The sequence below is a fragment of the Paenibacillus sp. MMO-177 genome, assembly GCF_037147795.1.
GTDB lineage: Bacteria > Bacillota > Bacilli > Paenibacillales > Paenibacillaceae > Pristimantibacillus.
Window position 1 is genome coordinate 345,034 of the sequence record NZ_JBBCUR010000005.1, and the last position, 115,343, is coordinate 460,376.

At 51.1% G+C, this 115,343-nt stretch carries 100 protein-coding genes, 1 pseudogene and 1 other annotated feature (1 of these 102 running past the window's edge); of the genes and pseudogenes, 23 read left to right on the forward strand and 78 right to left on the reverse strand.

Translation table 11 applies throughout. The features are described 5' to 3' along the window. Positions 1-330: 330 nt before the first annotated feature. The 14 genes from WFK81_RS19695 to WFK81_RS19760 form a co-directional block, all read right to left on the reverse strand. Positions 331-1,524 (reverse strand): aminotransferase class I/II-fold pyridoxal phosphate-dependent enzyme, encoded by a 1,194-nt coding sequence (locus WFK81_RS19695; RefSeq protein WP_336788087.1) that lies wholly within the window; start codon positions 1,522-1,524, stop codon positions 331-333. 5 nt (positions 1,525-1,529) lie between these two features. After that, the gene (locus WFK81_RS19700; protein ID WP_336788088.1) at positions 1,530-1,892 is read right to left on the reverse strand and encodes an arsenate reductase family protein; all 363 of its coding nucleotides are present in this window, start codon (positions 1,890-1,892) and stop codon (positions 1,530-1,532) included. Positions 1,893-2,030: 138 nt separating this feature from the next. After that, the gene (locus tag WFK81_RS19705) at positions 2,031-2,255 is read right to left on the reverse strand and encodes a hypothetical protein (protein ID WP_336788276.1); all 225 of its coding nucleotides are present in this window, start codon (positions 2,253-2,255) and stop codon (positions 2,031-2,033) included. Then, positions 2,195-3,145, reverse strand: a complete 951-nt coding sequence (locus WFK81_RS19710; protein WP_336788089.1) for an RluA family pseudouridine synthase — start codon at positions 3,143-3,145, stop codon at positions 2,195-2,197. Before WFK81_RS19710 ends, WFK81_RS19705 begins: the two co-directional genes overlap by 61 nt. Continuing rightward, positions 3,142-3,723: a cob(I)yrinic acid a,c-diamide adenosyltransferase gene (locus WFK81_RS19715; RefSeq protein WP_336788090.1), complete on the reverse strand. Its 582-nt coding sequence runs from the start codon at positions 3,721-3,723 to the stop codon at positions 3,142-3,144. Before WFK81_RS19715 ends, WFK81_RS19710 begins: the two co-directional genes overlap by 4 nt. A gap of 113 nt (positions 3,724-3,836) precedes the next feature. Beyond that, positions 3,837-5,045, reverse strand: coding sequence for an aminotransferase class I/II-fold pyridoxal phosphate-dependent enzyme (locus tag WFK81_RS19720; RefSeq protein WP_336788272.1), 1,209 nt, complete (start codon positions 5,043-5,045; stop codon positions 3,837-3,839). A gap of 13 nt (positions 5,046-5,058) precedes the next feature. Next, complete coding sequence (locus WFK81_RS19725) at positions 5,059-5,550, reverse strand: Lrp/AsnC family transcriptional regulator (RefSeq protein ID WP_015843024.1); 492 nt, start codon at positions 5,548-5,550, stop codon at positions 5,059-5,061. Positions 5,551-5,644: 94 nt separating this feature from the next. Continuing rightward, positions 5,645-6,028 carry a spore coat protein gene (locus WFK81_RS19730; RefSeq protein WP_336788091.1) on the reverse strand — a complete coding sequence of 128 codons (384 nt, stop codon included), beginning with the start codon at positions 6,026-6,028 and terminating at the stop codon, positions 5,645-5,647. A 27-nt stretch (positions 6,029-6,055) separates the two neighbouring features. Continuing rightward, positions 6,056-6,277: a hypothetical protein gene (locus WFK81_RS19735; protein WP_317982252.1), complete on the reverse strand. Its 222-nt coding sequence runs from the start codon at positions 6,275-6,277 to the stop codon at positions 6,056-6,058. Between the two features lie 65 nt (positions 6,278-6,342). Further along, complete coding sequence (locus WFK81_RS19740) at positions 6,343-7,515, reverse strand: Ger(x)C family spore germination protein (protein WP_336788092.1); 1,173 nt, start codon at positions 7,513-7,515, stop codon at positions 6,343-6,345. Next, entirely contained in the window at positions 7,512-9,008 is a 1,497-nt protein-coding gene (locus WFK81_RS19745) for a spore germination protein (protein ID WP_336788093.1), read from the reverse strand. The genes WFK81_RS19740 and WFK81_RS19745 overlap by 4 nt, the downstream gene beginning before the upstream one ends. Then, positions 8,950-10,122: a GerAB/ArcD/ProY family transporter gene (locus tag WFK81_RS19750; protein ID WP_336788094.1), complete on the reverse strand. Its 1,173-nt coding sequence runs from the start codon at positions 10,120-10,122 to the stop codon at positions 8,950-8,952. Before WFK81_RS19750 ends, WFK81_RS19745 begins: the two co-directional genes overlap by 59 nt. A 119-nt stretch (positions 10,123-10,241) precedes the next feature. After that, complete coding sequence (locus WFK81_RS19755) at positions 10,242-10,907, reverse strand: DUF2642 domain-containing protein (RefSeq protein WP_336788095.1); 666 nt, start codon at positions 10,905-10,907, stop codon at positions 10,242-10,244. Between the two features lie 68 nt (positions 10,908-10,975). Beyond that, positions 10,976-11,710: a hypothetical protein gene (locus WFK81_RS19760; protein WP_336788096.1), complete on the reverse strand. Its 735-nt coding sequence runs from the start codon at positions 11,708-11,710 to the stop codon at positions 10,976-10,978. A gap of 317 nt (positions 11,711-12,027) precedes the next feature. Here WFK81_RS19760 and WFK81_RS19765 point away from each other — a divergent pair, with 317 nt between their 5' ends. Further along, positions 12,028-13,092, forward strand: a complete 1,065-nt coding sequence (locus WFK81_RS19765; protein ID WP_336788097.1) for a CotH kinase family protein — start codon at positions 12,028-12,030, stop codon at positions 13,090-13,092. A 47-nt stretch (positions 13,093-13,139) separates the two neighbouring features. Here WFK81_RS19765 and WFK81_RS19770 read toward each other — a convergent pair whose 3' ends face one another. The 6 genes from WFK81_RS19770 to WFK81_RS19795 form a co-directional block, all read right to left on the reverse strand. After that, positions 13,140-13,979: an SDR family oxidoreductase gene (locus tag WFK81_RS19770; RefSeq protein WP_336788098.1), complete on the reverse strand. Its 840-nt coding sequence runs from the start codon at positions 13,977-13,979 to the stop codon at positions 13,140-13,142. A 15-nt stretch (positions 13,980-13,994) separates the two neighbouring features. Beyond that, positions 13,995-14,912 (reverse strand): cysteine synthase A, encoded by a 918-nt coding sequence (gene cysK, locus WFK81_RS19775; RefSeq protein WP_336788099.1) that lies wholly within the window; start codon positions 14,910-14,912, stop codon positions 13,995-13,997. A gap of 207 nt (positions 14,913-15,119) precedes the next feature. Next, the gene (locus WFK81_RS19780) at positions 15,120-16,409 is read right to left on the reverse strand and encodes an MFS transporter (protein WP_336788100.1); all 1,290 of its coding nucleotides are present in this window, start codon (positions 16,407-16,409) and stop codon (positions 15,120-15,122) included. 72 nt (positions 16,410-16,481) lie between these two features. Continuing rightward, positions 16,482-16,988: a hypothetical protein gene (locus WFK81_RS19785; protein WP_336788101.1), complete on the reverse strand. Its 507-nt coding sequence runs from the start codon at positions 16,986-16,988 to the stop codon at positions 16,482-16,484. A 179-nt stretch (positions 16,989-17,167) separates the two neighbouring features. After that, a complete protein-coding gene (locus tag WFK81_RS19790; RefSeq protein ID WP_336788102.1) occupies positions 17,168-17,590 on the reverse strand; it encodes a DUF350 domain-containing protein in 423 nt (140 codons plus the stop codon). Positions 17,591-17,640: 50 nt separating this feature from the next. Continuing rightward, entirely contained in the window at positions 17,641-20,013 is a 2,373-nt protein-coding gene (locus WFK81_RS19795) for an endonuclease MutS2 (protein ID WP_336788103.1), read from the reverse strand. 153 nt (positions 20,014-20,166) lie between these two features. On the opposite strand from WFK81_RS19795, the gene WFK81_RS19800 reads away from it, so the two are divergent. The 3 genes from WFK81_RS19800 (at position 20,167) to WFK81_RS19810 (ending at position 21,938) form a co-directional block, all read left to right on the forward strand. Continuing rightward, positions 20,167-20,535 (forward strand): phage holin family protein, encoded by a 369-nt coding sequence (locus WFK81_RS19800; RefSeq protein ID WP_132303206.1) that lies wholly within the window; start codon positions 20,167-20,169, stop codon positions 20,533-20,535. Between the two features lie 155 nt (positions 20,536-20,690). Continuing rightward, entirely contained in the window at positions 20,691-21,059 is a 369-nt protein-coding gene (locus WFK81_RS19805; protein WP_336788104.1) for a cytochrome C oxidase subunit II, read from the forward strand. A gap of 198 nt (positions 21,060-21,257) precedes the next feature. Beyond that, a complete protein-coding gene (locus WFK81_RS19810) occupies positions 21,258-21,938 on the forward strand; it encodes an SDR family NAD(P)-dependent oxidoreductase (protein ID WP_336788105.1) in 681 nt (226 codons plus the stop codon). 656 nt (positions 21,939-22,594) lie between these two features. Here WFK81_RS19810 and WFK81_RS19815 read toward each other — a convergent pair. The 5 genes from WFK81_RS19815 to WFK81_RS19840 all read right to left on the reverse strand — a co-directional run bounded on the left by WFK81_RS19815 (position 22,595) and on the right by WFK81_RS19840 (position 32,075). Further along, positions 22,595-26,422 carry a hypothetical protein gene (locus WFK81_RS19815; RefSeq protein WP_336788106.1) on the reverse strand — a complete coding sequence of 1,276 codons (3,828 nt, stop codon included), beginning with the start codon at positions 26,420-26,422 and terminating at the stop codon, positions 22,595-22,597. Positions 26,423-26,635: 213 nt separating this feature from the next. Further along, the gene (gene pheT / locus WFK81_RS19820; RefSeq protein ID WP_336788107.1) at positions 26,636-29,083 is read right to left on the reverse strand and encodes a phenylalanine--tRNA ligase subunit beta; all 2,448 of its coding nucleotides are present in this window, start codon (positions 29,081-29,083) and stop codon (positions 26,636-26,638) included. An 18-nt stretch (positions 29,084-29,101) separates the two neighbouring features. Next, positions 29,102-30,133 carry a phenylalanine--tRNA ligase subunit alpha gene (pheS, locus tag WFK81_RS19825; protein WP_336788108.1) on the reverse strand — a complete coding sequence of 344 codons (1,032 nt, stop codon included), beginning with the start codon at positions 30,131-30,133 and terminating at the stop codon, positions 29,102-29,104. 65 nt (positions 30,134-30,198) lie between these two features. Next, positions 30,199-30,445, reverse strand: a binding site (T-box leader). A gap of 80 nt (positions 30,446-30,525) precedes the next feature. Continuing rightward, a complete protein-coding gene (locus tag WFK81_RS19835; protein WP_336788109.1) occupies positions 30,526-31,236 on the reverse strand; it encodes a response regulator transcription factor in 711 nt (236 codons plus the stop codon). Then, positions 31,233-32,075 (reverse strand): sensor histidine kinase, encoded by an 843-nt coding sequence (locus tag WFK81_RS19840; protein ID WP_336788110.1) that lies wholly within the window; start codon positions 32,073-32,075, stop codon positions 31,233-31,235. The genes WFK81_RS19835 and WFK81_RS19840 overlap by 4 nt, the downstream gene beginning before the upstream one ends. A 382-nt stretch (positions 32,076-32,457) precedes the next feature. Between WFK81_RS19840 and WFK81_RS19845 the strand changes: the two genes are divergently transcribed. From WFK81_RS19845 to WFK81_RS19855, 3 genes are all read left to right on the forward strand, one after another. Continuing rightward, positions 32,458-32,604, forward strand: coding sequence for a hypothetical protein (locus WFK81_RS19845; protein WP_162862759.1), 147 nt, complete (start codon positions 32,458-32,460; stop codon positions 32,602-32,604). Positions 32,605-32,724: 120 nt separating this feature from the next. Next, complete coding sequence (locus tag WFK81_RS19850) at positions 32,725-33,201, forward strand: MarR family winged helix-turn-helix transcriptional regulator (RefSeq protein WP_336788111.1); 477 nt, start codon at positions 32,725-32,727, stop codon at positions 33,199-33,201. Between the two features lie 264 nt (positions 33,202-33,465). After that, positions 33,466-34,737: an MFS transporter gene (locus WFK81_RS19855; RefSeq protein WP_336788112.1), complete on the forward strand. Its 1,272-nt coding sequence runs from the start codon at positions 33,466-33,468 to the stop codon at positions 34,735-34,737. A gap of 458 nt (positions 34,738-35,195) precedes the next feature. Here WFK81_RS19855 and WFK81_RS19860 read toward each other — a convergent pair whose 3' ends face one another. The 6 genes from WFK81_RS19860 to WFK81_RS19885 form a co-directional block, all read right to left on the reverse strand. Continuing rightward, the gene (locus WFK81_RS19860) at positions 35,196-35,384 is read right to left on the reverse strand and encodes a hypothetical protein (protein ID WP_336788113.1); all 189 of its coding nucleotides are present in this window, start codon (positions 35,382-35,384) and stop codon (positions 35,196-35,198) included. Positions 35,385-35,476: 92 nt separating this feature from the next. Then, positions 35,477-35,902, reverse strand: a complete 426-nt coding sequence (locus tag WFK81_RS19865; protein WP_336788114.1) for a gamma-glutamylcyclotransferase family protein — start codon at positions 35,900-35,902, stop codon at positions 35,477-35,479. A 3-nt stretch (positions 35,903-35,905) separates the two neighbouring features. Continuing rightward, a complete protein-coding gene (locus WFK81_RS19870) occupies positions 35,906-36,691 on the reverse strand; it encodes a 5-oxoprolinase subunit PxpA (protein WP_336788115.1) in 786 nt (261 codons plus the stop codon). Between the two features lie 17 nt (positions 36,692-36,708). Then, the gene (locus WFK81_RS19875; protein ID WP_336788116.1) at positions 36,709-37,797 is read right to left on the reverse strand and encodes a biotin-dependent carboxyltransferase family protein; all 1,089 of its coding nucleotides are present in this window, start codon (positions 37,795-37,797) and stop codon (positions 36,709-36,711) included. A gap of 29 nt (positions 37,798-37,826) precedes the next feature. After that, positions 37,827-38,540 (reverse strand): 5-oxoprolinase subunit PxpB, encoded by a 714-nt coding sequence (pxpB, locus tag WFK81_RS19880; RefSeq protein WP_336788117.1) that lies wholly within the window; start codon positions 38,538-38,540, stop codon positions 37,827-37,829. Between the two features lie 139 nt (positions 38,541-38,679). Then, positions 38,680-39,969: a VWA domain-containing protein gene (locus WFK81_RS19885; RefSeq protein ID WP_336788118.1), complete on the reverse strand. Its 1,290-nt coding sequence runs from the start codon at positions 39,967-39,969 to the stop codon at positions 38,680-38,682. A 143-nt stretch (positions 39,970-40,112) separates the two neighbouring features. Between WFK81_RS19885 and WFK81_RS19890 the strand changes: the two genes are divergently transcribed. Together WFK81_RS19890 and WFK81_RS19895 are read left to right on the forward strand one after the other, a co-directional pair. Next, positions 40,113-40,415 (forward strand): hypothetical protein, encoded by a 303-nt coding sequence (locus WFK81_RS19890; protein ID WP_336788119.1) that lies wholly within the window; start codon positions 40,113-40,115, stop codon positions 40,413-40,415. 35 nt (positions 40,416-40,450) lie between these two features. Beyond that, complete coding sequence (locus WFK81_RS19895) at positions 40,451-40,879, forward strand: GNAT family N-acetyltransferase (protein ID WP_336788120.1); 429 nt, start codon at positions 40,451-40,453, stop codon at positions 40,877-40,879. A gap of 1,062 nt (positions 40,880-41,941) precedes the next feature. Here WFK81_RS19895 and WFK81_RS19900 read toward each other — a convergent pair. The 3 genes from WFK81_RS19900 to WFK81_RS19910 form a co-directional block, all read right to left on the reverse strand. After that, entirely contained in the window at positions 41,942-42,904 is a 963-nt protein-coding gene (locus tag WFK81_RS19900) for an aldolase catalytic domain-containing protein (RefSeq protein ID WP_132303190.1), read from the reverse strand. 93 nt (positions 42,905-42,997) lie between these two features. Then, on the reverse strand, positions 42,998-43,999 hold the full coding sequence (locus tag WFK81_RS19905) for a hypothetical protein (protein WP_336788121.1): 1,002 nt from the start codon (positions 43,997-43,999) through the stop codon (positions 42,998-43,000). Positions 44,000-44,121: 122 nt separating this feature from the next. Further along, the gene (locus WFK81_RS19910; protein ID WP_336788122.1) at positions 44,122-44,862 is read right to left on the reverse strand and encodes a GTP cyclohydrolase II; all 741 of its coding nucleotides are present in this window, start codon (positions 44,860-44,862) and stop codon (positions 44,122-44,124) included. Between the two features lie 292 nt (positions 44,863-45,154). Here WFK81_RS19910 and WFK81_RS19915 point away from each other — a divergent pair, with 292 nt between their 5' ends. Next, positions 45,155-45,493, forward strand: a complete 339-nt coding sequence (locus WFK81_RS19915) for a winged helix-turn-helix transcriptional regulator (RefSeq protein ID WP_336788123.1) — start codon at positions 45,155-45,157, stop codon at positions 45,491-45,493. A gap of 149 nt (positions 45,494-45,642) precedes the next feature. Here the strand turns inward: WFK81_RS19915 and WFK81_RS19920 are convergent, their stop codons facing one another. From WFK81_RS19920 to WFK81_RS19930, 3 genes are read right to left on the reverse strand one after another with little or no spacing between them, the layout of a single operon-like run. Further along, positions 45,643-46,407: an ABC transporter permease gene (locus WFK81_RS19920; protein ID WP_336788124.1), complete on the reverse strand. Its 765-nt coding sequence runs from the start codon at positions 46,405-46,407 to the stop codon at positions 45,643-45,645. Continuing rightward, positions 46,404-47,162: an ABC transporter ATP-binding protein gene (locus WFK81_RS19925; protein WP_336788125.1), complete on the reverse strand. Its 759-nt coding sequence runs from the start codon at positions 47,160-47,162 to the stop codon at positions 46,404-46,406. Before WFK81_RS19925 ends, WFK81_RS19920 begins: the two co-directional genes overlap by 4 nt. 26 nt (positions 47,163-47,188) lie before the next feature. Next, positions 47,189-48,424, reverse strand: coding sequence for a DUF445 domain-containing protein (locus WFK81_RS19930; protein ID WP_336788126.1), 1,236 nt, complete (start codon positions 48,422-48,424; stop codon positions 47,189-47,191). Positions 48,425-48,534: 110 nt separating this feature from the next. Between WFK81_RS19930 and WFK81_RS19935 the strand changes: the two genes are divergently transcribed. Next, entirely contained in the window at positions 48,535-49,878 is a 1,344-nt protein-coding gene (locus tag WFK81_RS19935) for a TrkH family potassium uptake protein (RefSeq protein ID WP_336788127.1), read from the forward strand. Positions 49,879-50,040: 162 nt separating this feature from the next. Then, positions 50,041-51,267, forward strand: coding sequence for an aspartate aminotransferase family protein (locus tag WFK81_RS19940; RefSeq protein WP_336788128.1), 1,227 nt, complete (start codon positions 50,041-50,043; stop codon positions 51,265-51,267). Here WFK81_RS19940 and WFK81_RS19945 read toward each other — a convergent pair. The 6 genes from WFK81_RS19945 to WFK81_RS19970 all read right to left on the reverse strand — a co-directional run bounded on the left by WFK81_RS19945 (position 51,258) and on the right by WFK81_RS19970 (position 57,025). Continuing rightward, on the reverse strand, positions 51,258-51,659 hold the full coding sequence (locus WFK81_RS19945; RefSeq protein ID WP_336788129.1) for an acyl-CoA thioesterase: 402 nt from the start codon (positions 51,657-51,659) through the stop codon (positions 51,258-51,260). The genes WFK81_RS19940 and WFK81_RS19945 overlap by 10 nt on opposite strands. 271 nt (positions 51,660-51,930) lie before the next feature. Further along, entirely contained in the window at positions 51,931-53,106 is a 1,176-nt protein-coding gene (locus tag WFK81_RS19950; protein WP_336788130.1) for a trans-sulfuration enzyme family protein, read from the reverse strand. Positions 53,107-53,140: 34 nt separating this feature from the next. Next, positions 53,141-53,968: a carbohydrate ABC transporter permease gene (locus WFK81_RS19955; protein WP_336788131.1), complete on the reverse strand. Its 828-nt coding sequence runs from the start codon at positions 53,966-53,968 to the stop codon at positions 53,141-53,143. Next, a complete protein-coding gene (locus WFK81_RS19960; protein WP_336788132.1) occupies positions 53,969-54,850 on the reverse strand; it encodes a carbohydrate ABC transporter permease in 882 nt (293 codons plus the stop codon). It lies immediately after the preceding gene. A 68-nt stretch (positions 54,851-54,918) separates the two neighbouring features. After that, positions 54,919-56,244 (reverse strand): ABC transporter substrate-binding protein, encoded by a 1,326-nt coding sequence (locus tag WFK81_RS19965; protein WP_336788133.1) that lies wholly within the window; start codon positions 56,242-56,244, stop codon positions 54,919-54,921. A gap of 100 nt (positions 56,245-56,344) precedes the next feature. Then, positions 56,345-57,025 carry a FadR/GntR family transcriptional regulator gene (locus WFK81_RS19970; protein ID WP_336788134.1) on the reverse strand — a complete coding sequence of 227 codons (681 nt, stop codon included), beginning with the start codon at positions 57,023-57,025 and terminating at the stop codon, positions 56,345-56,347. Between the two features lie 419 nt (positions 57,026-57,444). Between WFK81_RS19970 and WFK81_RS19975 the strand changes: the two genes are divergently transcribed. After that, positions 57,445-57,741, forward strand: coding sequence for a CD3324 family protein (locus WFK81_RS19975; protein WP_015842974.1), 297 nt, complete (start codon positions 57,445-57,447; stop codon positions 57,739-57,741). Between the two features lie 72 nt (positions 57,742-57,813). Here WFK81_RS19975 and WFK81_RS19980 read toward each other — a convergent pair whose 3' ends face one another. After that, positions 57,814-59,016, reverse strand: coding sequence for a TolB family protein (locus WFK81_RS19980; RefSeq protein ID WP_336788135.1), 1,203 nt, complete (start codon positions 59,014-59,016; stop codon positions 57,814-57,816). Positions 59,017-59,176: 160 nt separating this feature from the next. On the opposite strand from WFK81_RS19980, the gene WFK81_RS19985 reads away from it, so the two are divergent. Together WFK81_RS19985 and WFK81_RS19990 are read left to right on the forward strand one after the other, a co-directional pair. Next, the gene (locus WFK81_RS19985; protein ID WP_336788136.1) at positions 59,177-59,389 is read left to right on the forward strand and encodes a hypothetical protein; all 213 of its coding nucleotides are present in this window, start codon (positions 59,177-59,179) and stop codon (positions 59,387-59,389) included. Positions 59,390-59,608: 219 nt separating this feature from the next. Beyond that, positions 59,609-61,234: a glycosyl hydrolase gene (locus tag WFK81_RS19990; RefSeq protein ID WP_336788137.1), complete on the forward strand. Its 1,626-nt coding sequence runs from the start codon at positions 59,609-59,611 to the stop codon at positions 61,232-61,234. Positions 61,235-61,910: 676 nt separating this feature from the next. Here WFK81_RS19990 and WFK81_RS19995 read toward each other — a convergent pair. The 4 genes from WFK81_RS19995 to WFK81_RS20010 all read right to left on the reverse strand — a co-directional run bounded on the left by WFK81_RS19995 (position 61,911) and on the right by WFK81_RS20010 (position 66,423). Further along, a complete protein-coding gene (locus WFK81_RS19995) occupies positions 61,911-62,339 on the reverse strand; it encodes an RbsD/FucU family protein (RefSeq protein ID WP_336788138.1) in 429 nt (142 codons plus the stop codon). Between the two features lie 29 nt (positions 62,340-62,368). After that, positions 62,369-63,856, reverse strand: coding sequence for a rhamnulokinase (locus WFK81_RS20000; protein WP_336788139.1), 1,488 nt, complete (start codon positions 63,854-63,856; stop codon positions 62,369-62,371). 42 nt (positions 63,857-63,898) lie between these two features. Then, a complete protein-coding gene (locus WFK81_RS20005; protein WP_336788140.1) occupies positions 63,899-64,558 on the reverse strand; it encodes a class II aldolase/adducin family protein in 660 nt (219 codons plus the stop codon). 74 nt (positions 64,559-64,632) lie between these two features. Next, positions 64,633-66,423 (reverse strand): L-fucose isomerase, encoded by a 1,791-nt coding sequence (locus WFK81_RS20010; protein ID WP_336788141.1) that lies wholly within the window; start codon positions 66,421-66,423, stop codon positions 64,633-64,635. 212 nt (positions 66,424-66,635) lie between these two features. Here WFK81_RS20010 and WFK81_RS20015 point away from each other — a divergent pair, with 212 nt between their 5' ends. Beyond that, positions 66,636-67,646: a LacI family DNA-binding transcriptional regulator gene (locus WFK81_RS20015; RefSeq protein WP_336788142.1), complete on the forward strand. Its 1,011-nt coding sequence runs from the start codon at positions 66,636-66,638 to the stop codon at positions 67,644-67,646. A 19-nt stretch (positions 67,647-67,665) separates the two neighbouring features. Here WFK81_RS20015 and WFK81_RS20020 read toward each other — a convergent pair whose 3' ends face one another. After that, positions 67,666-69,507 carry a PAS domain S-box protein gene (locus WFK81_RS20020; protein ID WP_336788143.1) on the reverse strand — a complete coding sequence of 614 codons (1,842 nt, stop codon included), beginning with the start codon at positions 69,505-69,507 and terminating at the stop codon, positions 67,666-67,668. A 174-nt stretch (positions 69,508-69,681) separates the two neighbouring features. Here WFK81_RS20020 and WFK81_RS20025 point away from each other — a divergent pair, with 174 nt between their 5' ends. From WFK81_RS20025 to WFK81_RS20040, 4 genes are all read left to right on the forward strand, one after another. After that, complete coding sequence (locus WFK81_RS20025; protein ID WP_336788144.1) at positions 69,682-70,665, forward strand: substrate-binding domain-containing protein; 984 nt, start codon at positions 69,682-69,684, stop codon at positions 70,663-70,665. Beyond that, a complete protein-coding gene (locus tag WFK81_RS20030) occupies positions 70,662-72,131 on the forward strand; it encodes a sensor histidine kinase (protein WP_336788145.1) in 1,470 nt (489 codons plus the stop codon). The genes WFK81_RS20025 and WFK81_RS20030 overlap by 4 nt, the downstream gene beginning before the upstream one ends. Further along, positions 72,106-73,467, forward strand: coding sequence for a response regulator (locus tag WFK81_RS20035; protein ID WP_336788146.1), 1,362 nt, complete (start codon positions 72,106-72,108; stop codon positions 73,465-73,467). Before WFK81_RS20030 ends, WFK81_RS20035 begins: the two co-directional genes overlap by 26 nt. A gap of 245 nt (positions 73,468-73,712) precedes the next feature. Beyond that, positions 73,713-75,086, forward strand: a complete 1,374-nt coding sequence (locus WFK81_RS20040) for a sugar porter family MFS transporter (protein WP_336788147.1) — start codon at positions 73,713-73,715, stop codon at positions 75,084-75,086. 272 nt (positions 75,087-75,358) lie between these two features. On the opposite strand, the gene WFK81_RS20045 is transcribed toward WFK81_RS20040, so the two are convergent. The 6 genes from WFK81_RS20045 to WFK81_RS20070 all read right to left on the reverse strand — a co-directional run bounded on the left by WFK81_RS20045 (position 75,359) and on the right by WFK81_RS20070 (position 83,828). Further along, positions 75,359-76,756: a glycoside hydrolase family 32 protein gene (locus tag WFK81_RS20045; protein ID WP_336788148.1), complete on the reverse strand. Its 1,398-nt coding sequence runs from the start codon at positions 76,754-76,756 to the stop codon at positions 75,359-75,361. A 479-nt stretch (positions 76,757-77,235) separates the two neighbouring features. Beyond that, on the reverse strand, positions 77,236-78,687 hold the full coding sequence (locus tag WFK81_RS20050) for an ABC transporter substrate-binding protein (RefSeq protein WP_336788149.1): 1,452 nt from the start codon (positions 78,685-78,687) through the stop codon (positions 77,236-77,238). A 115-nt stretch (positions 78,688-78,802) separates the two neighbouring features. Continuing rightward, a complete protein-coding gene (locus WFK81_RS20055) occupies positions 78,803-79,675 on the reverse strand; it encodes a carbohydrate ABC transporter permease (RefSeq protein WP_336788150.1) in 873 nt (290 codons plus the stop codon). Continuing rightward, on the reverse strand, positions 79,672-80,598 hold the full coding sequence (locus tag WFK81_RS20060) for a carbohydrate ABC transporter permease (RefSeq protein WP_336788151.1): 927 nt from the start codon (positions 80,596-80,598) through the stop codon (positions 79,672-79,674). The genes WFK81_RS20055 and WFK81_RS20060 overlap by 4 nt, the downstream gene beginning before the upstream one ends. A 97-nt stretch (positions 80,599-80,695) precedes the next feature. Continuing rightward, entirely contained in the window at positions 80,696-82,030 is a 1,335-nt protein-coding gene (locus WFK81_RS20065; RefSeq protein WP_336788152.1) for a response regulator, read from the reverse strand. Beyond that, positions 82,023-83,828 (reverse strand): cache domain-containing sensor histidine kinase, encoded by a 1,806-nt coding sequence (locus WFK81_RS20070; RefSeq protein WP_336788153.1) that lies wholly within the window; start codon positions 83,826-83,828, stop codon positions 82,023-82,025. The genes WFK81_RS20065 and WFK81_RS20070 overlap by 8 nt, the downstream gene beginning before the upstream one ends. Positions 83,829-84,246: 418 nt before the next feature. On the opposite strand from WFK81_RS20070, the gene WFK81_RS20075 reads away from it, so the two are divergent. Next, positions 84,247-84,846 carry a DJ-1/PfpI family protein gene (locus WFK81_RS20075; RefSeq protein WP_336788154.1) on the forward strand — a complete coding sequence of 200 codons (600 nt, stop codon included), beginning with the start codon at positions 84,247-84,249 and terminating at the stop codon, positions 84,844-84,846. 228 nt (positions 84,847-85,074) lie between these two features. Here WFK81_RS20075 and WFK81_RS20080 read toward each other — a convergent pair whose 3' ends face one another. Beyond that, entirely contained in the window at positions 85,075-85,911 is an 837-nt protein-coding gene (locus tag WFK81_RS20080; RefSeq protein WP_336788155.1) for an AraC family transcriptional regulator, read from the reverse strand. A gap of 146 nt (positions 85,912-86,057) precedes the next feature. On the opposite strand from WFK81_RS20080, the gene WFK81_RS20085 reads away from it, so the two are divergent. Continuing rightward, positions 86,058-86,573, forward strand: coding sequence for a hypothetical protein (locus WFK81_RS20085; RefSeq protein WP_336788156.1), 516 nt, complete (start codon positions 86,058-86,060; stop codon positions 86,571-86,573). Between the two features lie 27 nt (positions 86,574-86,600). After that, positions 86,601-87,788, forward strand: a complete 1,188-nt coding sequence (locus tag WFK81_RS20090; protein WP_336788157.1) for an MFS transporter — start codon at positions 86,601-86,603, stop codon at positions 87,786-87,788. A gap of 133 nt (positions 87,789-87,921) precedes the next feature. Here the strand turns inward: WFK81_RS20090 and WFK81_RS20095 are convergent, their stop codons facing one another. The 22 genes and pseudogenes from WFK81_RS20095 to WFK81_RS20200 all read right to left on the reverse strand — a co-directional run. Then, complete coding sequence (locus WFK81_RS20095; RefSeq protein ID WP_336788158.1) at positions 87,922-88,629, reverse strand: DNA alkylation repair protein; 708 nt, start codon at positions 88,627-88,629, stop codon at positions 87,922-87,924. 168 nt (positions 88,630-88,797) lie between these two features. After that, entirely contained in the window at positions 88,798-89,922 is a 1,125-nt protein-coding gene (locus WFK81_RS20100) for an NADH-dependent flavin oxidoreductase (protein WP_336788159.1), read from the reverse strand. 182 nt (positions 89,923-90,104) lie between these two features. Continuing rightward, the gene (locus WFK81_RS20105; RefSeq protein WP_336788160.1) at positions 90,105-91,664 is read right to left on the reverse strand and encodes a glycoside hydrolase family 43 protein; all 1,560 of its coding nucleotides are present in this window, start codon (positions 91,662-91,664) and stop codon (positions 90,105-90,107) included. 19 nt (positions 91,665-91,683) lie between these two features. Further along, positions 91,684-92,685 carry an endo-1,4-beta-xylanase gene (locus tag WFK81_RS20110; protein ID WP_336788161.1) on the reverse strand — a complete coding sequence of 334 codons (1,002 nt, stop codon included), beginning with the start codon at positions 92,683-92,685 and terminating at the stop codon, positions 91,684-91,686. Positions 92,686-92,713: 28 nt separating this feature from the next. Then, positions 92,714-94,777 (reverse strand): alpha-glucuronidase family glycosyl hydrolase, encoded by a 2,064-nt coding sequence (locus WFK81_RS20115; protein ID WP_336788162.1) that lies wholly within the window; start codon positions 94,775-94,777, stop codon positions 92,714-92,716. A 96-nt stretch (positions 94,778-94,873) separates the two neighbouring features. Then, a complete protein-coding gene (locus tag WFK81_RS20120; protein WP_336788163.1) occupies positions 94,874-95,794 on the reverse strand; it encodes a carbohydrate ABC transporter permease in 921 nt (306 codons plus the stop codon). A gap of 39 nt (positions 95,795-95,833) precedes the next feature. Further along, a complete protein-coding gene (locus WFK81_RS20125) occupies positions 95,834-96,736 on the reverse strand; it encodes an ABC transporter permease (protein ID WP_336788273.1) in 903 nt (300 codons plus the stop codon). Between the two features lie 158 nt (positions 96,737-96,894). Continuing rightward, positions 96,895-98,574, reverse strand: a pseudogene (locus WFK81_RS20130) (ABC transporter substrate-binding protein). 133 nt (positions 98,575-98,707) lie between these two features. Then, positions 98,708-100,441: a sensor histidine kinase gene (locus WFK81_RS20135; RefSeq protein WP_336788164.1), complete on the reverse strand. Its 1,734-nt coding sequence runs from the start codon at positions 100,439-100,441 to the stop codon at positions 98,708-98,710. A 15-nt stretch (positions 100,442-100,456) separates the two neighbouring features. After that, positions 100,457-102,034 (reverse strand): response regulator transcription factor, encoded by a 1,578-nt coding sequence (locus WFK81_RS20140; protein WP_336788165.1) that lies wholly within the window; start codon positions 102,032-102,034, stop codon positions 100,457-100,459. A 364-nt stretch (positions 102,035-102,398) separates the two neighbouring features. Beyond that, positions 102,399-103,916 (reverse strand): leucyl aminopeptidase, encoded by a 1,518-nt coding sequence (locus tag WFK81_RS20145; RefSeq protein ID WP_336788166.1) that lies wholly within the window; start codon positions 103,914-103,916, stop codon positions 102,399-102,401. A 75-nt stretch (positions 103,917-103,991) separates the two neighbouring features. Then, entirely contained in the window at positions 103,992-105,371 is a 1,380-nt protein-coding gene (locus WFK81_RS20150; protein ID WP_336788167.1) for an ATP-binding protein, read from the reverse strand. A 173-nt stretch (positions 105,372-105,544) separates the two neighbouring features. Beyond that, positions 105,545-106,855 carry an anti-sigma factor domain-containing protein gene (locus tag WFK81_RS20155; RefSeq protein ID WP_336788168.1) on the reverse strand — a complete coding sequence of 437 codons (1,311 nt, stop codon included), beginning with the start codon at positions 106,853-106,855 and terminating at the stop codon, positions 105,545-105,547. Further along, positions 106,852-107,646 (reverse strand): RNA polymerase sigma factor SigI, encoded by a 795-nt coding sequence (sigI, locus tag WFK81_RS20160; RefSeq protein WP_336788169.1) that lies wholly within the window; start codon positions 107,644-107,646, stop codon positions 106,852-106,854. Before sigI ends, WFK81_RS20155 begins: the two co-directional genes overlap by 4 nt. Before the next feature lie 175 nt (positions 107,647-107,821). After that, on the reverse strand, positions 107,822-108,238 hold the full coding sequence (locus tag WFK81_RS20165) for a hypothetical protein (protein WP_336788170.1): 417 nt from the start codon (positions 108,236-108,238) through the stop codon (positions 107,822-107,824). 342 nt (positions 108,239-108,580) lie between these two features. Next, entirely contained in the window at positions 108,581-109,660 is a 1,080-nt protein-coding gene (locus WFK81_RS20170) for a Ger(x)C family spore germination protein (protein ID WP_336788171.1), read from the reverse strand. Further along, on the reverse strand, positions 109,657-110,727 hold the full coding sequence (locus WFK81_RS20175; RefSeq protein ID WP_336788172.1) for a GerAB/ArcD/ProY family transporter: 1,071 nt from the start codon (positions 110,725-110,727) through the stop codon (positions 109,657-109,659). The genes WFK81_RS20170 and WFK81_RS20175 overlap by 4 nt, the downstream gene beginning before the upstream one ends. Beyond that, a complete protein-coding gene (locus tag WFK81_RS20180; protein ID WP_336788173.1) occupies positions 110,720-112,057 on the reverse strand; it encodes a spore germination protein in 1,338 nt (445 codons plus the stop codon). Before WFK81_RS20180 ends, WFK81_RS20175 begins: the two co-directional genes overlap by 8 nt. A gap of 172 nt (positions 112,058-112,229) precedes the next feature. Continuing rightward, positions 112,230-112,778, reverse strand: a complete 549-nt coding sequence (locus WFK81_RS20185; RefSeq protein WP_336788174.1) for a peroxiredoxin — start codon at positions 112,776-112,778, stop codon at positions 112,230-112,232. 150 nt (positions 112,779-112,928) lie between these two features. Further along, positions 112,929-114,008, reverse strand: coding sequence for a 3-isopropylmalate dehydrogenase (leuB, locus tag WFK81_RS20190; protein ID WP_132303141.1), 1,080 nt, complete (start codon positions 114,006-114,008; stop codon positions 112,929-112,931). 137 nt (positions 114,009-114,145) lie between these two features. Beyond that, entirely contained in the window at positions 114,146-114,544 is a 399-nt protein-coding gene (locus tag WFK81_RS20195; RefSeq protein ID WP_336788175.1) for a secondary thiamine-phosphate synthase enzyme YjbQ, read from the reverse strand. Between the two features lie 154 nt (positions 114,545-114,698). Further along, positions 114,699-115,343 carry the 3' end of a 2-isopropylmalate synthase gene (locus WFK81_RS20200; protein ID WP_336788176.1) on the reverse strand. It continues 900 nt past the right edge of the window, so only the last 645 of its 1,545 coding nucleotides appear in the window; its start codon lies off the right edge, out of view; it ends in the stop codon at positions 114,699-114,701.

The following is a 115,343-nucleotide window of genomic DNA, read 5'->3' on the forward strand; positions in this document are numbered from 1 at the left end:
CTCTCTTAATGCCGCTGATTTTGCATTAAGATGAAGCCAAAACCGTGTACGGTTTTGGCCGTAGCCATCACTCAATTCCCGAGTGATGGCAAACTAATTCATATCCATTACTCGTATTCCGAGTGATGACATATAAAGAACTGCATCACTCAGGTTACGAGTGATGGAAACGGCCCCTATAAAATTGCTTGGACGAAGCGAAGCAAGCCAATACTCTGGAGAAGTGCAACGTTCGCTTTTGTCCCCGAATTTCATCCGCTAGCGGATTACAAACAAGAAATTCGGGGACAATGGCGATCGGAAGAGTATTGGCTTGCGTAGTGAACGCTTCTAGCAACGAATATATTCCCCGATCCGCCGAGCAGCTTCGCGCAGCCTTGCTTCGTCTTCGACCAATGCAATCCGCACAAACCCTTCTCCCTCGCTGCCAAACGCTTCGCCAGGAATAACCACAACGCCCGTCTGATCAAGCAGGCCGCGGGCGAATTCGCGGGAGGTCCATGTGGTGCCGTCGCTGCGCTTCGGCAGCTTCGCCCACACAAACATCGTTGCCTTCGGCTTCTCTACAGTCCAGCCTTCAGCGGCCAAAGCCGCAATAAACGAATCCCGCCGCTGTTCATATAATACGCCGGCTTTAGGCGGCGCAGAAGCAGACATCGCTTCTTTCAACGCCGCTACGCCCGCTTCCTGAACAGCGCCAAATACGCCGTAATCGATGTTTTCCTTCAGCTCGCGCAGCGCTCCAACCGCTTCGCGGTTCCCTGCAAGGAAGCCGATCCGGCAGCCGGCCATATTAAAGCTTTTAGACAAGGAATGGAATTCTACCGCTCCCTCCAATGCTCCCGGAACGGCCAATATGCTCGGGGGCTCATGCCCGTCGAAGGCCATCTCGGAGTATGCCGCATCGTGGACGACTAATACGCCGTATTGCTTGGCTTTAGTTAGAAGTCGCTCGAAGAAGGCAAGATCTACAATGGCCGATACCGGATTGCCCGGGTAGTTGAGCAAAACAAATTTTGCGCGTTCCCACACTTCATCCGGCACGGAATCGAGATCCGGGAGGAAGTGGTTCTCTTCCTTCAGCGGCAGCAAATAAGGCTCCACGCCTGCTAATGCCAATGCCGCCGTATAAATCGGATAGCCTGGGTTAGGCACAATCACAATATCTCCCGGATTACACAGCGACATGGCCAAATGGGACAAGCCGTCCTGCGAGCCCATCAGAGATACCAGCTCATAGTCGGGATCCAGCTTTACTCCGAACCGATGCTCCATCCAGGCAGCTGCCTGCCGGCGAAAGCCTGTACTGCCATGCGTACCCGGATAAGCATAAATATCCGTGCGCAGCGCCGCTTCGCTTAACGCCTTTCTCACTGCCTCCGTTGGAGGCTTGTCAGGACTGCCGATGCCAAGGTTAATAATATCCCGGCCCTTGCCGGCGGCTTCCGTTCTCCACTCCGCTACCTCGGCGAAGATCGACGAGCCCAACTGCGACAACCGTTCAGAACGCCATGGTTTCCTCATCCCGTTCACCCGTTCCATACTTGCTCGTATTGTTCTTCCTTGTAGCCAACCGTTACTTTTTTGCCATCTGTTACGATTGGGCGTTTGATCAGCATGCCATGGGATGCCAGCAGCTCAAGCTGCTCTTGTTCGCTCATGCTGCCCAGCTTGTCCTTCAGGCCAAGCGCCTTGTACACTTCGCCGGATGTGTTGAAGAACTTCTTCATTTCCAATCCGCTGTTCTTAACGAGTACTTTTAGTTCATCGGGAGTTGGCGTCTCTTCTACAATATGCTTAAGGTCCAGCTCATTGCCCTTTGCTTGCAGCGATTTGACGGCCTGACGGCATGTACCGCATTTCGGATATTGATAAATCGTCAGCTTGCTCATCTGCATAAATCCTCCTGTTTCGTTTAAAGCACTGCCTAAGCCAGTCTCCGACCGGCTGCAACTCGGTTTTTTCCTCTTATTCCGTTCAGCCTACCGCCCACGCCAGTCTCCGACCGGCTGCAACACGGTTTTTTCCTCTTATTCCGTTCCGCCTTCCGTCCACGCCAGTCTCAGACCGGCTGCAACTCGGTTTTTTCCTCTTATTCCGTTCAGCCTGCCGTACACGCCTGGCTCCGATCGGCTGCAACACGGTTTTTTCCTCTTATTCCGTTGCAATTTGCCGTTAGCCAGCTCGAGCGCTTTCAGCTCTCTTGCAACGCCAATTCCAGCCGCACTAGATCCGGCGGCAGAGCTGCGGTCCATTCGATCCATTCCTTCGTCATCGGATGCTTCAATCCAAGCGTCTCCGCATGAAGCGCCTGGCGTCCGGCGGCGTTTTCCCACTCGTCTACCTTCCCTGACTGCAGTCCGTACATGCTGTCGCCGATCAACGGGCAGCCGATATGCTTCATATGGACGCGGATTTGATGGGTCCGCCCCGTCTCCAGCTTTAACCTCACTCTTGATGCTTTTCCCTCGCCATATACAGCTGCCGTCTTATAATGCGTAACGGACGGGTAACCTTCCGGCGTTACGATTCGGACATGAGGATCCTCAGGGTTGCGGTCAATTGGCGCATCTACCGTTCCCTCTGCCGGGGACGGCGTACCGTATACGTAGGCGCAATAGATCTTCATTATCGATCCGGCTTGCAGCTGTTCGGACAGCTGCTGGTGGATATAAGGATTTTTGGCGATCACGACTAGTCCCGACGTCTCCTCGTCCAGCCGATGCACCGGACGGAACCGGACTCGCTCTCCCTTCACCTGCCAATGATGAACAATCCCATTCGCGAGCGTATTCGTGTAATGTCCCTTCGTTGGATGGACGATGATACCCGCGGGTTTGTTCACGACAAGCAGATAATCGTCTTCAAATACAATGGACAAAGGCAGATCCTGCGGCAAAATATCCTCCGAGACCTCTTCCTCCATGCGTATGGCAACCAGATCTCCTTCGGTTACTTTCGCCGTCGTATAAGCCCTTACCCCATTAATCGTAATGCCGTATTGGGTCAGCTTGAGCCGGGACAGAAGCGAGCGCGAGACGCCCAGCTTCCGTTCCAGCACCGTCCTGATATCTTTTCCTGCCATATCAGCGCCGACCTCAACGGCCAGCGCTTTGTAATAACCCTCAATATCTTGGACTGTCATTTCGATTTCTTGCGGAACACTTCCGCGCTCCGTACGTATTCGGTGTCAGGCACGCCAAGCTTTGCGTTGGCCGCTCTAGCCGCTGCAAAGAAAAAGTCCGACAGCCGGTTCAAATATTTCTGCACTTCCGGATTTGCCGGGTTGGCAGGATGCTCGGCGGCAAGCGTAACCACGCGGCGTTCGGCGCGGCGGCATACGGTCCTGCAAACATGGAGCAAAGCCGATACGGTGCTTCCTCCCGGCAAAATAAATCTCGTAATTTCGGGCGCTTCTTCGGTATATTGATCGATCATCGCTTCAAGCCTAACCGCTGCCTCTTCCGTCACTTTGAGCGGAGCCCCGGGGCTTGCATAGGCCAGGTCCGAGCCGCAGTCAAACAGCTCCTGCATAATATCTACGAGGAGCGCGGCCATATCCTCCAGTTCCTCATGCTTCGCGGCCTCCGCTGCCGCCTGCCCGACAAAGGAGTTCAGCTCATCAATCGTGCCATAAGCCTCAACGCGGATATCGTCTTTGCGTACGCGCCCGCCAATAAGCGAGGTCTGGCCCTTGTCTCCCGTACGAGTATAAATTTTCACAATAATCAGCCCTTCCTAAGGGTGTAGTTCCCTTCACTATACCATATATCCATTCGTTCATTTCGCAAAAAAACAGGCAAGGGCGCGCCCTGCCTGTTTATCCTCAACCCCTATTAGCCCTGCTTCAGCTTATGAACAAATTGTCCGATCCGGTCAAGCGCTTCCGTAAGCTGGGCAACCGACGTCGCGTAAGAGCAGCGCAGGTGTCCTTCGCCTCCCAAGCCAAATACATCGCCGGGAACAGCTGCGACATTGCCTTCCTCCAGCAGCCGCTGCGCAAATTGCTCGGAGGTTAGCCCCGTTGACGTAATGGAAGGAAAAGCGTAAAACGCTCCCTCCGGCTCATGGCACTCCAGACCGATTTGCCGGAAGCCCTTAACAACAAGACGTCTCCTCTGGTTGTAGGACTCCATCATCCGGTCCTTTTCTTCCAGGCCGTGAGGAGTCAACGCTTCAAGCGCAGCGTATTGCGCCATAATCGGCGCGCACATAACGGTGTATTGATGAATCTTCAGCATGGCGCCAATCAGATCCTGATGGCCGCATGCGTAACCCATCCGCCAGCCGGTCATGGCAAACGCTTTGGAGAAGCCGCTAACGAGAAGCGTCCGATCCTTCATGCCCGGGATAGAAGCAAAGCTTACATGCTTGGAGCCGTAAGTAAGCTCAGCGTAAATTTCGTCGGAAATAACGATCAGGTCGTTCTCTTCAACAACCTTAGCGATTGGCAGCCAGTCCTCATAGGTCATAATGCCGCCGGTTGGATTGCTTGGATAACATAAAATAAGAACCTTGGACTTGGGCGTAATCGCCGCACGCAGCGATTCCGCCTTCAGCTTGAAATTATCCTTCGCAAAGGTCTCGATGCCAACGGCCTTCCCGCCGCTCAGCGTCGTAATTGGCGAATAGGAAATATAACACGGCTCCGGAATAAGAATCTCGTCGCCAGGGCTGATCAAGGCCCGCAGGGCAAGGTCAATCGCCTCGCTGCCGCCGACCGTTACCAGAACCTCGTTAGCCGGATTATAGGAAACGGCAAAGGAATCGTTCAAATATTGACCAATCGCTTCGCGCAGCTCCGGCATGCCGGCATTGGACGTATATTGCGTCTTGCCTTTCTCGAGCGCGTACACAGCAGCATCGCGCACATGCCATGGCGTTACGAAATCGGGTTCGCCTACGCCAAGCGTAATTACGTCCTTGCGAGTACTTACCAAATCAAAAAAGCGCCGGATGCCTGACGGTTTGATGCTCCGAGCAAGCGGCGACAAATAATCAGCCATAGATTGGCGATGATTGGATGTTACCTCGTCTTTAATCATAGCCATCACCCTTTTATGGCGAAATCATCAATCGATGGTCACCTTCATGCTCCTCGAAGATAATTCCGTCCTGTTTGTATTTTTTCAGAATAAAGTTCGTTTTTGTCGACAGCACTTTGTCGATCGGCGATAATTTATTGGAAACAAAAGAGGCGACCTCTTTCAGGTTCTTACCTTCAATCTCGACAAGCAGGTCGTATGCCCCGGACATCAGATAGACCGATTTCACTTCCGGGTATAAGTATATGCGCTCGGCAATGCCTTCAAAGCCGCGTCCGCGCTCAGGCGTAATTTGAACCTCGATCAATGCCGTAACCTTCTCGTCATCAACCTTGCTCCAGTTTACAACCGTGGCATATTTAACGATGATATGTTCTTCTTCCATGTAGGCAATTGCCTGCTTTACGCTCTCCACCGGCTCATTCAGCATGGCGGCGATCAGATCGGCGTCGCGTCGCGCGTCTTCCTTGAGCAGCTCCAGCACTTTCAGCTGTAGTTCGTTCATCGTCAAACTCCTTCCAAAACTGCGGTTATTAAAATATTTTACAACGAATTATAGGTTCCTGCAAAGAAAAAAAACGAAAGACCCCGAAGGGTCTTTACATGTAGAAAGGCTGATGCGGCTGGTTCTGCTGCTGTTGCTGGAACTGGCCGTATTGCGGGAACGATGGCTGAGAGTTGCCCAGGCGCTGCTGTAAATATTGGGTCGTTTTTTGCTGGGTTTGCTGATATTCCTTTGTCTGCTTGTCAATTTCCTGACGAAGCGCGGAAGAAGCCGTGCTGTACATATTTTGTGACTGCATAGCCTGGAACAGGTTCCCTTGCAGCTTTAGCGTGCTGTTAAGAAGGTGGGTGAACATTTGACGCACTTCCGGACAAGTCGATTCCGTCGCGGCCGTCGCATACTCGCGAACAACACGCTTCAGATCGGCAAGTACGGTATAAGCCAGATCTTCATCCGGCATATGATGCTGTTGGTACATGGTTGGTATCCTCCCGTTTCTTTTAGTTTATTGAGGCTGCGTAGGCGCCAAATGCTGATGCTGCTGAAGAGCCTGCATCAAGGTTTGATAATGCTGTTGATGCGTTTGCAATTCAGCCATGCCGGCTTGTCTTAATGCCGGATTAGTAGCAAGCGATGCAAGTAACGCGTTTTGTTTGATAAGCAGATCTTCATTGGACAACGAGTCCGCGATATATTCCAGTTCCTTCGCGGTCAAAGCTTGAAGCATATGGTTTGGTCTCCTTTGTGCCGAGTTTGGAATAGCATACGTATTATGGGCGAAACTCCCATGAATTATGTATGCGATTCAAGCTCGGATTTCGTGCGGAGCTCCGATTGCTTCGTAATCTTGCATTTGACTTCAACGGTCAAATCTTGCGGGCCGGGCTTCCAATTCTCTTTCGAAAGACGCTTCCACAGTCCGTTATGGTGGCGGTAAAGCTGATGCTCCAAATCGTAGATATCCGCATTTAGCGCTAACCCCCTGTTATAGGTCTCCTCGAGCTGAGTCTTAACGGACTTTTCGACTTGGGCAATAAGCTCTTTATCCGTAAAGTCACTGGAGGCTTCAATTAAATGCCCGCTCAGATTAACTTTTAATACAAATTTGGGGTTGTTATTCTCCATCTTCACCTTGGTCTTTGAATTTGCCGAATCAATCACGACGGAGCCTCTCTTCCCTTCAATCTGAATCGGAACAAGCGACCGCTTGAATGCATCGCTGGTCCAGATAAGTCCTTGGGATTTCTCCTTCGCTATAAAACCGGACGGTTTCTTCTCATTAAATAAAAAAACGCCTTCGATCGTTAAAAAATTCAGCTTTTTTTTATTATTCTCCCAATCGTTCGGCAGAATCGCAAGGGAAGGCAGCCTTACCGACATAGCCGGTTCAAGCGCCTCGCGAACTAACGTCTGCAGCGTCATCGGTTCGACATAGCTGTTCTGGTTATTCTCGATCTTCGGTGCATACAGCGTTGTCGTCATCGGCGTTTTATTAAACAGCATGTCCATCGTAAATAACTCGTTTATATCCGTTCTTGTTCCGAATACAAAGGAATTAAACCGGGTGGAATTTAACCGGTTAAGACTGTCGATAATTTGCTTCATTTCCTTGAAGGCGCGCTCGTGAATAACGACGGACTTCAAATGGTTCATGGAAAGCTTGTATTGGGAAGCATCCATCAGGTTGAATATGGCGGCCAGATTGGTCGTCCCCTCATGCTTCCCCACCCAAATAGGGCTTCCCGGCGGCGGCGCTCCCTCTTGTTTGGCAATTACGCCAAACGAAATCATCTGTGCGTATACAACGAAATGGTTGTCTACATAATCGACGCCAATTGCCGACAGATAACTGACATCCTGCAGATTGACTTCATCCCAGCACCCACCCGTTACCAGCATCATGCATAGGGCAACCCCGGCTTTAACCGATTTCACATAGTTCCGAAGGCTTATTCGAACGGTCATGGCTTCTCATCCTTTATTCTAGGCTTCCATGGCTTCTGCAATAGTCCCGATACGAGCTCCCTCCACTTGATTGGGGCGATAGGCTGCATATAATTCTGGTTAAAGGTTTCAAGGGAGCACATATAAATCAGGATAATAAACACGCTGACGAAGAAACCGAAGATCCCAAACATGGAAGAGAGGATTAACACGAAATACCGTAAAATGCTCACCGTACCGCTTAAGGTCTGATTAACCAGCGTAAATGTGGAGACTGCGGTGATTGCTGCCGCAACAAGCATCGTAGGCGAGGTCAAGCCCGCCCGGATGGCCGCATCGCCAATAATCAATCCGCCTACGACGGATACCGTCTGGCCAACCGGGCGCGGAAGCCGGACGCCGGCCTCCCGGAACAGCTCGAACATCGTCATCATCAGAAACATTTCCATCGTGGCGGAAATGGGCAGACCAATCCGGGAGTTGGTGACGGTAGCGAGCAGCGTAAACGGAATCTGATCGGTATTGTAAGCCGAGAGCGCAACCCAGAAGCCAGGCAAACAGATCGCGAGAATAAACCCGATAATCCGGAGCAACCGCTCGAGGGATACAAAATAATAGGGCAGATGAGCATCCTCCGGCGATTTGATCAGAAGCGACAAATTGCCGGGAAGAATAATGACCGAAGGATTGCCGTCCACAAACAGGCAAACCCTGCCCTGCATCACCGCCTGAACGACATAATCGGGACGGCCGATGTAATCCACCAGCGGGAACAGGCTGTTCGGCCGGTCCGACACCAGCTCTTCCAGCTCGGACGAGCTGTACAACGCTTCGATGTGAATCGCTTCCAGCCTTCTTCTTGCTTCATTGACCAGGGAAGCCTCCGCTTTGCTCTTCAGGTACATCATCGAAACTTCCGTTTGAGATTCAGTCCCGATTTTCAAATATTCCACATGCAGATCCGGAGTCCGGAGTCTTCTGCGGACAAGCGCGATATTCGTCGCAATCCCTTCGACAAATCCGTCCCGGGGGCCCTTGACCGACAATTCCATTGTGGATTCTTCCGGCTGCCGGCCCGGAATGCTTGAAATGTCAAAAGAATAGACGGACCGCGTAGATTCGTCGACCGCCATTACGCTGCCAGAATAAAGGTTGGAATAGAAGAAAGCAACTTCCCGTTCATTATCCAAAGGGAGGCGCGCGCCAAACGAGTAGCCTAGTTTGTGAAGATTTTCTTCCATCACGGCAGGCTCGTGCACGTCTCCTGCTATTTCAGACTGGCCAAAAGCTTTATTTAGCGTCTCAGCCAGCTTGTCCAACTGCGGCAACAAAGCGATAAACACGGTCTGCATGTCCACCATGCCGCTGCACATCAGAATACGGAAGGCCCGCTTAGGCTCTTCTTTGCCGACCTCAAGGGTCTGAATAACGATATCGCCGGAGCCGGACAGCTCGTCATAAATCTGATCGAGGCAATCCCGTTTGCGATGCGATTCTTCCGGACGATGACTCATTGCGGTAACCTCCTTGCGTTTCCGGCCTTTTCGGTTTTGTTGTTTTTCGGAACGAGAGAACCCATAGGAACAAAAGAATGGCGCCAAACAGGATCCAGGCTACCTCAAAGTAAGCTTTCATCAGGATCATGTACCATTTCATATGCATCAGGACAATAAAGCTTGCAACCGCCAAAATCAAAGCGGTAATAAGCATGCTGAGCCATTTTCGCTTTATTTTTCGGAACGGTCCATAGATCTGAATCAGATAGAGTGGCAGGGAAATCCGGATAAGAGCGCCGGATAGCCATTGAAAAACGGCGAAGAAATCGACATGCTCGAAATATTTGCCGATCTTCACCAGCCGCCACTGCGAATAAGCCGGATAACGCATAATGCTTGCTTCTTCGGGTCCAAACAATGTTATAGCTCCTACCGTAGGTCCCAAGGTCAAGATCATGAGCATAAGTGTCAGCAGCAGCAAATGCCATTTTTTAAAGCTTTTCTTCATCTCATGCTGAATCAGCAGCAAGAAAGTCAGCTCCATAAAGGCGCTAAGCGAATAAACAGCCCCTTTGATCACCGGATACAGCCCCGTCTCAAGCATCGGGAGCAAATACCTGTAATCCTTGACCGGCATATTAGCCGACATGACAAAATCGCCCAACACAACAACTATTGGAAGCAAAATGCAGGAGACATAGGCAATCGTGCGGAGCCCATTCATCGCCGCGAACATGCATATAAAGCAGAAAATAAGCAGCACGACAAATTGCGGAGTCAACGGCAGATAGGTATTGGAGGTCCAGGCAACCACGTCTACTAATGATCCAAAAGCGACAAACAACAAACCTATGTTAATAATTGCAAGAATCAGCCATGCCATAAAAGCCGGGGTACGCTGCCGGAGCCAATCGTCAAAGCGTACTCCGTCCATCTTGAACATGACGCGCTGCAAAGGAAAAGCAGCAAGGGGAAGCGCAATAATAAGCGCAACCGGTATGGACAGCCAAGCATCTCTTTTCGCTTCGGCGAGCAGCAGGGGAACAACAATCACGTGATTGACAAGGCCAACGCTGAGCAGTGTCATCATTACAATTGGCCATAAACCGATAGGCTTGGAAGCAAGCTGCACAGACATTCACCACCTTTGCTTCCAGCATTCCCCCAAGGAATAAAAGTGATGCATTTCCATTTTCATGAAAAAAAAAGCCCTTTGAATAGCATACCGAGCTAAAAAGGGCTTTGTTTGGGTTATGGCAGGTGAATCGTTTTGACATGATCATAATGGATAAAAACCGATGATCCGCTTGCATCCGCAATTTCAAGCAAGTTCAGATCGACATTTTTGAGGACGCCTGTTTTTCTAGGGTTCTCTCCCAAATCGAGTACGACGAACTGTCCGATATGCTTGCGCAGCTGTTGATCAAAGGTCCGGGCAAGGGTTAAAGACGTTGGCTTGAGCGGGAATTGTTCGGAAGAAAGCGAATAAGGGGTGACATTGGCATTATAAGGCACCAGATACTTGAGATGCCGCATCGAGATCATGACGGAATGGTAGACCGGAGAGTAAAAAACAAAGAAATCGTTCATTACCGCCGTTACATAGCCATGTATGGACTGATTCCCTGTGATATAGATTTCCGAAAACATGCCTTTGGAATTTAATAAAATTTTGCGAAACGAGATGGAATCGTTATAAGGCTCAAAAGGAAGCTCTGGCGTACTGCTATAGCTTTGATCTTCGTCATTCACGATTCTCATTTGCTGCAAATGGATAAGCGGGACATAAAAAAATTGAGTGCCGCTGTAGAGCACCAGGATGTCGGGACCAAAATCAATCAGCTTGCCCCGAATGCCCGACCTCCCGGATATAACGAGTTCAACCTGCGAGTCCAGGAAAGGATGCTGGTTCTTCAACTGCTCGACCTCCTTTTCAAAAGCTTAATCCGACTAGAATGCCGGGCACAATGCCCGGCATCTATCGATTAGCCTTTATTCGAGCGGTTGCTGCCACCGGATTTTTTCGACTTATTGCCTTTGGTTTGATTTTGAGCTTGGGCAGCGGTACGATTTCCGGTTTTGTTATCTACGGATTGACCTTGAGCACCGGATTTGTTGTTTTTATTGCCGCCTTGGTTGCCGCCGGATTTGTTGTTTTTATTGCCGCCTTGGTTGCCGCCTTTGTTGCCGCCGGATTTGTTGTCGCCGGATTTGCCGCCGATTTTTTTGATCGTTTTGATATGGTCAACCAGGACATAAACAACCTCATTGTTTACGACAACTAGTGCTGTGTTTCCTTGTACTTCGGCAAGGAAGCCTTGCACGCGTTCCGGTCCGCCCCAGTTGATTTGCACGAATTCTTTCGTTAATGCAGTAATGACACCTCTGAAGTTATTGGCGTTGATATAGTCATTGCTAGTGCCGCCGCTTTTGGCTTTTGCAAAGCCGGTTACGCTTTTTACATGGTCGAGATCAACGTACACAACGCCTTCTCTTGTCGAAAGAACCAGGTAGTCGCTTTTTACCGCGAGCAGCTTGCCTTCCAGAGAATCAGGACCGCCACGGTTAATACGGACAAATTCACCTACCAGGTTTGTGATTTGCGTGCCGTTCTTTGTAGTTCCCGTGTTTCCTGTTCCTGTGTTTCCTGCTCCTGTGCTGCCATAACTTCTGTGGCTTTTGTGCCTGTTGCTGTCTTGCTGCCAATTGTACCCGTACATGTAATAAATCCCTCCGATGACTCTCTCTTAATAGATTTACAACCGTGCCATCCAATTGACCTTCTACCATTAATAGGCTGAACTGCTGGTATTTCGCTATCTAGTCATCTACCATTGGTGACGGTTTGTAATATATTTATATGTAACCCGTATTTGAGAGGTACTAGATTAGTAACCATTTATGCGGACAAAAAGGAGAAATAAACAATTTCATCACTTACGGGTGTCATTCGCCCCCTTTCCCGAATACGGTAAATAAGCACAGGAGCCTATCGGCCACGATAGGCTTTGACTTCGGTCTTAAAGGGGTGAAGCCCGTGGCACAGCTGCCTATACGTAAAATTGAAATTGACGAGGATGATCTGTGGGATCTGAAGAACAATCCTTGGAGCAATTCGTTTAAACCCATCCGGATTGAAATAGATGGCAAAGAATATTCAGCGACATGCGGCATTCGGGGCGGCCATACGCGCAATTATACGAAGAAATCGTTTGAAATCAGACTGGACGGGGGCAAGACGCTGCACTGGAACGCGGAATTCGACGATCCTTCCATGATCCGCAACGCCTTATCCTTTCAGTTTTTTAACCTCATTGGAGTACCGTCCCCCGAAACCCAGCATATCTCCGTTGAGATTAACGGTTATCCGCAAGGAGTTTACTTGGAGATTGAAGCGGTCGATAAAGCCTTCTTCAGAAAGAGAGGAATAGGCTATACCTCCCTGATCTATGCGGTTAATGACAGCGCGGATTTCAGCCTTGTCGATCAGAATACAAATAATAAGAAAGACTCCCTGTTCGACGGTTATGAAATGGTAAAGGGCCAAAGAAACACAAAATACAGGCTGGTCCGTTTTATCCGCAATATTAACTCTCTCCCCAACAAACAGCTGAGCGTCTATACGGCCAAAAGGCTGGATATCAACCAATATTTATTGTGGCTGGCCGGAGCGGTTCTGACCGGCAACTATGACGGCTTTGATCAGAACTATGCCTTGTATGAGCATAAGAAAACGAGCAAATACCGTATTATTCCTTGGGATTACGAGGGAACCTGGGGAAGAAACTGCTACGGGAAGCCTTGCGGCAGCGATCTTGTAAGGCTGCAGGGGTATAACAGCCTGACCGGCAAGCTATTTAAATTTTCCTCCTGCCGTCGTAAATACCGCGCAATCATTCAGAAACTATTAAAAACAGCTTTTACCGTTGAGCGGATCGATCCTATGATAAACCGCTTATACAAAAAGATTACACCGGCAATCCGGGATGATTTTACCCGTAAGAGCAGCTATGACACGTTTCTCGATGAACCTTCTTTTATTCTTGATTATGTAAGAGAACGCCGCGGTCTCATAAAAGAAGCCCTTAAAGCTTGGAAATAAGCTTTAAGGGCTTTCTTTTAACGCGAACGCGGATCTCATCGAGGCGTTTATAAGCCTAGATGCAGCTTGCGGACATTCAGCATTCCGTCCAAGCCGGTTGGATCCTTTTCCGTCTTGTAGGCCGTAAATTTATCCGCCGCCTCCGAAGTCCGAATGCGAAGCGGCTTCTCCTCCAGATTAACGAGGCCAAACACAACCTCGGCGACGGATTCAGCCGTTTGAGGGACCGTATTCCGTTTGGTAAACTGCTCAACGTAACGGTCGATCAACGCCTTGTATTCATCGTCCAAGATACCGCCCGTGCTGCCCAGCTGTTTAAAAACCGTATCGTTGAAATTAGTCGCGATAGCTCCCGGTTCGACGAGGGTGATATCGATATTAAAGAGGGGTTTATAATAGGTGGCCAAGCTTTCCAGCAGTCCCTCCAACGCAAACTTGCTTGAACAGTAGATTTCGTTAAACGGCTGCCCAACTAATCCCCCTACGCTGGAGGTCGCCATAATATGGGCTTTATCCGATTCGCGCAGCATGGGCAGGGCTGCCTTAATGGTATGAATAACGCCAAATACATTGGTCTCGAACACATTGCGAATTTCGTCCATGGACGCCTGTCCAAGCGTTCGCAGAAATCCGAAGCCTGCATTGCAGAATAATACGTCAAGCTTGCCGCCCGTCCGGTCATTAATCTGCTCAAACGCTTTTTGCAACGAGACCGGATCGGTTACCTCCATCTCCAGCCATTCCAGGCCTTCGATGTTATGCCGTTCCCGCTCGCGCTTCAAATTCCTCGTTCCCGCAAATACCGACCAGCCTTTTTGGGCGAATAGCAACGCCGTTGCCAGTCCGATACCCGTGGATGCGCCCGTAATGGCAATTGTCTTATTCATCCATTCAACCCTCCCTTAAAATATATCCATGCTTAAATACCGCTCTCCGGTATCCGGCGCAATGCATAAAACACGCTTGCCCGCTCCAAGCTTCTTCGCAACCTGCATAGCAGCCCATACGGAAGCGCCGGAGGACGGTCCCAGCAGCAGACCTTCAAGACGCGCAAGATCCCGCATCGTCTGAAGGGCATTTTCATCGGATACCTGGATAATCTCGTCATAAACTTCCGTATTTAAGATAGCCGGTACAAAACCGGGACTTGTGCCAACCAGCTTATGGGGCCCGGGCTGGCCGCCCGACAGGACAGGCGACCCGGCAGGTTCAACAACAGCAATATGTAAATGAGGCAATGAGGCTTTCAGCGTCTCGCCGGTGCCGGTAATCGTCCCTCCTGTTCCGGCGGTAGCGACAAAAGCATCCAGCTTGCCGTCGGTTTGACGCAAAATCTCTACCGCGGTTGTTGTTCGGTGGATATCCGGGTTAGCATGATTCTCGAACTGGTTCGGAATAAAGCTGCCCGGAATTTCTGCCTGCAGCTCTATAGCCTTGCGGATAGCCCCTGGCATTCTTTCCGCCGCAGGCGTCAACACGACATCCGCTCCGTAAGCCTGCAGCAGCTTGATTCGTTCAGCCGACATATTGTCCGGCATAATCAGAATAAGCTTGTAGCCTTTGGCAGCAGCATTCATCGCCAGGCCAATACCGGTGTTGCCGCTGGTTGGCTCGATAATGGTACTGCCCGGGGAGATTAACCCTTGCTGCTCGGCGGCTTCGATAAGAGCCGATGCGGCGCGGTCCTTCACGCTGCCGCTTGGGTTAAACCGCTCCAGCTTTACGCACACATCCGCGCTTCCGGCTTGGACAAGCCGGTTAAGCTTGATGACTGGCGTATCGCCGATGAGATCGGTGATGGTAGACACTATTCTTGGCATAAATTCTCCTTTTCGTGTTAGTTAAAAAACTGCAGCCGTGGCGTAATGCTACGCAAAACTATTAGATTCCGATCGCTGTTGCCCCCGAATTTCTTCATTTCAAACCGCTTTAGCGGTTGAAATTCGGGGGCAAAGGCGAACGCTACCGCTTCTCCATTCTAATAGTTTTGCTCCGCACAAACGGCTAACAGTTATTTTAAAAAGCACTTAACGAAATTTATTGTTGGCCGAAAGGAACGGCCGGATAAAAAACCATCCGGCGATCGGAACGATACCAACACAAAACATAAGGGTAACGATAGCGGCCGGTGTCTGCGTCTGGGACACAACGACCAGATAAGCGGCAAGTCCGATGACTCGGCCGATAATGAGGCCGGCCTCGCGGAGTACGATGAGTTCCTCGCGGTTAACGGCGCTTTCCTCGGAGCGGCCGATCAGGTCGAACACCCGGGACGTCATTGGAATGATGTACAACGGGATAAACAAGGAAGTACCTATGCCGAATATAAGCAATGTATTGTAACTGACTTTATAGAACAACGGAAGAATGATCAGACCAATCATAATCGTACCCGCCAGCATCGCGATTCTGCGGTTGCCCGGTTTCAGACGCTTGCCGACAAACCAGAAGCTGATTAAGGCAACAAGGGAAGTAATCAGCGAGAAATTCCCCAGCTTTCCTTCGTTTTTTGTAGCGATATAGATGACAAGACCGATCAGGAACATAAAGACACCCTCGCGGACGCCTTGAGCCACGATGGCGCCAAACATCCTCCGCCATGGATTCCCCTTCTCCTTCAGCTCCGCAACGCCAAGGAACCATTTGTACTTCTCACCTACAACGCCGCGGTTCTTCAGCCAGAAGCTGCCGACAACAGCCAGTCCAAAGATAACAAGGGAAATCGTAAATATAAGCTTGTAACCTCGCTCGCCGTGCAATGTCGTAATCAGGAAGCCCGACACCCACGGAGCAATGATCCCCGATAATGAGCCTAATATACCTGCCACTCCGTTAAACCGGTCGCGGTTATCCGGCTCGGTGATTTCGAAATAAACCACGTTGTAAGCCATCCAATAAAAGCCTAGAGCCATACCGCTCAGCATGCCAAGAGGTATGCTGTAGGTTTTGGCCTGCTGGCCAAGCATCAATACCGTAAAATAAAACGCCCCCGACAGCACGATGCCAAGACGGAGGCTGTACATTTTATGATGTTCCTTCACCCATTTGCCTGCCAGCCAAAAGATGAGGCCGCTTGTTATGTATTGTCCAAGCGTGTACCAGCCAATCAGCATAAAGGACTGGCTTGCTTTCCAGAGATAGACCGGGATAAACGTTCCGGACAGCGCGCTTGCTACGCCAAACAGGCCTTGTACCGTCAGCAGCAGGATGGCCTGCGAGTCCAGCGCTCCGCCGTGGCGGGAACCCGGAACAACGCGGCCGACTGATCTGCCGGGCATACGCCCGCCGGTCTTAACGCCATGATAACCTTGCTTCAATCCGATTCCTCCTAACAGTGGTGTTCCGTTAGGATTCCCAATTGAGCAGGCCGCATGCCGTTTTTCCAGTAATTACTCTTTTGGCGCAAGCAGCTCCAGCATCTGGTTACGGGCTTTCTCGCTCAGAACCGTCGAGGTCTGGAAGCAGGACGGACAGATATAGGTTACGGTCTCAAACGGCGATTGGATGACCGGTTTACCGGTTACCGCATGAATCGTTGGCTGAAGGGATACCGTTTGTTTCCCCGCTTCCAGCATGTACTCACGGCAAGAAGGACATTCGGGCGCTTCTTCCTGACTGTCCGTCATTTGACGGATCGTTGCTTCTGCGGCAAGCCAGGAAACATTCATCTGACGGAAGCCTTCGTTGGAATCATCGTTATAGGAATCATCCTGCTGCTGTTCCTGCTCCTCTTCCCAGTTGTCGTCCTGCTCGTCTTCGTCGCGGTCAATCCCGATCTGCATCGTGCGGTAGCCGCTCAATTCATTCTCGCAGTGCGGACAATGCTTCTCCGGGCCGATCTCCTCATCCCATACGATCTCGGTATCGCACCATGGGCAAATTGTTTGCTGTTCCATTCCAAAACCCTCCACAAGCTTAATTGTTCATCATATAGATAACGCCTAGTCCAAAAAATATAATTGCAACCGCGAGCAAAATCCCCCACAAATACTTCATGACTGCCCTCCTACAAAGAATTGCGAAGCAATTCTTACTTCGAAAGCATAAGCTTAAAGAATTGCGAAGCAATTCTTTCTTACAATATTACCGTCGCGCCAATCACATAGGACAAAGAAACGGAAATAATCATTGCGATTAATCCTACCGCCCGGTTGTCCTTTGCGATTTCGTCATCGATCTTGAATACCGGAGTTAGAAACTCAAACAAGAAATAAGCGGCAAGCAATATGATAAAACCAAATATCCCCCAGATTAGACTTTCGTAAACGGAAACCTTGGCTTCAATGGAAAATCTGAAAATATTGCAGATCCCGAATATTTTTCCGCCTGTTGCCATAGCTACCGCCAAATTGCCGTTCTTGATTTCTTTCCAGCAATTATAACGGGTTACAAGCTCAAATACGGACAAAAAGACAATAAGCGAAAGCACAACCAGCGATACATAAACGAGAGATGCCGCATACGAATTGCTGAGCAAACGATCGACTTCACTACCCATTCTTATCACTCCCCAGGCTTGCTACCCGTGCCGCCGGCTTAACGGCGAAGCTATTTCAGCTCCGCCACGGTTACGCCTGCGCCGCCCTCGCCGTATTTTCCGAGACGATACGCCTTTACAAGACTATGCTTGCGCAAATATTGCTGGATTCCCGCACGCAATACGCCGGTACCCATGCCATGGATGATATAGACCTGACCAAGACCGCCCAAATACGATTCGTCGAGGAAACGGTCGACTTCAATGATGGCTTCCTCCAGATTCGCTCCGCGCAGATCAAGCTCCATCCGAAGGCTATCTTCCTTGGAGCGCTTCAGGCTAGCCGTCTGCTTCGGCTGCTGCTGCTTGTTAAGCTGAGCCACGGGTTTAATCAGCTCCAGATCGTCAAGCGCAACCTTCATCTTCATAATGCCAAGCTGGACGGTTGCATCCGATGCCCCTATCTCTACAACAATACCCTTCTGATTAAGGCTATAGACCATAACCTCATCGCCCGCTCCGATCTTGGCCGGCTTCTTCGCTCCGCCGCCTGCCGGACGCTTCTTCTTCGCGGCAAGCTCCGGTGCCGCTTCCTCCAGTCTGCGCTTCGCTTCAATCAGCTTATGCTCCTTGACGGAAGCACCTTCCTCAAGGGCAAGCTTGCGCAGGTCCGCAATAATCTGATCCGCTTCGCGTCTGGCTTTGGCGACTGCTTCGTTCGCTTCTTGCTGCGCTTTTTGCATCATTTTGTCGCGCTGCTCTTCGAAACGTTCCAGCTCCGCTTCATGGCGCTTCCGCTGCGCTTCCATCTCGCGGCGCATAGACTCTGCCGTATTCCGTTCAGATTCCGCGCTTAGACGGTCTTCTTCCAGGGAGGCAATCATGTTCTCTACGCGCTGATCCTCTTCGCTGACCTCGCCGCGGGCATGATCGATAATCGCCTGGCTGAGACCAAGCCGTTCCGCAATGGCAAACGCGTTGCTCCGGCCGGGTACGCCAACGAGCAGGCGGTAAGTCGGGCTAAGAGTAGCAACGTCAAACTCCATGCTGGCATTAATGACGCCTTTACGGTTATACGCATAGGCTTTCAGCTCGCTGTAATGCGTGGTCGCAATAATCCGGCTGTCGAGCTTATGGATATGCTCCAGAATGGCGATCGCAAGCGCCGAGCCTTCCGCCGGGTCTGTCCCCGCACCAAGCTCATCGAGCAGCACAAGGCTCTTGGACGTCATGGACTCCAGAATGCGGATAATATTCGTCATATGGCTGGAGAAGGTACTAAGGCTTTGCTCGATGCTCTGCTCGTCGCCAATATCGGCATAGATCGAGTCGAACACGCATAGCTGGCTGCCTTCTTCGGCAGGAACAAACAACCCGGACATCGCCATCAGGCTAAGCAGTCCCACCGTCTTCAAGGATACCGTTTTACCGCCCGTGTTCGGACCGGTAACAATAATAGCCGTAAATTGATTGCCAAGCTCCACATCAAGCGGCACAACCTTATCCGGAGCGATCAACGGATGGCGTCCGCGTTTGATTTTGAGGAAGCCCCTGTCATTCATGCGCGGCAAAGTCGCTTTCATTTCATGGGCAAGGCGCGCTTTGGCATAAGCAAAGTCCAGCTTGCCCAGCAGATCCTGGTTATAAAGCAGGTCTTCCACATGCTCTGCCGCACGGGCCGTCAGCTTTTGCAGGATTTTCTCAATTTCGCGAAGCTCCGCGGCTTTGGTCTCCCGCAGCTTGTTATTCATCGATACAATGGCTTCGGGCTCAATGAACAGGGTAGCGCCGGAACCGGACTGGTCGTGAACAATCCCGCCAAAATGCGAACGGTACTCCTGCTTTACCGGAATGACATAACGGTCGTTGCGAAGAGTAATAATGGAATCCTGCAGCATTTTCTGAACAGAGGAAGAACGGATCATCTGCTCCAGCTTCTCCCGGATCCGCGACTCTCCGCTCCGCAGCTCGCGGCGGATGGAAGCCAGCTCGGGGCTCGCGCTGTCCAATACTTCAGCCTGGTCATCGATGCAATCAAAGATGGCATCCTCCAGCGGCTTATGCTCGGACAATTGTTCCGTCATCTGGAACAGAAGCGGAATCGGATCATCTTCATGCAGATTGTCGATATGCTTCTTCACCCGGCGCGCGCCTCTGGCCGTTGCTGCAATATCCAGCAGCTCAGCCGGATTCAAAGTTCCGCCGATTCGCGCGCGATGCAGGGAAGCGCTAATATCAACAACGCCACCAAACGGCGCATTGCCCTTAAGCCTGTCGGCCTTGTACGCTTCATCGGTCGTCTGCAGCATAAGCTTGACGTCTTCCAGATCGGAGACCGGAGCAAGCTGTCCCGACACGCTTTTCCCAAGCGATGTAGCGGCATGATGCACTAATTTATTCGTAATTTTATGGAATTCCAAAGTGGATAAAATTTTGCTGTCCAAGTGAACACTCCTCTCGCCCTTATATTATAGCTGATCGAGGTTTAGGATGCACGACATCACCGCTTGATTCATACATGTTTCCCTGGATTATGGTCATAATAAGGGAGGAAACGCACCATACTTAGGCTAACCTAATGTGAGGAGGCTAATGATATGAGTTTTCTTGGTCATGTTGTCCGATTTATCGTTGCAGCCATCGTTCTGATGGTTGTCGGCTGGATCGTTCCGCAATTCAGTGTCGGCGGGTTCTGGAGTGCCCTTCTGCTGGCGCTTGTTATCGCGGCTCTGGGCTGGATTATTGAAGGTATTTTCGGCAAAAAAGTTACCCCGTTTGGACGCGGTATCGTTGGTTTTCTTGCCAGCGCGGCTGTCATCTGGATTGCACAGTTTATTGTAGGCGGCGTATCCGTCACTTGGCTGGGCGCAATCTTAGCCGCTCTTGTTATCGGGATTATCGACTTGTTCATTCCGGTCAGCACCCCGTACGAAGCAGGCAGAAGCGATTACCGAAACCGTGACTAGCAGTAAATAAAGCCTTAAAGCCCTTGACCTATCGGAAACGATGGGCAGGGGCTTTTTCATTTGTCACGGGACTGTCACTGCAAATCGGTTAGGGATAAGCTACAATAGGAAAAGAATTGAATTTTTATGCTTTTGGCTATGAAAGGGGTATGAAGATGAAGAAGTGGCTCATATTTGCATCTGTGCTATGCCTGGTGTTCGTCGTTGCTGCCTGCGGCTCCAACAGCAAGGGCAATAACTCCGGATCGGACGCGGCAAGCTCTGCCGTTCCCGACGTTGTGATTAAAGCAAGCAGCTGGGAATTCGACCAGCCGGAATACCATATTAAAAAAGGTCAGACCATTAAGCTCGAGCTCATCGATGGCGTTCATGGCGTCCAGATTGAGAAGACAAACGTGAAGCTGACTCAGAATAAAGCAAAAACCATCACGCTGGATGCCGGCGAATACGAAATCAAATGCAACATCCCTTGCGGCGGCGGACATTCGAAAATGACAGCCAAGCTTATTGTTGAAGCCGCTTAAGCGATCTTGCTGCAGAGACCTCTTTCTCAAAGAGGTCTTTTTTATTTTCCGCGACATGCGAGCTTGCCAACGTACATATGAATTATAATGATTCCTTTACAAAAGGGTAAGAAAGAATGATGGTACGAACTCTTCCCCTACCGCCTTCCGGTCTGATAAGATGATTCATAAACTATTCATTTAAGGAGGGTATGATCCATGAGCTTATTAAACGGACGGATTGCCATCGTAAGCGGTGCAGGTTCAGGACTCGGAAGGGCAACTTCCCTGTCGTTCGCGAAAGAAGGAGCCGAGGTTGCTTTGTTAGGCCGCCGTGAAAGCAAGCTGCAGGAAACTGCCGAGCTGATCAAACAGAATACGGGCCGCGAAGCGCTGATCATCCCTACCGATATTACGCAGGAGTGCCAAATCCAATCCGCAGTTCAGCAGGTCATCGATCGATGGGGTTCCATCCATGTGTTATTAAATAATGCGGCCGTATTCGAGCCCGGTTCCGTGCTGGAATTAACCTCTGAGAATTGGCATGCACAAGTGGCTACCAATTTGACAGGACCGTTTCTTCTTACAAAAGCCGTTCTGCCATCCATGCGCAAAAGCAAATACGGCCGCATTATTAATATAACCTCCGGCTTGTCCTGGAACGGAGCAGGCGGTTATGCCGCCTACAGCGCAGCGAAAGCCGGCTTGGAATCGCTGACCCGCACGCTCGCCGACGAGGAGCATGAACATGGCATCCTTGTTAACCTATACAATCCCGGTACGCTGCGTACCGAAATGCACGCCACCGGCAAAGATCCGGCGGTCGTCACCCCGGACCTCATCCGCTTGGCCAGCCTTCCGGTAGGAGGCCCTACCGGAACTATAGTCAGCTATGGGTAACCCAATCGAAGAAGCCGCTCCAATGCTGTGACATTGGAGCGGCTTCTTCGCGTAGAGGCGAATCTCTCCAACCCTGCAGCACGGTTTTTCCGTCTTATTTTGATCGTCACCCCAGTATGGCGCACCGTTCTACCCCTGTAGCACGGTTTTTCCGTCTTATTTGGATCGTTACACCCGTATGGCACAACGTTCTACCCCTGTAACACGGTTTTCCCGTCTTATTTGGATCGTCACGCCCGTATGGCGCACCGTTCTACCCCTGTAACACGGTTTTTCCGTCTTATTGGGCTCCATGCGCCAGTATGGCGCTCGGTTCTACCCCTGTAACACGGTTTTTCCGTCTTATTGGGCTCCTCGTGCCAGTATGGCGCACCGTTCTACCCCTGTAACACGGTTTTTCCGTCTTATTTGGCTAATCGCGCCAGTATGGCGCAACGTTCTACCCCTGCAGCACGGTTTTTCCGTCTTATTTGTATCGTAGCGCCAGTATGGCGCAACGTTCTACCCCTGTAACACGGTTTTTCCGTCTTATTGGGCTCCATGCGCCAGTATGGCGCATTTGCCTAGCTTGAGTATGCCTATTGACGCAAAAGAGCCACCTGCACATTAAACGGGGGTCAGTCCCCATTAACAGATGGCTCTTTACTATAACCGGTTTAACTGTGCTCGATCAGCTCAATCCATTCATTGTACTCTGTTTGAAGCTTGCGGTATTCGATCTCCAGCTTCTCATGCTTCACGCCAAGTACACGGAGCTCCTCGCGAAGAACTTCCGTTTCACCGGAAGCATCCTGATGCTCAGCCGCCAGCGATTGCGCCTGCTCATCCAGCAATACCCGCAGATCCGCAGCTGCTGCCGCTTCTTTGCGCGCCGCTTCGAGCTGTTCAAGAAGCGACTTCTCCGATGCTTCGCGGGCACGTTCCGATTCTGTCAAACGCTCCGCTTCCTGCTTCGCTTGCCGCGCGAGCTGCTGCTCGGCTTGAAGCTGCTCGTTAAGCTTCCGAATCTGCTGCGCGGCAGCTTCAATCTGCTGCACCGTGATCCGTTCGCGGGCAGCGATATATTCCAGCTGCTCCAGAAGCTCGTTCTCGCGTTTAGTTGAAGCCGCGAGTTGTTCTTCTTTTTCAAGACCGCGGAGCTCCGCCTTTTCCAACGAAGATTCTAATTCTTCAATGCGGGAGCGCAGGTTATGCTGCTGTTCTTCCTGCTTCGCCAGAAGCTCGGAGTAACGTTCTTCCGCCTCAGTAAGACGTTCCTCGTAACGATGCTCATATTGCTGGCGCTTCTGGTCGAGCTTACGGTTATGCTCCTGCTCCCGCTCGTCCCACTCTGCTTTAAGCTCTTGCTGTTGACGCTCCAGCTGCTCGATTTGCTCCATATACTGAAGCTCAAGCAATTCGTTCTGATCGGCGAACTGCCGTTCGAGGGAACGAAGCTGCTCTTGATGACGCTGCTCCAGCTCGGCAGTTTGCTGGTTGTGCTTCTCTGCCATAGCGGCATTTTCGGCCTGCAGCCGGTCTTCCAGCTCCTGATTCAACACCACAATAGCGTCAAGCTGCTGCTTCAGCTCGGCATACTGCTGCTCATAACGTTCTTTCAATTCGAATTGCTGCTCGGCATGACGCAGCTCAAGCTGCTCTTGCTGCTCTTGATATTTACGTTCCAGCCTGTGCTTATCCTCTTCATATTGAAGCTCCAGCTCAAGCTCCTTTTCTTCAAAAATAGCAGACGCTTCTGTCAACTGACGAGCTTGTTCTTCCAACCGGCGTTCTGCTTCGCTGTAACGATCCGCATGAAGCTGCTCGATAACAGAACGTTCTGCTTCGAATTGGCGCTGTTGCTTGTCCATTTCATCCTGAAGAAGATCAAATTGCCCCTGCAATTGCTGCAGCTTCTCCGTTTGTTCAGCCGCCAGCAATTCAACGGCAGTCTGCAATTCCGACTGCTTGGATGCTTGCTGCTCCAATTGACCGATCTGTTCAAGCGATTGGGCATACTGCTTGGAGACTTCCTCCAATTGCTCTTTAACTTCACCGTACTGCTGTTCAAGCTCATTGGATTGCTGCTCCATCGCCTTGATGGATGCACGCAGCGCTTCTTCTTGCTCCATTGCCTGCATCAGGTGCTCGTCCGCAGCCTGAAGTCGAAGCTCATGCAGCTGCTTATCCTGATTCCAAGCTTGCTCCAGCTCGGACAACTTCGTAAGAAGCCTTGTACGCTCCTCAATCCAGCCATTGCGGCGGCGCTCCAAATCAGCCTTCAGCGATTGCTCAAGCTGTGCAATCTGCTCCTGCCACTCTTGCTCCTTCGACTGTATGAGCTCAAGCGTTTTTACGCGTTCCTGCTCCAGCTCTTCTGCAGCAATGACTTGAGCTAATGCAAGCTCGTCTACCGCTTCCGCTACTTTCGCCCGCTCGCGTTCCAGTTCCTGTGCCGCTGCCGCCTGCTGTTCCGCAAGGGCTTGCGCGGCTATTGAGCGCTCTTGTTCCAGCACCGTGGACAAAGCTTCCGCAGCTTTGATTCGTTCAAGCTCAAGCTCTTCCGAAGCAAGCGTCTGGTTCAGCGCCAGCTCGTGTGCCGCTTCAGCCGCTTTCGCGCGTTCACGCTCCAGCTGTTCCGCAAGCTCCGCGGCTTTAGCACGCACTTGCTCCAGTTCTTCTGCAGCCAAGGCTTGCGCTAATGCAAGCTCCTCCGCTGCCGCCGCTTGCTGCTCTGCTAGCGCTTGCGAAGACCGAGCACGCTCGCGTTCTACTTGCTCGGCAAGTACTTCGGCCGCTTTCAAGCGCTCCTGCTCCAGTCCCTGCGCGGCTTGCGCCTGCAAAGCGGCCAAGGCTTCCGATGCCTTTTCGCGTTCGCGTTCGAGCTCTTCCGCTGCCAGGGCTTGCGCCAGCGCAAGCTCGTCCGCGGCTTCGATAACCTTCGCACGCTCCTGCTCCAGCTCCTGTGCGGCCTGTGCCTTCAAAGTCGCCAACGTTTCCGCTGCTCTTGCGCGCTCGCGTTCCAATTCTTCTGCTGCAAGAGCCTGAGCCAACGCTAATTCCTCAGCCGCTTCTACCGCCCTAAGCCGTTCACGCTCCAGCTCTTCAGCAGCCTTAGCCTGCTGCTCTGCCAGTGCTTGTTCAGCTCTCGCACGCTCACGCTCTACTTGCTCGGCCAACGCTTCCGAAGCTTTTGCCCGCTCTTGCTCTAACTCCTGAGCCGCTTGAGCCTGCAAAGCCGCCAGCAATTCCGCTGCTCCTGCACGCTCACGTTCCAATTCTTCCGCCGATAAAGCTTGCGCCAGCGCAAACTCGTCCGCAGCTTCTACCGCTTTCGCGCGTTCTTGTTCTATTTCCTGTGTTGCCTTCGCCTGCAGCGCTGCCAACACTTCCGCCGCTGCTGCGCGCTCGCGTTCAAGCTCTTCAGCCGCCAATGCTTGCGCCAACGCCCATTCTTCGGCCGCTTCGACGGCCCTTAACCGTTCTCGTTCCAGCTCCTCCGTCGCCTTCGCCTGCTGCTCCGCCAGACTTGCCGCCGCTCTCGCACGTTCCCGCTCAAGCTGCTCCGCCAGCTCTTCCGCCGCCTTCGCGCGTTCGCGCTCGAGCTCCTCCGCGGCTAACGATTCGGCCAGCGCCAGCTCCTCCGCGGCTTCCGCCGCTCTCGCGCGCGCCTGCTCCAGCTCTTGCGCTGCCGCCGCCTGCTGCGCGGCTAACGCTTCCGCTGCCCGCGCCCGCTCGCGCTCCAGCTCCTGCGCCGCTGCCGCTTGCTGCTCCGCCAGCGCTTCCGCCGCCTTCGCGCGCTCGCGCTCGAGCTCCTCCGCGGCCAGCTCTTGCGCCAGCGCCAGCTCCTCCGCGGCTTCCGCCGCTCTCGCGCGCGCCTGCTCCAGCTCAGCTTCCGCCGCCGCCTGCTGCGCGGCTAACGCTTCCGCTGCCCGCGCCCGCTCGCGTTCCAGCTCCTGCGCCGCTCTTGCCTGCGCAAGCTCGAGCTCCTGCTCCAGCTGCTCTGCTGCCAGCATCTGGACGCGCTCGATTTCCTCCGTCGCCTCCGCTTGGGCTAACGCCAGAAGCTCGGCCGCTTCTTCCAGCCTTGCGGCCATTTCCTCCGCAGCTGCCGCTTTCGCGGCGGCCAGCTCGGTCTCATATTCTCCCCGAAGCTCTTCCAGCTCCGTCTTGGACTTCAACTGAACAGCCGCAAGCTCCTCGCGCAGCGAAACCTCGAGCCGGCTTGCCTGCTCCAACAAATCTACCAGCACAAGACGCTTGGCCTCGGCGTCGTGCAGAGTATCGTTTTCACGGCGCAGCCGGAAAACTTCCTCGGTCATCTGAACAGCTGCCAGAACGGCCAGCTTGGGCATATCGAGACGAGGATTGCCAATCGCCAGTTTCTTCATCGCGTCATCGATCGAGCCGGCTACCCGCTTTATATAATCAACATTGTTATGACCTTTAAGTTTATATTGATGGCCGTATATATCAACTGTTACTACGGTTTGGTCAGCATCCATACTGGGTTATCCTCCTATTCAACGTCTCGCGTTTTTAAGTAATGCGCAAATCCAATTATTTGCCTTCATCTATGTAACAAAAAACGATTGCGAAAGTTTCAAAAATGTGAAAAAACTCATCTTTTGAGCCCTTTTTTAGCGCCTTTCAGCACAAAAAAGCCGCATCGAAAGTTCACAAGGAACTATTTCGATGCGACTTAAAAGGTTTCCTGCCTACTTTCTTAATTCAGCGGCAAAAGATTGTTCAAGCTCGTCAACGACTTTGCCGTGCAGCTCGGTCACTTCTTCATCGGTCAGCGTACGGTCCGCATGACGGTATACAAGCGACAAAGCAACGCTTTTCTTGCCGGCTCCCAGCTTCTCGCCGGTGAATACGTCGAACACCCGAACGGACTCCAGCAATTCGCCTGCAACAGCCCAAGCAGTTGCTGTCAGCTTCGCTGCCGGAACGGCCTGATCAAGCACAACGGCGATATCGCGCTGCATAGCAGGGTAACGCGGAAGAGCCTTGTATTCGATGCCGGAATCAGCCAGCTCATACAACGTGCCCAATTCCACCTCTACCACGTACGTATCGGCAAGGTCGCTTTCATGCTGCAAAGTCGGATGCAGCTGGCCGACGTAACCGATCGTTTCCGGTCCATGAGCGGTATCCACGATAACCGCTGCCGTTCTGCCCGGATGGAAGTTTGTTGGCTGAGCCGATTCGTAACGAACCTTCGAGGTTAAACCAAGAACATCAACCACGGTTTCCAGAACGCCTTTGGCATCGTAGAAATCAACCGGCACCGCTTTGCGGTTCCACTGTGCGTCCGCACGGTTGCCTGTAAGCAATACCGCAAGGCGCTGCTTCTCCTGAGGAAGGCGCGTAAGCTGCTCTTCTTCCGTATGGAAGACGCTGCCGATTTCGAAAATAGCGGACGATTCGTTTTTACGGTTGCGGTTATACGTCGCTGTCTCAATGAGTTGTGCGATCAGCGTAGTACGGAGAACGCTGCGGTCCTCGCTCATTGGCATAGCCAGCTTCACCGGCTTGAGATCCTTGCCGGTCAGCTCAGGGAACAGCTCCGTGCGGGAAGGACCCGTAAACGAATACGTGATCACTTCATGCAGGCCGGCATCGGTCAATCTTCTGCGCAGCTCGCGGCGGATCGTCTGCGGCTTGGTCAACCCGCCAGGCGTTACATCCCCGTGAATTGGCGTAGTCGGAATATTGTCGTAGCCGAACAACCGGGCTACTTCTTCAATCAAGTCAACATCGCGCGTAATATCACCGCGGCGCGTCGGCACCGTTACGGCGAACTGGTCATTCGAGTCGGATATACGGTAGCTGAAATGCAGACGGTCGAAAATAGTCAGAACCTCAAGGCGGGACAGCTCCGTTCCAAGGTAACCGTTGATTTTGTCCAGCGTTACTTCCACAATAGCCGGCTCCGTTTTCGTAACGACCGCTTCCACGATTCCTTCGGCCACAAGACCGTCGGCAAGCTCCGCAATAAGAGCAGCCGCGCGGTTCAGTGCCGGAATAACGCGGGCCGGATCCACTTCCTTCTCGAAGCGGATGCTCGATTCCGAACGGAGACCAAGCTGGCGGGAGGTTTTGCGGACAGTGCCGCCATCGAACTTCGCCGACTCGAGCAAAATGTTAACCGTCTTGTCGCTTACTTCGGAGTTCGCTCCGCCCATGACGCCGGCCAGGGCTACAGGCTTCTCGCCATCCGTAATAACAAGCATGTGAGGCTCAAGCGCACGTTCCTGGTCATCCAGCGTTACGATCTTCTCGCCTTGCTTCGCAAGACGAACGTCGATTCGGCCCGTCGTAATGGCATCCGCGTCAAAAGCGTGCAGCGGCTGGCCATATTCCAGCATAACGAAGTTTGTTACGTCAACCACGTTGCTGATCGGACGGATGCCCGCTGCGATCAGGCGGTTTTGCAGCCATTGCGGGGATGGGCCAATCTTCACGCCTTTGATGTAACGCGCGCTGTAATGCGAGCATTGCTCCGGAGCGCTGATCGATACCGCAATGTGGCTGTCCGCGCGTTCTGCCGCATGGTTAACGGCTGGTTCAGGGATACGCACCTCGCGGCCGGTCAAAGCGCCAATCTCGTAAGCAACGCCCAGCATGCTGAGGCAGTCCGAACGGTTAGGCGTCAGATCCAGCTCAAGCACCTCGTCGTTGATGCCAAGCACTTCGCCGATTGGCGTGCCAACCGGAGTCGATTCCGGGAGCACGAGAATCCCTTCCTGCTGCTCTTTCGGCAGCAGCTTGTCGTTAATGCCAAGCTCCTTCGCCGAGCAGATCATGCCTTGCGATTCCACGCCGCGCAGCTTCGCGCGTTTGATTGCGAAATCTCCCGGCAGCTTCGCGCCGATCATCGCAACCGGCACCTTTTGGCCGGCGTCCACGTTTTTCGCCCCGCATACGATTTGAAGCTCTTCTCCCGTACCGACATCGATCTTGCAGACGCTAAGCTTGTCGGCATCCGGATGCTTCTCGCGGGATTTTACGTAACCGACAACAACGCCGGTAACCCCTTTATTCAGGGACTCCACGCTGTCGATCTCGATACCGCCCCGGGTCATTTTTTCGGCTAATTCTTCGCCTGTATAGCCTGTCAAATCGATATATTCATTTAACCATTGGTAAGATACTTTCATCGCTTGTTTCCCCTCCCTTTACATTCTCGCGAATTGGCTTAAGAACCGCTGATCGTTCGTGTAGAAATGACGGATATCGTCGATGCCGTATTTCAGAAGCGCGATACGTTCAACGCCCATGCCGAACGCGAAACCGCTCACTTCCTTCGGATCGTAGCCGCCCATCTCGAGAACGCGCGGATGCACCATGCCGCAGCCGAGAATTTCAAGCCAGCCGGTCTGCTTGCACATCCGGCAGCCATGGCCGCCGCATTGCACGCAGGTTACGTCAACCTCCGCGCTTGGCTCCGTGAACGGGAAGAAGCTTGGGCGAAGACGGATTTGCGCCTGCTCTCCGAACATTTGCTGAACGAACTGCAGCAGCGTGCCCTTCAGGTCGCTCATGCGGATGTTAGGACCAACGACAAGGCCTTCAATCTGATTAAACATGAACGAATGCGTCGCGTCGTCGTCATCTCGGCGGTATACTTTGCCCGGGCAAATAACCTTGATTGGCTTTCCGTTCATTTGCTGCATCGTGCGGACCTGAACCGGCGACGTATGCGTGCGCATCAGAATGTCTTCCGTAATGTAGAACGAGTCCTGCATATCGCGGGCAGGGTGGTTCTTCGGCAGGTTAAGAGCTTCGAAGTTGAAATAGTCGGTCTCGACCTCGGGACCTTCGGCAATGGAGTAACCCAAGCCTACGAATACGTCTTCGATTTCCTCCGCAACTTTGTTCAGCGGATGTACCGCGCCCGTCGGCAAGGCTTTGCCCGGCAGCGTTACGTCAATCGTCTCCGCGCGAAGACGGTTTTCCGTCTCGGCCGCGAGGAACGCGTTTTGCTTCTCGTCGATTACGCCTTCGATTGCGGCGCGAACATCATTGGCCACTTGGCCGATAATCGGACGCTCCTCCGCGCTCAGGCCGCCCATGCCGCGCAAAATCTCGGTCAGCGCCCCTTTTTTACCCAAGTACTTTACACGCAAATCATTCAGCTGCTGCGGACTGTCAACCTGCTGCAGCTCTTGCAGCGCTTCTACGCGCAATGCTTCCAAACGTTCTTTCATCGTAAAATCTCGCCTCCACTGTGGAATTTAAAACAAAATAGCAACAAAAAAAGGCCTTTCTCCCCGCAAGGGACGAAAGACCGTGGTACCACCCTAATTCGGATTGCCATAAAAACAGCAACCCCTCAAATCCCGTTAACGGCGGGAACCGGACCTTCCCTAATTCGCCGCAAGCCATTAGCTGCTTGTAGCGGTTCAGGCGTCTGCTCCGGAGTGAACTTCGGCAGCCTAATCCCGTAAAGACGCTCGCAATCCATGGCGTCTTCTCCCTGTACGGAAGCTCTGCTTACTTATCTCCATCAAAGCTTTCATTCATTTTTAAACTTGGACACAATAATCTATATTATATGCATTTCCTTATTTCCTTGCAACCATTCGCTGCCAAGGCAAGTTTATTTTTCGAGCAGCCCCTGTTCATAGGCATAACGGGTAAGCTGAACGCGGTTATCGAGATGTAGCTTCTGCAAAATGTTTTTCAAATGATTTTTGACCGTATGCTCGGATAGCCCGAAGGCAACCGCAATCTCTTTATTCGATTCTCCCGTCACGACCCGCTCAAGAATATCCTTCTCGCGCGAAGTAAGAGGCGTTGTCATTGCCGAGGCATCACCGGCGTGGCCGGGTTTGGCGCCGGTCTTTGCGGGGTTTGTCCCGTTTGACGAGGCAGCCGAAGTAAACTCCTGCAGCAGCCTGAAGGCAATCTCCTTCGACATCGGCGCTTCGTCATCCACAACGGCCCGGAGATATTCTCTCCAGGCGGAAGGAGAAAGATTTTTGAATAAATAACCCTGTGCCCCCCGCTTGATCGCTTCGAACAAATGGGTAATGTCGTCGGATACGGTTACCATAACAATCTTCAGAGACGGGTACAAAAACTTCAGCTGCTGCGTCGCCTCAAGCCCGCCCATGCCGGGCATGTTGATGTCCATCAGCACCAGATCGGGCAGTACATCATCTATTCGGGCCATCGCTTCCTCGCCGCTGGCCGCTTCTCCAACAACCGCAAATTCCGGATCGGCCCCCATAATTTCCCGCATGCCTTCCCTGCCGTGAGGATGATCATCCACCAGAAATACGCGAATTTGCCCGTTTGCCTCACTCAATTTCCTTCACCTCCGGATAGAATACGCACCGATGTTCCTTTTCCTATCGCGCTTTTAATGTCAAACGTCCAACCCATCTGCTCCGCGCGGTCCCGCATCATGCGGATCCCGTACCGGTCTTTCGCCTCGATTTGACCCGATTCCGCTCCAACTCCGTTATCTCTTATTTCGCATACGAAACCCTCTTCGCCCTGCTGCCGGATTATAACCCAAACCTCAGTTGCCTGCGCATATTTGCGGACGTTCATAAGCGCTTCCCGTATAATCGACTGTAGCTCGACCAGCTGTTTATTGGACAACACGCCTTCCGGCAGCTGCCAGTCCAGCTGGGCGCGAACTCCGCTGTTTTGCAATAGATCATTTACCGCGCTATGAATGGCAGTCAGCCATGAGTCGTCTACGATAACAGCCGGAGACTGCAAATTCGCAATCGACTGCCTTACATCCTCGTAGACATGCTTAACCGTCTGCCGGATTTGAACGGTCGTTTCCCTCGCATTATCGCTCAGCTCCATATGCTCCAGCTTGTCCAGCTTAACGGAGAGCAGGAATAACGATTGGGAGATGCCGTCATGAAGCTCGCGAGCCAACTGCTCCCGCTGCTGGAAGGAGGCTTTGGATACCCGCTCCCGCTGAAGGGCTTCCTGCATCTGTTCCAATTTACCGAAAAGTCCGCGCAACAAAGTTAAAGTAAACAAAAACACAAGGGCCGGCGCCAAAAAGTTGCCCAGCTCCATTGAAATATACGGAAGCAGGAAGACGTGCCGAACGTACTCCCACAAACCAACAACAATTGTAGGGATCCATAAAATCAAAAATTTCAGAGATTTGTAGGACATTTTTGCATCTCCTAAAAAGAATTGTCACCCGAACAGCCTGGTGCAGGCTGTTCGTGATGATTCTTACTTCGTAAGCATTAACCTAAAGAATTATCACACAAGCAGCTTAAAAGCTGCTCGTGATGATTCTTACTCCGTAAGCATTAACCTAAAGAATTATCACACAAGCAGCTTAAAAGCTGCTTGTGATGATTCTTACTCCGTAAGCATTCGCTTAATAATATCGCACATAACTAATGCGCTAAATGATTAACGCAAGTAACATTTCCCGGGTAATGCTTATTTGACCTCCCTCCAAGTGTACTAGACAGCTTGCGAAAGAACAATTCGTATAAGAATGCTCTGCCGCGAGCACAATGAAAATTAGAGAGGAGGAATACCAATGACCAACAATCATTTCAAGCTTGCTGAGCTTGAAGGGCATACCGAAGCACTTGAAGAAATCCGACAATTAGAGCAAAAGCTAACCGGCCAAATGGGTTCAACAATCAGCTTAATCGCTTACGAGTCCGAGGACGAACATAAGTAGATCTATTACGCCTCCATTTTGGGCATGGGGGCGTTTTTCTATTGACAGGGAATTCATTTTGAATTATTTTTGTTGTACATACAAAATAGAAGTCATCAAAACGCAAGGAGGGCATAGGATATGACAAAAGACATGGACCCGGCAGCAGCTGCGGAAATAGAAAAACAAGTGGAAAATCCCGAGGCTTTCCTGCATACCTGCTTATATTTTACGGCGAACCGCCTGAGCAGAGCGATTACCCGCATGGCAGACGATGCTTTTGCTACAACGGGGCTTGCGCCCGGTTATGGCTATGTCATTCGCCTCAGTGTCGCCAAACCCGGCATCACGCAGAAGGAATTATCCGAGAAGCTGTATATTACCCCTTCTACCCTGACACGGTTCATCGATAAACTGGAAGCCAAACAGCTTGTCGAACGCAAGGTGCAAGGGAAAACCGTTCTCGTCTATCCGACGGATAAAGGCCGCGAGCTGGAGCCAACGATTCGCGCCGCCTCCAAAAAACTGCTTGAATCGTACCAAGCGATTCTTGGCAACGAAGCTGCAGCGCAGTTGACGCTATCTCTGGAATCGACTAGCGAACAGCTGGAGAAATAACAGCTCGTTTAGTTTCCAATCTATAATTTACAGGTGGGTGGGATACCGGTTCATAACGGTTACGCGCACCCGGTGATCATTCATCATGTATTCAATCGCATCTGTTACAGCCCAATAACGGCTAGATCGATAACTGCTAGTTCTATAACTTCTATATCCATAACCGCTAACCGCAATAAATCATAACTTCCACCATAGTTCCTTAACCGGAACTATTCCAATACATACATTTGTATGTACAAACAAAATAATTCGAGGTGCGACATGAATCAGGTCAAAAGCAAGTTTTATTACGGGTGGATAATCGTTCTGCTCACCTTCGTTACCTTGCTGGTATCGGCAGGCATCCGTTCCATGCCAAGCGTGCTGATGATCCCCTTTCAGGACGAATTCGGCTGGAGCCGGGGAGAAATCTCCAGCGTAGCATCCATCGGCATTTTACTATACGGTCTTGTTGGCCCGTTCTCCGCTGCGCTGCTGCTGCGCTTCGGTATTCGCAAGGTCGTGCTTCTGGCTCTAGCCGTATTGGCCGCAAGCCTAGCCGCAACGCCTTTCATTAATGCGTTATGGCAGTTCGATTTGCTGTGGGGCCTTGTCTCCGGTCTTGCAACAGGCATGATGGCCAACGTGCTTGGCGTAACCGTCAGCAACTTGTGGTTTGTGAAGCGAAAAGGGCTGGTTGTCGGCATGTTGACAGCAAGCGCCGCTGCCGGTCAGCTGTTGTTCCTGCCTTTGCTTGCCAAAATGACCTCGGATTACGGCTGGCGTTCCGCCATGTATACGGCTGTTGTGGGTATCGTGACGGTATTTGTCCTGGTTGCCATCTGGATGAAAAATCATCCTTCCGATGTGGGTGCCGCTCCTTACGGCTCGGATGAAATCGTTAAACCCGCGCCATTCCGCGGCAACCTGTTCCTGGCTCCTATCCAGAATCTCGGTTACGCGATGAAAAATAAAACGTTCTGGCTGCTCGCCGGCACCTTCTTTTTCTGCGGCTTTTCTACAAACGGCCTGATCGGCACCCATCTGATTGCCGCCTGCGGCGATCACGGGATGGTCGAGGTTGCCGCAGCCGGACTTCTCGCCATGATGGGGATTTTTGACCTCTTCGGCACAACGATCTCCGGCTGGTTGTCCGACCGCTTCGACAGCCGCTGGCTGCTGTTCTGGTATTACGGGCTGAGAGGGCTGTCGCTGCTGTTCCTTCCGTACGCGCTGACCGCTACTCCGGCTATGCTTGTTATTTTCTCCGTATTCTACGGTCTGGACTGGATTGCGACGGTACCGCCTACCGCCAAGCTCGCCGGGGAAACCTTCGGCAAAGAAAAGTCGGGCATGATCTTCGGCTGGATCGTGGTTGCCCACCAGATCGGCGCTTCAACCGCCGCGTACGGCGCAGGCGTTATGCGCGACTGGCTCGGCAGCTACTCGCAGGCTTTTGTTATCGCCGGCTTCACCTGCTTCTTCGCTTCCCTGATGGCGATCCGGGTGAAACGGCATTTGGCGGAGCGCAAGGATATTACGCTTCAGGCTTAATGCCGTAAAAAAACCTCGGGCAGCTCCTTTGATTAGGAGTATCCGAGGTTTTTTTGGTGATTAGCCAGCGGCTTGAGCGTAATTGTGAGAGATGACAGGGGAAATTGCAAAAATACTCGCGAATCGTAGATAGACAATACCTAATTGAACACATGAGACACCCTGCAGCGATTCAATAGCCCACGCTTTGCTTCCGCTAACGAAACTACGTATTCTTATTTCGCGAAAATCAGCTTCTTCCGGATGCTAACGAAACTGGGTAACGTTATTTGACTCAATACAGGTTGGAATCTGCAAAAAATGACCGAATAGCGATATGAGGTTTCGTTAGAAAATCAAAAGCCTCGATTCTGGGCAAATAGCGTGTTGTAGTTTCGTTAGATGTCCTGGGTGCGAGATTTTTGGAGAAAAAAAGAATGCACCACAAGGCGCATTCTCCCGTTTAAGTCTTTATCGTGTTATTTCAGAAACTTTACTAAATCCAGCTTAACCTCTTCGACCCATACATCCGTAATTTCCGCATCTCTCAAGTATTTCCAGGCTTCATAATATACCTTTGTCATATAGACGGATACATCATAACGTCCCATAGGGAATGTGACCTTATAACCTTCAAAAAACTCTCCTGTGATCCCACCCTCAGTCATAGCTAATCTCTCCCCTAGCCCTAGATCATACCTCTGCATCATATCTAATTTTAGGAGATTATGCGATTCCAGTCTAGCAGTAAATTTACATTTCATGAAAGCTTTGGTTTAGCGGTCAATCTATTTAGATAATCCGGCCACGATGCGCCGGGAACAGGCGGAAAGCCGCGGTCCGACGGCCAAATATAGACCCAGCCCTCAAGTTTTGGATCCCTGATATCATGGACCCACACCCGCTCGTAGTCATTGCTTTCTTCGATCCCGAAAAACTCCTCCAGCTCGTCGAGCACAGCTAGTCCGGCACGGTCGATCGTAAGCCATAACCCTTCAATAACCGCACTGCTCGTTCCGGCCGCCTGATCTCTAACCGCAGCCGGATAAGCTCCCGCGTCCACCAGTCTCCCCGCAATCATGCCGCTTCTGCTGTCTAGAAGGAAGGGAGCTATGACAAAATGGTTGATCAGACCCGGAAGCAAGGAACCATATACAAACACGGAAATATTGTCGCGTACCGACATGCGTTATGCCTTGCCCGGAGCCTGGAGGGTAATCCCCTCTTTGATGAGCGCTTCCCGGATACGGGAAGCAAACAGGGCTGCGTGAGGACCATCGCCATGCAGGCAAATCGTGTCAGCTTGTACGTTTACCGGAGCGCCTTCCGGCGTAAAGGCAATGCCTTGCGCTGCCATCGCTACCGCTTGAGCGGCCGCTTGGTCCGCATTATGCAGAACGGCTCCTTGCTTGCTGCGGGGAGCAAGGCTCCCGTCCGGTTCGTAAGCCCGGTCCGCAAATACCTCGGATGCGGAAGGCAGACCGTATTCCTTGGCCGTATCCAGCAATAAGCTGCCGGATTGACCGTACATAATTAGACGGTCATCTACAGCCAAGGCCGCTTTGACAATCGCTTCCGAGACTGCCCTTTCGCGGTTAGCCATATGGTAAAGGGCTCCATGAGGCTTAAGGTGAGCCATTGTCCCGCCCAATGCCCGAACAAAGGCCTGCAATGCGCCGACCTGGTATAAAACGAAATCATATACTTCGGCTGCGGTCACCTGCATCTCCCGGCGGCCAAAGCCAAGCCGGTCCGGCAGACCGGGATGGGCGCCAATAGCGGCGCCGGCAGACAATGCCTGCTTCACGGCCGCATGCATCGTGTGAGGATCGCCGGCATGAAAGCCGCAGGCGATATTTACGCTTGTTATATAGGGAAGAAGCTCGGCATCCTGCCCGAAGGAATAGCTGCCATAGCCTTCCCCGAAATCACAGTTGAGATCAACCGCGCGATTGACTGATTTGCTATTTGCCATGCTGGTTCTCCTTTCGCTTAAGGCTGACGGCTGCGTATGGCAGCGGCCAGATAGCGGATGTCCTGCTCGCGCTGGCGATCCAGCCGCTGCGCTTCGTCCAGGGTAACAGGCTGGAACCGGATCGTATCGCCCGGTTTCGCCTGGGCCAGAAGCGGCATGTCGACCGTAGCGACATGCGCGATTTTGGGATAGCCGCCGGTCGTCTGGCAGTCGGTGGCCAGAATGATCGGCCCGCCGCCGGGCGGTACCTGCACGGCGCCGGGCGTTACCCCGTGCGAGAGCAGCTCCGCACGGGACTCTCTTGCCAGCGGGGTGCCGATTAGGCGGCACCCCATGCGGTCCGAGGCGGGAGCGACGGTATACCGCTCCCGGTACAGGGCTTCACGGGCAGCTGCGCTGAACTGCCCGTGCTCGCTCCCCGGCATCGCGCGAAGCACGATGCCGTCTTCGCCGTCGCCGCCGCCGTAGGCTCCCGGCGGCGCAAACCATGGCGCGGCCGCCCACGGCAGGCGGCGGCCCGCGCCTTCCGGCGATTTCGCGGCGAAGGCTTCGCCCTGCCGCGAAAGCGCCGTTGCCCATGCGGCTGCCCACCGGGACGGGGCAGCTGCGCCCTGCGCCGCGCCGCAGGGCAAGGCGTCGCCGGCGGCAAGGCGCCGCCCGGCGAGCCCGCCCAGCGCGGCTCGCACATCCGTGCTGCGGCTGCCGAGCTCGCGCGGCACGCCGAAGCCCCCCGCTGCCGCAAGGTAGGCGCGGCAGCCGCTCACGGCGCGGCCAAAGCGCAGCACCGCGCCGCGCGGAACAAAGACCGGCCGCCACATCGGCAGCTCTTCGCCATCGATGGTTGGTTCCAAATAAGCGCCGCAAACGGAAATAAGAAGATCCTTATCCGCCTCCAGCTCTGGACCAACAAGCGTCACCTCAAGTCCTGCTTCCCCTTCCTCATTGCCGACTAGAAGGTTGGCAATCCGCAATGCGTAACGATCCATCGCACCTCCGGTGGCAATGCCTGAGGAACGGTAGCCATCCCTGCCCAAATCCTGTACGGTCGTCAACAGACCGGGCTTTAGCACCTTTATTCCCCGAAAGCTCTCCGCTTCGTGTTTCATTACGGCTTCCCCATTCATGCTTCGCTCCGTCATATGCGGACGTCACCTCCGGACACCGGAATAAACCGGACGCGATCGCCTGCCCGAAGCAGCACAGGCTCGCTGCGTTCCTTGTCAAACATAAGTATCGGCGTGTATCCGATAATCTGCCAGCCCCCTGGCGTGGCAAGCGGATAAATCCCGGTCTGCTTTCCCGCAATTCCCACAGACCCTGCCGGGACAATCGATCGCGGCGCCGCCTTTCGCGGCTGCTCTAGCATGTCCGGCAGCCCGCTCATATACGGAAAGCCCGGCATAAACCCAATCATCGCCACGGTATACTCTGCTCTGGAATGCTCCTCGACGAACTCTGCCGCCGACAGTCCCGAACGTTCGGCTGACTCCTCCAGGTCCGGACCGTATTGCCCTCCGTAATAAACAGGAAGATCGAATCTACGGCCTTTTCCTCCCCATTCGGAGGCTGTTTTTCCGTTCTCGATCAACCTTCGCAGCTTTTGTTCCGCGAGCTGATAGGGCAGCAGAACGTCAGCCTCCGGCCCTCGCTCAATCTCCCGCCATAGCATGGCAGGATCATACAAAACGGTAACCGTCTCGTAAGCCGGTACGATATCAATCACCCATGCTTCGGCTTGCTGCTTCAGCGTCCATGCAAGGTCGGCCATCCGCTTCCAGCCGTCCGCTCCCTGCGTATCCTGCTGGAGGACAAGCGCGCGGTCGCCAAGCGGCGTTACGTGAATAGACATCATCAGCACCTCCGGCTCGTTTGCTCTTTTTCTCCCATTGTAAAAGAAATCATCGATAACAGCCATCCTATGCAAAGAAAAAAGAGAACAGCCCCCTATCCGGTCCAACTGGACCAAATAAGGGGCTTTATCCTTTACCTTAATGAACGTATCGGTTAATGACCTCAACGAGCAGATCATTAAGCAGCTTTGTCTCGTATTCGCCTACCGCCGGTTCCAGATGATCGCTGCCGATGCCGCTGTCGTCGGTCAGGAACAAATACGTGCCCCCGGTTGCAACTGCCGCAAACCGCAGCAAATATTCCGTATCCACGTCAACGCCGCTTGAGGCTACCGGGATAATGCGAATGCCCGCCTTCGCCGCATCTGCCAATACGCTGTGCATCTCCTGCAAAATTTGGGTCTCATGATGAGGCGGCGCATCCAGCACAAGGAACAGAAGTCTTGCCCGCGCGTGCTCGCTCCATTTATGATCGCTGACGGCATTGCGCAGAGCCTGCTCCACCGCTTCCGGATAATCCCCGCCGCCCTGCGCTTTTTGCATCGCAATAAGCTTTACCGCCTGATCGATGTTGGTCGTAAAAGGATTCGCCTTCACGACATAATCATCATGAATATCCCGGTAAAAATTCGTGCTCATCCGGATATCCAGTTGATTCGCATGCTTCTCGCCAACCCGGGTGATCACGTCCTTCAGCTCGGCTTCCAGATAATCCATTTCGTCTTGCATGGAGCCGGTTGTATCCATTACAAACATCACGTCTACCTGATTCGAGGCCGGCAGCTCCCCGTCCAGGTCTACCTTCAGGGCTCCCTGGCCAGGCACTTCGAGGTTGGATATCTTTTTCTTCTGCTGGTCGGCCATCACTTCAACCGAATAATGCGTTCTCTGATTCGGCTGTCCGTTATCCTGGAACAGTCCCGCGAACACAAATGCCTTGCCTTCGGCATTGGTCTTGGCTTCCCAGACCGTCTGATTCTGCTGCCCGATCAGCCTTACCGTCGCATCGGATACAGCACGGCCTTCCGAGGACACCGATACCTCAAGCCGGTTAAAATATGCAAAGCCCCAATACGAGGAGCTGTCACTGCCTTCATAGCTGTTAAGCAAATTATTGAACCGTTCCCAGGCGGCTAGATCATCCCATTCCCCGGCGGTCAGCTGACCTGCCTGAATCGGAGCGTCTGTCCGGCCTTGCCGGCGTACCTCTTCCCGGTGAGACTCGGGTTCAACAGCCCGATCCTCAACCCGGTTTCCCAGGTCATCCGCCGAAGACTTGGCACTGCTGCTCTCCTCCCCGCGGTCCGGAGCCGCCCGGTCAGCTGCGTTATCATCCCGGTTTGACGAACAACCGGCCAGAATAAGCAAGAAAACTAACACTGAAATGATCATGGACATGAGCCTGCTTTTTGTTTGTTTTTTTATCATTTTCCATAACCCCCTTTATTTCCTAATTAGACGCGGAGAATTGTAGGATTGTTGCATTAGCCGGCAATGAACATTACAATCAAAAGCAGGCATCCAGGCTGAATATAGGGCCGTTTTATGCCAGTTCATGGAGGGCTGCAATAATGGAAACTATTCAACTAAAGGGCATTGAGATTGTATATCGGCAGCAGATGAAGGAGCTTCTGTTTCAATCCGCTGAGCTTGTGCTGGTATCGGATTACGGATCAAAGCTATGGTACGTGGACGTTAACGGAGTTAAAGATACCGAACTGCTTCAATGGTTTGGGCAAAGCGAGGATATCCGAATCGAGTTATACGCAACGGCAACCGATGGACGAACCTTTAACGGTACTGCCTATTTGCACCCGAACGAGCCTCACCTGGCCGCTGCCATCCGGGGCGACGGGGAGCTGCGCGAATCCTAAGCCTCTTGTACATAGGGAAGGAGAACAAGAACAACATGACAATTACTTCAAGATTGGTTACCAATGAACAGGATTTGCAGGCGGTCTACGACATCCGCAAAAAAGTTTTTGTGGACGAGCAAGGCGTACCAGCCGAGAACGAGTACGACGAATTCGAGGAATCGTCCAAGCATGTCCTGGTCCTCTACAATAATGAACCCGTAGCTGCGGGCCGTGTCAGAGTGGTGGACGGTGTTGCAAAACTCCAGCGCATTTGCGTCCTTGCTTCCCACCGCAAATACGGACTAGGCCGCGCCGTTGTGGAAGCCCTTGAGTCTGTTGCCCGCGAAGACGGCCTCAAGGAAGCGAAGCTGAATGGCCAGACGCATGCCGAAGCCTTCTACGCAAAGCTGGGCTACCATACCGTCTCCGACGTATTCCTGGAAGAGGGCATCCCTCACGTAACCATGAAAAAAACATTGTAAACTCTCTGTTACACCAGAAAGGAGCTGCGATTCAACGGCAGCTCCTTTCTTTTTGTGTTTCCGCACCTTTCTACACATTCCTTTCTCTGCTTCTCTGCTTGTCTATATATGCATACCTTTCCTCATTTGGCTTCCCTTTCTTTTTTCACACACCGCTCCTCATTTGGCTTGACTTTCTTCACACCTCTCCTCACCTTCCCTCCATCCACATTCCCCTCTCCTCACTTCCCCTTTTTCATTTCATTCGCCCTTCTCCACTTCCCCTTCTGCATTTCCCCTCTACCACTAGCCCTTCGCCACTTCCCCCTTCAGCATTTCTCCCTCTACCACTTGCCCTTCTCCACTCCCCTCTTTACGTGCGCTTTATATACTTGCCATGCCCCACCCGCTTTGCGCTTTTAGCTAACACGCCTGACCGGGCTCCTCACTCCCGCCAAAAGCTGCCCCGCGCGCCCAACTATACAGTTCTAACGAAACTAGGTAACCTTATTTACTCAAAAAACTCGCTCCTGACGTTCTAACGAAACCTGGTATCGCTATTCACCTGATTTGCCCTCGTATTCCCTGCAAAACAAGCAAATAACGTTATGTAGTTTCGTTAGAATTCCAAAATCGCCCATTTACTTCAAATAACGATACTACGTTTCGTTAGCGCCTAGTCGGTTAAGATTTTCATTTGGTTTATCCTGCAGCTGCGGGCAAATCTCTTTTCCGCAAGTCCCTATACGCTTTTCCTGCCCGGCGCCTGGAATCCACCAGGCGCCTCCACGTCCCACCAAAAAGGGGCTGCCTATTTTTAAGGCAGCCCCTTTTGGGGAAGAGTGCGAAGAAAGTGAAGAACGCGGAGTGAGCGAAGAGAGGGAATTGTATCTCCTGGAGGAGCGCAGCGTCTGCCTTTGCCAATCTGAATACTCGTTAGCCGAGTAAATTCAAATATTCAGAGTGGCAACAGCAGCCGAAGGAGATACAATCCCGTCCTGAGCAAAACGCAGCGTTAATCCCGCCCTGAGCATTCACTTATCCATAATAAAAAGGCTGCCTTAAACCAAGGCAGCCCCACCATTACTTGCTATGAGCAACTTCGGGAGTCGTCAAACGATCGTAGAAGTCAACGCATTTATCTTTGTCTTCGGAATCACGAAGCGCCATTGCCGAACGTGGATGTTCATCCAACATGCCTGTAATCATGTAAGGGATAATGTAGCCCCATTCTTCCTTCTCGCGAAGAGGAATCATGTATTTCTCGATCATGTCGAGAACCGGACGTACATTGTATTTCGCGTTTTGCAGATTAGCGACAAGCAGCTCCGTATTGCAGTTGCCCGCAGCGCGGCCCATGCCGTATACGGAAGCGTCAAGCAGCTCTACGCCTTTTTCCGCGGCAAGCAGCGTGTTTGCAAAAGCTAGCTGCATGTTGTTATGCGTATGGATGCCGAGGCGTTTGTTAGGCAGATGGTGCTGGAACTTCTCAATTAGGTAGCTGTAGTCGTTAGGCTTCAGGCTGCCGTACGAGTCTACGATGTAGACAACGTCGACCACGCTTTCCTTGATCAATTCAAAGGCATCGATCAACTGGTTCTCCATCACGTTGGAGAGCGCCATGATGTTAAGCGTTGTTTCGTAGCCGCGTTCATGGAACAGTTGAACCAATTGCAAAGCCTTGTCTACATCCTGGATGTAGCAGGCTACGCGGATGAGGTCAAGAAGGCTCTCGCTGCGCGGCAAAATGTCATTTTCGTCTACGCGGCCGATATCGACAAGAGCGGACAGCTTGGTATTGCCTTTGTTAGGGATGACTTGCTTCAGGAAGTTGTCATCCAGGAACCGCCAAGGACCAGCCGTGTCGGCGCCTTTCAGCAGCTTAGGCGAGTTTTTATAGCCGATTTCCATATAGTCCACGCCGGCTTCGTTCAATGTATTATAGAGATGTTGAACGAATTCAACGCTGAAATCCCAGTTGTTCACAAGTCCGCCGTCGCGGATCGTACAATCGACAATTTTACAATGGCTAGTTTTCGAATTCATGTCCTACTCCTTCTGGTTCGTTTATGTTACCTTCAATCATACTTGAAATAGATGCGGAACGCAAAGTAATTTTGTCGTTTTTTGGATTGCGATTCAGGCTTCCTTCAGCAGCTTTAGTGCCGTCTGGCGGTAGTTTTTCTGGAATTCCTTCACCTCTGGAAGCAGCTGCGTTCCGGCAGGCCCACGCATCATACCGACATCATCCGACTTCGCCAATATCTCCAAAAAACGGCTCGCCATAATACCGGTAACGGTATCCGGATATTCCTTAGATACTTTCAGATAGCTTGCTTTCACTTCCGGCAGCAGCTTCAAATTGCTTGAATCAAAGATTGGGGTATTCGAAAGTCCGTTCAAATACATTCTCAAATAAGTATCCAAATAGATACTTTGGACCTCCGTATATTCCGGGGTATCCGCATATTGCTTCAGGAAGGTTTCGGCCATCACCGCTCTGTTCGCTAATTCGTTCCACGTAATGACAAGTCCGGCATCCATCGCAGCCGGATCGCTTGATTCCGCGGCTTTCAAGGCGATATAGCTGTTTAACGGCTTGGATAGATACATACTGTATTTCTGCTGGTTGCCGTAGTCCACAATCGGATAGATGGTACCTTCTACCCATACCAGCTTATAACCGCCGGACAGCTTGGTCACCACAAGCTGTCTGACCGCTTCATTGGGAATGGATGCTGCGTTCGCCGAGGTAATCGGCCAGTCCATTTCCGTCAGCACATTTTGCACATGATCGCCGAAGAAGGCTTTCTGGGAAGCGGGCAGATCCTTCGCGTAAAAGCCGTAAAGCTCCCTAACCATCTGGTCCGCATTATTCTGCCCCGCTTTGTTCAAATTCTCGTTCAGGAAGGATACGATTTCGGAAGCTTCCTTCGCCGTGCTGACCACCGTCTTAAATTTATGTATGAGAGCATCCTGATCGGAGCTTTTCTCAACCGCTTCCGTAGCTGCGGGTTGCTTGCTTGCCCGGTCGGACCGAACGGCGTTTTCATTTTGTTCCGCTTTGCTGCATCCCATCAATCCGATCACGATGCAGAAGGTAATTAATCTATATAAGGACAGTTTTAGACGAGAGTTCATATGCACCCAACCTTCCGTTCCATATAGTGTATGCCAGATTGAGCATATCCATTAGACGACAGGACAGATCGATTGGTTTCGGTCCATGCGCAAAAAAACAGGCCGACTAGTCGGCCTGTTCCTTATTTTACCGCCAGCTCCCGCTCGAAATGGCCGGAACGGGCAACCTTGGTGGATAAATATTTCTCATTATGAACGGAGGCTTCTCCCCACAGCGGTACGCGGGAGGTGATGTTCATCCCGGCATCGCGAAGGGCTTCTACCTTGCGCGGATTGTTCGTAATAATGGATACCGGCGCTTGGCGCAGAAGCTTCAGGACATCAATAGCTTCGCTGTAGTCACGCGCATCCTCGGCAAAACCAAGCTCAAGATTGGCATCTACCGTATCAAGCCCTTCCTCTTGAAGCAGATAAGCCATCGCCTTGCTGAACAAGCCGATACCGCGTCCCTCATGGTTGGCCAGATAGAACAATGCGCCTGCTCCATTGGCCATAATCATGCGCATGGACTGTTTCAGCTGGAAGCCGCAATCGCAGCGTTGGCTGCCGAAAATATCGCCGGTATGGCAGATGCTATGCATCCGGATTACAACTTCTTCCTCATGCTCGAAATCGCCGTAGACGAGAACACTCGACTGCTGGAAGTCCGCGTAATGAACTTGATTAAGCTCCGTAATCAGCTCTTCCACGGATTCGCTCTTCCCAATGTCGCGGCGGAGCCAGCTGTACCACTGGAATGTTACGGTTTCCCCGTCCAGCTCGACCGGCAGCTTGATTGGACCTACGACATGGATCGCATGATCGCCATTGTCGATGGTTTTAATTTTATTTTTCAATATCGATAAGATATGTTCATTAGACATGTTTACCGCACCTTCTTTTTAGCTGAATAATAAACCACGAATAATTGATCAAATTCTTGCAGTAGTTACCAGTATATTGAGAAATATGCCATGGCGCAACAGGCGGCTGGTTCATCCTCCCATTAGCCCATATAGGCCGAAATGGAAAAACTGCAGATCACTTCGTTACTAATAGTAACTAATTATAAATTCATAAACAAGTGACGTCAAGTTACAAGCCCAACAAAAGTTTGCTTGTATTCATTTAACAATGTGACTATAATGGAATGGAAATGAACCAGAGGTGATCGTTATGGAGCAATCTGACCTTTGTCCGCGCGTGCAGAAAGGGATGGATCTCATTGGAAAACGTTGGATCGGCCTGATCATTTATCAGCTGTTAGCCGGCCCGCAGCGTTTCTGCGCTGTTCAAGCCGCGCTTCCGATCAGCGGCAGGCTGTTATCCGAACGTTTCAAGGATTTGGAGAATGAAGGAATCGTCACCCGCGTTGTTTATCCGGAAATTCCTGTCCGCATCGAATATTCCCTGACTGAGAAAGGCCGTGCCTTAGAGCCTGTTGTGAGGGAAATCGAGAAGTGGTCACAAGAGTGGATAAGCTTGGAAGAAGAGGCTGCGACCCTTTCTGAATAAATGAATTTTTGGTAAAAAGCTTGTCTTTTCCGATACGGAAAAGGCGGGCTTTTTTTTATTTCTTTTATATTGATTACCGCTCTCTAATTATAGAACGCATGTTCGCAATGTTCAATAGAATTTACAAAATCTTTTTCTAATCTCATTCTCTATTTATCCCCCTTAAGCAGGGGCAGAAGCCTGGCATCCTTCGTAAACCATAGCTTGTAGCTGATCAAGCTGAGCACCATTGCGGTCATTGCCGCGGAGGAAGCCAGCACAAACATAATGAGGATCTGATAACGGACCGCTTCTATCGGATCGGCTCCTGCCACAATCATCCCTGTCATCATGCCGGGCAGCTGCACCAGTCCTACCGTTTTCATGCCATCCAGTGTCGGGATCATGCTGGCTCTGACGGAGCGCCGCAAGGAACCGTGGACCGCCTGCTTTTCCGTTGCCCCAAGGGCAAGAAGCATCTCCATCTCTCCCCTGGCCGTCTCCATCTCTCTCTTCATCTGATTCAGGAGCAAGCCGCATACGATCATCGAGCTTCCAATAATAATTCCGCTGACCGGTATGATATATTGCGGCGTCGGATCTATAATGCCTAGGCCAAGCAGAATCGCCATCGTCACCCCTTCCGTGCAGGCCAGTGATATGGCAATCCGGCTGCGGATCCCCCGGACATGCTTCGCCTTGGCTCCCGCATTCCATGAGGCAACCAAAATCATGCATAGAATGATGAGGATAATAAAAGCCGGATGGCTGGTTTCGAATACGAAATGAAGAACATAACCGATAAACAGCAGCTGAACCGCAGAGCGTATCGTGCCGATCAGGATTTCCTTCTCCAGTCCAAGCTTCTGCTTCATGGAGATCAATGCAGCAACCGCAACAAAACATAACGTGCATAGGAGGGCAATATTGTTCATTGCTTTTCCCCCCTTGCTTCCTGCAGGCCGCGAATAAACAATCTTGCCGATTCCGTAGCCGGATTTACGAAAAACACTTCTGTATCGTTCCGTTCGAGCAAACTTCCCTCTGCCATAAACCAGACCTGATTGCTGATCAAACGAGCTTGATCCAGATCATGCGTGATCCATAGGTATGCTCTCTCCGATTCGTCGGCCCGTTCAGACACCCACTCCATAAGAAGCTTCTCAACGGCCCTCTTGCTGCCCGGATCCAGCGAGGACGTAATCTCGTCAAGCAGCAGCAGCTCGGGACGAAGCAGCAGGGAACGGACTAGCGCAAGCCGCTGCTGCTCTCCGCCGGAAAGATCCGCCGCTTGCTTGTCCCAGTCCATCTGTCCAAGGCCAACAGCCTGCATATATCGCCGGGCCAGCTCTTCTTCAAAAGGCTTGTTATGAAGCTCGCTGACCGTACGGAGATTGTAAGCAACCGTGCCGCTACGCATGACCGGCTTCTGGGCTACATAGGTAACCCTTTTGCGCCAGCTTTGCGGCTTGAATTCCGTGGAAGGCTGCCCATCCAGACGTATGGCGCCTTTATCTAAAGGCTCCAGCAGCGAAAGGATGCGAAGCAGCGTGCTTTTCCCTTGGCCGGAGCCTCCTAGCAAGACAATCCGGTCTTCCGGCCGGATCTCTGCCGTTATTCCGCTGAACAGCCATTCATCCCGATTATCGAATTTGGATTTTGCCATTTCATTTACCTGCAATACGGTCATCTGTTTATCCTCCAATGCTCCACGGATTAAAAGAAGGAAAGGATGATGCCGACGATAAAGCCGCATACCGCGCCGTTAACCCTGATCCACTGCAGGTCCTTGCCGATCTTCTGCTCCAGCATTTGCACCAATGCCTGATCATCCATCTGGTTGACATTATCCCGGACGAGCATGCCAATCCGGTAATGGTTCTTCTCAATCCAGCTGACCAAATAGGCCAGAATAGACTGCTCCCAGCGATGGATCAGATCCTCTCTGCTCTTCGCCTGTTCTACCAGGAAGCGGAAGGCTTTGACGAGTATGCGTCCCCCGTTCAGGCATTCCTCCTCCAGCTTATCGAGCAGCAGCTGACGGAGCTCTTCCAGACGAAGATGGATAAACCGTTCTACTCCAACGCTCTCCGCGCCGGATTCCAATCCAGCCTTCAGGCGGGCCATAAGCTCTTCATTGGAAGACAAGGCCAAAGCATGCTTTTTCAATTCATCGAGCAGCTTCTGCCTGTTCGGATTGCCCGGCGTGCCAAGCTCCTTGATACTCGAGAGCAGCATGCCTTGAATGATGGGCCCCAGCTTCTCCGGACTCATAAAGCCAACAAAGGCCTGCACGGCAAAGCCCATAAAGCCGCCTACCTGCAATTCTTCCATCTTGCTGTGCGCCAGTCTTCCGAAGAATTGCTCGGTTTCCCGCTTCTTCACCCATTCCTGTCCTTGCGCAAGCACGAAATCCAATGCTTTCTCGTCCCAGCCTTCATAGACGAATTTGTCCGTCAGCTTGTCGACGATCGGAACGATATCCTGCTTGCGGATATAATCCACGGCGAGCTCCTGAATTTTTGCGCTCAGCTTCTCGAGCGGAACCTGCTCAAGCGAGGACTGGGCGAACCGCAGGACGCCAACCCGCAATTTACGCTTGCCGATCAGCCCCGTAATGCCCGATGCCAATCCTCTGAACAGCTTCAGCTCCTTCAGCTTTTTGCTGATGCTTTCCTTGTTCAGCAGCTCGTTTTCCATCGCCGATATAAGAGAATTGACGATTTTGTCCCTGTTCTTCAGCAGCAGGGAAGTATGCGGAATCGGAATGCCGAACGGATGTCGGAATAGAGCCGTAACCGCAAACCAATCGGCAATCCCGCCGACAAGACCCGCTTCAAAGCCGCTCTCCAGAAGCCGTGTCCACCAATTGTCCGGCAGCCACAACCGGGTTACGATAAAGCCGATAAACATAATGGCCAATGACAAACTCGCAATGTATCTTGATTTCATAGTAGCTGTAGTCCTCCTGTACGGTTTGCTTTATACTAATTATACCAGATAACGTTAGGAACTTAGAATTTTCGATAAGTCCTAGGCTCCATGAAAGGTGATACACGGCTTTGAAGATATCGATACTTACCAAAATCAGTCCGCCCCAAATTCTGACCGGAGGCTTTATTGTTATTATTCTGATCGGCTCTATCCTGCTTTCGCTGCCCTACGCTTCGGAAGACGGCATGCATACGTCCTTTATTGACGCCTTTTTCACCGCCACAACGGCGGCCTGCGTAACCGGACTTGTTGTCGTCGATACCGGGACGCATTTTTCCGCCTTCGGCGAACTCGTGATCCTGATACTGATGCAGGTCGGCGGACTTGGCTTTATGACGATGGCTACCTTATTCGCCCTCGCCTTCCGCAAACGGATTTCGCTCCGGGAACGGCTGTGGCTGCAGGAATCGATGAGCCATACCTCGCTGGAGGGGATTGTCCGTTTTATCCGCCGCGTTCTGATCTACGCCTTTACGATCGAATTTGCCGGCGCCCTGCTCCTGACCTTGCGCTGGTCGGCCATGATGCCGTTCGATAAGGCCTTGTATTACGGCGTCTTCCACAGCGTGTCGATGTTTACGAATGCCGGCCTCGATATCATGGGACCGATTCATGGTCCTTTTAACAGTTTTACCAATCATGTAGACGATCCGGTCATTAATGCGGTGCTCATGCTGCTTATTTTTCTTGGCGGAATCGGTTTTATCGTCCTGGCCGAGGTGATTGACTTTCCGAAAATACGCAAGCTCTCGCTCCACTCCAAGGTAGTGCTGTATACGTCCGGCCTCTTGTTCCTTGGAGGAGCGGTTCTCCTCTTTATATTCGAATATACGAATACGCTGGAGCCGCTTAGCTTTGCGGGCAAGGTGTACAGCTCCTTGTTCCAGTCGATCTCGCCGCGCTCCGGCGGCGCGAACACGCTGAATATCGCCGATATGCGGAATGCGAGCCAATTCCTGCTTATTATTCTGATGTTTATCGGAGCCTCCCCGGGATCCGCGGGCGGCGGCATTAAGGTCACGACCTTCGCCATTCTGATCGGAGCCGTTATGGCCATGATCCGCGGGAAAGAAGATGTCGTCTTCTTCAAGCGCCGATTGGCAAAAGACCGGGTCCATAAAGCCCTGACGATAACGGCTGTTTCCGTTGCTACTATCGTTTTGTTCACGATGATTCTATCTGCCACGGAAGAGACGGATTTCCTGACGGTTATGTTCGAGGTCACCTCCGCCTTCGGAACAACGGGCTTATCGATGGGTTTAACCCCGCATTTGACCGAGATCGGCAAAATTTTAATTATCATCGTGATGTTTATCGGAAGGATGGGGCCGCTCACCCTTGCTTATACTCTAGTTCCGAATCAGTCGAAAGAGCTCTACCGGCATCCGGAAGGTAAAATTACGATTGGATAAAAGATAGCTTGAGGCCATCCTCGCTTATGCGGGATGGCCTTTTCCCATTCCTGAGGGCAGGAAAAATATTCTTTTCGTGAATGGCTTATTCGGATATTGAATTAATATGCATTATACTGTATATTAATTCACATCATGTTAGAGACGGAGGTTCGATCATTCATGGAATCGTTAACGAAAACAACCGACAGCTTGCTCGCATCCGCCAAGCAATCGCTCCTATATACGGCAAATCGTCCTGAAGTAATCATGACCCGCGGTGAAGGTATGTATTTGTGGGATACCGAAGACAAGGCCTATCTGGACTTTATTGGGGGATGGGCCGTGACCAGTCTTGGCCACTCCCCAGCCGTATTGCAGGAGGCGCTGGCTTACCAAAGCGGTCAGCTCGTGCATGCAAGTCCGGGTTTCTACAACAAGCCCATGATTGAGTTCGCGAGCCTCCTGACGGAGATTTCGGGCTTTGACAAAGTCTTCTTCGCAAGCAGCGGCGCCGAGGCGAACGAAAGCGCCATTAAGCTTGCCCGGAAGCATGGCGCCCTTCATCTGAACGGCGCTTACGAGATTATTACGTTGACGAACAGCTTCCACGGCAGAACGCTCGCCACGATGTCCGCAACCGGCAAACCGGCGTTTGAATCTTTATTCGAGCCCAAGGTCCCGGGCTTCAAGCATGTGCCGATTAATGATTTCGACGCCTGCTTTGCCGCGATCAGCGATAAAACCTGCGCGATTATGCTTGAGCTTGTGCAAGGCGAAAGCGGCGTCCACTCGGTAGAGGCTCCGTATTTGCAGGCCCTGCGCAAAGCCTGCGATATTTACAACATCATGTTGATTTTCGACGAGGTGCAGACCGGACTCGGAAGAACCGGCAAGCTGTTTGCCTATGAGCATTATGGCGTGAAGCCGGATGTTATGACGTTAGCAAAAGGGATTGCCGGAGGATTTCCGCTCTCGGCGATGCTGACCACCGGGAAGTACGATCTGTTTGAGCCCGGCGATCAAGGCGGTACTTACAGCGCGGCGCCGCTTGGCATGGCGGCCGGCCATGCGGTGGTGAGCGAAATTCTGCAGCGGGGATTGGCGGACAATGCGGCTAAACAGGGGGCTTTTATTCAAGAGAAGCTGACCGGGCTGGCTAAGAATTACGCGGTTAGTCAGGTTCGCGGCAAAGGGCTGCTGCTTGCTTTTGACGTGCCCGAGGGAGCTGCCCCAGCCCTTGCCGAGCAGTGCATGAGCAACGGTCTGCTTGTTAACGCGCCAAATGCGCGCTCGATCCGCTTAATGCCGCCGCTTATCGTAACTACCGAGGATGCAGAGAAGATGATTGAGATTCTGACCGGCGTACTAGAAACCTGCGGTCTGAAAAATGAGGCCGTTTATTCCTGAGTGGAAAAAAACTTTCTCAGCTCATCCGGGACCACGCGGCTTTTGCGGGTTGAATGATCCATCGTTACGCTCGTAACCAAGGCATCGGCACGCACTTCGCCGCGCTCGTCCTTAATCTCCTGTTTCAGAACGTAGCTGGAATTACCAATTCGTTCAGGCTGGCAGGTGACCGTTAATTTGTCGCCTTGCCTGCACTCTTTTTTATAATTCACGTTGATGTTCACGGTAACCGTTTGTATATTCATGCTGGCGAAGGTTTCATAAGAAAGCGCGCATTGCTCGTACCATTCCTCGCGGCCCCATTCGAAATATTCCAGGTATTTGGCGTTGTTCACATGACCGTTGACATCGATTTCCGTTGAGCGAACAATGATGGGCAGCGACGTTTTCATTTCATCCATTCTCCTTCAATATAGTAAAGTGACTACTTACTAAAATAACATATGCCCTTGCTCAAGCCAAAAAAAGGCTGTCCAAAGTCATTAGTGACATCGGAACAGCCCTTTTTGTTGAGTGATAAAGCCACCTGTATGACTCCATTCCCAGTAGAGGTAGAGTTACATTGGATTTCGTACAACCTGATTTCACTGGAGTAAATCCAACGTACGGTGAGCTGGTTGGCCCCACATTAGCTACCCTGCATATCCATTTAATGAATTGACGTTATGTTCCGACGACCTGCCGCCAAGCCTGCTCGATATCCCCGATCAGCGTTTGCGGATCCTCCAGACCGATGTACAATCGGGCTACCGAAGGGTTATTCCCTTCCAAATTGCGGTTTGCCGGCGTTTGCCCAACCGTGACCAGACTTTCGAAGCCGCCCCAGCTAACGCCAATCCGAAAGTAACGCAAGGCATCCGCCCATTTCTTCAGCATTTCTACCGATAACTGCGTCTCGAAAGAAAATAGACTGCCGTATCCGTCCAATTGCTTGCATGCAAGAGCGTGCTGCGGATGCGAAGGCAAGCCGGGATGATTCACCCGGTTCACGAGCCGATGCTTCTCCATGTATTCCGCGAGAATCAAGCCGCTGCGTTGATGTCTTTCCATCCTGAGCGGCAGCGTTCGCAGCCCCCGTATCATGAGGGAAGCCGTATGCGGCGTCATAACGCCCCCAAACAGCATATATCCTTTGTTTGCAATTTCGCCGATGAGCTCCGCGCGTCCTGCCACAACGCCACCCAAGCAATCGCTATGGCCGGAGAAATACTTGGTCATCGAGTGGAGCACAAGATCGATTCCCCAAGCCAGCGGTCGCTGGAAGCATGGCGTCGCCCAGCTGCCGTCAATCATCGTAAGAACGCCCGCCCGTTTCGCAAGCGCCGCGACTCCCTCCAGATCCTGAAGCTGGAACAATCCGGATGTCGGGCTCTCCAAATAGATCAGACGCGTGTTTGGCCGCAAAGCGTCTTCGAAGTCGGATAAGAGACAGCCGTCGACGTAGGTAACTTCGACCCGGTACCGTTCGGACAATTCGTCCAGAAACTGTCTTGTCGGCCCGTATGCTTGATTGACGCAGATGACATGGTCGCCCGATCGCAATAGGGCGTGCAAGGAGCCCGCTATGGCTGCCATCCCCGATGCGAAGCAACGAGCTTGCTCCGCCGCTTCCAGCTCGGCGATTTTACTTTCCAAATATTGCACCGTCGGGTTATTGCCCCGGGAATAGACGGTGGCGGCCAATACGTCCTGCATGGCATGATCGAACGATTTATGGTTTTCGAACGCGAACAGGCTATTTTGATAAATCGGAATCGTTACCGCGCCGTAATGCTTCGTATCCACCTCGTCATGCGCGACTTTGGTGTGCAGCCCTTCATCCATTTGTCTTCTCTCCATACGCATTCATTCCTTTGCTTGTGTCATTCCGCCGCTAACCCTTCTCGGCGCCTTGCGTCAGCCCTTCCACGATATACCGCTGAGCGAACGCGAACAAAACGACGGTCGGAATAATGGACAACACGGTTCCGGCGGACATGGAGCCCCAATCCACGTCGAATTTCATAACGAAGGAATTCATCGCCACGGGCAAGGTTTTCAAATTTTCGTCGTCAATAAACATGACCGCCATAAACAGCTCGTTCCAATTTTGCACGAATGCAAAAATAAAGGTGGACGCGATCCCCGGCAGCATGACCGGAATAATGACCCGGATCAATGCCGTCAATCGGGAGCAGCCGTCAATCATTGCCGCTTCCTCCAGACTGCTCGGAATGCGTTGAAAGAACCCCCGAAGCATAATCGTGGAAAAAGGAATGAGCATTACCGTGTAGGCAAGAACCAAAGAAAATCGGTTATTGATCAGGTTCATGTCTGCCATCAGCAGATAGAGCGGCGCGAGCGAAATAAATCCGGGCAGCATTTGGGTCAAGAAAAAGGCCATCATGATTTGCTTATGCCCCCGGAACTGGAACCGGGCCATCACATAGCCGCTTAACGTTGCAATACAGATGACAATAAGGGCTGCAATCACCGAAATAAGCAGACTGTTTCCGATATAGACATGGAACTTCGATACTTTAAAAATGTTGGCGTAGTTTTCGAATGTAAACTTCTCCGGCCAATACCGAATCGGCAGCGAAAAAATCTCCTTGCGAGGCTTCAGCGAGGTGATCACGATCCAATACAGCGGGAAAACCATAATCAGAAAAAAGACGGCAAGATAAAGCGTCTTCAGGCCCGTCAACGCGCGTTGCTTCATCTAGAAGTCACCTGCCTTTTCCGATCTTGTAGCGAACAAATAAAACACGGTGTACAGCATAAGAATGATGATCATAATAACGCCAATCGCCGATGCCATCCCGTAATCCCCGCCATAGATAATCTTATCTAGCATAAGCGAAGAGAGAATATGGGTCGTACCGGCAGGCCCGCCATTCGTAAGGCCGTAGATGATGGACGGATCGTTGAAGATCCAGATGGCACGGAGCAATGTCGTTGCGATTACCGTCGGCAGGATATAAGGAAACGTCACGTTAAAAAACTTGCGCAGCCCTCCGGCTCCGTCCATTTCCGCCGCTTCGTACAGATCCGAAGGCACGGATTGCAGCGCGGCCAGCAGCATAATCGCAAAAAAAGCGATGCCGTACCAGACGTTCGCTATAATGACGGAGGTCATGGCCCATTTCGGATCGGAGAGGAAACCGATTCGCGTATCAATAAGGCCCGTTCGCATTAACAGATCGTTAATGACGCCAATTTGCGAGTTGAACATCCACTTCCAGATCAGGCCGATCAGAAAACCGGACAAGGCCCAGGAATAAAAAACAAAGCCTTGGTAGATCCCTCTTCCCCTGAATTTCTTTCGCAGCGTAAGGGCAAGCGACAAACCAATGAGAAACTGCAGCGCAAGCGAGAAAAACACCCAATACCCGCTGTTCTCAAGCGCCGAAAGAAACTTCGCGTCCCGAAACGCGGTTTCGAAGTTTTGCAAGCCAATGAACTGAACGTTCGTCAAATCAAACAGCACGTAATTTTGAAACGCCATGACTACCCCTTGCAAAAAAGGATAGAACGTAAACACCAGCAGCAATGCCAATGCAGGAAGCAAACTGAGTAATATGTACCTTCTTTGCTTGCTCATGCCATCTCACCTTCCCCGCTAGTAAAATGCGGCGGGCGGTTCTCATGCCGCCCACCGCGTATTTAAGGTTATTTTTTCATTTCCGCTTTTGCTTTCACCCAGTAATCGTCCCATTTCTTCAGCGTATCTTCCACGCTCGTCTGTCCCAGCAGCATGCTCTGACCGGATTCCATGGCTACCGTGCCCCATTGTCCGTTCGCGGGATATTGGAAAGGCGGCTTGAAGTTAACGAAAGTATCCGGCTGATTCGTCATATCGAGCAGCGTCTTGTAAGGTCCGCTTTGGAAAAAAGCGTCCTCCGTGGCGGAAGAATGAATAGGCACCGTACCGTGGTTCTTCGAAAGCTTCGTATTCTGTTCCGGCGAGGACAAGAAGCTGATCAGCTTCCAGGCTGCTTCCTTGTTTTTCGAGTAAGAGGTAATGCCCCAACCCGCGCCGCCCGCGGAAATGAGCGCTTTGCCGTTCGGGCCCTTCGGCATCGGAGCGGTTGCCCATGTGCCTTCCTCCATGCTGCCCGTCAACGTCTGTATAACGTCCGGATCCTGCAACAGGAATGCCGTTACGCCGGACGTAAACGCCTGCACTTGCTCCTGGAAGCCCCAGTTAATGGAGTCCGGCGGAGAGCCTTCTTTATAGAGCTTCACGTATTGTTCAACCGCTTCCTTTGCTTCGGGAGAAGAATAGATCGTGCCGCCGTCCTTCAGGAACATCGCGTCATCGATATTGATTTTCTCCGAATCGTATGCCTGAATCATCGTATCCGGAACCGCATTGGCGCCGGATCCTCCGCGGAACGAGAAGCCAAAGCGGTTTTTGGAAGGATCGGTGAGTTTAATAGAAGCTTCCACTAGCTCCTGGTATGTAGCCGGAACCGAGATGCCCGCTTCCTTCAACCAATCCGCCCGATAAAACAGCTGCCGCTGATACAATCCGTTTGGGATAAAATACAGCTTGTCGCCAACGGTAGCGACGGACTGGGCGACGGAGGTGACGGTCTTGAAGTCATCCCAATTTTTCGTATATTCGTTCAGAGGTTCCACGTAGCCGTTGTTCACGAATTCGGCCACGTTGAGGTCGCGTACCTCAAGCACGTCAAGCTCTTGCTTCGCGTTAAGCATCGTTCTGATTTTGTTGTCCGCCTGATCGAACGGCGGCGAAATCAATTCGACCTTGATGTTCGGATTCTGATCCATAAATGCCTTTATGCCTTCTTGAATGATGGCCGTGCGGTTAGGGCTGGTTAAGCTTTCGATCATGCGCAGCGTAACAACCTTGTCTCCTCCCCCGTTACTATTCTTGGATCCGGACGAGCTGCAAGCCGTTACGGTCAAACTAAGTGCCAAACCAATCATAGATACGGATAACAGTGATTTCTTCCAAGACATTTGTTGCATTGGAATCCCCCTTAAAATGAGTGAGTATCATACTGTATACCTGTCTGATAGGTTTAATATAAGTGAGGCTTTTACAAGTTGTCAATATCTAAATTTTCTGTCAATATTCCCGTATGGTCTCTTCGATAATATCCATCATTTTGTTAAATTCCTGAAGCGCGTGCTTCCAATCGTGGTTTGCGATGCCGTCAAATAAGGTCCGGTGGAACGGGTACGTATTATCGAAAAGCTCTTTCACCCCAAACGGACCCGAAAAGAACTTCTTAATCAGCTCCGATATGGAATCGTACACGCTGTGAAGCAGCGGATTGGCTGCCGCGTCGTAAATATGCTGATGAAATTCGTAATCGATGGCCGACGTATCCAGACCTTTTTGTTTTCGTTCGTCGTATTCCGCGAGGCATGCCCTCATCTCCTCGATTTTGCGGTCCGTTATCCGTTTCGCGGCCAATTCGACGGCTTTGCCCTCCAGCGCCCTTCTAACGTCCAGGATATCGAGCAAAAACGATTTTTCGTCGTCTATTTTCACTTTTCCGCTGTACCGGTAAGAACCGGCATCGTTTACGTATATGCCTTTGCCGTTAATGACCTTTACGATTTCCATGGCTTCCAAATATCGCAGCGCTTCGCGCAAAGAAGACCGGCCTACCCCAAACATCCGGACAAGCTCGTCAACGGACGGAAGCTTGTCCCCCTCCACTAGTTCCTTGTCGGCGATATATCTGATGATCTCTTCCGATACGAGCTCATGCGTGTGCTGCTTTTTAATTTTGCGAATCATCGTTCATCCTTCCTTTACACCTGTCAGATAGGTGAATATTATTTAAATATTTTAAGAATGTCAACTAGACTCGCGTTGCAGCCGGCTGAGACGACGAATGAGCCAGAACGTTTTTTAAATTTGATTATGGCAAAATACAAATTTAACCGTTTTTGCCCTTGCGGGATAGCGCCTTTCTATGCGTTAATATAGATGTCGGGCCGACGAAATGAACGGAAAGGAGGCTGAACGAAATGATTCAGATCCAGGAGGTGGCATTCGCGTAAGCGAATGTCCCATATAGGGGGAACCTACCCGGTTCCCCCATCATAATTTGAATATAATTGCATCGCAAAATATGAAAGGAGGAGGGTTAGCCATGTTTAACGCAAAACAAGCCAACGAAAGCCAATGGAACCAAATATCGAAGGAGGGCCTCGATGGGGCGTTACAAAAACGGAAAAGATGTGCTTCCCCCGACTCTGCTTAGGCAAATCCAGCAATATATTGATGGCGAATTGCTTTACATTCCGAAACAAAGCGAAGAGCGTGCCGGCTGGGGACAGCTGAGCGGCACCAAAGCGCGGATCAACGATCGCAATGGTGAAATCTACGCGGAATATTGCAAAGGGCGGTCAATCGCTGACCTTGAGCGGGTTTATTTTTTGTCCGGGGACAGCTTACGGAAAATCATATGCAAACAACAACAGAATGCCCGCATAGGCAGCGGAAGCTGATGCGGTACTTATATAGCATGACCATAAAGATAGCCTGCCACCGGTAATTCGAGGGCAGGCTATTCGCCTATTCTAATGAATCCATCTATAGTTCATTTTGTTATCAACAATAAGCGTATCGTCGATTAACTGAAGCTCATCTCCGAGCGGCTCGTTAAATACCGTAATAGATGTTGCATGATTGACCGGGTTATAGCGGGTAATCGTCGCTTGCTCTGAGCCATAGTCGTAGGCCGACCATATAAGCTGAGCATCCGATGGTTTGGAAAGAAGTTTATAGCCGAGAGACGAATCTGCCTGCGCCGCTTTTTCCGGCATCCAATACAGTCCTTCTTCGCGGTCAATAAATAGCACGGAAGTCATCCGGCTTCCAACAACCGGCATAGGCTTCTTCAAATCCTCCAGCTTCGCCGCTTGCGCCAGCTCTGTTATTTTGCCCGTAGTCACATTGGCCAAAGCGTAGCTCAAATCTGCCTTGCGGGGAGCACCTTCTTTAGAGCGATCGAGCCGGTACCAGGACAACACGCCTTCATCCCCATTAGCCAGCCAGCCGTTCCAATCTACATGAGTCAGACCTTCCTTCGGCTTTGCCTGCACATCCCACGTCAAGTCCCCTTTCTCATCGTAAAAAGCTACGGCTTCAGGCGCAATAATGTAGGCGTCTTCCCCGCCTAGTATATTGTCATGACTGTCGCTCAGCGTAAAGGCCAATGCCGCAAACCGGCTGTCCGGGCTCCATTCGAATGCCGGATAAGAATGATAACCAAGCGTCGGCGGAATAACCTTGAGCTCCTTGCCATTGCGATCATACAGACGGAAGTTGTCGGTTTCTTCATGCCAGAACAAATGACCGTCCGGCGAGGCATACAGCAGATAGAGCGGCCATTCATTTTTGAACTGTTCTCCCATCGTTTGAACCTCGCCGGAATGAACATCCACCGACCAAAGACGACCGTCGGAATAGCTGTTCAAATACAGCTGTCCGGACTTGTTCATCCATCCTCTCGCATAAAAAGACGGCGACACATCCGGCACCGCATTCGCTGCTATTGTCTTCATCCGCCCGGTATGTAAATCAAGCGCGGCCACATCGTACTGGATGCCCTCCTGCCCGTTATCCCGCTTCTTGGGCCGGACAAGAACAAGCTGATCCTGCTTGGTAAATCCGTAAGCCCCGGTAATGGAATCGATGGAGTAATCATCCTTTACGACAATATCGGCTACCGGATAAAAGCTGCAGGTTTGCTCCTTGGGTTTAACGGCAACGACGTCCAACCGGTATCTAATCCCCTCCGGGTCATGGACTTTTCGTTTTACGAGATGGGCAACTAGATTTGGATCATTCGGGACTGGGAATGTTTGTGCGACAAAACCGTTAACTCCTTCCGAAAACTGTAAGGGAAAGGAGAACCCTTTATCATGTTTAACTAGTTCTATGCTTAAACCTTCGCTAGCGGATGACACGGACGATGCTGGCGGAATGCTGGAAGCTGTGGCTTCTGCCGTTGCCGGCGGTTTTGTTGAGGTGGCAGGATTTGAGTTTGGATTCGAATTGCAGCCCGTCAAAAATAATGGGGCCATTAAGATTGCCATAGTTATGGCGGCAAGCTTCATACGTTATGCCTCCCTTTATCCCTTTATGATTTAGACATTATTTTCCGGATAAAGGTTGCTTTAGATGGAGGAATTGGCTTTTGATTTCTTCCGTTTCAAGTTCCCTGGCCTATGTGTATAAGAAGTTAATAGGACTAAAGCCGTCTATTTCGGACAACTATTCACCCGTACAGAGGCGAAACCGATAACTGTAGAAAGAAATGCCTATTCCAGGCATACAACAAGCTATAGGACAAATAAGGAGGGCATGACAATGACAACCGCTCGGAAGAAAGGCTGGAGGGGATTGCGCTTCATCCTTGCGATGGCGTTTATTCTGGCCTTGACGGTACAGCCGCTCGCACAAACGGTACATGCGGCAGATACGGTTCACCACTGGAAGCATTACACCAATGGTGTTGCTTATATGAATCAAGGCAAGATCAAGCTCGCAATCAAGGAATTCGAGCTCGCCGTAGCCCAGTCGGAGCAGGCCGGCTACTTACGGAAGCTGGCAGAGGCTTATACGCTGGACAACCAGTTCCAGAAGGCGGCCGATACGTATTACCGGGAAGCCAAAATCCACAAAGCGATTGGCGAAAAATCCGGAGACTTGAACACGTATTTTGCCGTACTTGCCAAAGCTGACGCTTTGAATACGGAAATTGATCTTTATCTCGAGAAAGATGCCGCTCCCCCCGCATCCGGGAGCAGCCATTTAGCGAAGTTCGAACCGGCGTCGGGCATGTATATAGGTGCGTACGTGGAGAAGGACAGCGGCGTGGAGAAGCAAAAAGACGGCAAGTTCGATGCCTTTAACAAGCTGGCCGGCAAACAGCATGCCGTATTTTTCAACTACCATAAATACGGCAGCCCTTTCCCTTATCATTGGGCAGAGACCGTAAAAGAAGCCGGCGGTGCGATTCAGATTGCGCTGCAGCCGGATGACGGGTTAAGCGCGGTGAAGGACGATGCGTATTTACGCAAATTCGCGCGGGATGCAAAAGCGGCAGGCGTTCCGATCTTCCTCCGGTTCGCGTCCGAGATGAACGGCAGCTGGGTGAAATGGAACGGCAATCCGTCGCTGTACATCGAGAAGTTCCGGCTTGTCTCGAAGGTCATGAAGGAAGAGGCGCCTAATGTGGCGATGGTCTGGTCGCCGGCGGCGAATCCGAAGCAAAAAATCGCGGCTTATTATCCCGGCGACGATTGGGTTGACTGGGTTGGCCTCAGCATCTACAGCGTCAAATATTTCAACGGCAACGTCAATGAGCCTGCCGATCAGGTGAATCCGCTTGACTCCGTAGATTATACGTACAAGCTGTATGCTTCGCGCAAGCCGATAATGATCAGCGAATTTGGCGCGACGCATTTCAGCAAGGCGGGCAATACATCTGCCGTCAATTTTGCCATTACGAAGATGAATATGCTTTATCATGGCGCAAAGCTGAAATATCCGCGAGTAAAATCGATTAACTGGTTCAGTCTGAATACGTTGACGGATTCCTACAGCGCGGAGCGCAGCCTGAACAACTTCAGCCTGACGGAAAGTCCGGCCTTGCTCGCTTCGTATGGCAAAATGATTCAAGATCCTTACTACTTGTCGAAGGTTGTATCGGGCTCCGGCAGTTATACGAAAACCGTAAGCAAGTTTGCGAACCAAGGCACGATCGGTAAGCCTGCTACCGGCATCGTATGGGTAAAAACGTACGATCCTTATATCGGCAAGGTTGTCATTAAGCTGGACGGCGCCGTTGTGCTGACGCGCCAGCAGTATCCTTACACCTTCCCGATCCAGCCGGACAAGCTGAAAGCCGGCAGCCACAAAATCGAGGTTGTTGTATTTGATTCCAAGAACCGCGAAGCCTCCCGCAAATCGTATACGTTTAAAACGACTTAGGGCTTGTTGGCCGTGCGGGGTAACCGGCACGGCCTTTTTTGCGTTTGCGATCGAGCCCCCTTCAATTGGACACTCCCGACCTCGCACGTTGGCCCACCCGCCACTTTGTAACACGGTTTTTTCGTCTTATTGACCTGCTCTCACCATGCGTTGGCCCACCAGCTACTCTGTAACACGGTTTTTCCGTCTTATTGACCTGCTCTCACCATGCGTTGGCCCGGCCGCCACTCTGTAACTCGGTTTTTCCGTCTTATTGACCTGCGCTACCATGCGTTGGCCCGGCCGCCACTCTGTAACTCGGTTTTTCCTTCTTATTGACCTGCTCCCACCATGCGTTGGCCCAGCCGCCACTCTGTAACACGGTTTTTCCGTGTTATCCTCTTAACGATGTACCGCATCGTTAATCCTGATCATTTTACTGGCTATGGTCACCTTAACGATGCTGCACAGCCTTAAGCTCCTCAAAATCAGCTAAATCCGGGCTTTTTCCCCGAATGAACGACCCCTTTACGATGCGCGGCATCGTTAAGCCCGTCTATTTTACTCATTGTGTGCACCTTAACGATGCCGTGCAATGTTAAGCTCCTTAATATTAACCGTTTCCGAGCATTATGCCTGTGCTAAGCCAGCGCTAACGAAAAAAGCTGCCCTCGCGGGCAGCTTCCTCCATTACAGACTATTTAATAACGCCTTTTTTCAAAATCAGGTTGGCGTAGATGGCGCTTTCGCCGGTTGCGACGATAGCGTAGGCCTTCTTGGCGCGCTCATAGAAGGCGAACCGCTCCACTTCCTCGAACGGCTCTTCCAGGCCGCTGTGCTGCGAAATAATAGCCTTGTACTCTCCCCAGATTGGCGTTTCAGCCGGATCGCCGGGAACTACCTGCATGAGAGCAGCCGGCTTCTCGACATATTGGTCAAGAGGGAACAGCTGCATAATCGCATCAAGCAGCTCGGGCACGCCATGTCCGTCGCAGCGGACAAGACGCTGGGCATGGCTTACTGCGGGGAAATTGCCGTCAGCCAGCACAATCTCGTCGCTATGCCCCATTTCCATCAATATCTTCAGCAATTCGGGTGAAAGAATCTTCGGAATACCATTCAACATCGCTTGTGGTCCTCCCCATATAGATCAGCCTACAAAAGCTGCTTGAATCGTTCATAAGCCTCATTCCATACATCCCTATCCGCTGGCATGTAGATTTCAACCGGGAAGGATGCCGCCGACAATTGCCGCGCCTCCTCCAGATTCGCGCATTCTCCAAGCGCCATAAACTGTGCCAGCATGTTGCCAACCGCGCTTGCTTCCACCGGTCCTGCCCATACCGGACGGCCGATCGCATTGGCCGTCAGACGGCACAGCAGCTTGTTCTGAATGCCGCCGCCAACCATATGCATGCCGCCATATTGCTTGCCAGTCAGCTTCTCAATCTGCTCAAGCACATTCCGGTACTTAAGAGCAAGGCTGTCCATAATGCACCTTGCAACCTCCGTCTCCGATTCCGGAACAGGCTGCCCCGTCTCGCGGCAATAGCCTTTTACCTTCTCCGTCATGTTGGAAGGTCCGAAGAACCGCAGGTCATCCGGATTAATGAGATAACGGAAAGCCTCCTGCTGCTCAGCCAGAACGGCCAGCTCGGCAAAAGAATAATTCTTTCCTTCTTCCTCCCACTCCCGCCTGCACTCCTGTAAAATCCACAGCCCCATGATGTTTTTCAGCAGCTGGTATTTGCCGCCAACTCCGCCCTCGTTCGAGAACTCAAGCTCCATCGCCTCTTCGGTTAACAACGGCTGATCAAGCTCCGTCCCTACCAGCGACCAAGTCCCGCATACCAGGTAGACGAACGGTTCACCCGCTGCCGGAATGGCTGCGACGGCCGATTCGGTATCATGCGTGGCAACGGCAACCGCTTCAACAGCCGGAATTGCCAGCTCCTCGCAAACCTCCTCTGACAAAGGTCCAATCCGTGTTCCCGGATAAACAGGCTCAAGGAATACCTCTTCCGGAATTCCCAGCTGCTCCATCAGAGACGTGTTCCACTGCCGGGTCTCAGGATGAAGAAGCTGCGTGGTTGTCGCCATCGAAAACTCGCAAACCCGTTTCCCCGTAAGCAAATAGACGAGCAGATCAGGCGTCAGCAGCAGCGTTCTCGCCGCCTCCAGCTTGGGAGAAGCCGCCTTCTTCATGGCATACAGCTGATAGACCGTATTAAACGGCATAAACTGCAGACCGCCTTGCCGGAACAGCTCCTCTCTGCCGAATCTGCCTTCAATCTCCTCAATCAGCCCTTCCGTATGCGGATCCCGGTAATGATAGGGATTGCCGAGCAGCTCGCCATTCGCATCCAGAAGGCCAAAGTCGACGCCCCATGTATCCACGCCAAACGTCGCCGGCTTATACCCAAGCTGGAACGCCTTGCGCAGCGCATGCTTCATCTCCTGCAGCAGCCTTAGAATATCCCAGTGCAGATGACGGCCGACCTGAACCGCAACATTCGGAAAACGGTGTATCTCCTCTACTTCCAGCCTGCGTTCCGCTAGAGCGGAGCCCGTCAGCCTGCCAATCAGCGCCCTGCCGCTGCTTGCTCCAAGATCAAACGCCAATACGGTGGTTGCTTGTTCCATATGCCTGAATTCCTCCTTGCAGCGGCAGCCGCTGTCCTCAAGTTATTGCTGCTTCTGCAGCAGCTTGATCCGGTATGCTTCGCTCTCAAGCGACGCGATCTCCTCGAATTCTTCCTTCGTCAGCACCTTTGGTTCCTTCACCTGGCTGGCGATCAGGAAGATCTTCGCGCTCTCTTCCACAACCTCCGTACGGTAATACGCTTCGCGCAGGTTGCGTCCGGTTGTAACCAGGCCATGATTGCCCAGCAAAATGCTGCTTGCTTCCTTTACTTTAGGAACAAGGGCATCGGCCAGCTTTTCCGTGGTAGGCAGCACGTAAGGAATGTAGACGGTCTTGCCCACAAGCGCGGCCTGATCCGGGAACATGATCGGAAGCTCCTCTTCCACCAGCGTAAAAGCAATACAGTATGGCGGATGGGTATGAACGATAGCCCCAATCGCCGGATTCGCACGGTAAGCATACAAGTGCATCAGAACCTCGGAGGACGGACGGAGCCCGTTATCCTCTACCGCACCCGTCTCGATATCAACGGCTACCCATTGCCCCGGCTCAATCTCGTCAAGGGCAAAGCCGCTTGGCGACAGATACATTTTCCCTTCATGCTTTGCGCTAATATTGCCGCCCGGTCCAACGACCAGCTTATTCGCAACCGTCTTTCTTGCGTATTTGCAAAGCTCCTGCCGAATATCCAATCCTTTCATCCCCCAAAAGAATTTCCATATTTTTGGACCGCCAATGGACATATTAGGTAATTCTCACTTCGAAAGCATGGTCCTTACTTATACAATGGCCCGAAGTTCGAGCAGGCACGGTAGTCCGCCGCCTCTTTGTCGTTAGTGCCGAACAACCCCCATGCCCGCGGCCGGAAAATATTCTCTTCCGGAACGTTATGCATGTTGACCGGAATACGCAGCATCGAAGCTAGCGTAATCAGCTCTGCGCCGATATGGCCGAAGCTGATCGAGCCGTGGTTCGCTCCCCAGTTGTCCATGACGTCGTAAACGGAAGTGAAGGCGCCTTTGCCTGTCAGATTCGGAGCGAACCAGGTGGTTGGCCAGGTTGGGTCCGTCCGCTTGTCGAGCTTATCATGCACCTCGCTTGGCAGCTCAACGGAGTAGCCTTCGGCAATTTGCAGAACCGGTCCCACGCCTTTTACGAAATTAATACGGGACATCGTCATCGGCATGCCGCCGCGCGACAGGAAGTCGGAGGAGAAGCCGCCGCCTCGGAAATATTCGACGCCCGCCGGTCTCCACGAAGTAGCCGCAAGGCAAGCCGCCGCCTCTTCTTCCGTAATATCCCAGAACGGCTTCATGGCCGGCTGGCCGTCCAGCTGCTGCTCGCCTGTTCCGTCGAGCGTTGCCGACCCCGAGTTAAGCAAATGCAAAATGCCGTTAGCCGCATGGCCTTCAAGCTTATGCCCCGTTACCCGCTCTACCGAAGCTGGGCTCCAGTAAGTGCGCACATCGGCAAAAATTTGCGGCGTATTCGTCAGCAGATAGCCAAACAACATAACGACGCCGTTCAGGCTGTCATTCTCCGTTGCTACGATAAACGGAGGGCGGATGCCGTTCCAGTCAAAGGAGGAGTTCAGTATCGCTTCCATAAAGTCGCCGTTCGGGAAATGGTCCGTCCACTGGCGTTGCCCTTGGAAGCCGGACACAATCGCGTTATGACCCATCGCTTCTTCACCGAAGCCCAGCTCGGCAAGGCGCGGGTTGCCGATCATCAGGTCGCGGGCAATCATCGTCATTTTCACAACGGTCTCCCAGTCCTGATCCTTCTTCTCGCGGGAGGTTTGAATCGCCTCGGGATTGTTATCCGGACCTTCCGCGCAGTTCTCCTTCACCCAAGCAAGCGCCCGCTCGAATTCGTCCGTATCGTAAATCTCCTCCTCGAATCGGCGCACAAACTCGGACATATCGATGTATTCCGTCCGCATGCCGAGATACTCCTGGAAAAAGGAATCGCTTACAATCGAACCCGCGATACCCATCGAGACCGAGCCCATCGACAAATACGATTTGCCGCGCATATAAGCTACCGCAAGACCTGCTCTGGCAAAGGAAAGCAGCTTGCCTCGCACATCATCCGGAATGGAAGTATCGGATGCTTCCTGAACTTCCTCGCCGTAAATACCGAATGCCGGAATGCCTTTTTGCGCGTATCCAGCCAGAACGGCAGCCAAATAAACCGCACCCGGACGCTCCGTTCCGTTAAAGCCCCATACCGCATTCGGGATGGATGCGTTCATATCCATCGTTTCCGTACCGTAACACCAGCATGGCGTAACCGTTATCGATACCCCAACATTTTCGCGGGCGAATTTGTCCGCGCATGCCGCCGCTTCCGCCACCCCGCCGATTGTGGTATCCGCAATGACGCATTGTACCGGTTCACCGTTCGGGTAACGCAAATTCTCGGCGATCAGATTCGCGACCGATCTGGCCATATTCATCGTTTGAACCTCAAGCGATTCGCGAACTCCCTTGCGGCGTCCGTCTATCGTCGGCCGAATCCCGATCTTCGGAAAACCATTCTGAAAGCGATAAGCGATGTCCGTCATAAATACCCCTCCTAAAAAGAATTGTCACACAAACAGCCGTTAAGGCTGTTCGTGATGATTCTTACCTCGAAAGCATAAACCAATGAATGAATAATAACGAAACTAGCAAATAAAATGTTACCGATAACTCTAATTTAGCAAGGCGTCCTGTTGCTGTCAATCGTTTTCTCTTGTAAGATAAAAGCATGAATTGTCGATAAGGAGCAGTAGGCATGGTTACAATCTATGATATTGCGGAGAAAGCTAACGTATCCGCGATGACCGTTTCTAGAGTTATCAATAACACAGGCAGAATTAGCGAGAAGACAAGAGCCAAGGTCAAAAAGGTTATGGAAGAGCTGAACTACGTGCCCAACCAGATGGCCCGCAGCCTTGTCCTGCAGCAGACCCGGAGCTTGTTCCTGCTTATTACCGATATAACGAACCCGTTCTATACAACGCTGTCCCGCGGGGCCGAAGATGCCGCCACCAAGAACGGCTACCGCCTGCTGTTCGGCAACAGCGACGAAAGTCTGGAGAAGGAAGCCGATTACGTTAACACGATTCTAACGACCCGGGTAGACGGCGTGTTGCTTGCCCCGGCCGGCGATCCGTCTTTGCCCCATCTCGAATCGCTGCAGCGCCATAACATCCCGTTTGTCCTGCTGGACCGCGAGGTGCCCGGAGTGGAATGCGACATCGTGCTTGGGGACAGCAAGGAAGGCGCCCGCCAGCTGGTCAACCATCTTGCCAAGCAGGGACATCGCCGCATTGCGATGGTGAACGGATCGGATACGATCTCAAGCGCAAGACTGCGTCTTGAAGGCTATAAGGAAGCGCTGATTCTGAACGGATTGAACTATGAAGAGAGCATCGTCTTTGAGACCAGCTACGGTCCGCGTACCGATCTGTCGGAGATGGAAGCCTGGCTGGATTCGCTTGACCCGCTCCCGACGGCTGTCGTAGCCGGCAACAACGTCCTGGCGATCGAAGCCATCCGCCTGCTGAGAAAGCGGAATATGCGGATTCCGGAAGACATCTCCATCGTCTGCTTTGATGATTTCGGTCCGTATTCCGAGATTGACCCGTTTATGACGGTTGCCGCGCAGCAGGCCTATCAATTCGGTTACCTGGGCATGCAGATGCTCATAGACCGCATTCAGAACAAGGAAGAAGCCGGACCGTGGAAAAAAATCGTCCTGCCCGCGGAACTGATCATTCGCCGTTCCGTGTCTCCTCTATAAAAGACAAGAAGGCTGGGCGTTATAATCGCCCAGCCTTCTTGTCAAGCTCTTCCGTATTTAACGGCAATATGATTTCAATCGTAGTTCCTTCGCCCGGAACGCTTGATATATGCATCAGTCCTTGATGCTGCTCGATAATGCGCGAGCTGATCATAAGTCCAAGCCCCGTCCCCTTCTCCTTGGTCGTAATAAACGGCTGCCCGATTTGACTGATAATCTCATCCGGAATTCCCATGCCTTCATCGCGGATCGTCAGGCGCACCCGCTCTTGATCCGGCTCCATGGATGCGGATATCGTAATCTGTCCTCCAAGCGGCATCGCTTCGATTGCATTTTTAATAATATTGATAAAGACCTGCTTCAGCTGATTCTCGTCGCAATAAATCGACGGAATACAGTTCTCGAACTCCGTTCGGATCGATACGTTCATCAGAATCGCCTGTGTCTCCAATATCGATATGACGGCATGCAGAATATGATCCAGCCTGCGCGTGCTAAATTTGGAGAAATGCGGCTTTGCAAGCGTCATAAATTCATTCACGATAAAATTTATACGGTCCAGTTCATTGGTCATGATGTCGTAGTAGAAGGAATTTCCCTCCGCCTTGGATTTCAGCAGCTGGGTAAAACCCTTCAATGCGGTTAACGGGTTGCGGATCTCATGCGCCACGCCTGCAGCCAGCTGTCCGATCACCGACAGCTTCTCGGAACGGACAAGCATCTCTTCCGACCTCTTGCGGTCCGTCAAATCCCGGATGACGGTCAGAATGACCATTTTTCCCCGGTAATTATGAATTCGGATGCTCGACATCTCCACGTCGATCGTTTGGCCGTCGTTGCAAAGCAGCTTATTTTCGATAAAATTAGTGGGATCGTCGGTATGAATCACTTTGTTGAGCACATCCATCAGATCGTCGCTATAAGCGGGATCTACGTAATCGAGGATTGGCCGACCAACCATTTCGGAATCATCGGCTGCGCCAATCAGCTTGACCGCTAATTTATTGGCATATACAATCTCGCCATTGTCGATCAAGACAATGGGTTCGGGGAGGAACTTGATAATACGCTGATACATGTTGGCACTGTCGCGAAGGGAGCGCTCTTTTTCCTTCTTGATCGTAATGTCCTGTACCGTGCCCAGCAGCGCCGGTTTGCCTTGAAAGGAGATCAGGCATGAGTTGCCTTCGAGGTGCACAGGGGAGCCATCCTTCTTGACCCCTGTAATATTAAAATGAAAGTAGATTTTTTTCTGTTCCATCAACGTCGTCTGGGCATCGCGGGTAACCACTTCCAGCTCACCGGGCAGCATCAATTTTTCCAACTCAACCTGGAGCAATTCTTCGTTTGTATACCCATAAAGCGCGGCCAAGTAAGGATTCGCATACAAAATGCGGCCCCCCTGCCCGACAAATACGCCCGCCAGCGCGCTGTCCGCCAGGTGGCTGTACAAGCTTTCCGCTTCGAACAAGGAAGCTTCCATCTTGATCCGGTCGGAGATATCCCTCTCGAATCCAACAACCCCGATAATAGCTCCACTCTCATCCCTTAGAGCTGTAACATTTAGGCTAACGTAGAGCATCGTGCCGTCTTTCCGCAGCTTAAACGTCTCGTGGCCCTGCACGCTTTCGCCTAGCTTGGCCTTCTCAATCATTAGCCTTCGTTCTTCCAGAAGGTGAACCGGCGTAAAGCAGCAGGGCTTGCCGATCAGCTCTTCCCTTGTCCATCCGTGAAGAGCGACAAACCCCGGATTTACATCAAGAATATTCTCATCCAAATCTATGACGACAATCCCGTCGGGGATATTGTTCCATATCGATTCCATAAGCGTATGCTTCATTATATGACCATGCTTGTCCATTCGAATATTTTCCACCTTTTCGAAGTCAAAGTGATCGCTACTCAAACCAATTCCACAAAATGCCGGAATCCCCTGCTAACATGAACATTGAAATTAGATTAATTTTGGCTTTCATGGCCATTCATGTATAATGTGGCTATTATTCAGACACCCGAGGAGAGCTTGAGAAGCCAAATGGCCAACCGAAAAAGATGGAACATCGGCGTCCTTCTGTTACTTATTATTTTTGCTTATGTACTGGTCCAGTTTTATTTGTCCACCGAACGGATTAGAGGGCTTGTAACCCCGCTGGAAGCAAGCGGTAAGGAGCATGCCAAGCTGCAGATTGCCCTGATCTCGCAAGAGCTGGACAACCCTTTCTGGCGGTCCGTCGAGCAGGGAGCGCTGAGAGCAGCCGGTCAATATGGGATGGAGCTGCAATATATGGGGCCGTTCCGCATTAACGCGGAGGAGCAGATGAAGCTGCTGGAGAAAGCGATCGCCTCCAAGATGGACGGGATTATTTTGCAGGGAATCGGAACCGAACAGGATAAAGCGCTAATCGAAAAAGCAAACAAGCTAGGCATACCGGTCATTACCGTTGACACGGATGAACCCGGCAGCAAGCGCCTCGCGTACGTTGGTACCAATAACGCTTATGCAGGGCAAGAGATGGGGCGTCTTATTGCGAATAGCGACAAGACGGAGCCTTCCGGCGTAATTGGCGTACTGGTCGGAAGCAAGGAGGCTGCAAACCAGCGGCTCCGCTTAGAAGGATTCCAATCGGTCATTGCCGCCAAGAAGGGGCTGACGATCGCCGAAGTTCGGGCTTCGAATATATCCCGGCTGCAAGCCGCGCAGCAGGCGGAGCAAATGCTGAAGGACCATCCCGAAATCACCTATATGGTCGGCTTCAGCTCCCTTGACGGCATTGGGATGGCGGAGGCCGTTGCCCGCGTGAAGCCCGGCGGGGTTACCATCTTTGCTTTTGACGACCTCGAGGATACGATAGCCGCTATTAAGAAGAAGCAGATTGAAGCTTCGATTGTGCAGCAGCCCTCCCAAATGGGCTATGAAGCGATGTCGCTTCTGAATCAATATTTTCAGGGAGAAGCCGTCTCCTCGCAGCAGTATACTCCGATTTCCGTCGTAACGGAGAAGGAGGTTGCCGCCCCATGACGCTCCGCAAAAAGCTGCTGCTCTTTATCCCGCTGCTGGTGCTCTTGACGAACGGCGTCACGTTCTTCCTGTTCGAGAGCTCCAAAACGGTACAGCACAGCTATAATACGATGATGGACCGCATGCTGCTGTATACCCAATCGGCACAAACGGCCGATGAGAATGTTCGGGCCTTGTACGCGTATCTGCTTAACCCCGAGGACAACAGCCGCGCTTCGCTTCAGCGGCAACAGAGGGAACTCGCGCAAATCGGCGGGAAGCTGGCAAACCAGCCGACGGAAACGGGCATAGCCGGCGTGCTGCAGGGTTATGTTCATATGCTTCAGACGCTGGCGGAGCAAACACAAGCGGCCATAAAGTCCAGCGCTCCAAATGAGGCGCTTGGTTACTACGAGGATACGGAACGGACGGGCTCTTTTATAAGAGAAGAAGAACGCCGTCTCATTGACCTGGAGCTTAGCGCTTATGAGCCGGTATACCGGAGCATTCAATTGGAAATCGTACGAATGGACTGGCTTGGGCCTGCCGTATTTATAATCAATACGCTGCTGAGTATCGTGGTTGCGTTATGGATATCAAGAAGCATTACGGAGCCGGTAGACCGTCTCGTGCAAACGGCGCAGCATCTATCCAAAGGGCAGCTCGATACAGCTTATCTTCCCGAACGTTCGAATGATGAGCTTGGCATTCTGTCGGAAGCATTCCGCCATATGATTAAAGATTTGAATGACTTGATGGGCCGGGACAAAGAGCGTCTGGAATCGGAGCGCCTGGTAAAAGAACTCGAGCTTCAAGCTCTGCAAAGCCAGATCAACCCGCATTTTTTGTTCAATACGCTAAATGTGCTGTCCAAGCTTGCTCTGCTTGAAGGGGCCGACCAGACAAGCGACCTTATTGTGTCGATGTCCAAGCTGATCCGTTATAATTTAAGCCAGTTAGACCGTCCGGTTACGCTGGGTGACGAGCTTAAGCATGTCCGGGAGTACTTTACGATTCAACAAGCCCGGTTCCGCAACCGCGTGGAAATTAGGCAGCAGATCGACGATTCCGTGCTGGACATGCTGATTCCCGCTCTAACGATACAGCCGCTGGCGGAGAACGCTTTCGTACACGGCGTGGAACGAATGGAATCCGGCGGAAGGATTCAGCTTGTTATCGAGCGGTCTGACGGGAACGTTAGAATAGTCATTAGGGATAACGGAGCCGGAATGACAGCCGGGGAACGCGACGCGCTTCTTACGCTGCAAGAGCCCGCCGAACCTGCTCCCGCGAAAAAAAATTCCATGGGCTTTGGCACGCGGAACGTGATTAAGCGGCTAAGGCTTTTCTATAACAGGCAGGATGTTGTAAGGATCGAAAGCGAGCCAGGACGGGGGACCTCGGTTATTCTCCTCCTGCCTAATCCATCCGAAAAGGAGCAGAAAGGAGGACCGGAGCAAGATGTACCGTCTATTGATCGCCGATGACGAAGCGCTGGAACGCGAAGGGCTTGAGCATCTTATTCACCGCATGCTGCCCGATATATTCCAGATCGCATTTGCCGATAATGGCCGGAGAGCCATTGAACAAGCGGAGGAATTCCGCCCACATATCATTATGATGGATATTAATATGCCCGGTATTCAAGGTCTGCAAGCGATACGGGAAATAAAATCGCGGCTTCCGGACACCAAGTTTATTCTGGTGACGGCTTATGACTTTTTTGCCTATGCCAAAGAAGCGGTGTCGCTTGGGGTAAAAGAATATATCGTCAAGCCTGCCGGACGTGAGCAGATCTCGTCCATCTTGAACCAGCTCATTGAAGAGCTGGAGCGCGAGAAATCCAAGCGAACCGAAGAGCTGCACTTGCGGGATAGAGTATCCCAGCTGCAGCCGCTGGTCGAAAACGAGCTGTCCCTCCTGCTTATGGTCGATCAGGTGCTGGATGCGGATGAGGAGAAGCTGTCCGACTGGCTGGCCTTTCCGCTTGATGAGGGCTGTGCGGTTGTTGTCGCCTTCCCCAAGCAGATTTATTCGCTGGATAAGAAAAAGCTGTACGAAACGTTCCGCAGCTTCGCCAAGACTTACGGGATCTCCTGCATTGTAAGCTCCTTGATTGACCTGCATATGGCTATTTTCATACGGAAAGATACGGGCGATGCGTTATGGAAGCAAAGCATCAAGCCGTTTGGCGAGAAGCTGTGCAGGCTGGCCGAACGGCAATTCCAAGCGACGATTACCGTAGGAATCGGGTCGCTCCAATCAGGCGCCGACGGCTGGCGCAAATCGTATTTCGAGGCCGTGTTTGCTTCCGACGTTGACCGGCATGCTGGCGAGGTCCGGGATTTCGAGGAAGTGGTGCGGGGGACGGGATTACATGCCGCCGCATCTGCCGGAGAAGCAGATCCCGCTTCTCCGGCTGAGCACTCCGATCCGGGGGATCAGCGTTCCTATGTCATCTCCGCCCTGCAGCGGATCCGGGAGCAGCGGGAGCAGCAGACGATTAATGTGATGGACAAGGCCAAGCAATATATCGGGCTTCATTTTACGGAGGAATTGTCTCTCGAGGAAACCGCCGAGCATGTCCATCTGAATCCCCATTACTTCAGCAAGGTGTTCAAGCAGCAGGCTGGAGCGACGTTTATCGATTATTTGACGGGTCTTCGGATCGAGAAAGCCAAGCAGCTGATCTCGTCTGCCGATGAGCTGGCTTTGAAAGAAGTATGCTTCGAGGTTGGTTATAAGGACCCGAATTATTTCAGCAGGGTGTTCAAGCGAGTAACGGGTCTTACCCCGACGGAATACCGCAGTCAAGCGAAATGATAGGATATAGAGGGAGTTCATGCCAGTCAGGCATGGACTTTTTTGTTTTGGCAAACCAATAAAATGCTAGTCGCTTGAAACTGCCGCGATCGTAGGTGGTCAAGCTGCCGTTCCATGCTGGAACAACACAAATAAGTGCTGACGAATGCCCGATAATCCCCTGCAATCCGGTGATATAATGAAATTCGTTTCAATACAAGCAACCATTTATTCAATCAGTCACACATGAAAGGGGAATAAATAAAGTGAGCAGCTTAACTGCAAATGCCAATGGCAAAAGCATGAAGTTTGTTACGCTCGTTTCGATGATTGCCGCCCTTGGCGGTTTATTATTCGGCTTCGATACCGCTGTCGTATCGGGAGCAATCGGATTTATGCAAGACCGTTTTGACTTAAACGAGGTGGAAGTCGGCTGGGCCGTATCCTCTCTTATTATCGGATGTGTTGTTGGCGCGGGATTCTCCGGTGTGCTAAGCGATCGTTTCGGCCGCAAAAAAGTACTTATCGCCGCCGCAGCCCTGTTCATTATCGGCTCGATTGGCTCCGCGATTCCGGATACATTCTCGATGTACATCGTTGCCCGCATGATCGGCGGTCTTGGAATCGGGATTACGTCCACGCTTTGCCCGCTGTATAACGCGGAGATTGCTCCGGCTAAATACCGCGGCCGTCTCGTTGCCTTGAACCAATTCGCAACGGTTACGGGTATCTTCCTTGTTTACTTCGTCAACTCGGGTATTGCAGGCTATGGCGATGATGCTTGGGATATCGCAAACGCATGGCGTTGGATGTTTGGCGTAGGCGTTGTGCCGGGCGTTATTTTCTTCATTCTGCTCTTCCTTGTGCCCGAAAGCCCAAGATGGCTGATCAAGCAGGGCCGATCGGAGCAGGCTCTTAATATCCTTCTTCGCATCCATGGTGAAGAAGATGCGAAACAAGAAGTACTCGACATTAAAGCGTCCTTCGCCGAAGAAAAAGGCAGCTCGCTCAAAGAGATTTTCCGCCCGGGCATCCGCCTTGCGTTGATCGTTGGCGTCGTGCTTGCCGTTCTTCAGCAAGTCACCGGCATCAATGCGGTTATGTACTACGCGCCGGAAATCTTCAAGTCGATGGGCTCCGGCACGGATTCGTCCCTGCTGCAAACGATCCTGATTGGCCTCGTTAACTTCCTGTTTACGATTCTGGCCATCTGGCTGATCGATAAAGTCGGCCGCAAAGTATTGCTGCTTGTTGGTTCGTCCGTCATGACCATCTGTCTGGCGGTTATCGGGATTGCATTCCATACCGGCCATACAACCGGTTCGCTTGTCCTGATCTTTATCCTGATCTATGTTGCGGCATTCGCCGTGTCGCTTGGACCTGTCGTATGGGTTGTCCTAAGCGAGATCTTCCCGAACCGCGTCCGCGGCCGGGCTACCGCAATCGCATCGATGGCGCTGTGGATTGCCGACTACGTCGTATCGCAATCGTTCCCGCCGATGCTCGAATCGGCAGGTCCCGCCGTAACGTTCTGGATCTTCGGCGCCATGTCGCTGATTACGTTCCTGTTTACGATGCGCGTTGTACCGGAGACGAAAGGCAAGTCGCTCGAGGAAATTGAAGCTTCTTGGAGTAAGTAAGGAACTGCGTATTGGTGTTGATTATGAGTGTACGCAGAGATGTATCTCCTTCCGGCCGCTGTTGCCCGCACATTGCTTGAACAATATTCAAAGGTTGCAATGCGCTGGCAAAGGCGAACGCTTCGCTCCTCCACGAGATACATTCTTCACTCCATCAACTTCAATTTTTATAATATAAGCAGAAAAGCTGGGCGATTGATTTCGCCCAGCTTTTTTGATGCCGAAAGTTAAAAAAGAGCACCTTCGAAAAGTGCCCTAGCTGTTACTTTCATTTATTTGAATTCAGCAGCCTTCATCTCCCAAATCTGAAGGCAGGAGACTACGGCTTCGCCGGTGTCTGTTCGGAGCTGGATGCCGTTACTGTCTTCCAAAGTTGGGTAAACTCTGGTCGTAAGGCAGGTCTCGTCATCCACAAACACCTCCACAATGGATTGGTCCGCGAAGATACGAAGCTTGATCAGATCCGTGCCGTCTGCAGTTGGCAATACACCTTGGATTGGTGTTTTATGCACCTTTGGAAGCAGGCTTGAATTCGATCGTTCGATGGTAATCGTCTTGGAGGCCAAATCAAGACATACATCGGTATGCTCCTTGTAACAGGCAGAAGCGAATAAAGAAACGGTCAGACTTTTAGCTTCGAACGACTTCCTATCGAGCTCGAGCAGGCATTCGAAGGAGGTTGATTGCACTCCCGTTTGGAACGGCTTTTGTCCGACAGATAGATTTTTAAAGCTGAAATTGTCGCCTCTCAGTAATTCCACCGCAGGCACGGGAGTCATGGAGAGCGCTCCATTTGGCTTTAGATCCACGACACGCGGAAGCGCCAATGCTCCAGCCCAGTCCAGGTTCTCGGGAAATTCTTCGCCTCTGCTGCCCTCCGGGATCCAGCCATGCACAATGCGGCGGCCGTTCTCGTCCACGAATCCGGTTGAAGCATAATAGCCTTCCCAGCCGCCATGGTCGACAGTGCCATGCTTTTGCACATCGATTAGCTTATCTTCGCTGATGGTACCGGAAAGATAACGAACCGGACCGCTTGGAGAATAGAACAATACTGCTTTATCCCCGAAACGGAACAAATGCGGGCATTCCCAGATCCATTCTTCCCCTTTATAAAATACACCTTGGAAGCTCCACTTTTCCAAATCCTCGGAGTTGTATATAAACGCGCAGCCCTTCTCCTCATGGATGCCGCCAAGAATCATTCGCCAGCCTTCTTCCGTCTTCCAGACATAAGGATCCCGCCAGTCCCGAATTTCAAGGTCTCCATGCAGATCCAGAGTTAGGACCGGATTAATGTCCGGTTTATGCCAGGTACGCAAATCCGTCCCCCGGGCCATCCATTGCTGTGCACCCGTAGCCGCATTCCGTTCCCCTTCGCCAATGCTTGTATAGAACAACGTTACTTCGCCGTCATTCACAACGGAGCAGCCGGAGAAGCAGTGGGCCTCGCCCAGCTCATACGATGGAGCCATTCCAACGGGCAGATGCGTCCAATTCACCAGGTCCGGGCTTGTAGCATGCCCCCAATGAATGTCGCCCCACTCGGCCTTTGACGGGTTATGCTGGTAAAATAAATGGTACTCGCCGTTTAACTGAAACGGCCCATTCGGGTCATTCATCCAATTGCGAGGTGCCGTAAAATGATACCTTGGTCTATAACGGTCCATGTTATCTCCCCTATCCTATTGGCTACCAGATTCATACGTCCACCTTCACAATATAAACAATATATTAAATATGTCAACAATTTTAACCTGTTTTTTATCATTCAAGGAGAAGGCGGGGTGGGACGGACTTACAGACTCGCAAATAGCAGGCTTTTTCCGAGTTACAGAGCAAGTTTGGCGTGGGACGGACTCACTGACTCGCAAATAGTAGGCTTTTTCCGTGTTACAGAGCAAGTTTGAGGTGGATCGGACTCATTGACTCGCAAATAGCAGGCTTTTTCCGAGTTACAGAGCAAGTTTGGGGTGGGTCGGACTCACTGACTCCCAAATAGCAGGCTTTTTCCGTGTTGCAGAGCAAGTTCGAGGTTGGGCAATGGGATAAGGCGATACTTAAGCGAATAGTAAAAACGGCCGTGCAGATTCAATTTCATCTGCACGGCCGCTTATTGGTTTAAATCGAGGAGATACTCCCCTACGTATTATGGCTTAATCGCGTCGTAATACTTCGTTTGCATTTCTTTCGCTGCCGCGTCGAGCTGAGCTTGCGTGTCGGTACCTTTTTTCGAGAATACTTCTTGCAGTACGTTAGTCATGGAGCCGTAGTATTCTTGCGTGTTGTACTGAGCCTCAGGCTTGCCGTCAAGCAGAGCATTGGATTCAGCGTTGTATTTGTATACGTTGTCGTACTTGTCGAAGATCGCTTGAACTTTTTTGCCATACTCCGAATCCGGGCTGAAGTAGTTAATGTGCGGCGGAATGAAGTATTTGCCTTCCGTTTTGCGGGCTTGAATGTCTTTTTCGATCGAAGTCAGATAGTCGTCGGTGAAGTAGTCGAACGTGATGTAACGGAACGCCATTTCTTGCTCGTCTTTCGTAGCGTTAGGGTTGATGACGAGGTAGTCGCCGCCCAATACGCCCGTATGTTTGCCGCCTTTTTCGGCTGCCGGCATTGGATAAGTGAGTACGTCTTCGATCTTCATGCCGCCTTGATTCAGCGCTTGCTCCAGTACGCCTTCCGCGCCGGCGATAACCATTGCCGTACGTCCTTGACCAAACGCGCCTACGGCGTCGCCCCAGCCAAGTGCCCAGTCTTTCGGAATAACGTCTGCGTCCCATCTCAGCTTGTTGTAGAAATCGAGAGCTTTCTTGCCGGCTTCGGAGTTGAATGCCGCCGTTACTTTACCGTCCGCAATGTTTTGAATCTCGCCGCCTGCTTCGAACAGGAAGTTGGTCCAGTTCCAGCCTGCCTCGTTGCCTTTGCCCATTGGAGCGATACCCGCGATCCCTTTCTTCGCATCGGCAACGCCTTTAGCCGTATTCACCATGTCGTCCCAAGTCCAGTCGTACGAAGGTACGGCTACGCCTTTGTCATCCAGCATTTTTTTGTTAACAACCGTCGTTGTTACATAACCTTTTTGAGCGATACCGTATACTTTGCCGTCAATGATGAATTGGTTTTGCAGAACCGGGTTGATTTGATCCTTAAACTCGTAGCTGTTGTACAGGTCCGTAATGTCTGCTGCCCAGCCTTTTTCAACGAGGAACTTCGCTTCGGTTGCGTAAGTGTTGAAGAAGGTCGGCGCTTCGTTGGCGGCCATTTTGATGCCGATTTCGTTAGGAGCGTAATGCCAGTCGCTCTTCACGATCTCAACGTTAGGATACACCTTGTTGAAGCGAGCGATCTTGTCGTCTTCCAGCTTGCGGTTTTCGACTTGGTCAGGAAGCGGATAATAAATGCTGATTTTAATTTTCTTTTGCGTAATATCTTCGGATGGTTGTGGAGTGGCTGTTGCCGTGTTTGTGCTTGCGCTTGCGTTTGCGCTTTCAGCCGGTTTGTTGCCGTTGTTCGACGTATTGTTGTTGCCGCCGCATGCAGCAAGAGTCGAACAAAGTAATACCGCAGCTACTGTCGTAAAGACGCTCTTTCTCATTGTAACTCCCCTTCTCGAGTTCGTTTATTTGTTACACCCTCATCATAGTGGAGAGGGATAGGGGCCTGCGAGGTGTATTCCTATTCCGATCATGTGCACGATTACGATTTGAATACTATCCTTTCACGCCGCCCAGATGCAATCCGCGCATGATGTACTTCTGAAAGATCAGGAACACCACGATTGGCGGAAGCATAACCATGGTCAGAATCGCAAACCGGATATTAAGCGCCAGGCCTTTGGCGTTAATAACGTATTTGTAGATCGCCGTCGCCAGCGGATAATGGCTGTCATTATGCATAATGAGCGATGGCCAGAACCAGTCGTTCCAGGAAGACGAGAAGATAAAGATCGCAAGCGTCGAGAAGATCGGTACCGACAGCGGCAGCGCGATCTGCGCGAAGCTTCTCCAATCCGAAGCGCCGTCGATACGGGCTGCTTCGAAAATTTCGTAATGAATCTCGTCGAAGAAGTTTTTGAGCAGCAGCAGGAAGAAGGCATTTGCGCCGGCCGGCAGCCAGAAGGCCGCAAACGAGTTCATGAGGCCAAGATCCTTCAGGTTTACGAAGTTCGGAATGATGTACGTGGTTGGCGGAATAAACAAGGTCATCATAAAGAAGAAATAGACCGCTTTGCGCTTAGGCACGTTCAGCCTCGACAAGCTGAAGGATGCAAGTCCAAGAACGCCTACGGTAATGACCAGGTTGCCTCCGAAAATATAAAGCGTGTTTCTTAGAAACTCCGGCAGATCGATAAAATTCCAGCCTTTGTTAAAGTTGTCGAAATGCCATTCGCTTGGCAGGAACCTCGGCGGGAAGGAATTGACCTCCACGTTGGTTTTGAGGCCGTTAAAGAATGTCGTCAGAATCGGGTAAATCATCGAACAGGACATGACGATCAGCACAAGCACCATGATCGAATAACCGATCAAGATAGGCTTCTTCTTCAGGTCGAACGAAGAGAGTATACCTCTGTCCATCTGTTTCATCGCACGTCTCCCTCCTTGCCTTGAAGCCTGTATTGAACGATGGCGAGCAAGCCCAGCACGATAAACATCAGAACGCCAAGCGCGGCCGCAACCCCGTAATTTTGCTGATTAAAGGCGTATTTTACGATGAGCAGCGCGTAAGTCAACGTCGCATTGTTAGGTCCGCCGTCCAGCATCGCAAGCTGGGATTGGTAGCCCTGCGAGGTGCCGATCAGCTGCAAAATGAGAAGCAGGCCAAGCAGGCCTTTAATCGAAGGCAGCGTGATATGACGGATTCGGTTCCATACGCCAGCTCCGTCGATTTCCGCCGCTTCGTACCAGTCGCGCGGAATGCTGAGCACGGCGGCCAAATAGATAAGCATCGCCGAGCCGAATTGCTGCCAAGATTCCATAATAACTAGGGAGATCATCGACCATTTGGTATCCGTCATAAAGGAGACCGGTTCATCGGCGCCAAACCAGCCTGTAATCACTCCGTTGATCGGTCCGACAGGGTCATAGAACCAGCGCCATAATCCGTACAATACGACTACCGGAATAATATTCGGCAGATAAGCGGCCACGCGGACAACTCCTTGGAACCGGCGAAGCTCGGAGATCGCAATGGCGAACACAATTGGAATCCAGAAGCCGATCACAAGACAAAGGAACATATAATAAACGGTGTTCTTCACCGCCGTCCAGGCGTCCTTATCGTGAAGCGCGACTTTATAGTTGTCGAATCCGACGAAGCTGTTCCCTTTTACAAAGTCAATGTGGTAGAAGCTGTAGATGAATCCTTTGAAGATCGGGACCCATAGAAACAAGATAAAAATAACGAAGGCGGGAAGCAGAAACAGCAGCCCCCAGAAATGCTTCCTCAGAAATACGGCAAACCGGCCTTTACGCTCGAGAGGCACGTTTGCGATAGCGTGTTGCTCCATACAAGTCTCCCTCTTTTCTTTAACAATCCTCTATCCTTATTGTAAAAAAAGGAGCCTCCCGAGGTAATGTGCGTATCCAAGGCAATGATGAGTAATTCTACTTCTTTAGCTCGCTTGGACTCATGCCGTAATATTTCTTAAAAATTTTGCTGAAATGCTCCGGCGACTCGTAACCCACCTTCTCCGAAATCTCGTAACGTCTCATGTCCGTATGAAGAAGAAGCCGCTTGCTCTCCTCCATCCGCAGCTTAACGACGTATTCCCACAGGTTATAACCCGTCTCCTTCTTGAACAGATAGCTGAGGTAGTTCGGGCTTACATGATTGTTCTGCGCCACTTCATGCAGGGTTAGACCCTTTTGCGCATAGTTCCGGTTAATATATTCCATGGCTTTCTCGACAATCAGGCTGGTCTGGGCGGTGAACTCTTCCTCCGTCGGGCGCTGGGAATATTGATTCCAGTTGAAATCCCCGTAATAGAACACATAGTGGTCCTTATGCCGGTCGTTACAGCTTAACGCCTTAATGACCTGGTCTTGAAGGACGTCAATGAATTCGATCCCCTTCAGAATCTGGCTGATGCCGATTACGCTTGTGATCCCCAGATACTTCTGGATGTTGAAGTGCAGGCTGCGGCCGATCATGTCCAGCTCGTTCATAATGCCGGAAGAAGCCGTCTCCCCGTACAACGTCTCGTTCCATTGCAAAATAATATTGATTTCCCGCTCCGATGCGTAAAAGGCGGTATTATTCCAATGCTCGTCAAAGAGCTCGTTAACGATATTAAGCGCGGCATAACGGAGCAGTCTTTCATCCGTCTTCGATAACTCGCGGTTACGGTCCGCAAGATTAAGCCGGATGCGGATCATGGAGAAATAAGGGCCCTCCAGCCGGATCCCGTGCTTTTCCTTCAATATTTGGACAATCTCCTGCACCTTATGCGAAGGCTGGCTGCTCACCAGCTGATTAAGCCATTCGACAGATTGGGGATTCAGCTCATCCATATGAAAATGCTCCTGCATGCCGGCGATCATCTCCTCCTGTTCGGTAGGCTCGGGCTTGTGGAGCTTAAGCAAAACGTTGCGCACGGAATCCAGAAACTGCTCGTTGTTTAGCGGCTTGATCAAGTAATCCTTAGCCCCGAGACGGATCGCCATCTGGGCATAGTGAAACGTCTCGTGGGCCGAAATAATAATCGTCTGCACCCACGGCTTAATTAACTTCGCCTGCTGCATCAGCTCGATGCCGTTCATCGTTCCCATCTGAATATCGGTAACAAGCAGATCAATATCGTCGGTCCGCAGGACGTCCAATGCCTCGTAACCGTTATGAGCCATATGAATGGCGGAAATATCAATGCCGGAAGAAGCCAGTACGCTGCTTAAGCCTTTGCAAATAAGCGGCTCGTCATCGACCACCAGAATGTTATACATCGCCTAGTTCCTTCCTTTCGCCGGCGGCGGGAAGCTGGATCGTAACGATCGTTCCGCCGCCGTTTCTTTTTTTATACTGAATGCCGTAGACATTGCCAAAATGCAGCTGAAGCCGCTGGTGTATGTTTTTCACGCCGTATCCGGAAGACGATTGAGCGGCCGGCTCGTTCAACAGAGACTCAATCGCTTTATGATCCACCTCTTTATAACCGTTGTCCTCCACGCGGATCAGCAGCTTGTCGCCCTCGTATTCCGCGTTTATATGAATCTCGCCGTCTTCTCCCATGTTCTTGACGCCGTGGATGATGGCATTCTCGATCAAAGGCTGCAGCGTAACCTTCGGAATGAGATGGTTCATCATCTCCTCCGGAACCGCCCAGACGACCCGGAAGTCATAGTCGTAACGCTTCTGCTGCAGCTTCACGTAAGCAGCCGCGTGCTCAAGCTCCTCCGCCAGCGTAATCAACTCCCGGCCGCGGCTTAGGCTGATCTTCATCAGCTTCGACAGCTCCTTGATCATTTCCGCGGATTCGGAATTGCCTTCGAGCGAGCTTTTCCAATAAATGCTTTCAAGCGTGTTATACAGAAGATGCGGATTGATTTGCTGATACAAAATTTGAAGCTGGCTTTCCCGCTGCTTGATCTCCATCTGGTATTTGTCATGAATAAGTCCATTAAGCCGGCGGGCCATATCATAAAGGGCTCCAATCAATACTCCCACCTCGTCGTTTCTGCCTTTGCCAGGCGTCTCCGGCACTCTCTTGCCAGGCTCGTAACGGCGGACAAACGTGGCTAGTCTTTGCAAAGGTGTCATTAAAGAACGCCAGAAATAGAAAATAACGATACACCCGAACAGGATGTATGCCACCGATATCAGCTGGATAACCCGCTTCACTTCATTTTGCTGCTGAAGGAGCGATTTGATCGGAATTTTGTAGATTAGCCGCTGCTGCAGCAGCTCATTGTCGCTAGCCATATAAATGTATTCTGAGGTCATAATCGGCTTATTCAGGCTTTCCGCTTCGCCGGAAGCGGTTACAGGAAGCTCAACCGTGGAACCCATGGTCTTCCGGCTTGTGGAGGCCAGAATATAATTCTGCTTATCCGTAAAAAAGATTTCTCCGCCGGGCAAGGACACCGACTGCATGGATTCGGCCAGCTTCTTATCCATGTTGGTCGCGACCAGCACGCCAATGACGCTGTGCCCCTGACTAACCGTATTTACCGCACGGATATAAGCCAAAGTACGCTTCTTGACGAGCATGTCGTTATTTTCGATAATCTCCATAAAGCCTTGACCCTTCAGCCCTACCGCCTTATCGAACCATTTCGGCTTATTGGCATCGGAGAAGAAATAGACGCCGCTTTGGATCATCTGAACCTTTGGCGCAAAGAAATAATAGTTATTTGGATCATAGATATACAAACTGTAATATACGGCTTCCCCGCCGTTTAAAGCGGTCGAATAACCTGCCAGCAAAGCGTCCATTTTCTCGTATTTCCGGACGCGTTCAATGACGGTTTCGTCGTCATCGGGCACAAGCTGCTGAGCCGTGGGGTTCTGGATAATCGTCGTCGTAATTTTGTTGACGGTATCGATATCCCTGTCGATCAGCGTATGGTTCTGTTTGTTCAGTTCAGCGTAGGCATTCGTCACGTGGCGTTTAAGGATCTGTTCGGCCTCCGAATTTCCGTAGCTGTGAAGAATGAATATCGGGCTGACCATGAGCAGGAACAATAGCAGCAGCTGCTGCTTCACGCTTAGCTTGGTCATTGGATTGGAAAAGCCCGTTCTCATGATGACGCACCCCCAGCTTCCTTCCTTTAAATATAGCAAATATGTAATTCGTCAGTATGGCTATTCTTATTTATTGTATAGGTAATTTCACGCACTTCAAGCGTGATTCTAGTAAAAACGACCGATTTTTCGAGATCAAAAAAAGGAAAATATTGACTGCGAGGAGAGTGAGGAGCATAATAGCTGTGTGTTCATCATCACGATTCATTAAGCGGATGGTAAGAATTGCTTCACAATTCTTTAAGCCCATGCTTTCGAAGTAAGAATTGCTTACAATTCTTTAAGCCCATGCTTTCGAAGTAAGAATTGCTTCACAATTCTTTTAGCCCATGCTTTCGAAGTAAGAATTGCTTACAATTCTTTAAGCCCATGCTTTCGAAGTAAGAATTGCTTCACAATTCTTTTAAGGAGTGGTCCTATGTCGAACAAAGTGCTTATCGTAACTGGCGATGCCGCGGAAGTTTTGGAAGTGTATTATCCTTATTACCGACTGCTGGAAGAAGGCTACGAGGCTGTTATCGCTTCCCCGACACAAAAAACCTTACATACCGTCTGTCATGACTTTATCGAGGGCTGGGATACGTATACGGAAAAGCCCGCTCATCAGCTGCAGTCCCATTTGGGCTTCGCCGATGTAGACCCGTCCGAATACGCTGCGATTATTATTCCCGGGGGAAGAGCGCCGGAGTATATTCGCGGCAACGCGGAGCTGCCACGCATTCTGCAGCATTTTATCGATGCCGACAAACCGATTGGCGCGATTTGCCACGGGGCGCAGGTATTCCTGTCGCTGCCCGATTACGGCTACTTCAATGGCCGCACCATGACAGCCTATAACGCTTCTCGCCTGGAAGTTGAGCGCCTTGGCGCCTGCTATGCGGACGAAACGCTGCATGTGGACGGCAAGCTTGTAACCGGCCATGCTTGGCCGGATCTTCCCGGCTTTATGCGCGAGTTCCTGAAGCTTGTCCGCGAGGATGCCGCAACCGCCGCAGGTGCGGAAGCCCTGACTTCATAAATTAACAAATGATCATAAGCTGACCAATAGCTACATTGGATTTTTTGCAGAATAATCGCTCCGATAGGGGCGATAGTGGCTAATTCTCGACCTTTATGCTGGAGTGACTCCAACGTAGATCTGAAGTCCTTCCATATATCCATATTTTCCTGTAGGAGATCCAACGTACGGGAGGAATAAGAAGGCTGTCCCAAAAATCATTACTTTTGGGACAGCTTCTTTTTGATTTTAGCGGGGAAACAAATTCTGCTGATTGCTTTCCCTGAACCGGTTCGGAGACAGCCCCGTAACCCGCCGGAAAATAATCGAGAAATAATTCGGATTGTCGTAGCCGAGAAGCTTCGCCACTTCCCATACCTTCATCTCCGTGGTTACGAGCAGCCTGGTGGCCTCTCCGATCCGGCGGTGAATGGCATAGTTAATCGGGGAAATCCGATAATAATCTTTAAATACATGAGAAATATAATAGGGGTTCACGTGGAATTGCCGTCCCAAATCCTTGAGGCTTAAATTTTGCGTAAAATTCCTGTCGATATAATCCTTGATTTGCTCGGCTAGTCCTGTATTCGATTCCTGCTTAATATGCTGTTGATTCCTCACCGCTCTTCTTAGCAGCAGAATAACGGAATTAATCAAATAACGGCTGATTTTCTCATATCCTTCCTCCTTGATGGAGGATTCATCCACAATCATTTTCATCAAGGCCTCAATTTCCGAGAACACGCGGCTGGACCGGATCACGGGCTCGACGTCAGGCGGAATGACCCAATCCTCGGACGAGCTTGCCTTGGGCAGCGAGAATCCGCAGTAATAAGTGATTAACGGATTATCGCTGAATGACTGCTCTTCATGCAGCACGCCTTTATTGTAGACCAGAATGTCTCCCCCGCTTACGCTATACGATTGTCCTCCAATCGTAAACATCCCTTGGCCGCCGCATACGACGATAATTTCGTGCAAATCATCATGCTTATGGCTCGGAAAATTCCAGTTGGGCGTATCGCTTACTTTTCCGGCATACAGCAGGTGACTTTGTATTTCCTCTCCGGCAACGGATGCCGTCATCCCTACTCCCTCTTTTCCAAATATCCTTTGTCCATACAGCAAGATATATCACATCTCAAACATATACGGCAAGATGCTTCATTGCCGCTTCTCGAGGCTTCCATTAAGCTTTGACTGTAGGAGAGCGAGCCAAAAGAGGTGAGAGTATGCGCGAGATGGAGTGCTGGAAGCAGCACGGCTTTGCTTTATTTCCAAGGGCGGTGACGCATTTTTATGCGCTGCGCTACCTTTTATGGATAAAGGAGCTTCCCGTGGAGCAGCCTTTCGACATTCATCATCAATATTTATGGGATATACGCATGTATGAGCCTGTTTATGAGGCCTTTAGCGAGATACTCGGGACAACCAAGCTGTGGGCGCGTCTTTGCCCGGGCGAACCCGCTCCCGTCCAAGGCGGAATATGCTTGCGGCAATCGGTTCAAGTACCGGTAAACCAGTGGAGAATTGCCAATATCGGCGATTTATTTATATACAACACGAAAGTATGCCATATTGATCTGGACGCCCTGCCGGATTACAGCTGGCTTCCGATCGCCTACTTCCCGGCTGCTCCCGATAATCGGCCCATGCTGAAGGAAAGGATGCGCAGCTGGGATGCTTGTCCGAATCCCCCTTATCTGTCGACAAGGGGCTATAAGCTTCTTGGCTCCGAGCGCTGGTAGAAGCAAGAAATCTGGAGGATCTGCAACATGAAAAAAGAAAACCTGCTTATCTTTACTTTTACCCTGCTGGCCTTTATCTTGGGCACAACCGAATATGTCATAGTTGGTTTGCTGACCCCCATTGCGAGCAGCCTTGGCGTTTCCGTCGCGCAGACCGGCATTATGGTCTCCGGCTTTGCGATTGCTTATGCGGCCGGTACGCCTTTTGTCATGATGGCCGCCGGTTATTTTACGAAACGCCGCGCATTGCTGCTAGGCGCCTCATTGGTCGTTTTGTTTACGATGGGAAGCGCGTTGTCCTTCTCTTATCCGGTATTGTTCCTAACCCGAATGGCAACGGCCGTCTTCTGCGGACTCAGCGTTTCTCTGGCCGTCTCCATCTGTACGGATTACGTGTCCCCCGAGCGGAGAGGACTTGCGCTTTCCTATATTATCGGCGGATTCACCATTGCCAACGTGCTTGGCGTTCCGATCGGAACCTTCGTAGGGCTGCATTTCGAATGGCCTGCCGCCTTCTGGCTGGTTGCGGCTTGCGGGATTGTAAGCATTCTGCTTCTGTACCGTATCGTACCGAGAAATTTGCCCCCCGTGCAAAGCTCGCTCAAAAACCAGTTTCGCTTGATGACAAACCCGAGAGTGCTGCTTGCCTTCTTTATCCCGATTATCGGGGTCGCAGCCATATTCGCCATCTATACCTATATTAATCCGCTTATGCTGGAAGTTATGCATATCTCGGAGGGACGAACCAGCACTATTCTGCTTATATACGGAGCGGTAACGATCGTCAGCAATATACTAGGCGGCAAAATCGCAAGCGGTACTTATATGGCGAAGCTGAAAACGCTGTTCCTGGTTCATGCCGTCGTTTACGTCATCTTTGGTTTTACCTTATCGTTCACGTGGCTTGGCATCGTCAGCTTGATGGCCATTGCCCTTATTTCGTTCTCGATCAATGCGGCCTGCCAGCTGTATTTCATCCATCTGACCGAGCAATACGTGCCCGAAGCCAAGGATTTCGCTTCTTCCCTGCTGCCAATCAGCGCCAATATAGGGATTGCGGTCGGCTCCTCGATCGGCGCCTTTGTAACCGATCATTATGGTCTGCGTTATCTTCCGTGGGCAGCGGCCGCGCTCGCCTTGCTTGCTTTTGCCGCAACGGCCTACAGCTATCATCTTGACCGTTCGGCAAAAAAAGCGCCCCTGCAGGCAGCGTGACAAGCGTAAACGGCTGCGCGTTCTCAAGAGGGGCAACATGCGTAAAGGCTGCACCACCCGTCTGGTGGCGCAGCCTTTTTTCAACGTGAAACGGTATCGCCGTCCTTAGCGGCGCGCGTTTCATCTTAATAATTTAACAAATACAAGTTTTCTTCTTCGTGCCGATCTTTCCCCGCGCTTCTACCTTCGCAATATAGTCGGAGGCAAGCGGAACTTTGCAGGCCGTATTGCCAACGTCGACTTTTACGGCGCCTATGGCTTCCGCTACGGCTTTTGCCTCCTCCATCAGCGGCGCGACGTAAGACGCGACGCAAATGACAAACGTATTCATCGTATACCGCACGCGGTTCCGCTCTTCATGGACGGTCTTTCTGACCTGATCCAGAAGACTGCGGATTTCCGCCAACTCGAGCACTTCATCCGGAGCAACCGTCACGTAATTCGCATAGGCGCTCCAGCCCGCCACCGCAACCATCTCTTCCGGCGACTGCATCCATTCCAAAGCCAGCTCCCGTGCAAAAGGGCTCTCCGCCGTTACATTCGCGACCGTATATTCCGCAAGCGAATACCAATAAGCCTGCTTCACCCAATGACGGAGTCTCTCTTTGGTGATGGTTTTCGGGTTAACCGTCAGTCCTGCCAAATACATGGCATCGTGATTGCCGGAATCGTACAGCTTGTACACCAGCTCCTGGTCCTTCTTCACCTCTTTGACCAGCTTCTTCATGTCGCCGATCTTTACGCCAAAGAAAGGCTCCTTCGCACCGTGCCGCACATACGTGCTCTTGGTCTGCGCGCTTCCCATTCCCTCTAACGCCCGCAAAACTTCATCAAAGGTCATTTCTTGGCCTCCAATTAAACGTTCATCTCATTCGAGTATACTGCCGCGGCAAGACATGCGCAAACAAAGTAAAGCGGCTATCGCCGTCAAAATCTTATAAATTATTAGAATTACAAAAAGAGCTGACAATCGGCGCATCATGCGCCGAATTGTCAGCTCTCATTTATATTAATCGGTGAATGGCAGCCAGCCTTCTCTTGCCGTCAGCATGCGCCATAAACCGTCGGGAATTACAAGCTGCTTCTGCGAGCTTAAGCTTAAGCGGGGCTGAATCTCGTCCTGGCGTCCGGTTTCCACCTTCTGTACCCAGTCCGGATCCGTCAGCAGCACGCGTCCAATCGCAACTAGAGGAGTGCCCGTTTGTTGAACTTCAATGGCCTCATCGGCCGAGTGAATCGAACCTACGCCAATAAGCGGCACACGGCCAGCTACCCGATCCGCAATCCATTCCAGCCTTGTTTTGCTGTCATCCGCGCCACGCGCCGGCTTAGAACGGTAGTCAAACAACGAGACATGAAGATAATCCAGTTCCTTCCGCGCAAGCTCATCCACCAGGCGGAACGTATCCTCCATCGTTAGCCCCGGTGTCTCAGGCTCCTCGGGAGAGAAGCGGTATCCGACCAAGAATGGCCCTTTGGCGTGCTCAGCCGCAGCCCGTTTCACCTCTTCAACAATGGCGAGCGGGAATGCAAGCCTACGGTCGATATCTCCACCCCACTGGTCGTTTCTGCGGTTGGAATGCGGCGAGTAGAACTGCTGCAGAAGATAAGTGTTCGCGCCGTGAATTTCAACTCCGTCGAAACCGGCAATCGCCGCGCGGCGGGTCGTCTCGCCGAAATCACGGATAATCGATACAATCTCCTCATGCGTCAGCTCGCGAGGAACGACATCCGGACTCTCCGTTGCGGCAACGGCGCTAGCGCTGACCACATCGCCGTTTGGCACCAATGCCGGAGGTACCCGGCGGCCGCCATGGAAAATTTGCAGAACAGCTTTCGCCCCTTTGGCTTTGATCGTTTCCGCAAGACGGGTAAGTCCCGGAATCATGGCATCGCTGTCTCCGCCAAATTCCCCGGGAAATCCTTTGCCGTTTGGCGTGACATAAATACATGCCGTAATGACCATTCCGGCTCCCTCGGAGCGGCGGGCATAGTATGCCAGCTCCGCATCTGTTACCGTTCCATCATCATTAGAGGATGAGTGCGTCATAGGCGCCATCACAATGCGGTTCTTTATTTCCACGCCACTCGGGAAAACAAAAGATTCAAATAACGGTTTATATTTCTGTTCCAAAATCTCCACTCCTATCGTATACTCTTTTTACGCATTAACTGTAACAACTTTTGTTACTGTAATATTATTATATACAGTTAATCGAGTCAAGCAAAAATTTGTAATTTTGCCGTCACCCTATATCGTGCCCCAAAAAGCCCCGTCTCGCATTGGAGACGGGGCTTTTTTTATACATATTGTATCTAGGCATAGCCTTCATATTCGAAATAATCGAAATAAGCCGGAGCCGATGGGCCTTCCGCTGTTCCAACCGCAAACATACCGAGGCATACGCCCGTAAACGCCCCATCGGCATCCGGCGTTAAGGCTTCCATCGGCAAAATTCCTAGACTGGTCCACTCCGCGGACGCTCCGCCTAAGGTGTATAACAGCTCATACTGCTTCTCGTCCGAACGGATCGACAGCCGCACGGGAACCTGCTCCTTAATCGGGGTAAAGGCTTCCGTTCCGCTTCCTTGCGCCATCGCTGTCACAAGAATGCCGGTCTGCCCATCTTTCTTCGTTATTCCGATCGAGTAATAAGACTTGTCGCTCAGCCGCGCGGCAATTCCCGCCTGCTCGCCTTCTCTTCCCGGCGCAAAGGTAAGGCGAGTCTCGCTGCTCATCCGATGGTGCTGCTGTCGGCGGCAGACAAATACATTAGCCCCTCCGTCGCGAAGACCGTTGGCGTTGCCGCTTAGCTTGAGGCAGCCATCTCTTTCCGTTAAAGACATCTCCTCCGGTACAGGGGTCATGCGGGTATACATCCATTCGAGACCAAGCCCTTCGGAAGAGAACTTTGTGACGGACCTGCTCAAGCCAAAGGCGGATGTATGGCTTTCCCGGATAGCCGGCCCTTCCATGACTAATGATACATGGCCTTCATTATTGTCAATCATCGGCCAGCCGTCTTCGCTCCAGCGAACGGGAGCAAGGAACGTCTCGCGGCCAAGCACGCTGCCCTTCCCGCCTTGCGGCCGAACGCCAAGAAACAACGCCCACCACTGGCCATGCACATCATCGAGCAGCTCGACGTGTCCGGTGTATTGAATCGGATGATCCTTTAACCCGTTATGCGTCAGAATCGGATGCGGCAGCAATTCGAAAGGTCCGTAAGGAGAGGTGCCGCGCCCGATAATTTCCCGGTGCATCGGCCCCGTTCCGCCGGAAGCGGTCATCATATAATAAAAGCCGTTTATTTTGTACAGATGCGGACCTTCCACCCAAGGTCCTTCATCGCCCTCAAATACAACAACCGGCTCCGTTAAGGCCTCGCCCGTCAGGATATCTATCTCGTATTGGATTATATGCGAGGTCTCGCCAAAGCCGGCCTGCGACGTTACGTACACTTTGCCGTCATCGTCAAAAAACAACGAAGGATCGATATTGCCGTAAGGAACCCGGATCGGGTCGGACCATGGCCCGGCCGGATCGGTTGCGGTTACGTAAAAGTTACCGATTCCGTACACATCCGTTGTAATCATATAAAATACGCCTTCATGATAACGAAGCGTAGGGGCGTAGATGCCCTCCGAGCTATTGCGGCCGAGTAAATTTACCTGGCTTTCCCTGGTCAATACATGGCCGATCTGCTCCCAATGAACGAGATCCTTGCTGTGAAACACCGGAACGCCCGGAAAATATTCAAAGGTGCTGGTCACCAGGTAATAATCTTCGCCTACCCGGACAGCGCTTGGATCGGGATAAAAACCCGGTAATACCGGGTTCGTATACGTAATCTTGCCGGTTAATGCATGTGCCATGAATCGATTGCCCCGCTTTCTACCATTCGGTTATTTTCCGGAAGGATGCTTTCGGCTCATGCTTGGCATCAAATACAAACGGCCAGTTTTTCCGGCCGCGAACCGGAAAGTTATCCAGCCAGGTGTAATCGTCGGCCGCGCCCCAGAACGTAACGGCGGTAATTACCTCTTTGTACTCGCGGAACAGCTCGAATACCTGCCCGTATCGTTCCGCCTGCCGCTCCAGCAAGTCTGCCGTAGGCTCCGTCAGATCCGTCCGCTTATCTTCATGATCGAATACCGAAATATCCAGCTCCGTGACCTGCAGCTTAAGCCCCGTTGCCGCGTAACGCTCGATGGCCTCGCGGATCTCGGCAAGGCTTGGACCGTTCAGATTCCAATGTCCCTGCAGGCCTATACCGTGAATCGGAACCTGTTTAGCCTGCAGCGATTGGACGAGGCGGATGATTTTGTCCCGCTTTTCCGGATTGCACTCGTTGTAGTCATTGTAGAAGAGAAGCGCTTTCGGATCGGCGGCATGGGCGTATTCGAAGGCTTTCGCGATAAAGTCTTCGCCGGCCAGGTTCAGCCATTTAGACTCGCGGAGCCACACATCGCTTTTATCCTCGATTGCCTCATTCACGACATCCCAGCAATAAATAATGCCTTTATAGCGGCCAACCACGGTATCGATATGGCTCTTCATCCGGGCAAGCAGCGTTTCCCTGTCAACGGGTTCTCCACCCGCAGCTTCAAATACCCAGTCTGGCGTCTGATTATGCCAGACCAGCGTATGCCCGCGCAGCTTCTTGCCGTTTGCCGCCGCAAAGTCCGCGATTTTGTCGGCTGCTTCGAACGTATACAGCCCTTCCTGCGGCTGAATACGCTCGAACTTCATATCGTTCTCGGCGGTCAGACTGTTGTAATGCGCGGTAAGAACATCCTTCTGGGATTCAATCGTCGTCAGATTAACCGCTGCCCCAATGTCAAAGTAATCGTTATAAGCGGAATAAAGTGCCAGTGGCTTCGAAAGGTATGACATATCATGCACCAACTCTTTCCTTGTAGATTTAGTAAATGACCCGGTTACGGGCATCCGAAATGCCGGATTTGCGGTAGAAGTACGTATTAACGATGTCGCGCCATTGCTTGGCATTCTCAAGCTGCTTATTCAAACGGCCCGTCACATGGCGGAAGCGGTCGCGGTCAACAAGACCCTCAAGCTCTTGCCAGCGGCTGATCCAATATTCGACACGCTCCACGCCGGCAAAATGCGTATCGTATATGTGCTGAATAACCGTCTTGCCCGATTTCAGCCGATGCGTGTAAGGGACATGATGGAAGAAGAGCAGCAGCTCATCCGGACAAGCCTCCAGGCTGTCGTAGATCTCGGCATTAGGCTGCGTATATTGACTGCTGTAGCCGGTACCCGTCGCCACGGTACGGTCAACCCCGATTCCCTTATGGTCGGCAAAATGGTACGTTCCCCACTTGGAATACTCGTAGCCGTCAATATCCGGTCCGTAGTGATAATGAGGCGTAACCATCCAGCCCACGCCAAGCGGCGCCGTATAATTCTCGTAGATGGACCATGATTCCAAGAGGAAGTTAACGAGAACATCCTTCACGTTCTTATTGCCGCCAAACGTTTGAACGGCCCATTCCGCTGCGATTTCCTCTGAAGACAGCTCCGGATTCCAGATCAGGCGGCCGTAGCCGTACAAATTCGCCTGCGCCAAATGATGCCCCGTCCAATTCTCGTCATTGCCGATGTTGCTGACAGCCGTAATGCCGCTGTGCGTATAAGCATGAACGTTGCCTGCCGCAATCTCCTTCACCGTGCTGCCCGCGCCTTTGACGTAAGTATCAAAGTTCAACACTTCCTTCCACTGCGGAATCAGGAAGCAGACATCCTTCTGCTGGCCCGTATATTCCTGGGCAATCTGGATTTCCATCATCTGGTTGGTATGCTCCATCGCGCCAAAGAGCGGCGAGACCGGCTCGCGGACCTGAAAGTCCATCGGACCGTTCTTGATCTGCAAAATCACATTGTCCTTGAAACGTCCGTCCAGCGGCTTGAAGTGATCGTATGCGGCGCGTGCACGGTCGGTTGAACGGTCGCGCCAGTCCTGATGGCAGTTGTAGACGAAGCAGCGCCAGAGCACAAGTCCGCCGTACGGCTCCAATGCTTCGGCCAGCATGTTGGCTCCGTCCGCATGGTCTCGTCCGTAGGTAAACGGACCTGGACGATTCTCGGAATCGGCTTTTACCAGGAAGCCGCCAAAGTCCGGAATATAACGGTATACTTCAGCCGCCTTCTCCTTCCACCAGCCGCGCACGGCCGGATCAAGAGGATCGGCTGTTTCCAGGCCGCCAATCTCAATCGTTCCGGCATAGTTCACGCTCAGGAACAGCTTAATGCCGTATTCGCCAAACACCTCGGCAATGCGGGCAACATCCGGCAGAAGCTTCTCCGTAATAAGGAATGTCTCTTCGCGGTGAACGTTGACGTTATTAATGGCAATCCCGTTAATGCCAACCGATGCCATCAGCCGGGCATAATCGCGAATCCGTTCCGAATCGGACAGCACTTTGTTATTCTCGTAAAAAATCGAACGGCCGGAGTAACCGCGCTCCACGCTGCCGTCGATGTTATCCCAATGATTAATCATGCGCAGGCTGTATTTCGGCGACTCGGCCAGATCTAGCTGCTCAATCCCAGCCCCGGACTGCATGAGGCGCAGCAGATGGAATACCGCGTACAGAACCCCCTTCTCGGACTTGCCGGCTGCGATTATATATTCCTTTTCCGCTTCGCGTACGGTTTTTAACAGGTAGCCCTCATTGGTTAAAGCGGTTACATCGCCTGCCGCATCGTCTACCCAAGTGCCGCCGCCGAGTACCCCGAGCACGATAAACCGCTGCCGGGAAGCTTCGTGCGTAACCGAAGGCGCTGCGCCCAGCATGGAGCGGATTCCCCTCGACAATTCCAGAGCGGCAGTCTTCATGATCCCTTCTATCGGCACTCCCGCAGGCAGCACCAGCTCGCCCGCCCAGTCTTTGTATCGCTCCGCGAGCTCTTCATCCGATACTTGATCGTATCTAAGCCATGCCGCGTATCCGTTGTCTCCCATCTTTAATCCCCCTAATAAGAAATGTCACACAAACAGCCAGAATTAGAAAAAACGCGTCCGCCCGATGTAAAGTCGAGGGACGCGTGATTCAAGCGATTAACCTTTAACGCCGCCTACGGTCATCCCTTTAACAAAGTATTTCTGCAGGAACGGATATACCAGAATAATCGGCAGACTCGCAACAATCGTCATCGTCGCACGGATTGAGGTTGGCGTTACCGCCGTGACGCCGCTTTGTCCGGCTGCAAACTGATCGCCTGCATTGGTTGACGATGCCGCCGTATTGGAGGTTTGCAGTATTTTCATTAACTCATATTGCAGGGTGCTCAGGTTAAGATGCGAAGAGTTGTACAAAAATACGTCAAACCAGGAGTTCCATTGATACACCGCTACGAAAAGCGATACGGTTGCAAGAGCAGGCACGGTGAGCGGCAATACGATTCGCATAAAGGTAATGAATTCGCCGGCGCCGTCAATTTTCGCCGATTCCATAATGCCGTCCGGCAATCCTTCGATAAAGGAACGGATAACGATCATATTAAAGACGCCGATGATGCCGGGGATAATATAAACCCAGAACGAGTTAATCATATGAAGCTCTTTGATCAGCAAGTACCCCGGAATGAGACCGCCGCTGAAGTACATCGTGAAAATCGCGACCAGCGTTACGAATTTGCGAAGAACAAACTCCTGGCGGCTGATCGTATAAGCCAGCATGGCCGTACAGAAGACGGAAGTGACCGTGCCGAGAATCGTACGCAATGCGGAGATCAGCGTAGCGTGATAGATGGAAGCTTCATTAAAGATGTATTTGTAGTTATCCCAGGTCCACATTCTTGGCCAAGCGTATATGCCGCCGCGGATCGAGTCATTCGCATCATTAAACGACAAAGCGAACATATTAAGGAAAGGATATAGCGTAACCGTCACGATGAGCAACATAAAAACTATATTACTTATATCAAAAATCTTATCCGGAATAGAGCTGTACCTGGCTTTGGCCGAACTCTCTTTCATGTCGATAGCCTCCTTGCTTCGTCCAACTTTCGGGTCAATCTAGAACAGTCTGCTCTCGCCAAGCCGCTTCGCAATCGAGTTGGCCGACAAGAGGAAGATAAAGCTGACGACCGTTTTGAACATGCCGGCTGCGGTAGCCAAAGAATAGTTGCCCATGTTCATGCCGTATTTCAACACGAATATATCAAGGTTCTCGGAATAGTCCACGGTCATACCGTTGCCCAGCAAGTATTGCGGCTCAAATCCCGATTCCAAAATATTTCCAAGATTCATGATCAACAGGATAACGATTACCGACTTCAAGCCCGGTAAAGTAATATGCAGAATCCGCTGGAAACGGTTCGCCCCGTCAATCTCGGCAGCTTCGTATTGGGAAGGGTCAATGGTTGTAATAGCCGCCAAATAGATAATGGTGTTCCAGCCGACGTTCTTCCAAACTTCCGATGCGCCAAGGATGCCCCAGAAGTAATTCCCTTTGCCCAGCCATAAGACAGGCTGATCAATCAGATGCATTTTCGTCAATAGGATATTAACGATCCCTTCAGGCGCAAGCGCCGAGGAAATAATATTGGCCGCAACGACCCAGGAAATAAAATGCGGTAAATAGCTGATCGTCTGTACGACCCGCTTGAACATCACTTGGCGAAGCTCGTTTAATAAAATCGCCAATACAATGGCGGTAACAAAACCTAATACGAGATTGATGGAGCTCATTACAATCGTATTTCTTAACACGCGATAGAAGGAATCGTCGCTGAACAGGAAGCGGAAGTTTTTCCAGCCTACCCATTCCTGATCGAACAGCCCCTTTGCCGGTCTGAACTTCTGAAAGGAGATGGTCCAGCCCCAGAGCGGTACGTACTTAAACAGGAACAGCCATAATACAAACGGCATGGACATAAATACGAGCACTTTTTGCTGCATTAGCTTTTTGAAAAACAGTTGAAGCCGTGATCCGCTTGCTTTTGGACTCCTGACAACAGATGGTGTAACTTCTTGTATGTTCTCCACTTGCTCTTCCCCTCTCTAGCATCCTGCATGAATCCAATAGATCGGAAGGCCGGAATCAGCTTTCCGGCCTTCCGTCTACTTTTATTTGCTTACCACTTGCCCGCGATACGGTCTTGAACCACTTTCGTCACGAAGGTTTCGTAGCCTTTCACGTCAAGCTTGCCCATTTGGCCCGCATAGTCGTTCCAGATCGAGTCAAATTCGCTTGGCTTGGCAAGAACAAGCTTCGGAACGTATTTCTTTTGCAGGTCGCTGGCTTTTTGCTGGAAGATCTGCTCAGGCGTGCCTTGGCCTTTGTTGATACTCCATGCCGGGTACCAAGCACGCTCGTCAGGCTTCGAGAAATATTCGGAGAAGGTCTTCGCTCCGTAGGCGTCCAGCAGGGCTTTGTCGCCGTCCGTGTAACCCGCGTAAGCGACTTCAGGCTGGTTGCTTACGGCATACGAGTTGCCGTCCGCCAGCACGGAGTTGTTGCCGTAACGCGGCCAGCTGTATTCGAAGTACTGCCATCCGATGGAGCGTTTCTTCTCAGGGTCATTGCGGTCAGCGATTTGCTGCGCGTCCATCACGTAACGGCCGTTAGCGTCCACGGTGTAGTTCTGATCTTTAACGCCCCATTGAACGAGAACTTGGTTCTCTTCCTTAAGCAGGTTGTCGAAGTACTTTATGATGCGGACCGGATCTTTTGCTTTTACCGAGATGCCGATACCGCGGTTGTTAACGAAGCTAGGCGGATCCACGTATTGGTCTTTCGTATTCTCGTCGAATACGATTGGCAGCGGAGCGTAACGCTTCTCGTCGATGCCGGCTTTCATCAGGTTGTTTGTCGCGTCGCCAACCTGCCATGCGTAGTTGAAGTAGCCAAGCACGCGGCCGGAAGTCAGCTTAGCCAGGAATTGGTCTTTGTTCGCCGTAAAGGTCTCCGGATCGAACAAGCCTTCAGCGTTTACTTCGTTCAGCTTTTGCAGCCATTTTTTCTCGATATCCGTAGCAGCGTAAGTTTTAGCCTCATGCGTGTTCATGTCGACGATAACGTCGCCGTCATTCGGGTAGCCCGCAAGGTGCATGGAAGGGTTCGTAATCGAGAAGAAGCTGTCGGCAGGACCCGCTAAGGACGCAAAGCCGATCGTGTCCTTGCCGTCTACCTGCGGGTGCTTCTCTTGATATTGCTTGATCAGATCGAAGTATTGGTCAAGCGTCTTGATTTTCGGATATCCCGCTTCCTTCAGCACGGAGCGCTAGATCCAGAATGCACCTTGGCTGATGCCCGGATCGCCGATGTAGCCTTGGTTCGCGCCAAACGGCAGGAAGTACATTTTACCGTCTGCTTGTCTGAATTTATCGAAATAAGGACCGTATACGCGTTTGATGTTTGGACCGTATTTTTCGATCAGATCATCAAGCGGAATAAATGCGCCGGCGTCAAGCAGCTTGTCGATTTCGCCTTCCGGAACGATAACGTCCGGATAGTCGCCGCTTGCGATCATAACGCCGGATTTCGTTTGCGGGTCGCCAACGAGGAATTCCATTTTCCAATCTACGCCGGTCTGGTTCTGCAGCTCTTTGCCGATAACGGTGTCGCTCGCAAGAGTGTCCTTCTGGCTGGTGAAGCTGTAGTACGAGAAAGTGACGGGCGTTTTGTCATCTGCTCCGGGAGAAGCGGAGTTGGAAGCTGCACTGCTGTTATCGTTATTGCCGCCGCAAGCGGATGCCGTAACAGCTAACATTGCAGCAGCCAAGCTGACAGTTAAAAGCTTTTTGTTAACCATTTCTGTTTTGACCCCTTTCGTCATTTCAACGTGTTTGTTGTAAGCACTTTCATCATAAAACGAATCCGAAAGCTTGATTACCCCTCAAACTTTAGTTCGTACTTTGAAAAGCATAGTTCAGCTTTTTTGCCGTTTATTGTCCGTTCATGTCGAGCGGAAGACGCAGCTCAACGGTTGTTCCATGGCCTTCTTCGCTAAAAATGTCGAATTCAAAGTAGTCTTTATAGCATAGCTTCAGCCTGGTATAGACGTTTTTCATGCCGACGTTATCGCCGATCGAATCATCCAAGCGCAGGTAATTCAGCAGCTCCGCCAGCTTGGCTTCGGACATGCCAATCCCATTGTCGGACAGCCTGAACATCAGCTTGCCTCCGGCAATTCCGATGTGAATCCGAATAAGACCGATTCCCGGCGAGCTTTCAATGCCATGAATGCTGGCGTTCTCGACAAACGGCAGGAAGGTCATCTTCGGAATCATCTGATCGTATACGGCGTCTTCAACGGTAATCTGGTATTGCAGCTTGTCTCCAAACCTGTATTTCTGAATTTCAAGGAAGCATTCGGTCAGCTCGATTTCCTCGCGGATCGATACCCAGCTTCGTTTCCAGGAGATCGACTTCCGGAAAATTTTGGCCATATAATGAATCGTCTTCGCGGTCTCGGTTTCTCCTTTCATCAAGCTCCGCATACGAATCGTCTCCAGGGAGTTGAACAGGAAATGGGGGTTAATCTGACTGTGAAGGGCATGAAGCTGCGCCTGCCGCTGACGGATCTCAAGATCCTTCTTCTGAATATCAGCCAGGTAGACATCGGTAATGAGGTTGTCGATCCGCTCGGTCATCCGGTTGAATTCGCCGGTTAATTGGCCGATTTCATCGCGCGCATCATCAAGCGGGATCGTCTCGAAATGCTGGTTTTTCACCTTTTTCATATGCTTTACGATCTTAACGAGACGTTTGTTGATGGATCTGGAGAGTGCCGCGATAATCAGAGAAGGCAGCACAAAATTAATAAGCGCCAGGTAGATAACGAAGGAACCGGATTTCCGCACATCATGCAGGAAGCTGCCCTCGTTAATGACGCCATGCAAGGACCAGTCGTTCAAATAATTGTTGTTCGTGTATACCTTGTCAAAGGAAAGAGAGTTCTTCGGCATCGGAAGCGCTTCGCTCTTCAGCGCGTGTGAGAGCCAGTCTGCGCTGGAGTCATTGGAATAGAGCACCGTACCTTCCGGATTCAAGAAGTAAAGGCTGCCCTCAAAGCCGGATATCGCAAACAGCTGCTTAACCGTTGCCATATTTAGATCGATCTTAATCAGATTGTTGTAGCCATTGCCTTTGACATAATTCAGTTTTTGAACAAGGCTAAACGTGTCTCCATCCTGTATGAACAACGGATAAGACACATTCGTCTTCATGAAATCCCGGTACCAGCCGGCTTCCTTCTCCGTCTCGCTGATTGGCATAATAGGACCGGAGGACAGCACGGTTGGATTATCGGTATAAATAACCGTAGCGCCGATCGTTTTGTATGCCTGCTCGGATTTGTTGAAGACGCTTCGGATATTGTTGAAAGCCTCTACGTATTCAATTTGAGATTCGTACTTTTTGTCCAGCAGCTGATTCAGCATCGGATCGATATAATACAGGTAGGAGATGCCTGCCGCTTCATCGATGACAGCACGAAGCTCGCCCTGAAGCTTCTCCAGGGCGATATCGGCGTCATGCGATTTTTGGTTTTTAATATTGTTGGTTGTCACGTTATAGAAAACGATATTGGTTAATACGATCGGGATAAATACGCACAAAATGTACATCAGCAAAAGCTTGTCCCGCAATTTTAGATGATTCCAATGAAATCTGCCCATCAAATCTCCACCCGTTTATTTTTTGCCCAGCAGCTTGTTGCGGTAATCGGTCGGGGTCACTTTCTCCAACTTCTCGAATTGGGTCACAAAATAATCGGCGTTCTGAAAGCCCACTTTCTCCGCGATCTCGTATATCCGGAAATCCGTCTGGCGAAGCAGCTTTTTGGCCTCGCCGATTCGAATCTGCAGTAAAAAATCATTAAAATAAATCCCGTAGGTTTTGCGGAACAGCTGCCCCAAATAAACGGAGTTCATATAAAATTTGCCTGCAATGCTCTTCAGGCTGATATTCTCGGTATAGTTCGCTTCGATGTACTTCTTGATGCGTTCTATCCCGCCTTTGGACTGCTCGTTCCGAAGCTCGGCCAAATAGACGGCCGCCTCGCGGAGAAAATCGGTGAAGAGGCCCTTCAAATCCTGCAGCCGGCTATAGCTGCTTTGCCAATTCATGATGAATGGGAGCTTGCTCAGCCCCTTCTCGTCTCCCTCCATCTTTCGGATAATGTTAATAATCCCGATTACAAACCGGGTAATCGTATTGGCAACCGCATTGGGAGCAAATCGCTTCTTAACAAATTGGCGGAATAACAGCTCAATATCCTGCTCATACAACTCCGCGTTATTCTCTTCCAGCCTCTCGAGCAATCTGCCGTACAGCTCCGAATCGACGTCGAAATAATACAGCGGGGTCCCTTGTACCTGATTCGCATAGATAACGGAGCTGCCATGCTCGGCATATTTATAGGACATGGCTTCATTCGCCGAGCGGTAGGAGATACACATCTCTTGCAGTCGTTCCACGGTATTGCCGATATACAAAGTGACAAGTCTGCCCGAGGACCTCGCAATGGCCGCGTGCAGACTGTTATAAGAAGATTCAATACCTAATTCCGGCGATAAAAACGACTGCCGGTCAATAAGCAGCCCAAATAAACCGCTCGCCTGCTCATAGACCGGAATTTTGCTGTTCGGATTCGCGCTCACCGATTGGGCGGCCGCTGCCAATTCCTTGGTCTGCCATTCGGTGCCTGCGGATTGCGTGGATTGCGTGCCGGCATGAAGCTCTGCCAGCACATAATCGAAGCTGGAGAATTCCGGCATTTGCAGAGCGGCGCATAAAGCACCGTTATCGGCTTCCGAGAACTGGCCCTGAACAAGCGTTTCTACAATAGAGTCGGTAACCAGACTGTCCCCTGCGATAGTAGTCAGCTTTTTTAAACCCAACGTTCCGGAAAGCGTCTTCAAGGTGCTCTCCAGTTCAGCCTCATCGATAGGCTTTAATATATAATCATGGACTCCGTAACGAAGCGCGCGCTGCGCGTATTGGAAGTCGTGATACCCGCTGACGATAATAAAGGTCGGGCTGTAAACGCCCTCTTCGGTAATTTTCCGGATCAGCTCCAATCCGTCCAGTACCGGCATCCGGATATCCGCGATAACAAGATCAGGCTTAAGCAGCTCTATTTTCTCTATTGCTTCCTGTCCGTTACCCGCTTCGTCGCAAATGTCATAGCCAAGCGTTTCCCAATCTATTAAGTTTCTTAACCCTTTACGCACAAAAATCTCGTCATCCACCAATAACACTTTGTACATATATGCAAGGCCCCCCGACAGCTGAATCTTTTGCAACCGATCCTTAATGACATTAATAATTATAAAAGCAATTTTATTATAAAACATCCCGCTCCGATTACCTGTTTTTCTCCTATTGTTAGGTCTTTCGAACAGTTAACATTATTTCTGTAAGCGATTTCAAGTTATCGTTTTATGAATCCTCAAACATTATAGTGAAAATTATAAAGCGGTTATACTGCCTCTTATACCAAGAAACTTTAGAACATTCTTTGTGAATTAAAGGGAATCGGCTATCGCCGTCCTTCTTCCGGAGAAAGCAAAACAGCCAGCTATGACGGCCGGATTGCAGCCTTTCATAACTAGCTGTTTCAATGAGATAGCTTTAGCCCTCGTTCTTCGTTACGAGTTCGACTAGCGTGCGAACCATTACGCCGGTTGCTCCTTTTGGCTCGAGTCCGCGGCTCTTATCGAGGAATGCCGTGCCAGCAATGTCCAGATGGACCCAAGGAAGATCCTCCGCAAAAGCGCCGATAAACAATCCGCCGGTGGTTGCGCCCGCATATCGTCCGCCGCTGTTCTTTAGATCAGCCGCATCGCTTCTCAGCTGTCTCTTATACTCCGGAAATGCCGGCAGCTGCCAGATCCGTTCGCCGCTGCGCCCGGCGGCTTCGAACACCTGCTGCATGAGCGCATCATTATTGGTAATGGCGCCAGTCGCCTCCGTGCCTAACGCGACCATCACCGCTCCGGTTAACGTTGCTACGTCAACCAGCTGCGTTGCTCCTCTGCGAATCGCCGTAGTCAGGCCGTCCCCAAGGACAAGGCGACCTTCCGCATCGGTATTGACGATTTCAACCGTTAAGCCGTTCATCATTTTAATGACATCGCCTGGCTTAAAGGCTTGTGCAGACGGCATATTCTCCGCCGTTGGAATAACCGCTACGACGTTTACTTCCGGCTTAAGCTCGCCGATAATACGCATCGCGCCAAGCACGGCTGCCGCGCCGCCCATATCGGAGATCATTTCCTCCATGCCGGGTCCTTTCTTCAAGGAAATGCCGCCGGTGTCAAAGGTAATGCCCTTACCGATTAATCCCCATGTCTCTTCCTTATCAGGGGCGCCCTTATAATGAATGACAATCATTCTTGGTGCATGGACGCTGCCTTGGCCTACGGCCAGCAAGCCGCCCATTCCCTGCTCGATAGCTGCCCACTCATCCAGCACTTCGATTTCCAAGTCCAATTCGCGGGCAAGCTCTTCCGCGTGAGCGGCAAGAGATTCCGGAACCAGCTGATTGCCCGGCAGATTCGTCAAATCACGCGCAACCTTAACCCCCTCCGCGTAAGCCTGGCCTACGATTATGCCTTCATTCCATTTTTCAGAGATATCCGCCGGAACAGTCGCTCCCGCAGCAGGTACAAAGGATACATGCGAAAGCGCATAGCGCTGCTTGGGCTGACGCAATTCCGGAAGACGGTCGTAAACCGAAAGCGTTAGCCCTTCAACCAACGCCTGCGCGGCTTGCTGCAGCGTATAATCGGCAGACGAAATAATCGTTTCGGGCAGACGGATTTGCGCGGTTTGCGCTTTGATCCGCTTTAAGGCATTTGCGGCAGCCGCTGCCGCCAGACGAAGGCCGTGTACGCCGGTCTTATCGTCATATCCGGCAAAAATAACATGGGAAGCCGAATGCAGCCCAAGCGTCGACAACGTCTCGGTTTGTTCCGGCTCCGCCTTAAACAACCCTTTGGCATGCAGCCCGCGAACCGCTTCGTCGATTTGCGGCTGTACCCACTCCGCCATGCTGCCAGCCTTAAGCTCGGCGCTGCTAATCAGTCTCACGATCGCATCCGCAGAACCGGCCGTTGCCGCCGGTTCGTATGTAAAATGTGTACGCATCAAATAATTCCTCTCTCTCAATGACAAAATCGGGGACCGCATCCTCATAAGCGATCTATCCCCGATTCTAATCGTTTATTCAGCTAATGGCAAATAGATCGCAAACGAAGTACCGCTTCCCTCGGTACTGTCCACCCGGATGGAACCGCCATGATTCCGGATAATCCGATAGCTGACGGACAAGCCAAGACCGGTTCCCGCTTCCTTTGTCGTAAAGAAGGGATCAAACAATCGGGCAAGCGTTGCTTTGTCCATTCCTTTGCCATTGTCTTTCAACGTAATCTCCGCAAATTGGCCATCCGATCTCACAACAAGATCAATCCGGCCTCTGCGGGCTTCCTGCAGCGATTCGATAGCGTCAATGGAATTTTTAACGATGTTCAGAATGACCTGCTTGATCTGCTTCACATCGATGGACACCATCAAATCGCGGTCATTCTCATAGGTTTCCAATTGAATGTCGCAGTTGCGCATCAACGCTTCGCTCTCTGTCAGAAGAATAACTTCCTGTACCAGCCGGTTTATCGATACCGACTTCTTCATTGGCGCGGAAGGCTTGGATGAATTGAGAAACTCGAAAATAATATCGTTGGCCCGGTCGATCTCCGTAAGAATAATCCGGGCATACTCTTCCTTGCCAAGCTGCATCAGATAAGGCCGCAGCAATTGAATAAACCCGCGAATGGAAGTGAGCGGGTTACGAATCTCATGCGCAATCGCTGCCGCAATCCGGCCTAGCATCGCCAGCTTGTCGTTTTGCAGGGCAGTCTGCTCGATTTGCTTGTACTCGGAAACGTCCTTGACGCTTATCAAGAAATCGCCGTTCATCTGATCGCCATAGGTAAACGATACAAGCAAATGCTTGCCGTCCTTGTCCTGGAATTCGTAGTACACATTCCGCTTCAGAATCATTTCCTTATATAAGCGGAGAATAACGCGCTTGGTCGAACGTTTCAGCAGCGGATGCAGCAAAATCTCCCGCAAATTGCAGCCGACAAGCGTTTTGCGCGGAATATCAAGGAGCTTAGCCATCCGGACATTGATAAATGACAAAATCCCGTCGCTGTCAAATAACGCAATGCCGCTGTCCATATGCTGGAGAACATTCTCATACTTATGTTTAACCATCTCAAACGAGCGGTTGGAAAGGAAAAGCCTCTCGCGCATATCCGAAAACGTCTGTTCGACCGTTTCCGCCGGTACTTCATTCATTCTGTGGGCAACCATCACTTCTATTAGAAACATGAACGATTGATTATAAAGCTTTACCGCTTCTTCGGATTCCACATTGGCGGCCAAATATTGAATGCTTTCCTCGTGAACAGCAATGATCTCCTCAGGGTTGAAGCCTTGCATGTCTTTACCGAGTTCCGATGCTTTGTAGAGGGACTGCTCCTCGCCGCCACGAATATATTCGGCTAGCGCCGGGAAATAGCGCTTTCTAATGGAATGCATCATCAATCCTCCCCGGCCACATCTATTTACAACATTTAACAACCTTACATATCTCTATTATCATAGGATTTATTGCCAATAGCTGTCAATCGGAGACTTTGTCGAAAGATGGGCCTATTCCCTAGAGAAAAACCGACTTTTTTCCCATGTCTAGCGTCCTATTATTCGAGTTTTTATTTATCCCGGTCGCGACGATCCTCATGTTCATTATCCCTTTTGTTATCATTGCGGTTATTCTTATTGTCTTTCCCCTGGTCATCGTTATCATCGCTTTGCCAAGTCCACTTTTCAAGCTTATTGGATTCGTTTTCCGAATTATTCTTATGGGAGTTATTTTTCTTGTCGTCCTCCCGGTCGTCATCTTGATCATTATTCTGATCGTTTCTGTGATTAGACCAATCCCCATTCGGCCATTTATCCTTATCCGAGCCAGATGGCTTGGTTGTTGGCGCTACAGGCTTCACGGGGCGGGTTGGTTTATTGGAGTTGTTTCCTCTGGACCAAGACGGTTTCTCGGTCTGGGATGGTCTTGTCGGGTGCTTCGGCGGATTTTCGGTTGGTTTGACCGGCGCAGTCTTGCCATTGCTTATGCCTGAAGCCGCTCCGTCTTTGGAGGCTTGGGATTTATCCGCAGCAGGCGTAGCCGACGCCTGATTTTTGCTTTGTTTTTCCTTGACGGCAAGCTCTTTCAGCTTTTCTTTGCTGGCGCCTTTTTCCACGATTTTTTTCACGCCGCCCGCCGTCTTTGTAGCTTCAGCAAGAGACTGAACCTTCATTTGCTCCAGCTTAATGTCATAGCCTTCGTCCTTGGCCATGAGATAGACAGCCATTTTGCCGGAAGAAATGCCATTGGCCGAAGCTTCTTCGCGCACCTCGGAAGGGACGGACAGGACCGTTACATTAGGCTCCTTGGCCGCATCAATCTGCTTGATCGTCTCCTTGATCTTCTGATCGACCGCATCGGTTACGGTTTTTTCGAGATCCTCCCCCAGGTTCTTATCATCCAGCATATAGCTGGTAATAACGATATCCTTATCCGGTTTATCCAAATAATGCTCTTCCGCTACCGTACTCATAATTGAGGCGGCAACCGCTTCAATGGACTTGCCTTTATAGCTGACCTTGCTTATAATCGCTTGTCCGTCGCTATTAAGACCGCTCAGCTCCTGCACCCGTTGCTGTTTGTCCACGCCAAGCTCGATGCTTGGGTTAATATCCAGACTCACATAAGCGACTACGGGATGAGCTTCTGCTGTCGTCAGGTAGAAGAATGGAATAATAAAGAGAAGGATGGCTGCCGCTGCCCCCGAATACCAATAGACGCGTTTCGGTTTGCGCCTTGGCGGTGCGGCGGTCTCCGCCGGAAGCTTAGTTTCTTCCCCGATCCGCATATGGGCTTGATGCGGGATAGAAATGAATTGGCCATCCGCCGTCATGACGACAGCCTTTTTGTTTTCTATGGAGAGAACAATCCCTCGTTTCATAATCCCGCCTCCTTCCCTTGCATGGGTATCGAAATATTTAAGTAATCTGATAGATACGGATATGTACCATTTAAAATAAGCGATATTGCAATAATATATTTACGGTTGCGCTCGACCGTTTTCCTGGATACGCCGCATAACTCCGTCAGATCTTTGACCGGAAGCTTGCCCGTCACATACAGCTGGGCAAACAGCTCGCGCTGGCCCGCAAGCGTCTGCGCAATGCCTTGCAGCAGCAGGCGGGAATCAGCATGCTTCGGCGAGCATTCGGCAAGCTCCATGAAGGAAATCTGGAACTGCTGCAGCTCCTTCGAATATTCTTCAATCTCAAGCCGCCTGTCATCCCCGTCTTGCTTCAGCTGATAGGCATTCATAGCTAGCTTGGTATCGAGCGGATTATAAATCTGATCCTCTTCATCCTGCTGATCAAATGCCGTGTATGGCACTGTTTTAAGATGACGCTGCTCCTTGCGCACATAATCAATCAGTCTTCGGCGCATGACCGTCTCGGCAAAGCTAAGGAAAGACCGGCCCGACTCGGGCGAAAACTGCGTGATAGCTTCATTAAATGCGGTTAAAGCGACGCTAAATTCGTCATCGCGGGTCGGATCAACGAATCGCTTGCAGAATCCGCTCGTTACTTTGGCCACATAGGGTTTGTAGTCCGAGATAAACTTTTCTCTTAACTGGTCATCGCCGTCGTGAATTCGTTTAATAATCTGTTCAGGAGCTAATCTTTCGTCATGAGCAGCTTCAGCGGCCGTTGATCTCCGCAAAAACCGTTTGAACATGAGAGTATCCTCCTCTCTGTATAAGTTTCGATAACGTACTTTTGTTTTTAGGGGGTTCCCGCTTAACAATGTTAGAAAAATGAGAATTAATATGAGAAATCTATTGAACCGCGTTCATTTTGCTTAGAAAAAAAAGCCCCCGACTCGGAGGCTTAACTTTGGTCGTACATAAAAGTTAAACAGAAGTTCGTCGCTGCCGTAATTTATTACGTCTTCCGCTCAACATACCAAGACGCGTCTTAAGCTCATTTCCCCATGCCTCGTCGCCAATCTGCTTCGCAAAGCTGAGCAGATCAAGCGACATATCGATTTGACTCAATACAACCTCCATGGGATCCTCATTCTCGTGATTCACGCAATTCTCATACAACGTCTTGCCTTCCTGCTCCACGTAATCCTGGAAGTCAACTTCGGCGGCGCCGTCTCCATGAGCGTATTCAGCCAATATTTCATATTCATTCTCAATCAGATAATGTATTTCTACGCGATGGCAGACAGGACAAAATAAAATCGGTACATTATGAATATGAGTTCGCATATGCTTCAAAGTGCCTTTCGTTCCGATCATACTAGCTCCACAACAAAAGCTCATCGGGCGACTACCTCCTAAAAGAATTTCGCGGTCTTTGCGATAATTCTGCTTCGTAAGGATCAGCTTAAGAATTTCGCTGTCTTTGCGATAATTCTGCTTCGTAAAGGATAACTCTAGCGCACGGCTTACTTCTCAACTTATTCGCTTCTCATTGCCGAAATTCCTGCTTTACAAGCATAATCCGGCTTCTTTCTACATGCAAACCAGGATTTACCTCAATATAAATATATACCGAACAAAACATTAAAACGGGGCTGCCCATCTTCAACTTCGTGACATACGGGAGCAGCCCCTTCGTTTAATTGTTCTATTGGTCGCGAGCTTCAGAAGGCAGCGAATCGTCTAATGAATCCGCGACTTCTTCACGCCCGCTTCCTCTTTGAGATAAATCTCATTTTGTACATTTACGCGAACGTTTATTTTCTGCTCCAGCTTCGGATACCACTTTGATCTCCATTCCTTAATGTTCGCATCCGACAGCCTTGGACGAAAAATCAGGCCGGTTCCCAACACATCCGAATGGAAACTTTGAATTTTATCCGCTGTCTTGTTGAAATTGCGCTCCAACAGCTGCTTAATTTCCTTTTCAATCTGCTGTTTGCTTTTCCCCCTTGGACTTTCGGAAACGACGACATCGATACTTACATTGGTTAACAATAAGGGACCTTCATTCGTCCAGCGGCAATGATGCTTAATTTTGGCTTTTTGAATCAGTACGCTCGTATTCTCAGCGACCTCTATGGTTCCGCCCGAATACTTCCCTTTGAATAAGTTGTACAACAGGGTCTCTTCCTGATTAAGCTTTCCGACCATTCGATCCTCCAGCATAATAGCCGTTCCTTGAAACGTATACAAGGTTCGTTTGCCGCTTTTAAGCATCGGTATGGCCATATCTTCGGAATAAGAATTTTGGCTGCGGTACGCCTCCCATATCCTCACAATCGATTGATTAGGCGTCCACCCTGCTTCCTCGCTGAAAAAATCATATGACGATAGTTCGGGTGTCGGCGAAATGACATGATAAAGCGTTTGTACGAAATTTCCATCAACCACCGCTATCATCCCTTTGATGGAAATGTCATTCGCTCTTACAGCGAAATCGATAAGATCGTGGATACCTTCGCGGGCAAGCTCCTGGTCAAAAAGCAGCAGCCTTAAATGAACCAGATTAATGCTTTTTTCGGAATCGGTCCGGATCAAGTCGATAGCTTTACTGATCGAGCCCGCCTCTTTATCCAGGAACTGAGTCCGGCCTTTTTGGCTTGGGACTTGCAGAATGATCCTGTATTTCTCTGTACGGCCTTTTCCAATGCCCATCACGACAGGAAGATACTCTTTGTTAATATCTTTTGTATCCCAACAGCCGCCCAGCAGCAGCATGGATAGAACAACCGGAAATATCTTCGACCCCAGAATATTCATACCGCGACCTTCTTTCGCCGCCATAATGCCATCAAGTATACTATGACCGGAAAGACGATGGTGGCGTACAAGCAAAAGTAAGAATTGAAATACAAATACTTGTTAAGAGTGTCCTCATTAGGCATCCTCTGGCAGGAAACATACAGGGCAACGCATATAAAGACCAAGATCCAGCGACTGTTGACTTTGGGCATAAACAATTGATTCAGTATGGTTACAAACATCCAGAGCAAGACAGATACCTTTATTACTCCCAATGCGCTGGAAGACACGACATAGAAATTGGGAAGCCAGTCGAAGACGACCCATTCCAAATCGACGGTATCAGAAGCCATTAACATCGGATATTCCATATGAATCGCGGTTTCTTGTCCGAAAATGAGCAGCGGAATATAGACGGAAACCAGCGCGCATAGGAAGATGACTCCTATTGCCGCAGAAGCTAGTCCAAACCCAATTCGCAAGTGGGATGGCGTCATTCCCAGGAACAAAAAACCGGCGAAAATAACGGTTCCGACATAAAAATCCGGATGAAAAAGAAAATGCATCCCGCTGTCCCATATAGGAAAAATGTAACGGAATTCAAAATTTTTGATGCTTATCAACATGGAAAACAAAAAAAACGGCATGCACAATAAAAACCATCCTATGCTCGCCCGAATCATGACGATTAAGCCTTTCCATGCCGCATACAGGCAGATAGCTACGAATAGAGCCGAAGTGGCGGTTATTGGCGTTTTCTGAAGCAGTACCGTCTTAATTTCAATCGATTCGTAATAGGTTAGGAGGACGAGCTCAATGATCAGAAAACACAAAAAAGGGAGGATAATAAGCCTTGTCCCCCAACCTCCCACGGCAGCACGGCAAACTTCAATTACCGATTGTTGAGGATTATACGACAAGGCTTTCAAGTAAAACCATAGAGCCAGTAGTTCAGCAAGAAAAAGAAGCAGAACTGCCATCCAATGTCCCCTAGACGCTGAGGACATCACCCGCTCCGGGAAAATAGCAAATATAGAAGCCAAGTGCAGCAGGAAGAACGTGATGATTGTTTTTAATTTATTCATCCGAAGTCTTTCCTTTCAAGCTAAAGCTTAAATAAGGTGCGGAGCAAATGGTCAAGGACGAAAAGTACAATGTGAGCCAGATCAGCGCAACCTCAATGCCCCAAATGCCAAAGACGGAGCTAGCGAACAATACCACGTACTTGTATAGTCTTACGCCAACCGAGTTCATATAGCTCGTCAGCGCAAAATTAGCAATCGCCGAGGCAACCAGAATAATAATTAATAAATTGCTAACCAGCTTGGCTTGAATAATGGCTTGTCCTAGCAGTATGCCTCCGATCATCGTAATCGTCGGACCGATATTTTTGGGAAGACGAATGGTAGCCTCGATAATCATCTCCAGCAGCAGCATGACAAGCAGCGCCTCGATCAGGGATGGATAAGGCACCCCTTGCCTGTTCTCGGCAACGGCAATGGCCAGTTGTATGCGAAGCAGCTCCGGATTAACGGAATTGAGAACGACATACAGCCCCGGAAGCATAATAGCCAATAACATAGCCATGCCCCGAATCATACGCAGGAAGATTTGGAAAGGCAGCGGATACTGAGTATCCAGGGACGTGCTCCACAAATCCGTGACGATGGCAGGAAAAGCGAAAGCAAACGAGAATTGGTCCAACAGAATAACCACTTTGCCGTTTTGTATGTTCTGCATCGTCTCGCCAGGCAGTTCCGAGGAAGTATAGGTTGGTGTTAGCGTAAATTTGGGATGTCCCAAAATCCGGGTTAAATCGCGAATCGTGGCCAGTTCTTGACCGCTGTTCTCATCCAGCTTTTTTCGGATGCTCTCGATCACTTCCGGTCTCGCTACGCCCTCCATATAGGCGATAGCCATTTTTTTAATGGATTGGGTTCCGATTTGGCGGCTTTCGATGACCAATTGATCGGATAATATTTTTTTCCTTAGCAGTCCGATATTCATTTCAATATCCTCCGTAAAGGCGTCAAATGCCGACTGAAGAGGATTCTCGCTGTTGGGAGTCATCACCGGTCTTGAAATATCTTGGGCCTTGGGCTCGATGACCGCAACTTCGCCTTCTTTACCAAATAGAACAAGCATTCCTTGCAGCACGGCATTGCAAATCTTCTCTAGCGATACCTTTGCGGATGCCTCCCCCTCCAGGCCATGAAGAAATTTCCCCTTCCATTTATTATCTTGGGAATGACCGAATTGGTTCATAATGGACATAGTGGCTGAAAGATTGACTAGCGAATGGAAAAAGTAAGCTTTGAATAATTCCCCCCCAATTTCAATCTCTTTATATGAAAAATCGGAGCTTTTTTGAAAATGTTCTAGAAACTGTTTCTCCAACTTTTGAACATCATCCATATCAGTACGCTGCAAATTTTACCATCTCCTCTTGCGGTAGTTTCCCGCTTCCGCATCGATTTTATACGATGGAGAAAATGGGATTTCCCTTTGGAGACTCTTCTTGATTAGTTAAAAACAAAAAAAGCCCGCACCACAAATGTGGTACGGGCTTCTTGCCGCTTAGCGGAACTTATTTCGCAACCAGATGTTGTTGACCTGGTTTCCAGTTCATTGGGCACAGACCGCCGGATTGCAAAGCTTGCAATACGCGGAGCGTTTCGTCAACGCTGCGGCCAACGTCGTTATGGTTAACGACTTGGTATTTTACTTCGCCTTCCGGATCGATGATGAAGAGGCCGCGCAGTGCAACGCCTTCTTCTTCGATCAAGACGCCGTAGTCACGAGCAACGCTCTTTGTGATGTCGGCAGCCAGCGGGAAGTTCAATTCGCCAAGGCCATTGTCGTTAACTGAAGTGTTGATCCAAGCACGGTGGCTGTGCTTGCTGTCAACGGATACACCGAGAACTTCTGTATTCAGCGCTTTGAATTGCTCGGAAGCAAGGCTCAAAGCTGTAATTTCAGTTGGGCATACAAATGTAAAGTCGAGTGGGTAGAAGAACAATACCAGCCATTTACCTTTGTAATCAGCAAGGGATGCTGTTCCGAAATCTTTACCGTCACCTGTTGCCGTATCCATTTTGAAATCCGGAGCCGGACGGCCAACCAAACGCTCTGCCATAATACAATTCCTCCTTAACCTATCCAACATTTTTTTATGGTTAATGTCACTATTAAAGCCGTGACTTACTTATAGAATAGTAACACTAGCCTAGAATAAAGTCAATATTAGAATCGATATTTATTTATAATCATTATAAATAAGGAGACCTTATTTTGTCATTGCCGCAACGATCAGATCGCCCATTGCCGTTGTGCCGATTGCCGTGCTCTTGTCAACCGCGATGTCGCCTGTACGATGACCGGCGTCAAGAACGTTTTTAACCGCATCTTCAATGACTTGAGCCGCTTCATGGTAACCAAATGTCAGGCGGAACATGAGCGCAACGGAAAGAATCGTAGCAATCGGGTTCGAGATGCCTTGACCGGCAATGTCAGGAGCGGAGCCGTGTACCGGCTCGTACAGGCCAAAGCTGCCTTCGCCCAGGGAAGCGGAGGAGAGCATGCCGATCGAACCCGTCAGCATAGCTGCTTCGTCGCTCAGAATGTCGCCGAACATGTTTTCCGTTACGATAACGTCGAAGCTCGACGGACGGCGGAGCAATTGCATCGCACAGTTGTCCACGAGTACATGCTCGAGTTCAACTTCCGGATATTCAGGAGCGATCCGGTTAACCACTTCGCGCCACAGACGGGAAGTTTCAAGAACGTTTGCTTTATCAACGGAAGCCAGACGCTTGCTGCGCGTCATCGCGATGTCGAACGCTTGGCGCACGATACGCTCTACTTCTTGCACGTTGTATACGCAAGTATCAACCGCTTCTTCGCCGTTTGCGCCTTCGCGGCGGAACTTCTCGCCGAAGTAGATGCCGCCGGTCAGCTCGCGGACTACGATCAGGTCAGTGCCTTCGAGAACTTCAGGCTTCAGTGTCGATGCTTCCTTCAGGCAGTCGAATACGTTAGCGGGGCGGATGTTCGAGAACAAGCCAAGCGCTTTGCGGATGCCGAGCAGGCCCGTTTCCGGACGAAGCTCTTTAGGGTTGTTGTCCCATTTCGGACCGCCAACAGCGCCGAGCAATACGGCGTCAGCCTTTTTGCAAATATCAAGCGTTTCTTGCGGCAGCGGCGTACCCTTCTCGTCGATCGCGATACCGCCGAACAGACCATGCTCGAATTCGAATTGGTAACCGAACAGCTCCTCGGTTTTTTTCATAACTTTAAGCGCCTCGCCAACTACCTCTGGGCCGATACCGTCGCCGGCGATGACAGCGATTTTTTTCACTTCTGACATAATTAAACACTCCTCGTATTCGCTCTATTAAGCTATTCTCATTCTGTTATCATTTGTACCACATTTCTAGTATGAAAATCCAAGATATAAAATCTATCATCTTTATAGGTGCTGCTTATAAAGGCAGTCAGCCTTCTTTAACCTTCGATCAGCTTGACATGATAATGGCGGGTTCGCGGCCCGTCAAACTCGCAGAAATAAATGCCCTGCCACGTGCCAAGCGCCAGCTTGCCGCCGTTAATGAGAATCGTCTGGCTTGTCCCGGTCGTAAGCGCCTTCAGATGGGAAGCCGTATTCCCTTCCGCGTGGCGATATTTCGGATGCTCCCATGGATATACCTCGTTCAGCCTCATCAGAATATCATGCTTCACATCCGGATCGGCATTCTCCTGAATCGTAATCCCGGCCGTTGTATGCGGACAGTACACAACGGCAAACCCGTTCTGGATCCCTTCTCGGGCAACAATAGAAGCTACCTTGCGCGTTATGTCGATCATTTCATCTCTTCTCGCTGTTTGCAGCGTTTCGATAATCATTTATCCCGCTCCTTTCACTCCATCTATGTACATAAAAAACCTCATCCGTTGAACAAAACGAATCATTCTTCATTTGTTCTATTAACCGCAAAAGCCAAACTGAAAAAGTCTGAATGGACTTTGTCGGTTTGGCTTTTGTCGGTACTTCGGCTTGTTAGATCAAGCTCATCTTGTCGCGGCGTCCCGGGGACTTGCGCTTCTCGATAAGACGGTTCAGCGCGTCGATATAAGCACGTGCGCTTGCTTCAAGGATGTCCGTGCTAAGACCGCGGCCTTGCGCGGAAATATCGTCCTGCTTCAGCACCACGTGAACCTCGCCTTGCGCATCCTTGCCTTGCGATACGGATTTGATGGAATAATCCTCAAGCTCGACCGCTTCAGCCGTTACTTTATCAATCGCGTTGTAGATCGCATCCACGGAGCCGTTGCCGATTGCGACTTCTTCGCGCGTCTCGCTCTCCGCCGTACGGATGCGAACCGAAGCGCTTGGCGTCGATTGGTTGCCGTAGCTGACTTGAATCGCTTCAAGCGTATAAACTTCCGGCGTATCGACCAGCTTCTCTTCCAAGAAGGCACGGATATCTTCATCCGTAACATGCTTCTTGCGGTCAGCCAAATCCTTGAACTTCGCGAAAGCAACGTTTACCGCTTCTTCATCCAGCTCGTAGCCGAGGTCGATCAGCTTCTCGCGGAACGCATGGCGTCCGGAATGCTTGCCAAGAACAAGCTTCGAATCGCGAAGACCGATCGTTTCCGGAGAAATAATCTCGTAAGTCGTTTTCTCCTTCAGCATGCCGTC

Bases quoted from the DNA above. Each gene is read 5' to 3' on its own strand.
- WFK81_RS20030 (WP_336788145.1), top strand. From the start codon at position 70,662: ATGACGCTCCGCAAAAAGCTGCTGCTCTTTATCCCGCTGCTGGTGCTC.
- WFK81_RS19965 (WP_336788133.1), bottom strand. From the start codon at position 56,244: ATGCAACAAATGTCTTGGAAGAAATCACTGTTATCCGTATCTATGATT.
- WFK81_RS19760 (WP_336788096.1), bottom strand. From the start codon at position 11,710: ATGTACGGGTACAATTGGCAGCAAGACAGCAACAGGCACAAAAGCCAC.
- WFK81_RS19960 (WP_336788132.1), bottom strand. From the start codon at position 54,850: ATGAGCAAGCAAAGAAGGTACATATTACTCAGTTTGCTTCCTGCATTG.
- WFK81_RS19915 (WP_336788123.1), top strand. From the start codon at position 45,155: ATGGAGCAATCTGACCTTTGTCCGCGCGTGCAGAAAGGGATGGATCTC.
- WFK81_RS19995 (WP_336788138.1), bottom strand. From the start codon at position 62,339: ATGTTGAATGGTATTCCGAAGATTCTTTCACCCGAATTGCTGAAGATA.
- WFK81_RS19940 (WP_336788128.1), top strand. From the start codon at position 50,041: ATGGAATCGTTAACGAAAACAACCGACAGCTTGCTCGCATCCGCCAAG.
- WFK81_RS19890 (WP_336788119.1), top strand. From the start codon at position 40,113: ATGGAAACTATTCAACTAAAGGGCATTGAGATTGTATATCGGCAGCAG.
- WFK81_RS19905 (WP_336788121.1), bottom strand. From the start codon at position 43,999: ATGAACTCTCGTCTAAAACTGTCCTTATATAGATTAATTACCTTCTGC.
- WFK81_RS19860 (WP_336788113.1), bottom strand. From the start codon at position 35,384: ATGACTGAGGGTGGGATCACAGGAGAGTTTTTTGAAGGTTATAAGGTC.
- WFK81_RS19925 (WP_336788125.1), bottom strand. From the start codon at position 47,162: ATGACCGTATTGCAGGTAAATGAAATGGCAAAATCCAAATTCGATAAT.
- WFK81_RS20020 (WP_336788143.1), bottom strand. From the start codon at position 69,507: ATGGACAAGCATGGTCATATAATGAAGCATACGCTTATGGAATCGATA.
- WFK81_RS20180 (WP_336788173.1), bottom strand. From the start codon at position 112,057: ATGGATGATGTTCAAAAGTTGGAGAAACAGTTTCTAGAACATTTTCAA.
- WFK81_RS20155 (WP_336788168.1), bottom strand. From the start codon at position 106,855: ATGAAACGAGGGATTGTTCTCTCCATAGAAAACAAAAAGGCTGTCGTC.
- WFK81_RS19720 (WP_336788272.1), bottom strand. From the start codon at position 5,045: ATGATTAAAGACGAGGTAACATCCAATCATCGCCAATCTATGGCTGAT.
- WFK81_RS19725 (WP_015843024.1), bottom strand. From the start codon at position 5,550: ATGAACGAACTACAGCTGAAAGTGCTGGAGCTGCTCAAGGAAGACGCG.
- cysK (WP_336788099.1), bottom strand. From the start codon at position 14,912: ATGCCAAGAATAGTGTCTACCATCACCGATCTCATCGGCGATACGCCA.
- WFK81_RS20165 (WP_336788170.1), bottom strand. From the start codon at position 108,238: ATGAGCTTTTGTTGTGGAGCTAGTATGATCGGAACGAAAGGCACTTTG.
- WFK81_RS19695 (WP_336788087.1), bottom strand. From the start codon at position 1,524: ATGAGGAAACCATGGCGTTCTGAACGGTTGTCGCAGTTGGGCTCGTCG.
- WFK81_RS20025 (WP_336788144.1), top strand. From the start codon at position 69,682: ATGGCCAACCGAAAAAGATGGAACATCGGCGTCCTTCTGTTACTTATT.
- WFK81_RS20095 (WP_336788158.1), bottom strand. From the start codon at position 88,629: ATGACCTTTGATGAAGTTTTGCGGGCGTTAGAGGGAATGGGAAGCGCG.
- WFK81_RS19945 (WP_336788129.1), bottom strand. From the start codon at position 51,659: ATGAAAACGTCGCTGCCCATCATTGTTCGCTCAACGGAAATCGATGTC.
- WFK81_RS19805 (WP_336788104.1), top strand. From the start codon at position 20,691: ATGAAGAAGTGGCTCATATTTGCATCTGTGCTATGCCTGGTGTTCGTC.
- WFK81_RS20185 (WP_336788174.1), bottom strand. From the start codon at position 112,778: ATGGCAGAGCGTTTGGTTGGCCGTCCGGCTCCGGATTTCAAAATGGAT.
- WFK81_RS19870 (WP_336788115.1), bottom strand. From the start codon at position 36,691: ATGGCAAATAGCAAATCAGTCAATCGCGCGGTTGATCTCAACTGTGAT.
- WFK81_RS19815 (WP_336788106.1), bottom strand. From the start codon at position 26,422: ATGGATGCTGACCAAACCGTAGTAACAGTTGATATATACGGCCATCAA.
- WFK81_RS19950 (WP_336788130.1), bottom strand. From the start codon at position 53,106: ATGGAGAGAAGACAAATGGATGAAGGGCTGCACACCAAAGTCGCGCAT.
- WFK81_RS19855 (WP_336788112.1), top strand. From the start codon at position 33,466: ATGAATCAGGTCAAAAGCAAGTTTTATTACGGGTGGATAATCGTTCTG.
- WFK81_RS19885 (WP_336788118.1), bottom strand. From the start codon at position 39,969: ATGATAAAAAAACAAACAAAAAGCAGGCTCATGTCCATGATCATTTCA.
- WFK81_RS20135 (WP_336788164.1), bottom strand. From the start codon at position 100,441: ATGGGCAGATTTCATTGGAATCATCTAAAATTGCGGGACAAGCTTTTG.
- WFK81_RS19785 (WP_336788101.1), bottom strand. From the start codon at position 16,988: ATGGAACAGCAAACAATTTGCCCATGGTGCGATACCGAGATCGTATGG.
- pheT (WP_336788107.1), bottom strand. From the start codon at position 29,083: ATGAAAGTATCTTACCAATGGTTAAATGAATATATCGATTTGACAGGC.
- WFK81_RS19845 (WP_162862759.1), top strand. From the start codon at position 32,458: ATGACCAACAATCATTTCAAGCTTGCTGAGCTTGAAGGGCATACCGAA.
- WFK81_RS19800 (WP_132303206.1), top strand. From the start codon at position 20,167: ATGAGTTTTCTTGGTCATGTTGTCCGATTTATCGTTGCAGCCATCGTT.
- WFK81_RS19865 (WP_336788114.1), bottom strand. From the start codon at position 35,902: ATGTCGGTACGCGACAATATTTCCGTGTTTGTATATGGTTCCTTGCTT.
- WFK81_RS19990 (WP_336788137.1), top strand. From the start codon at position 59,609: ATGACAACCGCTCGGAAGAAAGGCTGGAGGGGATTGCGCTTCATCCTT.
- WFK81_RS19900 (WP_132303190.1), bottom strand. From the start codon at position 42,904: ATGAATTCGAAAACTAGCCATTGTAAAATTGTCGATTGTACGATCCGC.
- WFK81_RS19975 (WP_015842974.1), top strand. From the start codon at position 57,445: ATGGGGCGTTACAAAAACGGAAAAGATGTGCTTCCCCCGACTCTGCTT.
- WFK81_RS20120 (WP_336788163.1), bottom strand. From the start codon at position 95,794: ATGAAAGAGAGTTCGGCCAAAGCCAGGTACAGCTCTATTCCGGATAAG.
- WFK81_RS20075 (WP_336788154.1), top strand. From the start codon at position 84,247: ATGTCGAACAAAGTGCTTATCGTAACTGGCGATGCCGCGGAAGTTTTG.
- WFK81_RS19875 (WP_336788116.1), bottom strand. From the start codon at position 37,797: ATGAAACACGAAGCGGAGAGCTTTCGGGGAATAAAGGTGCTAAAGCCC.
- WFK81_RS20080 (WP_336788155.1), bottom strand. From the start codon at position 85,911: ATGACGGCATCCGTTGCCGGAGAGGAAATACAAAGTCACCTGCTGTAT.
- WFK81_RS19700 (WP_336788088.1), bottom strand. From the start codon at position 1,892: ATGAGCAAGCTGACGATTTATCAATATCCGAAATGCGGTACATGCCGT.
- WFK81_RS19920 (WP_336788124.1), bottom strand. From the start codon at position 46,407: ATGAACAATATTGCCCTCCTATGCACGTTATGTTTTGTTGCGGTTGCT.
- WFK81_RS19735 (WP_317982252.1), bottom strand. From the start codon at position 6,277: ATGCTTCAAGCTTTGACCGCGAAGGAACTGGAATATATCGCGGACTCG.
- WFK81_RS19955 (WP_336788131.1), bottom strand. From the start codon at position 53,968: ATGAAGCAACGCGCGTTGACGGGCCTGAAGACGCTTTATCTTGCCGTC.
- WFK81_RS20115 (WP_336788162.1), bottom strand. From the start codon at position 94,777: ATGGGAGACAACGGATACGCGGCATGGCTTAGATACGATCAAGTATCG.
- WFK81_RS20105 (WP_336788160.1), bottom strand. From the start codon at position 91,664: ATGGCACATGCATTAACCGGCAAGATTACGTATACGAACCCGGTATTA.
- WFK81_RS20140 (WP_336788165.1), bottom strand. From the start codon at position 102,034: ATGTACAAAGTGTTATTGGTGGATGACGAGATTTTTGTGCGTAAAGGG.
- WFK81_RS20195 (WP_336788175.1), bottom strand. From the start codon at position 114,544: ATGATTATCGAAACGCTGCAAACAGCGAGAAGAGATGAAATGATCGAC.
- WFK81_RS20110 (WP_336788161.1), bottom strand. From the start codon at position 92,685: ATGTCATACCTTTCGAAGCCACTGGCACTTTATTCCGCTTATAACGAT.
- leuB (WP_132303141.1), bottom strand. From the start codon at position 114,008: ATGTCAGAAGTGAAAAAAATCGCTGTCATCGCCGGCGACGGTATCGGC.
- WFK81_RS19810 (WP_336788105.1), top strand. From the start codon at position 21,258: ATGAGCTTATTAAACGGACGGATTGCCATCGTAAGCGGTGCAGGTTCA.
- WFK81_RS20150 (WP_336788167.1), bottom strand. From the start codon at position 105,371: ATGCATTCCATTAGAAAGCGCTATTTCCCGGCGCTAGCCGAATATATT.
- WFK81_RS20035 (WP_336788146.1), top strand. From the start codon at position 72,106: ATGTACCGTCTATTGATCGCCGATGACGAAGCGCTGGAACGCGAAGGG.
- WFK81_RS19740 (WP_336788092.1), bottom strand. From the start codon at position 7,515: ATGACCGTTCGAATAAGCCTTCGGAACTATGTGAAATCGGTTAAAGCC.
- WFK81_RS20045 (WP_336788148.1), bottom strand. From the start codon at position 76,756: ATGGACCGTTATAGACCAAGGTATCATTTTACGGCACCTCGCAATTGG.
- WFK81_RS19895 (WP_336788120.1), top strand. From the start codon at position 40,451: ATGACAATTACTTCAAGATTGGTTACCAATGAACAGGATTTGCAGGCG.
- WFK81_RS19790 (WP_336788102.1), bottom strand. From the start codon at position 17,590: ATGGGTAGTGAAGTCGATCGTTTGCTCAGCAATTCGTATGCGGCATCT.
- WFK81_RS20005 (WP_336788140.1), bottom strand. From the start codon at position 64,558: ATGAAAGGATTGGATATTCGGCAGGAGCTTTGCAAATACGCAAGAAAG.
- WFK81_RS19840 (WP_336788110.1), bottom strand. From the start codon at position 32,075: ATGTCCTACAAATCTCTGAAATTTTTGATTTTATGGATCCCTACAATT.
- WFK81_RS19930 (WP_336788126.1), bottom strand. From the start codon at position 48,424: ATGAAATCAAGATACATTGCGAGTTTGTCATTGGCCATTATGTTTATC.
- pxpB (WP_336788117.1), bottom strand. From the start codon at position 38,540: ATGTCTATTCACGTAACGCCGCTTGGCGACCGCGCGCTTGTCCTCCAG.
- WFK81_RS19970 (WP_336788134.1), bottom strand. From the start codon at position 57,025: ATGATTCGCAAAATTAAAAAGCAGCACACGCATGAGCTCGTATCGGAA.
- sigI (WP_336788169.1), bottom strand. From the start codon at position 107,646: ATGTTCAAACGGTTTTTGCGGAGATCAACGGCCGCTGAAGCTGCTCAT.
- WFK81_RS20090 (WP_336788157.1), top strand. From the start codon at position 86,601: ATGAAAAAAGAAAACCTGCTTATCTTTACTTTTACCCTGCTGGCCTTT.
- WFK81_RS19850 (WP_336788111.1), top strand. From the start codon at position 32,725: ATGACAAAAGACATGGACCCGGCAGCAGCTGCGGAAATAGAAAAACAA.
- WFK81_RS20060 (WP_336788151.1), bottom strand. From the start codon at position 80,598: ATGGAGCAACACGCTATCGCAAACGTGCCTCTCGAGCGTAAAGGCCGG.
- WFK81_RS20170 (WP_336788171.1), bottom strand. From the start codon at position 109,660: ATGAATATTCTGGGGTCGAAGATATTTCCGGTTGTTCTATCCATGCTG.
- WFK81_RS19910 (WP_336788122.1), bottom strand. From the start codon at position 44,862: ATGTCTAATGAACATATCTTATCGATATTGAAAAATAAAATTAAAACC.
- WFK81_RS20070 (WP_336788153.1), bottom strand. From the start codon at position 83,828: ATGAGAACGGGCTTTTCCAATCCAATGACCAAGCTAAGCGTGAAGCAG.
- WFK81_RS19770 (WP_336788098.1), bottom strand. From the start codon at position 13,979: ATGAATAAGACAATTGCCATTACGGGCGCATCCACGGGTATCGGACTG.
- WFK81_RS20055 (WP_336788150.1), bottom strand. From the start codon at position 79,675: ATGAAACAGATGGACAGAGGTATACTCTCTTCGTTCGACCTGAAGAAG.
- WFK81_RS20085 (WP_336788156.1), top strand. From the start codon at position 86,058: ATGCGCGAGATGGAGTGCTGGAAGCAGCACGGCTTTGCTTTATTTCCA.
- WFK81_RS20145 (WP_336788166.1), bottom strand. From the start codon at position 103,916: ATGCGTACACATTTTACATACGAACCGGCGGCAACGGCCGGTTCTGCG.
- WFK81_RS20175 (WP_336788172.1), bottom strand. From the start codon at position 110,727: ATGAATAAATTAAAAACAATCATCACGTTCTTCCTGCTGCACTTGGCT.
- WFK81_RS19710 (WP_336788089.1), bottom strand. From the start codon at position 3,145: ATGACAGTCCAAGATATTGAGGGTTATTACAAAGCGCTGGCCGTTGAG.
- WFK81_RS20065 (WP_336788152.1), bottom strand. From the start codon at position 82,030: ATGTATAACATTCTGGTGGTCGATGACGAGCCGCTTATTTGCAAAGGC.
- WFK81_RS20015 (WP_336788142.1), top strand. From the start codon at position 66,636: ATGGTTACAATCTATGATATTGCGGAGAAAGCTAACGTATCCGCGATG.
- WFK81_RS19730 (WP_336788091.1), bottom strand. From the start codon at position 6,028: ATGTACCAACAGCATCATATGCCGGATGAAGATCTGGCTTATACCGTA.
- WFK81_RS19705 (WP_336788276.1), bottom strand. From the start codon at position 2,255: ATGGACCGCAGCTCTGCCGCCGGATCTAGTGCGGCTGGAATTGGCGTT.
- WFK81_RS20050 (WP_336788149.1), bottom strand. From the start codon at position 78,687: ATGAGAAAGAGCGTCTTTACGACAGTAGCTGCGGTATTACTTTGTTCG.
- WFK81_RS19985 (WP_336788136.1), top strand. From the start codon at position 59,177: ATGCTTAAACCTTCGCTAGCGGATGACACGGACGATGCTGGCGGAATG.
- WFK81_RS20010 (WP_336788141.1), bottom strand. From the start codon at position 66,423: ATGACGGACATCGCTTATCGCTTTCAGAATGGTTTTCCGAAGATCGGG.
- WFK81_RS20000 (WP_336788139.1), bottom strand. From the start codon at position 63,856: ATGGAACAAGCAACCACCGTATTGGCGTTTGATCTTGGAGCAAGCAGC.
- WFK81_RS19745 (WP_336788093.1), bottom strand. From the start codon at position 9,008: ATGAGTCATCGTCCGGAAGAATCGCATCGCAAACGGGATTGCCTCGAT.
- pheS (WP_336788108.1), bottom strand. From the start codon at position 30,133: ATGAAAGAACGTTTGGAAGCATTGCGCGTAGAAGCGCTGCAAGAGCTG.